Raw genomic sequence first — 115,343 nt, forward strand, 5'->3', positions numbered from 1 at the left:
GCCATCAAGATCCTCGGTGGGGCCGGGGCGTGTACGGCTATCGAGCTGGAGCTCACAGATGCCGCGGAGAAGAACATCGCCGGCCCACGGCAGCCCGTCCCACTCTGCGGATACGAGTTCGACATCCCGCTCTCCAATGGAGACGGCAGGTATGCGCTCGTGGTCAGATCAGGTACGGCGAAGACCGGGGCCTACTCGTTCCAGATCGCGCGGGCGGGCTGAACGCCGGCCGGGCGTCTGGTCGTGGTCACCAGGTAACCGGAGGATGCCCCGGCCTTCAGGACTCCGTCGCCCAATTCGTTTTCGATCTCCGCGACCTGCGTGTCCGGCACCGGATAACGACGCTGGACGTCGACCGGAGATAATCAGGCAACGGAGTCCTCCAGGCCGGGGAGGATGTCACCTGTCTGTGCCGGTCCCACGTCAGGACCGGCTCAGGCTCCCGCGATACTCCAGCCCGCCGGCGCCCTCCTGGCCCACGAAGTCCAGTGTCGCCGGGTCCTTCAGAGTGAGGGTCATGTCTCCCCCCACACACTGATTCCGCTGCATGCGGGTCAGATCGAGCACATTCCCGGCCCTGACCCGGGTCAGCATGACCTGCTGCTCGCACGCATCGGCCCGCCACGTCCCGGCCGGCTGGTCACTCAGCAGGATGAGCGTGACCGCGACGGTCTTCTCCCGGTCGTCCTGCGAGACGACCTGGCCCGTCCATGTCCCGGCGAACGCCTCCGGGACTCCGCCTCCCGGCTGGGCCGAGGGCGACGTCGATGGCGGTGCCGACGGTGGTGGTGTCGACTGCGGCATCGACTGCGGCGGGGAAGCCGGTTGCCCGCCTGCGACCGTGCGTGATCCGGAGTCCCTGCCGCCACTGGTAACGGCCTCCGGCCTCGCCGCGCCGTCGCCAGAGGAGCCACCGAACGTCCCTGTCGCGTACAGCGTCACCGCCGTCGCGAGCGCCGCTGCGACGCCGGTGACCGCGATCAGTACCGCAGGCCTCCGTCCCCGTCGGGGCACCGGCTCACCAGGCCGCGGCTCCGTTTCCTGCACCGCCGTATCGGAACGGCCGAGATGGCGGGTGGGGGCCGGGCCGTACGCGGGTCCGGCCGGACCCTGTGCTCCGGACGAATCGGCTGGAAGCAGTCTGGTCGGCCCGGGACCGGCCGCGACCGGAACCTGATCCGCCCGGCCGCTCCAGTCGACGGGAAGGTAGGCGGTGGGCACCGGGCCGACGTCGGGGACCGTGACGGTGGGGGCTCCGGTGTCGACCAGGCGGATCATGAGCGCCCGGGCGGAGGGGCGTACCCCGGGGTCCTTGGCCAGACAGACGGCCAACGTCTCCCGCAGGGGCGATGAAATGTCCGTGAGGTCGGGCTCGGCGTTGAGTATTCGGCTGAAGACCGCGGCAACGGTGTCGCTGCCGAACGGCGCCCGGCCGGTAGCGGCGTAGACCATGGTCGCGGCCCAGGAGAACACGTCGGCCGCGGGTGATCCGTGCACGCCGCTGAGCTGCTCGGGAGCCATGTACGGCGGGGTGCCGGACATGGCCGAGGGCATCGTGCTCGCGTCGAGCAACTGGGCGATGCCGAAGTCGACCACCCGCGGGCCGTCCGGGCCGAGCAGCACGTTGGCCGGTTTGAAATCCCGATGGATGACTCCCGCACTGTGGATGGCGGCGAGCGCGGTAGCCGTGGCGACCGCCAGGCGATCGAGGTCGCCGCCACGAAGGGGGCCCTCGTCACGTACCCGATCCTGCAGTGCGGGACCCGCGATGAACTCGCTCACGACGTAAGGGTCTGGCCGGTCGGTCTCCGCCTTCAACACCCGGGCCGTGCAGAAGGGGGCCACCCGCAGTGCCGACTGCAACTCCCTGGCCAACCGGCGGCGCGAGGCGGGATCCGCGCCGCTGCGAAGTACTTTGATCGCCACCCGCTCGCCGGACCGGCTCCACCCTTCGTAGACGATCCCCTGCCCGCCCTCGCCCAGCCGCCCGACGATCTCGAACTCCCCCAGCACGCGCGGGTCTCCCGGCTCCAGCGGGCCAGCGGGCATCGGCTCCTCCATGCACGGTCGTCTCCACACACTAGCGATGCGAGACCCGGCCCACCATGGTCCTCCATCAGGGCGATGGCCAGGGAACCGGAACGGCAGGGAGATCAGGCCATGGGAGCCATCGAGTGGCCTGGAGCCGCCTTGGGGAATCGAACCCAAGCCCCCTTCATTACGAGTGAACGACATGTCCCCAGGGTGGGCAGAGCCCTCCGCGAAATGTGTACCGGAACCTGAAAAACGACAGCGGGTGAGCGGTGGCGATCCTTCTTTTCGGGCCAACGCGCTTGGTTAGTCGTAGTGGAGGCTGTCCACGCAGGCTGATCCGCACTCTCGCGCGTGGATGGTCGGCGATAGCTGCCGGGATGCGTCTGCGGACATGCTGGGCGACCGGTGGCCCGTCGCCGGGCGAGCCGAACGAGCCGTGAGCGTGTGCTGAACTGTTCGGTATGGAATATCCCCGACTCCTTGACTGCCTCGCGGCCGACTTCGGCCGCCTGCGGGCCGTCGTGCCGACCGACCCAACCGCGGTGGTGCCGAGCTGTCCCGACTGGACCGTCGCCGACCTGACCCGTCACATCGGCGAGGTGTACCTGCATAAGACTCTGGCCATGCGCGAGGGCGCCGAGCCCGACCCGTGGCCGCCGAAGGAGCTCGCGGACGAGGAGCCGCTCGCGCTGCTCGACCGGGCGTACGCCGGGCTGCTCGACGAGTTCGGCGCCCGCAAGCCGGGGGATCCGGCCGGCTCCTGGTACACCCCGGATCAGACCGTCGGCTTCTGGATCCGGCGGATGGCACAGGAGACGGTCATCCACCGCATCGACGCCGAGCTCGGCACCGGGCAGCCGGTCACGCCGGTCCCGGCAGACCTCGCCGTCGACGGCATCGACGAGCTGCTCAAGGTCTTCGTGGCATACAGCGTCGCCGAGTGGGGCGACTACTTCACCGACATCCTGGCCGGCTCGCCGGGCCGGACGTACACGGTGCGGACCGACGGCGCGGCGTGGCGGGTGCGGACCGGCCCGGGGCTGTTCGCCGTCGAAGACGGCGCTGACGACGACGCGGCCGACGTGACCGTGAGCGGCCCGCCGACGGCCGTGCTGCGCTGGATGTGGAACCGGGAAGGTGCCGGCGAGCCGAGCGGCGTGACGGTCGAGGGCGCCCCTGAGGCGGTCGAGGAGCTGCGGCGCTGCATCGTCATGGCGACGCAGTGAGGCCGGTCGCCTGCACCCTTGCCCAACTCGGCGGTCCGATCCGCACCCGGCTCAGTCGGGTTGTGCATAGCAGCGTTCCTGGATCGTCAGCGGATTCAGGGTGCCGGAGAGAGGTGGAAGCACTCCGGCCTCGTGTTCACCACGAAGAACGGGACCCCGGTCGAGCCGCGCAATTTCTACCGGTCCTTTGAGCGCTACTGCGAGAAGGCCGAAGTTCCCCGTATCCGCGTCCACGACACTCGGCACACCTGCGCCTCGCTCCTGGCCGCACTCGACGTTCACCCCCGGGTCGCGATGCGCATCCTCCGGCACTCGCAAATCTCGGTGACCATGAACGTCTATACGCAGGCCCCCTCACCGGAGACCCGTAAGGCGCTCGACCGACTCGACCAAAGCCTCAACGGCTGATCACCGTCCAAACAGGACAGAAAAGGACTCTTCCGGATGAGCTGAGAGGGACTCTTGATCAGCGGTTAAACCAAGCTCTCGCGGAGGGGAGAAGCAGTAGAACGACCACTATGACCGGCAGAACCACGTTGATATTCAGCAAGCTACGCATGCTGAGATCGGAATCCAGAGCAAGCACGGAGACGAAGCCGAGCGCCATGAGGGTTTCGAGCACGAGCACGGCGATTCGGTCTCGCCTTTCACGATAGATCCACTTATTTGCCAACCAACCGGCCAGGACTGCGATAACGACGCAGAAGCCAACGAACAACAGCACAAGCCCGGAGTTCATGTCGTCAGCTGAGTTCACGAAGACAAAGGCGAGCAGCGCACCACCCGCCAGCGCTTGCACTGCCTGGAGCGACACAATGAACTCGGCGATCTTCATCACGCGCGGCATGTGTTGGGTCTTGCCTGTCTCAACCACGGGAACCTCTTGAGGGGTAGGAGATCACCGGCAATCCCACCTAAGTGTACGGCCTAGGTCACATCCCCTATTTGGGTGTTCCTGTAAGAAACGGGACTTTCTTCGATCAACGCCAGGAAGCCGCACCGGAGTTCCACAGCGCCGACAGCACGTTGCTGCACGGATACGGAAGAGGCCCTCCCGGACGACGGCCACCTTCCAGCCCAATGCGCCGAGGCGGGAGCCTGCCCGATCAAGCTGATCGGGCAGAACCTCTATCGGATCCACCTTTGGGTGGTCGCCGCCCTACGAACGGGGATCGCTCCTCGCGGGATCAGCTTCCTGCGGGGGGCTGGCCGGTGCCGTCAACGTCGTTCCAGGTCGGATTGTCGACGACGACGCACGGCTTGGCCTGGCCATTGACCACATATGCGGAGAACTGCCAAGCCGTCTCCGGCTTCTTCACCCTAGAGGCCTGCTCCTTGCTCTCGCTGAACGCCATCACCAAGGTCTGGCCCTTCCCGACGTACCGGGGGTCGATCTCCAACCCCCCCGTCCTGAGCAGACGCGCGGCCCTGTCGGACACGGAGCCCTTCCACTCCTCCGGGGAGCCGCCCCCGACGATCTCGCCTCTGTCTCCCCCGCACCACTTGCCGGGCTTGAGATAGGTGATGTCCGCAGATACCCCCATCCTCTTTAGATCCTGTTCCAGTTTGTCAGCGTCCCTGAACTCGTTGAGCTTGACGTTGATCGTGCCGTCGCCGTTCCTGGTCACCGCGTACGCGGGCTGCTCCGCTCCGGTCAGCAGCGGCACCGCGATCGCCGCCGCCGCGGCCAGCCCGGCCACCGCCGCCCCCGCGAACAGGCGGCGGCCGGTGCGACGACGTCGTTCGGCGCGTGCGGTGATCTCGGCTTTAAGTTCCATCAGTATCTGCTCCTCGAAACTCATCCCGGTGTTCCTTCCATGACGAAGGGCAGTCCCTGCAGCGTGCGACGAGCGCGATACAGCCGCACCTTGGCGGTCCCCGGCCGGATGCCCAGGGCCGTCGCCGCCTCGGTGACCGTGAGCTGGTCGATGACGACCAGTTCCAGGACGGCGCGTTCCCCTTCGGGCAGGTAGGCCATGGCCTCGAAGATCCGCCTGGCGTGCCGTTCCGCGTCGATGCGCTCTTCGAGCCTGGCGAGGTCGTCGGTGTCCAACGACCGCCGCCCGCTCACCCGGCTGGTCAGCCGCGACTGCTTGAACACCCGGCGCCGCTCGGTCGAGAGTGTGTTACGTGCCACGCCGTACAGCCACGCGATCTCGGTCCCCAACCCGGCCCGGTAGGTGTGGGCGGAGTCAAGCACCGCCATGAACACCTCGGCCACCAGGTCGGCGACCGTGTGCGGATCGTCAACACGCCGAGCGAGAAAGCGGGTGACCGCATCGACGTGCCGCCGGTAGAAGGCTTCGAACGCCACGTGATCTCTAGCGATCTCCGCCTGTTTGCGACGCACCGGCAATGCTCCCTTCGTCGATTGACACCCCTGCTTGGTCAGAACCATCCAAATGGTTACAAGAGGGCGGCTCTCCGCCTCTCCATCCGAACGAAGACGAGAGAACGACACACGTTGTCTCCGGTCGTGGCATGCGGTGACCGAGCTCTGAGAGCGCGTAGGCGTCGACGGCCTCGGCCAGTCCCGTCCGCTGAGTCTTGCCGAGCTGGTTGTCCGCGGTGCCGTTGGTGACGATCGCCGCCTTCCAACCTGACGCACGTAACCGTGACAGCCCGTCCATCACCTCGGGTCGACAGTGGACGAGGTACGGCATGCACTGGCGGTAGCGACTCCACAGCTCGTCGACCGGCTTGGGTAGGGCGAACTGGTCGCGGACCTTGGTGAAGAAGACCTCACGGTGCGGGTAGCCGGCTTGGCCGAGAGAGATCAGCCACCCGATTGCCTCACGCTCAAGCCCATGAGGTGCTCCACCTCTCAGCTCTGTCTCAGACGCGCTTTGCCATACTGGCGCCCGGTTTAGAACACGTTCGGGGGAAACCGTGGCAGTCGTGGAGCAAGATGCGCAGGTCACTGGCCTGCCCGGCGCAGCGGCGAAGAGGGTCCGCATCAGCATCGTGCTAGGTGCCTGGGGCCTGTTCTACACCTGCTATCGGGCCTACTACGCGCTGGGCGGGACCGTCGGCATGTTCGGCACACCCGTGTCGTATCAGCAGTGGCGGATGGTCAACGCGTTGGGGGCGGGCATCCTGCTGGTCGCCACGGTGCTGCCGGTGGCGACGCTGCCGTTATGGCGCCGGTCCCACGGACGACGCGTCCTGCTGGCCATGTGCTGGGCGGTGACGGTGGGGTGCGTCATGCACGCCCTGATCAACAGCATTCAGCGGGCCCTGAGCCTGGCCGGCCTGATGCAGCTGAATCTGCCGTTCTGGACGACGATCGACCATCGCACAGCCGATCTTCAGGATCTCCTGTTCAACGAGCCATGGTTCCTGGTGGAAGGGCTCCTGTGGGCCTGGCTCGCCTTCTCGAGCCTGAACGCCGGCACGGCGAGACGCCGATGGTTGATCAGTGCCGGGGTCGCGATCGCCGTCCTCACCGTGATCGGCATGCTGAGCGTAACCGGGGTGATCGGCACTTTCATCGTGGGGTAGGCCACGTCCGCTCGGCGCCGCCGGCTGCTGCCGGCAGTGGATCAACAGGCCATCGTTCCTACCACGACCGGCCTTGCGTTAAGGTTCCGCGTCCTGGTTGATCACGTTCTGGATGGCGATGCGAGGGTCTACTGGACGGCCCAGGGATGGGTGTTTTACGGAATCGTGGACGGCGACCGGACGTGGGTGTGGAGGTTCTACTGGACGGTCGTGCCGGGATGCCCCTCGCTGATAAGCCGCTCAGGATCCTCAACCGGAGCATCGACCAGCGGCGAGGTGACCGAACTGCTGCAACTGAGGGAGGTTTGGTGCTCACTGTGCGGGCGGCGCACCACCTTGGGCAGACCGTGTTTATGAACGCTGCAGTCTCCAGGTGTTGAAGACTGATCGGTTCCCAAACACTCACCCTGCCGCGGGAGAAACCACCGGGTCCACAGCACTGTTAGCAAGGGTGTTGGCAAAAGGCCCCCACCGGAACCCGGTGGGGGCCTTTCGACCTGGAGCCGCCTTGGGGAATCGAACCCCAGACCCCTTCATTACGAGTGAAGTGCTCTGGCCGACTGAGCTAAGGCGGCGTGCTGTGTTTCACCACGACCTACGGCAGTCTACAGGCTCCCAGGGCCTTCCCGCGCACCGGAATCAGCCGATCTTGGGACACTGGGTTCCATCGGCGGGGACGGTCAGATCGATCAGGTAGTCGTCCACCAGGCGATCCACGCACGCCGAGCCGGTCAGATAAGCGGTGTGGCCGTCTCCGTCGAAACCGACCAGGACGCCGGAGGAGAGCTGGGAGGCGAGGGCCTCTGACCACTGGTAGGGCGTGGCGGGGTCGCGTCTGGTGCCGACGACCATGATGGGCGGGGCTCCGGGGGCGTCGATCTTCTCCCGGGCCCCCGCCTTGACCGGCCAGTACGCGCAGGGCAGTGAGCTCCACATGACGTACGCGCCGAACAGGGGGGCGACCTTGGCCGCCTGTTCGGCCGCCTTGGCGTAGGCGGCGGGGTCGCGGGGGTAGATGCTGTCGACGCAGTTGACCGCCAGGTTGGACTCGGTCTGGTTGGTGTACTCGCCGTCCTCCCCACGGTCGACCAGCAGGTCGGCCATGCGGAGCAGGACGGTGCCGTCCCCCTTCAGCGCTTGGGCCAGCGCCTGGCGGAGGACCGGCCATGCCTGCCGGTCGTAGAGCGGGGTGATCACACCGAGGATGGCCCAGGCCTCGGTCACCGTACGGTCGTCGCCGGTCCTGTTGGCCAGGGAAGCGGTGTCCGCCCTGCGGAGCAGCGCGGTGATCTCCGCACGGGCGGAGGCGACGGAGCCCTGGAAAGGGCAGTCGGTGGCCGCGAGGCAGTTTTCGAGGAACGCGTCGAGGGCGACCTCGAAACCGCGTGCCTGCGCGGTGTTCAGCTCCAGTGGGCCGAGCGAGGGGTCCACGGCGCCGTCCAGAACGAGGGCGCGGACCCGGTCGGGGAAGAGATCGGCGTAGACGGCGCCCAGCTGCGTGCCGTACGACTTGCCGAGGTAGGTGAGGTGGGAGTCACCGACGGCGGCACGCAGCAGGTCCATGTCCCTGGCGGCGTCGGCGGTGCCGACGTACGGCAGGAGCCTGCCCGATCGGGTCTCGCATCCGGCGGCGAACCGTTGCGCCCCCTCCTCAAGCACGGTGACCTCCCCCGGCGAGTCGGGCGAGCTGTCGAGGCCGACGAAGGTGTCCAGCTCGCTCGGCGACAGGCACCGGACGGGCGCGGACTCGCCGACCCCGCGCGGGTCGAAGCCCACGACGTCGAAGCGCTCGCGAACCGCCTCGCTCACCGCGGTGCGGGCACTTCGCGCGTACTGCACTCCGGAGGCACCCGGCCCGCCGGGATTGAGGAGGATCGAACCGATCCGCTCCCCCGAGGCCGGGAGCCGGATCACGCTGAGCTCGATCTTCTCACCGTCCGGCTTGCTGTGATCGAGCGGTACGGCGAGCTTGGCGCACTCGAAACCGTCCTCGCACTCGTGCCAGCCGAGAGCCGCTCCCGCCACACCGCGGCCGGCTCCGGTGCCGCCACTGGCGTCGGCGGGGACGTCGGTGCCGGTGCACGCGCTCGCGAGCAGGGCCACCGCCGCCAGTACGGCGGTCACACGGGATCTCACGCCTTGTCCGCTCCGTAGTCCGTAGGTCGGGGTCACACGCGGATCCGGCAAGGGGGCCGACACGCGGAGAGGCCGAACGGTCGAATCCTATGTGCCCGCGCCGAGCCCCCATGACGGGACATCAACCTCAGCGAGGACAGCCGATCGGTCACTCTTCCGGCCCGCTCTCGGCGACCCGCACCGCGCCACCGTACGCCTCGTCGTGCTGCTTGCGCGGAGAGCAGACCGAGGCCGACGGGCAGGCGCAGCGGCGTCCGCCGTCCTCCAGGCGGACCACGACGGAGTCCGAGGGTACGTTGCGGCCCACGACGGTTCCGGTGCCCTCGGGGGTGTCGACCTTCAGCCCGATCCGGGGCATCCTGCTCTGGGCGTCGAGGTAGAGGGGGTGCTCGTACTTCAGGCAGCACATCAGCCGCCCGCACGCCCCCGCGATGCGCAGCGGGTTGACCGGCAGGTCCTGGTCCTTGGCCATCCGGACGGAGACCGGCTCGAAGTCCTTGAGGAAGGTGGCGCAGCACAGGTCACGGCCGCAGGGGCCGATGCCGCCCTGGAGGCGGGCCTCGTCGCGCGGGCCTATCTGGCGCAGCTCCACCCTGGCGCGCAGGTTGCGGGCCAGGTCACGGACGAGGGCGCGGAAGTCGACCCGGTGCGGGGCGGAGAAGTAGACCGTGTAGACGTTCTCGGCGTCCAGGTAGTCGACGCCGACGACCTTCATCGGCAGCGTGTGCCGCTTGATCAGGCGCTTGGAGACGCTCCGGGCCTCGGCGCGGCGCCGTTTGTTGCCCTCGTCACGGGTGAGGTGCTCCTCGGTCGCGATACCCGCGCACACCGGCAACCCGCCGATCTCCTCGCTCGTCCACTGCGGCGCCCAGACGCACTCGGCGACCTCGGGCCCGGCCTCGGTGGGCACGAGCACCTTGTCGCCGACCTTGGGGCTGTGCTCGCCGGGGTCGAGGTAGTACAGCCTGCCGTAGCGGGTGAAACTCACCGCCATGATCATGCCCATATGGCTCCAAACCTGGGGGTACGGCTCGTGCTCACCCTATGTGTCATGCCCCCGGATGTGCGGTGCCACCCGGGGGCGATCACGGGCAAGCCACCCGGCCGCGCTCGCGAACTGCCCGAGCCACCGTCACCCACTCAGTCCGACCCCGCTCAGGACCCCGGGGGCTTGAATTCCGGGAACGAGCACTGCTCCGGCTCATCCGACCACGGAAGACTTCTCACAATGATCGACCACAACGACGCACGTTCCAGCATGCAGTGCGTACCGAGCGAGTTGGACACCCCCGGTAGCTCGCCCATGGCACGTGCCACGACGCTTGGATCCGTACCAGGCCTGATCCAGGCCCGGAATACCTCCGGCATGTCCGTGACGACTATCGCCTGCAACAATGTGGGATTGTTCGCGTTCTGGCGCCGGAAGTTCTCCCATACCTGCCGGCGGTCCTCAAAGAGCACCCTCTCCACCTCGGGCCGGCCTTCGAGTGCCCGACGGATCCCCGCCTGCTCATCCTCTGTCACCGCATGGGCACAGTTGGGGAGGACATCGTCCTCTTTGCAGAGGAAGACCGACACGTCGGCGTATCCGAACGGCTCGATGCTGCTCATCGCCATGGCGACCATGTTCCCCCGCGAGGGTGGAGGGGGCGTGGCGAGCCGTACGGCTCCGAAGACCACCACGGCGACGGCCAGGGCCGCCGCGGCGATCCGGAAGGGAGCTCTGAGGCGGCGGCGGGCGGGGACGGTGAGCGGGCGGACGTTCTCAGCGGTCGCGGCGGCGGCGGACAAGGCGTCGCGGAGGCGGTTCTCGATGTCGGTCATGACTCCTCCTTGAGCATCCGGGCGAGGGCGGCCAGCCCACGCGCGAGGGTGGAACGGGCGGTGCCGGCGGCGATGCCCATGGTCTCGGCGATCTCCAGGTCGGACAGCTCCAGGTAGTAGCGGAGGGTCAGCGCCTCCCGCTGCCGCCTGGGCAGCGCGCGCAGGGCCATGAGCACCTCGCGGCGCTCCTCACCGAGCAGCGCCGCGTGCTCGGCGGACCAGGACGGCGGCTCGTACGGCGCGGCCCAGCGGAAGGCGACCGCGCGGCGGCGCAGCACCGATCGCGCCCCATTGAGGACCGCCGAGCGGATGTAGGTCAGCGCCCTGCCTGGGTCGCGCAGGCGGCGCCGTCCCGCGTGGGTGCGGGCGAACGCCTCCTGTACGACGTCCTCGGCGGTGGCCTGGTCGCCCACCATGAGCAGCGCCAGCCGTACCAGCCCGAGGTGATGTTCGGCGAACAGCGTCGCGATGTCGACGCGGTCCCTGGCCAAGGGCTCTCCGTGGGAGAGCAGTTCGACTTCCACATCACAGAGACGCCGTGCCGGGCCTTCTGCTGCTTCACCCGGCCCACGAGCTCCACCCCGTCCGTGTTCTCCCTGCCTACGGCCCCCTTCCGGCTCGTAAACCCCGTCCGGCCCACGTGTCCCATCCGGTGAGTTCCACCCGGCGCACCGGCTCGGCTCAACGGCAGCGACCGGTCCGGGTCGGTGTACGACCGCGCCCGCCCCGCTCAGCGGCCGAGTTCGGCGAAGGACTTCTCCCAGCGTTCGGCGATCATCGAGATGTCGTAGCTCTGGGCCGTCTGGATGGCGTTCTTGGCCATCCTGTGGCGGCCCTCCTCGTCGTCGATCATCTGGATCAGCCCGTCGGCCAGGGCGTCCACGTCGTCGGCGGGAACCAGCAGTCCGTCGATCCCGGGTGTGATGATCTCGCGAGGTCCACGGGGGCAGTCGAAGCTGACCACCGGCACCCCGGAGGCGAACGCCTCGATGATGGTCATGCCGAAGCCCTCGAAGCGGGAACTGACCGCGTGGATCGACGCCTTGGCCAGCTCGCCCTCGATGTCACCGGTGGGGCCCATGAAGGTGACGTTGTTGTGCAGCCGCAGCTTGACCGCCTGCCTGACCAGTTTGTCGCCGACCCGGCCCTCGCCGTAGATCCGCAGCTTCCAGTCGGGACGTTCCCTGGCCACCCGGACGAACGCCTTCAGCAGCCGGTCGTACCCCTTGACCGGCACCAGCCTGCCCGCGGCCAGCACGATCCGGTTCTCCTGCCTGGAGCGTGGACGCGGCCCGCCGGGCAGCCCGTTGCCGATGGTGAACACCCGGGTGGGCGACCCGTTGAGCATGTTCCGGTAGTCGTGCTCGTCGGCCTCGGTGAGGGTGACGACCGCGTCCAGTTTCGGGTACCAGGTCCGGATCTCCTCGAAGATCCCGGGCTGGTGCGCCTCGAAGTGCAGGTGCTCCTGGGCGATCGTGACGACCTTCCTGCGGGTGTACCTCGCGGCCATGATGTTGAGACCTGCGCGGGTGGTGATCAGGACGTCGCTGCGGAGCCTGCGCAGCTCGCGGACGAGGACCTCGTCGCTCCAGGCGCTGAAGGACGCGTAGGCGCGCTCCTCGGGGTGGATCAGCGCGCTCTCCCGCGCGCCCAGCCGCTCGGCCCTCTTCGTGTACGGCCAGCGGACCCTGGCCCCCTCCCGCAGGTCCACCAGCGAACGGAGCCTGACCCGGGGGCCCAGCGGCAGGAAGGGGGTGTCGGTGTGCTGGAAGACGCTGACGACCTCGACCTCGTGCCGCTCGGACATGGCGGTGGCGAGGTCGAAGGTGGCGCGGATGGTGCCGCCCATGCCGTAGGCGTTGAGAATGAGAAAGGAGATCTTCATGGTTTCTCCTCTTCGATGCTGAGCGCGACGGCGAGGCTGTCGGTCTCGGTGTAGTACGGGCGGACCCTCACCTGCCCGACACGCTGGGCAGGAAAACGAACTTTGATCTTCTTATCTGTTATGTCGTCAAGACGGGTCGCCAGCGGCAGCCGGACCCCGGAGATCTCCGCGTACAGGTCCCAGAAGACCCGGCGCCGCACCTGCGCCTCGGCCATCGGCGCGATCTCGATCGCTCCCTCGAACCACCGTCCCTGGAAGGTCGCCGGCCCGCTCACCGGCTCCGGCCCCCGGCGGGCCACCGCCACCAGCCTGGCCTCCCCCCGGATCGGGTCGCCGTACGCGACGGCGCCCTCGACGGCGATCACCCCGTCGTCCGCGGTCACACGGATCACCTCGACGTACGGCTCGACCTCGCGGACCCGCAGGCCCAGCGTGCCAAGGGAGGTGCGGAACGCCCTGATCTCCCGGTTGCGGCGGATCTCGGCGTAGGACCAGAGCCCGTCGAGCGAGAACCCCGGGTCGTCGGTGGCGACGGGCTCGCCCCGGCATGAGGCCATCCAGATACCTGGGGCCAGCACCGTCAGGTCCGCCGTCCCGCACTCCTCACCGGTCTCCACATGCCGCAGGACGATCTCCGCGTCCGTCGGTGCCGACCATTCGATCCTCAGCGTGTCGTCATCGCCCACCCGGCTCGTGACGGCCCGCCCGCTCACGGACGGGACCACCCCGTGGCGCGCCTCGGTGCTCACCAAAATTCCCCCGGTCTTCGCTGCTCATCCCCATAGAGCAGGACACTTCCCGTTGTTTTATAACAAAAGCATTGATTTTTGCCCGTGAATCCTAACGACCCACACTCATGCTTTGAGGTGATTTAGCGAGGAATGGTTCCATCTAATCGAAAAAAGACGGGTAGGGGGCGCGCGGTCGCGACAGCCCCCTCCCCTCACCAGCCGATATCCGTCACACCGGGTTACCGGAAACCCTGAGGTGTCCGATGTCGGCCAAAGTTGATCACCTCGAACTCCGGTCCCCGCCGGACCACGATGTGCGCCTCCGAACCATCCGGGCCGGCCGGCCGGAAACCTCCCGGCGCGGTAGCGCATGTCCGCCCGCCTGCCGCCCCCGGCGTAGAGCCTGCTGATCGTCTCAGCGGGCTCCGGTCCGCCCAGTTCCAACATTTCGGTCTGTATGACCAAAAACGTGAAAACCATCTCCCGTCGTGAGGCGGATCAGGCCAGGCCGACGCGGTTCAGAGCCGGGGCTGATGCAACGAGAGGGTCATCGACTCCACGGCCATCTGCGGGCTGACGTTGGCCGCCAGCCGCCTCCGGCAGCGCATGATGGCGTCGATCCTGCGCAGGGTGTCCTCCGGGGTGGAGGCACGGGCCAGGTCTTCCAGATCGGCGCGGCGGTCCTCGCCGGCCAGTTCCAGGTGCGCGCCGAACTGCACGGCCAGCACGTCGCGGTAGAACGCCACCAGGTCGAGCAGCGCCGCATCGATGACGTCGCGCTTGGTGCGGGTCGCCCGGGACTTCTGCCGGTCCTCAAGGTCCTTGAGCGCCCCGGCGCCGCCGCGGATCAGCCCCCTGTTGAGCCCCTTTCCGGTGGAGCCCTCGCCGTAGACCTGGCGCAGTTCGGTGATCTCCGCCTCGTTCAGCACCGCCGTGACCGCGGCGGCCTCGTCCTCGGCGGTCTTCACCAGGCGTTCGGCGGCCATCACGCACTCACCGACGCCGGTGAGCGACCTGGGGATGGACAGCACCGCCTCGCGACGCGAGCGCGCCTCCTCGTCCAGGGCCAGCCTGCGGGCGCGGTCGATGTGCCCATGGGCGGCCCTGGCTGCGAACTCCGCCATCGCCGACGGCACGTTCTCGCGCGTGGCCAGCACGTGGGCGACCGCCGAGGTGGGCGGGGTGACGAGCGTGACGATCCGGCAACGGGACCTGATGGTGATCATCATGTCGTCCGGAGCAGGCGCGCAGAGCAGCCAGACGGTCTTCGGCGGCGGCTCCTCGATGGCCTTGAGCAGCGCGTTGGACGCCCCCTCGGTCGCCCGGTCGGCGTCCTCGAACAGCACGACCCGCCAGCGGCCCAGCGTCGGCGCCCCGGCCGCGCGCAGGATGAGCCTGCGGGTGTCCTTGATGCCGTACGAGAGTCCCTGCGGGCGGACGATCTCCAGGTCCGGGTGGGAGCCGACCGACACCTGATGGCACATGTCGCAGTGGCCGCACCCCTGCTCGTGGCAGAACAGCGCGGCGGCGAACGCCCGCGCGGCCTCCTCACGCCCGGACCCGGGCGGCCCGGTGAACAGCCACGCGTGGGTCATCCCGGCACCGCGCCCCCCGGCCAGCAGGTCGGCCCCGGCCGCCGCGGCCCGGCGGAGCGTTACCGCGGCCCGCTCCTGCCCCACAAGATCATCAAAGACTCCCACGGACCCAACCTACCGCCGGTGCCGGTCGCCGGGTCAGGAGCTCACGGAGAGGACTCCCCCGCGACCTCGGCTCCGCTCACGACTCGCGGAGGCATCGGGTCAGTCACGGATCGCCGGGATGGTCCCGGTGACGTCCTCCGACTCCTGTGGCACCGGGTCGGGCATGATCTCGCGGACCCGGTCGTAGATGAGCGAGGAGATCCGTTCCTGGGTCAGGGTCCCGTCGACGACCAGGTAACGATCCGGCTCCGCGGCGGCCAGTGTCCGGAACTCGCGGCGGACGCGCTCGTGGAACTCCAGCGGCTCCGACTCGATGCGGTCGGCGGCCCCGCCCAGCCGGGCCAGCCCCACCGACGGCGGAGTGTCGATGAGCACGGTGAGATCGGGAACGAGCCCACCGGTGGCCCAGCCGTTGATCCTCTTGACGTCCTCGATGTCCAGCGCCCGGCCCGCGCCCTGGTAGGCCAGCGACGAGTCGACGTACCGGTCGGAGATCACCATGGAACCCCGCTGGAGGGCCGGGTGGATGACCTTCTCCACATGCTCGGCCCGGTCGGCCGCGTACAGCAGGGCCTCCGACCTCGCGGACAGTCCCTGGTGCACCGCGTCGAGCAGGATCGCGCGCAGCCGCATGCCCACCTTGGTCGAGCCCGGCTCACGGGTCTGTACGACGTCGAACCCCTGGTCGCGCAGCCAGATCGCCAGCAGTCTGGACTGGGTGGTCTTGCCCGACCCCTCACCGCCCTCGAAGGCGATGAACATCCCGCGCGCCTGCTCGACACTCTCGGGGGTGAACCGCTCCCCGCGCGCCGCGGCGATCAGGTCGGCGACGATCGAGACGCCCCTGCGGTCGTCCATCTGCCGTAGCGCGACGGCCCCGACGGCCACCGCGAGCAACCCGCCGACCAGCAGCACCAGGTTGGAGCCGTCGAACTGGTAGACCGGCTCCTGCCCGACCCTGATCTCCCGCTCGCCGAACAGGCCCGCCAGGGTCGGCGCGACCGCGACCACCAGCAGCAGGGTCACCCGGGCGAGCGACTGCAGGAAGGAGAACGTGCGGCCCCGCAGGTTGTCGTCCACCTCCAGCCCGATCATCGTGTAGCCGATGATCCAGGCGATTCCCGCGCACGCGCCGAGCAGCACGGTCAGCAGGACGACGATCACCAGGTTGTGGACGAGCGCGATCGCGACGAGGACCACCCCGGCCACCACGATCGACAGGCCGAACAACCGCCGCCGCGACAGCTCCCTCAGCAGCCTCGGCCCGAAGAACATGCCGGACGCCATGCCGACGAAGACCGCCCCGAAGACCACGCCGTACGCCGCGTCACCGCCGCCCAGCGCGTCCACGTAGATCTTGGCCACCCCGATCACCGCGCCGCCGGCGGCGAACGCGCCCAGCATGCCGATGATCAGGCCGCGGATCAGCCGGTTGCCGCCGACGAACCGCCAGCCCTCGAAGATCTGCCGCAGCACCGACGGCGTGGAGGTCGCGGCCCGCGCGCCGGCCTTCGGGATGTCCTTGAGCGAGAGGATGATGAAGGCCGAGACCAGGTAGGCGAGCGCGTTGATGAACAGCGCCAGGTAGGTCTCCCGCTGGGCGAAGAACGGCACCAGGTTGCCCAGGGCGTCGTCGGCGACCGACAGCACCGCGAACAGCAGCGCGGCGATCGGCGCGGTCCCGTAGGTGACCAGGAGGTTGAGCTGGTTGGCCTCCTCCAGTCGCTCCTTGGGCACCAGGTTGGGCACCGTGGCGTCCTTGGCCGGAACCCAGAAGAGGTTGACGCACTCGACCAGGAAGGTAGCGATGATCACCCACTGGTAGTTGCCGATCAGCGGGATCGACAACACCAGTGCGAAGCGCAGGAAGTCGCAGAAGAACATCGTCATCCGCCGGTCGAACCGGTCGGCGAACGCGCCGGCGAGCGGGCCCAGCAGGATGGCGGGGAGCATCTTCGCCACGAAGACGCCTCCGATGGCCAGGCTCTGGACCTTGTAGCCGGACCCCACCGTGAGGTTGCCCGCCAGGGCGGTCAGTGCCAGCAGGTTGAGCCAGTCTCCGAGGCTGCACACCGACATCGCCGTCCACAGCTTGCGGAACGGGGTGTTGGCCAGCACGTGGGGGGGCTTACGTCGCGCGGTGCTCCGGCCAAGGGTGGTCATAGTGTCAGCGTATCCAGGTGCTCGCTGGGCTGGGGAAAACATGAGCCAGGCGGAAATGCCCGGCTGCCCGTCGCATGAGGGTAATGCCTCCACCCTGTGCCCCGCAGGTGCCACACCCGAAAAGAAGCGTCAGATGCTCGTGTTTCCAGTGATGCGTCTCCGCGCCCTGGCCGGCTCTCCCGATCGGTGCCGGGCTACCGGAGCCTCTCGTTGCTGACTTCCAGCAGGGTTATCTCGGGTGGGGCGCCCACCCGGACCGGCGGCCCCCAGAAACCCGCGCCCCGCGTCACGTAGACCTGGGTGCCGTCCACCTCGCCGAGACCGGAGACGACCGGCTGCTGCATCGGGATGATCAGGTTGAAGGGGACCATCTGCCCTCCGTGCGTGTGGCCGGACAGCTGGAGGTCCACCCCGTAGGTGGCCGCCTGGACCGCCTGGACCGGCTGGTGGGCGAGCAGGACCGTGGACCGGGAGCGGTCACGGCCACCCAGCGCCCGCTCGAAGTCCGGGCCGTCACCCGATGCGACACCGCCGACGTCGTTGACCCCGGCGAGATCGAGCACGGCTCCCCCGTGGGCGATCTCCACACGCTCGTTGCCCAGCGGGCGGATGCCGAGCTCGCGGAGCTCCTCGATCCACTCCTGCGGGCCGTTGGCGGTGTAGTACTCGTGGTTACCGGTGACGAAGTAGGCGCCATAGCGGGATTCGAGGTCCTTCAGCGGCCTGGCCAGCGGGCCGAGCTCGGCCACCGTGCCGTCGACCAGGTCGCCGACGACGGCGACCACGTCGGCCTCCAGTGAGTTGATCATGCGGACGATGCGCCGGGTGTGCTCCGTACCGGTGAGCGGGCCCAGGTGGATGTCGCTGACGACCGCGAACCGCAGGCCGTTCAGGCGTGGATCCAGCCTGGGCAGCACCACCCCGGCCGACTCGATGACCGGGTCCCCGAGGGCGGTCCTGATCCCGAACCCGATCGTGCCGAGCGCCCCCGCCCCGGCGGCGACCGCCGCCGTACGGGCGATGAACAGCCTCCTGCTCAGCCCGCCTGCCGTGTCCTTCGCCCCTCCGCCGCGCGGCGTGCCTCCAGGACCCGGTACGACGACCACCCCACCGATCGGGGACTCCCCACGGTCCGTCTGGGCCGTGGAGACGGGCCGGAGGGAGTGCTCGGGGTGAACGGCGGCCACGGACGCCGGTGTGCCGGCGGTTTCGGATCGAACGGCGAGCTCCGGCTGCGCGGCTCGTTTCGCACGGCGGGCGACCACCCCCGGCGGCACCAGGTGCCGCTCGGCCCGATGCTCCATCCCGCGCACCACCAGCAGGGCCACGGCCCTGGGGATCTCCAGGACCACCAGGAACACGACGAGGTAGAACATCGTCGCGATCCAGAAGAATCCCGGCCACGCCAGGAAGTGTCCCCACTCACTGCGGGAGACGATCAGCGTCACGGGGGCGAGCACCGCCAGGCCGACGAGGATCCAGGTCAGCACCCGGCGGGTCCGCCCCGGCCGGGTGGTCGAACGGACCAGGCGACGCCACAGGTAGTAGTGGACCACCGTGATCGCACAGATGACCAGCGACACGAAGCCCACGATCGTCACTTGCCTTCCCTCTCGCGCCCACCGGCCGTCCCGGCGCGTTCCGAAGAACGCCCGAAACGGCGAATGCGTTCCCAGCGGGTGCGGAAACCCCGCGGGCCAGGGCCCCGTACGAGGGGTCCTGGCCCGGCGGCGTCAGGCCTTGGCCTTGGCCCGGGTGGTGCGGGGACGCTTGGGCGCCGGGCCTCGGGCGCGACGGTCGGCGAGAAGCTCGGCGGCGCGTTCGGTGGTGATCTGCTCGACCTCGTCCCCCTTGCGCAGCGAGGCGTTGGTCTCCCCGTCGGTGACGTAGGGCCCGAACCGCCCCTCCTTCACCACGATCGGCTTCTTGGAGACCGAGTCCTCACCCAGCTCGCGCAGCGGCGGCGCGGCCGCGGCCCGCCTGCCCCTGGTCTTGGGCTGGGCGAACAACTCCTTGGCCCGATCGAGGGTGACCGTGAACAGTTCCTCCTCCGACCCCAGGGAGCGAGAGTCGGTGCCCTTCTTGATGTACGGCCCGAACTTGCCGTTCTGCGCCGTGACCTCCTGGTCGTCGATCACCCCGAGCACCCTCGGCAGCGAGAGCAGAAGCAGGGCGTCCTCAAGGGTGACGGTGTCCAGGGACATCGACTTGAGCAGCGACCCGGTGCGCGGCTTGGGGGCGTCGGCCTTCTTGGTCTTCTTCTTGCCCTCGGCCGGAGGCGTCTCCACCGGCAGGATCTCGGTGACGTACGGACCGAAGCGGCCGTCCTTGGCCACGATCACGTGCCCGGTCACCGGGTCCTTGCCCAGTTCCCGGTCACCCGTCGGGCGGGAGAACAGCTCCTCGGCCATCGAAGCGGTGAGCTCGTCGGGGGCCAGGTCCTCCGGCACGTTCACCCGGACACCCTCCCGGTCCAGGTACGGACCGTAGCGGCCCACCCGGATCATGATGTCGGTGCCCCTGATCGAGAACGAGCTGATCTCCTTGGCGTCGATCTCGCCGAGGTCGGTGACCATTTCCTTCAGACCCTCGCCGCCGTCCACACCGAAGTAGAACCGGCGCAGCTCGGGCACCCGCTCCGCCCGGTCGTTGGCGATGTCGTCGAGGACCTTCTCCATGTCGGCGGTGAAGTCGTAGTCGACGAGGTGGCCGAAGTGCTGCTCCAGCAGGTTGACCACCGCGAACGCCAGGAAGGACGGCACCAGGGCGGTGCCCTTCTTGAAGACGTAGCCGCGGTCCAGAATCGTTCCGATGATCGACGCGTACGTCGAGGGACGGCCGATCTCCCGGTCTTCCAGCTCCTTGATCAGCGACGCCTCCGTGTACCGGGCCGGCGGCTTGGTGGCGTGCGACAGCACGTTCAGCGCGGACGCGGTGAGCGGGTCGTTCTCGCTCAGGTTCGGCAGGCGCTTCTCGGAGTCGTCGCGGTCGGTGGACGGGTCGTCCGCGCCCTCGACATAGGCCTTCAGGAAACCGTGGAAGGTGATGGTCCGCCCGGAGGCACTGAACTCGACCTGCTCCCCCGAACTGGACGTGCCGTCCACCTTGACGGTGACCGACTCGCCGACCGCGTCCTTCATCTGGGAGGCCACGGTCCGCTGCCAGATCAGCTCGTACAGGCGGAACATGTCACCGCTCAGCCCGGTCTCGCCCGGCGTGCGGAACTCCTCACCCGAGGGACGGATCGCCTCGTGCGCCTCCTGCGCGTTCTTCACCTTGCTGGCGTAGACGCGCGGCTTGTCGGGCACATAGGCCGAGCCGTAAAGCTTGATGGCCTGGCTGCGGGCGGCGGCGACAGCGGTCTCCGACAGCGTGATGCTGTCGGTCCGCATGTAGGTGATGAAGCCGTTCTCGTAGAGGCGCTGGGCGACCTGCATGGTCGACTTCGCGGAGAAGCCCAGCTTGCGGCTGGCCTCCTGCTGCAGCGTGGTCGTCCTGAACGGCGCGTACGGCTTGCGGGTGTACGGCTTGCGCTCGACCGACCTGACCTTGTACGGCACACCGGCCAGGCGCCCGGCCAGGGCCTGGGCGGCCTGCTCGTCCAGGTGAAGCACATCGGCGCTCTTGAGGGTGCCGTTGCTCGCGAAGTCCCGGCCCTGGGCGACGCGCTTTCCGTCCACGCCGGTCAGCATGGCGGTGAACTCGTGCGGAACCTCGTCACCACCGGTGTCGAGCAGCGCCTGCAGGTCCCAGTAACTCGCGCTGGTGAACGCCAGGCGCTCGCGCTCGCGCTCCACGACCAGCCGGGTCGCCACGGACTGCACGCGCCCGGCCGAAAGCCGGGGCTTGACCTTCTTCCACAGGACCGGGCTGACCTCGTAGCCGTAGAGACGGTCGAGAATGCGCCGAGTCTCCTGGGCGTCGACCAGCCGCAGGTTCAGGGCGCGGGGATTGGCCACCGCCTCCTGGATCGCCCGCGGGGTGATCTCGTGGAACACCATGCGGTGCACCGGGACCTTGGGATTGAGCACCTCGCGGAGGTGCCAGGCGATCGCCTCGCCCTCGCGATCCTCGTCAGTGGCGAGATAGAGCTCATCGGCGTCCTTGAGCAGCTGCTTGAGCTTGCTCACCTGCGCCTTCTTGTCGTGGTTGACGACGTAGAGCGGCTCAAACTCGTGATCCACATTGACGCCGAGGCGTGCCCAGGACTCTCCCTTGTACTTCTCAGGGATGTCGTCGGCCTTCTCAGGGAGATCACGAATATGCCCGATGCTGGACTCCACGACGTAGCCGCGGCCGAGGTACCCGGCGATGGTCTTCGCCTTGGAAGGCGACTCGACGATCACCAGGCGGTTTCCGCCGGCGTTGCCGTTCTTGGCTGGCACGCTGCTTCCTACCTCGCTGTTCGCATTCGTTCCCCGTTTACTTCCCCTCGGGTTACCCGATCTGAGTCGGGAACACTCCCAAGGAAAGCCGCAAGGACGCAGAATAAAGCCCTATGAGTGTCGACGTCCCTCGGCTCACCCTCGGAGACTAATCGCTGTGCTGGACTACTCCTACTTGGTTCTCCACCTCCCGCGTGGCACCTCACGGGACGCAGCCCGCCGGATACTGACCGAACATGCAGAATACGGCGACTGGGAGCTCGACCGCCTGCGACTGTATCCCGATGGCCGCCGAGACGTCCGGCTGCGCCGGAAGATCATACGTGTGACCAGGACGATGTGATTCCAGACATGGCTTTGCCCGCCCCGGGCCGCGCCCCCGGAACGGGCAAAGCTTCCGTGCCTCGCCACGCGAGCGAGCACCGCACCACGCAGGCGCGGTCATCCTGTCTCGCCGCCGTCGAGGCGTCTGCGCGCCTTCCTCAGTGGCTCTGAGGAAGGCATGCCTAATGGGTGACTAATGCCTTACTTTTTACCGAAACGGATGCGGCGGGTGGTGCCGAAGACGGTCGCGGAGGCCGCGGCCAACGCGCCGATCAGCAGGGTGACCAGGGAACCGACGTTCATTCCGGTCACGCCGACGGGCTGAGCGGCACTCATCAGACCCAGGTCACGGATCGGCAGGTCACCGGCCGGGGTGGAGGACGTCAGGCCCGTGACGGGAGCCAGCGGCGAGCTACTGTCGGCCGCCGCGGCCCGCTTGCTCACCGGGGTGGCGGGCATGACGGGGAGCTCGGGCAGACCGGCGGCGGCCGGAAGCCGGGACTGGCCCGCCTCCTGGGCACCGCGGGCGTCGGACAGCGACGCCTGACCGGCCTCGCCGCCGATCCCCGGAACGGCGGGGAGGACGGACAGCAGGCTACTGGTCCTGTGCCTGCTGGGCTTGCCGTCCCAGTCGCCTCGGCCGCCGTTGTGGCCGCCCTTGGCGCCCCGGTGACCACCCTCGTGGCCACCCCAGTGACCGCCGTTGTGGCCGCCCCACTGGCCACCGCCCGGCCCTCCGGCACGGGAGCCGCCGAGGCAGCCCGCGGCGGCGTCGCCCAGGACGGCGACCGCGTTGCCGCAGATGTTGATCGGCGCGGTGATCGGCGCGACCACCTGGTTGCCGCCCAGGACGCTGCCCTGCCCGGAGGTGCGGTTGCCACCGGCCCCCGCACCCGCGCCGCCGGAGACCGAGGCGCCGCCCCTGCACCCGGCCGCGGCCCGGCCGAGCACGCCCACCGCGTTGCCGCAGACGTTGATCGGCACGGTGATCGGCGCCACCACCTGGTTACCGCCGCCGATGCTGTGATCACCGTTCGTACGGTTGCCACCGGCACCGCCGCCACCGGGACCACCGGTCCCGACGGACGCACCACCCTGGCAGCCGGCGAAGGCTCCACCCAGCACGGCCACCGCGTTGCCGCAGACGTTGATCGGCGCGGTGATCGGCGCCACCACCTGGTTGCCGCCCAGGACGCTGCCCCGCCCGGAGGTGCGGTTGCCGCCCGCACCGCCGCCGCCCTGGCCCGTCCCCGCGGACGAACCGCCCGGGCAGCCCGCCTGGCCGCTGCCGACGGCGCTGCCGCAGACGTTGGCGGGCGCGGTGATCGGCGCGACCACCTGATTGCCGCTACCGGCTCCGAAGCGCCCGTCGGTGTCGTTTCCTGGCCGGCCGTAGCCCGAGCCGGGGCCGCCGGGACGCGGGCCGCGCTCCCAGCCGCCGCCGTGGCCGCCGTGGTCTCCATGCCCCTCGTGACCGCCGTAACCCGGCTTACCCGGCCAGTCGGGCTTGCCAGGGCCGCCGTGCTCTCCGGGGCCACCCGGCCGTCCCGGACCACCGGGGTGCCCGGGACCACCAGGCTGTCCGGGCCCGCCAGGCTGTCCGGGACCACCGGGGTGCCCAGGACCACCGGGGTGCCCAGGACCGCCAGGGTGCCCGGGTCCACCGGGCTGCCCCGGCCTGCCGGGCCTGCCGCCGACGACCTCGGCACCGCCCTCGCAGCCGGAGAACGCCTCGCCGACGACGGCGACCGAGTTGCCGCAGATGTTGATCGGCGCGGTGATCGGCGCCACCACCTGGTTGCCACCCAGGACGCTGCCCCGCCCGGAGGTGCGGTTGCCACCGGCACCGCCGCCGCCACCGCCCTGATTGCTCACCGAGGCACCACCCCGGCAACCGGCGGTTGCCCCACCGAAGATCGCGAAAGAGTTGCCGCAGGCGTTGATCGGCGCAGTGATCGGCGCGACCACCTGGTTGCCGCCGCCGATGCTGTGATCACCGTTCGTGCGGTTGCCACCGGCACCGCCGCCGTTCCCGCCCTGGTTCCGCACCGAGGCACCGCCTCGGCAGCCCGCCTCGGAACGGCCGATCACCGACACCGCGTTGCCGCAGGCGTTGACGGGCGCGGTGATCGGCGCCACCACCTGGTTGCCACCCAGGACGCTGCCCCGCCCGGAGGTCTCGTTGCCCCCCGCGCCGCCGCCACCGCCGTTCTCGACGGACGCGCTGCCCTCGGAGGAGGCGGCCGACTGTCCGGCCACAGCGACGGCATTTCCGCTGATGTCGATCGGCAGGGTGATCGGAAGGTTGACCTGGTTGCCTCCGGCGATCGAGTGGTCACCGTCGGTGTCGGCGAAGGCCGTACCGCCGCCCATGGCCATGACACCCAGTGCGAGCAGTGCCGCAGGGGCCGTGCCCCTAACCCACGTACGCATGATTGAAGCTCCTAGCAGTCTCGGGGGGACCTTGAACCCTCGTGAGGGCATGCGAGAGCCATGCGAGGACCGGACAGGTCCGCACAGCGGAGGCCCAGGCGGGCCGTCATGAGGAGTTGGGAACTGGCTGGCTCGTCGGCCTGCTCGTCGCTCACCGGTGGAGCGGCTCTCCTGGGGACGGAGGATCGAGACAGGCTCCGCGACCGGCGGATCACTCGAAAGGAGATCAGGCCGGTCTACAAGACGATGTCAGTCAGGAGAGAAGGAAGGGTCGTCCGCCGCTGTGCGGACGACCGGGGGGAGCACGAACGCCAGCGGAACACGCTGTGTCGCCAGTCGCGGGTCGTAGGCGAACCACGCGACATCCCCCGGACCCGAGCCGAAGAGGCCGGATCCACCACCGCTCTGGGGCACGAATCCATTGCTGCCAGAACCGTGGTCGACGGTGGCGGGTGCCGGGACCCCCGGCTTGGACTGGCTGGTGAGCCCGTCCACACCTCGCCCCGCCATGGCTTCGGCGTTGTCCGTCGCCGACGGTTTGCCGCTGCCCGTGGGGAAGTCATCGACCTTTGAAGCCGATCCGGAAGCGGCAGCGTCAAGGGTCTGGGAACGGGCCACTCCTGTCGCCGCGGTGGCGTCCGCGACCGCGGGAGTGGCACTGAGAAAGCCGAAGACGATCGCGAGCAGCCATGCGGCGGCCAGGAGGCCGCCGATGGCGAGGGCTTGCCTGATGCCCCACCGGGTGCCGGCCGCGAACCGCGCCATCCGGTCAGCCCGGTCGGGGATCGTGTCGTCGACGGAGAAGGCCACGGGCACGCGTCGAGCAGCGGGCGAGGACGCCCTCCACTGCTCGTGCGGCACGTGCACCACATGGCCTCCCAAAGCTCCTGGACAGGCCCGCTTGGACACGAGCCACCCTTCAACGGAGAGTCACGTTAGCACTACATGGAGTCAACGCAACGGATTTCCCGAGAACGGATCAGCAGCCGTCCAGGAATCGGTCAAGAACCCGAACCCCGAACCGCAACGAATCCACCGGCACCCTCTCGTCCACCCCATGGAACATCCCGGAAAAGTCCAGGTCGGCGGGGAGCTTCAGCGGCGCGAACCCGAACCCCCGGATTCCCATCCGGCTGAACGCCTTCAGGTCCGTACCCCCCGACAGCGTGTACGGCACGGCCAGCGCGCCCGGGTCCTCGGCGAGGAGGGCGTCGGCCATCGCGCGCACCAGCGGCCCGTCGAAACCGGTCTCGATGGCGATGTCGTGGTAGATGAACTCCCTGGTCACATTGGGGCCGAGCAGTTCGTCGACGGTCTGGAAGAACTCGTCCTCATATCCCGGCAGGAAGCGGCCGTCCACGTGCGCGGTAGCGGCCTGGGGGATCACATTGGCCTTGTAGCCGGCCTCCAGCATCGTGGGGTTGGTGGTGTTGCGCAGCGTGGCGCCGATCATCCGCGCCAGCGGCCCCAGCTTGGCGACGGTCTTCTCCGCGTCGTCCAGGTCAAGCTCCAGCTCCAGCGCCCTGGAGGTCTCCTCCAGGAACGTCCTCACCGTCTGTGTCATCCGTACCGGCCACTCGTACCGGCCGATGCGGCCCACCGCCTCGGCCAGCTCGGTGACCGCGTTCTCCGCGTTGAGCATCGAGCCGTGCCCGGCCCGGCCGGTGGCGGTCAGGCGCATCCAGGCGATGCCCTTCTCCGCCGCCTCGATCAGATAGAGCCTGCGCGCCTCGTCGATGGAGACGCTGAACCCACCCACCTCACCGATCGCCTCGGAGCACCCGTCGAACAGGTCCTTGTGCTCTGAGACCAGCCACTGCGCGCCGTAGTGGCCCCCGGCCTCCTCGTCGGCGGTGAAGGCCAGCACCACGTCCCTCGGCGGGCGACGCCCCTCGCTGAGCCGCTGTCGTACGACCGCGAGGATCATCGCGTCCATGTCCTTCATGTCGACCGCGCCGCGCCCCCAGACGCAGCCGTCCGCGATCTCACCGCTGAGCGGGTGGTGGGCCCAGTCGGCGGCGTTGAAGGGCACGACGTCCAGATGTCCGTGCAGCAGCAGCGCGTCCCGCGAGGAGTCCTCCCCCGCGATGCGAGCGATCACGTTGGCCCGCCCCCTGTCCGACTCCAGGATCTGCGGCTCCAGCCCGACCTCGGCCAGTTTCTCGGCCACGTACTCGGCGGCGGCCCGCTCCCCGGGCCCCGAATTGTCACCCGCGTTGGTCGAGTCGATCCTGATCAGGTCGCGGCACAGCCCGACGACCTCATCCTCACCGTTGAGCGTGGCCATGTGGACTCCTTGAGTTCGGTACGGCTTCCACCCCCATCCTCCCGCCGTACCCTCCTTCCCGGCACCCCGTCCGCACCCGCCCTCCTACCGATATGACGCAAGCTCAAGAGTTTGCTAACCTAAGTCCGCCGACGCGGGATGACGGTCCCGCGTGCAGGCACCACGTCCGGGTGGCGGAATAGGCAGACGCGCTAGCTTGAGGTGCTAGTGCCCTTTGCGGGGCATGGGGGTTCAAGTCCCCCCTCGGACACCAGATGGGTCCCGAAACTGTGCAGGTCACAGGTTCGGGACTTTGTCATTTCAGTCTCGATTCTGCTTGTGATACCGCCGCTGATACTGATCATGGTTTTAGACCCCTGAAACCAGGGTCGCGAACGTGTCTGCGGCATCCCGCTGATTGCCAGGAAGCACGTGGGCGTAGACCCCGAGGGTCACGACCGCGCCCGTGTGGCCGAGCCGCTCAGACACGACCTTGATCGGTACACCCTTGGCGAGCAGAAGCGTGGCATGAGCAGACTGAAGAGTTCGAGGCGGCTCTCGGCAAGGTCGCGCAGTAGCGGCTTCGGCTGGCGCCCCTGCCCTTTCGTGGTGAGGGGGTGTCGTCGTACCTGGCACACCAACAGAACGACGTTCACTGGCCAACCCGCGGCCCCTTTCAACCGTCCTCACCTACCCGTCCGCCACAGCACAGGAGCGCTCGCATGAGAATCGCCGGCTCGATCGTCGTCGCTGCAGTCGTTGCCGCTCTCGCCGGGTGCGGGGCGGGTGCGGACACTGCGGCACCTGTCGTGACCGTCACCGCGCCAGCACCTGTGGAGAAGAGCCCTAAGCCGATCGAGCAGGACGACAAGGAGCCCGATCCCACTCCGGCCGAGGAGAAGGAAGAGGCGGCGGAGAAGAAGGTCCTGCCGGACGTTGTCGGGATGAACCTGCAGGAGGGGCAGGACACCATGCAGGCTGCGGGGTTCTACATTCTGAACGACAAGGACGCCACCGGGCAGAACCGCTTCCAGGTGTACGACCGCAACTGGGTGGTGACCAAGCAGACGCCGGCCGCCGGACGGAAGGTGACGGTCGACACGCTGATCACCTTGTATGCGAAGAAGATCGGCGAGTAAGACGAGTAGTGCGCGGCGCCCCGCCCTTCGGGGGGCATCATCGTGTCCGGACCCCTCACAGGGGGCGATGAGGACTCGGCAGCAGGGACCCGGACATGACGGAGTACCTGTCGTTATGACCACCCCTCACAGAGGTGACGAGGACTACGGCCCGGGGCTGAGCCCCTACCCGCCTAACAACCGTTGCGACCCCTTGAAGGGGCAATGAGGACCCGTTGTGGCGTGCCCGGCTCGTTCACATGGCGTCGTTGCGACCCCTCTTAGGGGCGATGAGGACCAGCGGCAAGCGGCGGCTTCTGCTACCAGCAGCCGGACACCACCACCGACTACAAGTGCACAGGCCCATTCGACCTCAGCAGCAGCCTGGGACTGTGGGTCCACAGCTTCAACGGCCTGGACCCCAAGGGCACGATCACCGTCAAGCACACCCTGCACGGAGGCACCTATCCCGCGGGCGGCGGAGCTCAAGACCGCGTCACGGTGAATTACCAGTACCAGCCCTGAACCCAACAACGCCCCGCCTGCCCTCCGCGAGGAGGACGAGCGGGGCGCTCACGTGTTCAGGCCAGGCGAAATAACCTCGACAAACGCACCATCCGGCCGAAATATGGAGAACCGGTATCTCCTCAAGCCCGGTAGCCGGTGCTCATCTGAAGGTGTTCTCCTTCCCGAATGTGAGGAGTCACCCACAATGAAGATCCGCCGATTACATTCCGCTGTACTCGCCGTGGCGCTGAGCGCCAGTGTCCTGGCCAGTACCGCGCCCGCCTTCGCCGCCACCCAGACCAGCGCGGCCGTGGCCGCCGGGGGCTGGCCGACACCGGACTGGTACCTGCAGGGCCCCTACCAGACCCTGGCCGCCTGCGACCTCGCCTACGAGGACGCTGCGCAGAACGGTCAATACACCGGGCTCGTCTACTGTCACTGGTTCCGCGGGGGTGGCCCTTATCTGGCGGGCTTCTACTACGAGGTATACATCCCCTGAGCTTCAACAGGTGTGATGGGCGAGCCCCAGCCACCAGTGCGGCGAGGCACGCCGCACACTCAGGCCTTGGCGGCCTTCTGCAGGCGCATCCACGCCGCGTTCCGGTTCAACGTCTCCGGGGCGACCAGGCGTGCTTCTCATACCTCTGCCAACCGCTGCCGTTGTTTGTCCGTGATCTCAGCCTCGCCGGCCACGATCGCCGTTGACGGCGAGAGCGCGTCCGTCATCTCCTGTACTGCGGCGTCCGCCTCCCCGTAGGCGCGCTGCGCTTCGATCGGGTCGTCAGGGATCTCATAGTCAGCCGTCGGCGCTCTCCCCCGGGGTGTTGCGACGACCACTAGAAGGGAAGGGAGACCGGGCAGGGCGCTTCTCGTTCGGTCAGGTGCGGGCCGCTTTCAGCAGGGCCGTCTTGGCGGCGTGCCGGTCACGCACCGTCGCCCACCACGAATGCCGGTTCATCTTCATCGTCTCCAGCGCGGTCAGCCGAGCCTCGCGTACCTCGGCCAACTGGGCGGCCTGCTCCTCCGTCATGGCCCGCTCCAAGACCTCCTGCGAGGACGGCAGTGCGTCCGTCACCTCCTGGACGCGCGCCTCGGCCTCGTCGTATTGGCAGTTGGTACTCTCGGCCGGATTCGAACCGGCGCCCGCCGCCCGCCGAAGCGGGCGTGTGTCCTCGGCCGCTAGACAACGAGAGCACCGCAGCCCCAGGGCCCCGCCGTCCGGCGGGAACTCCCCAGGGCCACTTCCAGACGTCACCGCAGTGCGCCGGCTACGTGCAGGAGGACGGAGTCGAACCGCCACAGCCGAAGCGTCCGGGTTACAACCGAGTGAGCTCACCACGTGCTCAGCCCCTGCATGTTGAGGTGAGACTACCGAGCACCCTCGACAGCTTCACCTCGTTTTCGCCGCCTACCGCTGCGACATCGGCAGATCCGGGCGCGGCTCATGCTCCGCCCGATACCCCGCCACCGCCGCGATCGCCGTCGGGATCAGCGGCGCCACCAACACCTGCACCCAGCCCGGCAGGAAATCGATCAGCGACAGGTCACCCTTGACCAGCTCCAGGATCAGCAGCAGCTCACTGTCCAGCAGCGAGGCGGCGGGGCGGGCGCGCAGGATCGCGTAATGTGCGGCGAGCTGTTCGGCGGCCATGGGCAGCGTCACCGCGGAGCTGAGCGCGTGCGCGCCGGAGTCGCTGAGTTCGGGGCTCGTCCACCAGGATTTCTCGCCGTCGGTGTAGGCCGGCAACCCGCGGAAGACGGAGTGCCGGAGCGGAGTTCGTGCACGTCGGCTGAGATGCCATGCCCAGGCAGGCCTGGGCGGCGATGGCGACCCGGCCGTCGTCCAGCGTGGCCAGGAACCTCGAACGTCCTCGGTAACTCCTCAGGGGGCGGAGGGCTCAGCGGGGGCGCCGGGTCCGGGACAGCAGGGCCTCGGTCGCGCGTCTGGCCTCGGGGGAGGTGAACAGCCGCGCGGACAGGTCGACCATCTCCTGGCCGAACTCGTCCATCCGGGCGCGCATCGGGGCGGTGAGCAGCGCCTTGGCCTCGCGCAGGCCCTGTGGGCTGCCCAGCAGCAGGTCCTCCAGGTACGCGTCGACCGCGACGTCCAGCTCGGCCTCGGGCACGGCGCGGGTCAGCAGCCCGGCCCGCTCGGCCTCGGCTCCGCCGAAGACCCGGCCGGTCAGCAGGTAGTCTGCGGCGGCCCGGTCGCCGAGCCGGGGCAGCACGGTGAGACTGACCGCGGCGGCGGCCAGCCCAAGGCGAACCTCGGTGAGGGCGTAGCTGCTCTCCAGCGACCCGACGGCGACGTCGGCGGCGGCGACCAGGCCCAGGCCGCCGGCCCGGACCGTGCCGTGTACCCGCGCCACCACCGGCTTGGGCATGGTCACGACGAGACGCTGCACCTCGACGACACCCTCGACGATCGGGGTCATCGCGCCGGAGCGCACCGCCGCGAGGTCGGCGCCGGAGCAGAACGAGGGGCCGTTGGCGCGCAGCACGACGACCCGGACGGCGTCGTCGGCCGCGGCCCGCCGCAGCAGTGCGGTCAGCTGGTCCAGCAGCGGGCGGGACAGCGCGTTGCGGTTGGCGACCGAGTCCAGGGTCAGCACCGCGACACCGCGCTCGCGGTCCGCGTCGTACCCGACCAGCGCGGGTCCGGCGCCGGTCCCGCCCGTCCCGGGGGCGCTCATCGGGGCGCCCTGGGCAGGCCCAGGCCCACGGTGGCGATCAGCTCGCGCTGGATCTCGCTGACGCCGCCGCCGACCGGCAGCTTCAGCTCGGTCTTGAACGCGTGGTCGGTGTCGCGCAGCACGGCGGCGGTCAGCTCGTCGGCGGGGTCGCCGTACCGCTGCACCAGCTGTGCGATCCGGGCGCCGGCCTCGACCAGCCGCTCAGAGTTGTACAGCTTGTTCACCGAGGCGTCGGCGGCGCCCAGCGTGCCGGTGCCGGTGTCGGCGACGATCCGCCAGTTGAGCAGCTCGTTCGCGGTGACGATCGCGTCGAGCTCGGCGAGCGCCCGGCGTACCTCGGGCAGGTCGGCCATCCGGCGCCTCCCGCCCGGCCCGCCCAGCGGCGTCTCGGCGGCCCAGTGCCGGAGCCGGTCCAGGTGTGCCTGGATCTTGCCGGCCGGGCCGACGATGAACCGCTCGGAGTTGAGCTGGCTGACCACCACCGACCAGCCCTTGTTCTCCCGGCCGATCAGCCGGTCCGCGGGTACCCGGACGTCGTCGAAGTAGACGGCGTTGACCTGGTGCGAGCGGTTCAGCGTGCGGATGGGCGTCCAGCTGACGCCGGGCAGGGCGGTGTCGAGCAGCAGGATCGAGATGCCCCGGGTGCGCGGCTCCTCGGGGTCGGTGCGGCAGGCCAGCCACAGGTAGTCGGCGGTGTGCGCGCCGGAGATGAACATCTTCTGGCCGTTGACGACGTAGGAGTCGCCGTCACGCCGGGCGGAGGTGGTCAGCGAGGCCAGATCGGTGCCGGAGCCGGGCTCGCTGTAGCCGATGGAGACCTGCAGGTCGCCGGCGAGGATGCGCGGCAGGAACTCCCGCTGCTGCTCCGGAGTGCCGAACTCCTGGAGTGCCGGGCCGACCGAGTAGACGGTGACCAGCGGGTAGGGGACCTCGTACCGGAAGGCGGTGCTGACCACGATCTGGTCGGCCATCGGGCCGAGGCCCCGGCCGCCGTGCTCCTCCGGCCAGCCCAGGCCGAGCCAGCCGTCGCGGCCCAGCCGCCGGGACACCGCCCGGTAGGCGGGGCCGAACTCGTCCTCGTGCAGCTGGGCGCGCTCCTGCTCGGTCACCACGCCGGCGAAGTAGGCGTCCGCCTCCCGCTGGAGCTCGCGCTCCTCGGGGGTCAGGTCGATGTACACGCTGGTGTCCTCTCTCAGCTGACCCGGACGGAGCCGGCCGCCGCGTCCAGGCAGGCCTCGGTGCCGCCCAGGAACTGGCCGAGGGCGAGCCCGCCGGTGACGTACCGGTGCAGCGGGTGGTCGATGTCGAGGCCGGTGCCGCCGTGCAGGTGCTGGCAGGTGAGCAGCGCCGGGACGGCGTCGTGGCAGACCAGGTAGCAGGCGGACGACAGGCTGCGCCGGGCCTCGGCGGTGCGGCCGGCCGCCAGCTGCCAGGCGGCGGCCAGGTAGGTGTTCTCCAGGATGCGCTGCGCCGTGAAGACGTCGCCCATCTGCATGGTGACCGCCTGGAACTGGGCCAGCGCGCGGCCGAACTGCTTCCTGGCCTTCACGTGCTCGGCGGTCAGCTCCATGGCGCGCTCCAGCAGGCCGGAGGCGGTGGCGGCCACACCCAGCAGCGCGGACAGCTCCAGGTGTCCGGCGGCCTCGGCGGCCAGGGCCGGCCCGCCCAGCAGCGCGTGTCCGGGCACCGCCACCGCGTCCAGGGCGATCCGGGCGGTGGGCACGTGGTCGGTGACCGGGTGCGCCGCGACGGCCAGCCCCGGGGCGGCGGCGTCCACCACGAAGACCCCGACGGTGCCGTCCTCCGGTCCGCTGGTGATCCGCGCCGGGACCAGGATCGCCTCGGCCTGCGCGCCGAACGGGACGTAGGTCCGCACCCCGGTCAGCCGGTGGCCGCCGTCGTACGGCTCGGCCGTCACGTCCGTGTCCAGGGCCCGGCCGCCGCCGGGCCCGCGGACCGCGCCGGTCACCAGGGCGCCGCCCTTGGCCACGCTCCCCAGCAGGTCCCGGTGCCCGGTGCCGCCGTACCTGGCCAGGGTGTGCAGGCCGTAGGCCAGCACGGGCAGCGCCGGAACCATGCCGCCGTACCGGGCCGCCTGCCGCAGCACGGCGGCCAGCACCACGGCGTCGGCGTCGGTGCCGCCCAGGTCCTCGGGGAGGAACGCCTCCAGGACGCCGGCCCCGGCCAGGCTGTGCCACGCCTCCTCGGAGTACCCGGCGGCCTCGAACTCGGCCGAGGCGATCCGCTCGTCCGGCAGCCCGCGGGCGAGCAGACCGCCCGTCAGCCCGCTGAGGGTCTCCGCCGTCTCGTCCAGTCGGAAGTCCACGTCGATTCCTCCTAGGCCTCGTCGCCGATCCGCACCGGGAAGCGGACGTAGCCGATGTCGCCGGCGGAGGTGAACAGGCCGCGCTCCCTGGCGTGCGGGGAGTCCGCCAGCTCCAGCGGCGACAGCACCCGCATCACCGGGACGTCGGCGGCCTCCAGCGTCTCGATCAGGGACTTGGCGTCCCGGCCGCGCACCGCCGCGGCGATCCTGGCGTTGATCTCGCGGGTGTCGCCGTGTTGTCGGAGGAGGTCACGCCGGGCTTCTGGCCGGAATCGATCAGGTCCTGCTCACGCCGGTTGCAGATCGTCTGGCCGGCTGATCTGTGGATCGAATGCGACCCCTCGCACGGTACGACCGGCCTTCAACAGGTCCAGGACCTTCCGGCGGAACTCAGCGGGATATCTCCTTGACATGCCGACCTCTGCTGAAAGGGGCAGAGGCGCGGCAGTCAACCAGAGCGACTCCACGGAACCGGGGGCACATCAAAGCCCGGGACGATTCAGCTCTCCGCCAGAACGATCACGCTGTCGTCCTGGGCGAGCGTCAGAGGGTCGGATTTGGGCGGGTTAAGAAGCACCCCATAGGAAGGCGCCTCCTCACCATGACGCTTGAGACGGTAGCCGATTGCGGTTTCGCCGCGACGCCGTGCGGCCTCGACAACCGTAGCGAAGTTCGCCTCTTTCCCCGGAATGAGATAATCAGAGGATGGCTTGAGATAAATCTCAGATCCGTCCGGCTCGAAAAGATGGGTGAACACCGCATTAAGGTGCTTATTCTCCGCCATCTGGGTGAGCAGTAGACTGATGAGCTTGGTGCTGACGATAAAGTCGTCAGCCTTGGTGACCTGGGCGACTTCCCTGTTGCCGTCGTCGTTCATCTCGGTCACGATCGAATAGGGGTCTCCGAGTTGCACCTCGATGTCTCGCAGATGCAGCAAAGTCACCAGGGTGCGGTCATCGGCGTTCCCGGGATCGGTGCTGTCATCTGACAGCACCACGATGTGCTCATAGCTGCCCAGATCAAGCGTTTCCAGCGATCGCCTACTCGTCAGTTCACAGGGTTTGTAGCCGATCACCAGGTTGGTACGGCCCTCCGTGAGGAGTACGGTGGGCCGTGTGGGCGCGGCGATGTCGAGAGTGGACCCGGGCTCGACCAGGCGATCCAATAGATCGATGATTTTCGGGGCACGGGAATTCCAGCCGATGAACAGAGTTCGATCGGGTTCCGGGGTGCGAGCAGGAACCATGGCGATCGCGGACTCCAGGATAGGGACCGGCGTATCGGCCAACTGGATGAGCAGGTCGTCCTCGGCGATCATAATCATCTGGTCTTGATCGCCGATTGGAGTACTCATGGACGGGTTGATCAGCACATCTCCGTCACTGCGCAGAATGCCAACCGGACTGCCGAGTTGGTAGGCATCAAGCGTCTCGCCGTAGGTCTTTCCGATCAACGCGGGCTCGGCGCGTATGTAGAACTCATTGCCGGCGAAGTCGAGCAGATCGGCGCACACGGTGGACAGACCCGCCTGCCGGTGGGACTGCACGACAAGCCGGACGGCGATGTCGTCGGCGTCGATGACCTGGGCCTCGGGACCGGCGGCAAGCTTGGCGGCCGCGAGATTCTCCGAGTCTTGGACGGCGGCGACCATATGCGGCCGTCCGTGAGGCCAGGATCGGTTGCTCAGCAGCAGCAGAGACTTGATCACATTGATGTCGGAATCGTCGCCGGGGGGCGACAAGACCATGATCGCTCGCGCGGTTTCCGGGCTCACCAACTCCAGATCGTTTCGATTGAGGGGATTGCCGGAGCGGCAAATGACCCGCGTGCGCCCTGTGTCGCCGATCTGAGCGCGGATCTGCTCATCCATGTCGACCTTGTCATGGTCGGCGAGGATCACCACACACGAGCGCCGCTGGCTTTGGTTGGCTTTGGCCAGCTCCGCCACGACCGTGAACACCTGGTCCGACCAGCCGAGCAGCACGGTATGGCCACGCTCGATCACGCGGGAGCGCCCCTTGCGCAACTCGGTGATCCGGTTCTCCAGGCCCGTGGTGAGCACACCGATCAATGAGCTGACAATGAAAACCCCGCCGATCGTGACCGTCAGCATGAGCATCAGGAACATCGCGCTGCCGGTGTCTCCGCCCATCGTCCCTGGATCGATCGCGCGCATCAGGGTCATCCAGGTGATGCCGAGCCAACCGCCGTTGGAGATGACGTCATCGCGTGCCAGCAGCAGCACGCCCCCCGTGACTACGATGATCAAGAGCAGTGATGCCAGGGTGAGCCAGCCGATCAGAGCCGGGGTGCCCCGATCCATCGTACTGTCGAACCAATATCGCAGCCGGCCCCGGAATCTCGCCCGCACCCCTGCCCCCTCCAGTGTTGACTTAAGAACGGAAAGGACCGTATCAGCGGCCGTCCCGGCCGGTGAATCTTCACTACAGAAACCCCCTTATGTGAGGGTTTGTCCTCTTTTGCCATCAGCTCTTCACTTGCCTCAGGCCGGGTATCTCCGCAGGCAAGGTGCCCTGTTCCCAACCTGAAATGCACCCTTTGGCAGTGATAAAGCCCCCTCACCTCACCTGCCACTTCACCCCATTTCACGACGAGCGACTACACCGGCTTCGCACCCGACTGCGGGGCGTCCGTCCCCGCCACCCGGACAACATGCCAGGGCCGTGCTCGACGAGTACACGGCGCTTCAGTCGGTTGGGTGGTCAACAACCACAGATTCCACCATCCGGAATGATCTCAGCCCCTCAATGCGGCGTTCCTGCGCATGAGGGCGGCCTGCCCGCCCCATCTGCACCACTGAAATTTTCATACCTCCGCTGAATTCTTCATGCCAAGGAGCAGGTCAGCGGTACGGCCTGGGGAAACGTCCTGTACACGCACGCGAAACAGGCCAAACATGGGAGCGCTCCCATATGAGCGTTTCCTCCATGGAAGGCTTGAAGATGAAGACACTGCGTTTGTGGGCTCTGTCCACAGCGGTCGCGCTCCTGGCGGCGATCGGGGTGGCCGTCACCTCGCCCGCGGCCCAGGCGGCGGTCGCCTGTTCCGTGACCTACACCAAGGCCTGGGACAACGGCAGCGGGTTCGGCGCCAACATCACGATCAACAATCTCGGCGATCCGGTCAGCCCGTGGACGCTGCGCTACACCTGGCCCGGCAACCAGCAGGTCACCCAGGGCTGGGGCGGAACCTGGACTCAGTCGGGCCAGAGCGTGACCGTGACCGCCCCGTCGTACGCCCAGGGCCTGGGCACGGGAGCCGGCGTCACCGTCGGCTTCAACGGCAGCTACAGCGGCACCAACACCAACCCCACCGCTTTCGCCGTCAACGGCGTGGCCTGCGGCGGTACCCCGACGCCGACGCCCACCCTCACCCCGACCCCCACACCCACACCGACACCGACACCGACACCGACGCCCGGCAACGCACAGGCTGTCGTGGCCGCGATGCAGCCCGGCTGGAACCTGGGCAACTCCCTTGATGCCACCGGCGCGGACGAGACCTCATGGGGCAACCCGCGCATCACGGCGGCGCTGCTCGACAACATCAGGGCACAGGGCTTCAACAGCATCCGGATCCCGGTGACCTGGGGTCAGTACCAGGGTGGGGCGCCCAACTACACCATCAACGCGACGCACATGAACCGGGTGAAAGAGGTCGTCGACTGGGCCCTCGCCGACGGTTTCTACGTGATGATCAATATCCATCACGATTCGTGGCAGTGGATCCAGAACATGCCGGGCGACCGCACGAACGTACTCGCTCGGTACAACGCGATCTGGACCCAGATCTCCAGCACGTTCCGGAACTCCTCCGCCAAGCTGGTGTTCGAGAGCGTCAATGAGCCGACCTTCACCGGCAGTTCCGGAGACGCCCAGAACGCGACGCTGCTGAACGAGCTCAACACGTCCTTCCGAAACATCGTGCGCCAGTCGGGCGGCAACAACGCGACTCGGTTGCTCGTCCTGCCGACCCTGCACACCTCGGCCGACCAGGCCAGAGTCGACGAGCTGGTCAGCACGTTCAACGCGATGAACGACCCCAACCTCATCGCGACGGTCCACTTCTACGGGTACTGGCCGTTCAGCGTCAACGTCGCCGGCGGCACGCGCTTCGACGCCACCGTTCAGCAGGACCTGACCGGCGCCTTCGACCGGGTGTACAGCGCCTTCGTGACCCGCGGCATCCCCGTGATCATCGGTGAGTACGGCCTGCTGGGCTTCGACCGGCACACCGGCACGATCCAACAGGGCGAGAAACTGAAGTTCTTCGAGTTCCTCGGCCACTACGCGCGTACCAGGCAGATCACCACCATGCTGTGGGACAACGGCCAGCACTTCAACCGGACCTCGTTCCAGTGGGCCGACCCCGAGCTGTTCGCGCAGATCAAGTCCAGTTGGACGACGCGCTCGGGGACAGCCTCGTCGGATCAGGTGTTCAACGCCAAGGCGTCCGCCATCACGAGCAAGACGCTCACGCTGAACCTGAACGGCACCTCGTTCGTGGGGATCCGCCAGGGCAGCACGGATCTGGTACGCGGCACCGACTACACCGTCTCGGGCGACCAGCTCACGTTCACCGCATCCGCGCTCACCCGGCTGACGGGCTCCCGGGCCTACGGCGTCAACGCGACGCTGTCGGCTCGGTTCTCCCAGGGCGTCCCATGGCGGATCAACATAGTCACCTACGACACGCCGACCGTGCAGAACGCGAGCGGAACAACGAGCTCCTTCGCCATCCCCACCACGTTCAAGGGTGACCAGCTCGCCACCATGGAGGCCAAGTACGCCAACGGCACCAACGCCGGCCCCCACAACTGGACGTCGTTCAAGGAGTTCGACGTCGCCTTCGCGCCCAACTACAGCACCAACACGATCACGCTGAAGCCGGAATTCTTCGCCGAGGTCAACGACGCCTCAAAGGTCACGCTCACCCTCCACTTCTGGAGCGGCACGACCGTGACCTACTTCGTCACCAGGTCGGGAAGCACGGTCACCGGTACCACGACCTGACCGAGCGGGCTCCCCGCCCAGCAGTGTCCCGGCGGGCCACGGTTCAGGAGAACGGATCGTGGTCCGCCGGCATCCCAGGCCATACCGGAACGTACGCCTGCGACCTCATCCGGCCGATGTTCGGCTTGACGTACAGCCGAATGATCATTTGAGGGGCCGTGACCTGACCTGCACGGCGTGCGCCTCGATCCAGTCATCCAGGTACTCCACCATCGTGATCGCGTTCCGATCGACGTGGACGCCTTCTCACACCGGGGCCGGCGATGCGAAGACCGCTCCACACGGAGGGTGATCATCGGAGCACGAACGGCGTTTACGGCAGTTTTAGGCGGCCTGATGCATTGTTCTCCTATTACAGCTAGTGGGAGGAAGAAAGATGACCTCTGGGTCGGACGAATTCAGCACCGCGGAAATGCTGGCGAACGAGCCACCCAGGCGCCGCATCCCCCGCTCCGCACTGCTCATCGCCACCACCGCACTCGTCGTGGTCACGGGTGCCGGCGTCGCCACCGCGGCCGCGTTCTCGCCCTCGCCCTCGCCGTCCTCGACACCCACGGCCGGCGACACCGCGACACCGTCGGCGGCCCCGTCCGAGACATCTTCCGACAAGGCGCCGGGACAGGGCCGGGGCCGGGGCCACAGGATGGGCTTCGGCGGACCTTCCATCCACGGCGAGTTCGTCGTGCCCGACGGCGAGGGCAGGTACGTGACCGTCGCCACCCAGTACGGCGACGTCACGGCCGTCGACCAGGACTCGATCACGGTCAAGAGCGAGGACGGCTACACCAAGGAGTACGCGATCAACGGCGACACCCGGATCAACCGCCGCGGTGAGGACGGCGACGCGGTGAAGACCGGGCAGAAGGTCATGGTCATGGCGAAGGTGGACGGCAGCACGGCCACCGCCGTCGCGATCCACGACGCGACCATGCGCGACGGGCAGGGCCGACACGGCAAGGGAGGCCAGTGGCACGGCAGGGGAGACCGCTCGCACCACGACCACCAGCCCGGCCAGTCACCGACCTCTTCACCCACGCCGACCTCCTGAGCGCTGGGAATCACCCCCGTCCCATGCCCCCCGACGCGGCATGGGACGGGTTACCGCCCCCTGAAGAGAGCCGGCGTTGGCCCTGCGCCGACGCCTCGGCCGCCCACCGACGACAGCCCTCGTCGAGGGTGTGATCCGTGGAGACGCCATCGACGGAGGAGAGGGCGGTCCGAACACGCGGTGATCTCGACGCCACGGTTTCGGCGATGTCAGTCCGGTCGTGGGGCCGGGTTGGCGGTGACCGAGCGGAGCAGGGGCCGTGACAACGCGCCCGCCCCCAGCACCCCGGCGAACCCCACGGCGACAGAGGTCAGCAGCATGACCGCCCCGCTCACGCTCATCGCCGCGTACACGAACGGCAACGCGCAGAACATGCCGATCAGGATGGAACCGCCGCCCATCACCGCGAGGGGAACGAGAGTCTCGGTACGCCGCGCCCGATCCAGCACTTCGAGCGGGGTCCCGGCCAGGCGGAGCAGGGCGTACGCCTGCCGCCGGTCGAGCACCGACGAGGCAGCCGTGATCCCCGCGCTCGCGATCGCCACCAGGAAGGAGACCCCGAGCACGACCAACGTCCCGGTGCGGACATCGTCGAGCAGACGGATGCCCTGCCACTGGTCGTCCACCGGCGAGGTGGCGATGCGCCCCGGCACCAGGCCGGCGAGTGCCGTACGGGCGGTGTCGACCCGCACGGTGTATCCGTCACCCGAGGGCAGGCTGATCGTGAGCGTCCTCTCCTTCGCCCGGCCGGACCCCGACCCGCCGGAGGTCGTGACGTGAGCGTCGACCCCGGCTCCGGAGAGCCGTTCCCTCGCCTGCTCCGCGAGGGCGGCCGCCTGGGCGTCGGGGACCACAAGGCGCAGGCCGGCCGTGGAGGGGGGAGCGCTCAGCAGGTCGGACGACGGGCTCAGCAGCCCGACGAACCCGGCGATGAAGCCGGTCAGTGCCACTCCGCTGACGGTCCGCCAGGCCGACTTCGGGTCGTCGACCAGGCGGCGGCCGGCCAGCAGCCTGGCGGGCCGCCGCGCCGTACGGGTGGTGATTCGGCCGATGACGCCCACCACCCAGGGCCCGACGAGGTTGACGCCGAGGAAGGCCAGCCCGAGCACGCCCGCGACGACCGTTACCGACGTGTTCCGGAACGACAGCGGGACGGCGATCAGGATCACGAACAGCGCGACCACCCGGACGAACCGCATCGCGGGCGGCGTCTCCCGTTTCGCCACCCCGAGCGGGCTGACCACCACCCGCCGCAGCCCGACCACCGCCGACAGGCCGACCAGCAGGGGTACGGCCAGCAGTACGCCGAGCACGGGGAGGATTCCGGGCCACAGGTCGGCGGCGAACCACGACCCGCCGGCCATCTCGATCCGGCTCAGCAGCGGAATGGCCGCGCCGTACAGCACCAGGCCGAGCACGGCCCCGCCGAACGCCGTGATCACCGCCTCGGCGACCGTCATCATGACGACCTGCCACGGCGTCGCCCCCACCAGCCGCAGCGCGGCCAGCCGCTGGTCCCGCCGCGCCACGGTCAGCCGGGCCGCCGCGCCCCCGAACACGAGCAGCGGCACGACCATCAGCACGCTCGCGATGAGCGCCATGATCTGGTAGACGACGGTCTCGTCGCCGGCCCTCCCCGCGAAATCACTGATCTTCGTCGGCGGCGTGGACGTCAGCGGGTGGTCCGTCCGGGAGGCCGCCATCGCGGGGTCGGCGGCCGTGCGTCCCACAACGGCGACGAGCTCGTCCGGGTACAGCAGCCCGTCGTCCCCGATCGTGCCCGCCACCTTGCCGGGAAAGCGCGCGGCGAGCTGCCCGGTCGGCAGTTCCCTCATCAGCTCCGCGAGCCCCGGCGACACCCACACCTCACCCGGCCTGGGCATCCGGCTCATCCCCGGCGGCCTCACCCCGGGAGCGTCCCGCAGCGGCGCGACGTCCACGACCGTGATGCTCAGGTCCCGGACGTAGTCCTTGGCCGTGGCCTCGATCGCGACGGGCGTCCCCTTGGCCTCCACCGGGTTGCGCCACGCCTCCCGGTCGGCGCGCGCCGCGAAGGCGACGTTGGCGGCCAGCGCGAACATCAGCAGCGCCGACGAGATCGCCACGGCCGTGGCCGTCAGCCCCGTCCCCAGCATCGACTGGCGTCCGCCGCCGCGGAGCAGCCGCCAGCTCAGCTCCAGCAGGTTCCTCACGCGTTCCCCCCGGACAGCGCCTGGGGGTGGTCCTGCCTCTGGCCAGGAGCGAGGATCATGCCGTCGCGGACCTCGACGACCCGGTCGCACCACCGGGCCACCTCCGGGTCGTGGGTGACGACGACCAGGGACGCGCCGTTGTGCTTGGTGGCCTCGACCAGGATGCGCATGATCTCATGGCCGGTGGCCTGGTCGAGGGCGCCGGTGGGCTCGTCCGCGAAGATCACGGCGGGGCGGGTGACGAGCGCGCGGGCGATCGCGACCCGCTGCGCCTGCCCTCCGGACAGCTCGCCCGGCCGCCGCCCCTCCATCCCGCCCAGTCCGAGCGGTCCGAACCACGCCCGCGCCTCCGGTACGGCTCGCCCTCGCGCCGTCCCGCCGAGCATCAGCGGCAGCGCGACGTTCTCGTCCGCCGGCAGTTCGGGCAGGAGCTGCCCGAACTGGAACACGAATCCGAACCGGGTACGGCGCAGCGTGCTGCGAGCACGCTCCCCTATCGTGTCGATCCGTTCTCCCAGCAGACGCACCTCTCCGGAATCCGGCTTCATGATGCCCGCGAGGCAATGCAGCAGGGTTGATTTCCCCGACCCGCTCGGCCCCATGATCGCCAAAGCCTCCGCGCGGCCGATCCCGACATCCACCCCCGCCAGGGCGACGGCCGGTCCGAACCGTTTGACCAGGCGGTGGCCGGAAAGCACGAATTCACTCATGCCTCCGACCCTGGCCTGCCCGCCCTCTCTCCCGGATCGGCCGACCGGCTGATCGTCCATGTCCCGCATCGGCCGAAAGTCCACCCTGGTAAAGACGCCACCCGGGTGCGGTGGCGGCCGGAAACATCACCGGCTGAAAGGCCACGCCGCCGGTTGGGACCGGGAGCAGCGGAACGTCACTTCGCCCGCGGCGGTGGCGACGCCTATCCGGTTCCAGGCGTTGATCGCGGCGATCGTCCACAGCAGATGGACCAGTTCGGTGTCGTCGAAGTGCTCGGCGGCCGCGTCGAGGACCTCGTCGGGAACGCCCTTCTCCGCGATCAGGGTCACGGACTCGGTCAGTGCCAGGGCCGCGCTTTCGGCTTCGGTGAACAGTGGGCTCTCACGCCAGGCCGACAGGGCGTCCAGACGGCGCGGGTCCTCTCCCGCGTCCAGGGCGGCCCGGGTGTGCAGGCCACGGCAGAACGCGCAGCCGTTGAGCTGTGATGCGCGCACCCGCACGAGCTCGACGAGGGCCGGCTCCAGTCCCTCGCACGCGGCCGCGTCGAAGACCGTCATGACGGAGTGGACATACGGTGCCGTGGCGTGCACGTTGACGCGCGGCTTCATCGGGCCTCCATCGGGCGGCGGCCCTGCACCGAGTAGATCACGCACGAGCCGGCCCGGAAGCCGGGGTCGGCCAGCAGGACGCGCACGTCGGCGAGTTGCCGGTCGGTCATCCCCTCCTGGACGAACTGATCACGCAGGTGCCGGGTGTGGTGGGCGACAAGGTGCACCCCCGGGGAATCCGAGTGCCACAGCTCCAGCCTGGGCAGCGGATCGATGTCGACCAGGCCGGCACGGCACATCGCGGCGGCTGCGTGGCGCCCCCACGCCACATCGGCGCCCGCGCGGGTCATCAGGCGGATCTTGGCCTCCATGAACGTCTCGTAGAGCCGCCGCGCGGCGGGGTCGGGCATCAGCAGCGCGGGACCGTAGGTGATGTCGAACTCGTCGAGTTGGAGCACGCCGCCGGGTTTGAGCGCGCGTACCAGGCGGTCCAGCACGGCGAGGCGTTCGGGCAGGTGCAGCAGGACCAGCCTGGCGTGTACGAGGTCGAACTCGGCTTCGGGCAGCGGGTCGCGCACGATGTCGTGGCGCAGGATCTCAAGGCCGGGGACGGCGGGAATGCGCTCGGGCTTGATGTCGGTGGCCACCACGCTCCCGGTGGGACTCACCCGCCGAGCCAGCCACACCGCCACACTGCCGCCGCCCGCCCCCACCTCCAGACACCGCCACCCCGGAGCGACCCCGGCCTGGGCGAGGCGGTCCGTGGTCATCGGGTCGTAGGCGCGGGCCAGGCAGCGGTGCTGGTCGAGGGCGTGCTCACCGTGATTGTCGAAGACGTAGCGCGACGCGCTCGTCCCGGCGGCGGTGACGGTTGGGTGCATGGGTCACTCCTCGGTCGGTATGAGAGAGCCGGGGACGGCGGACTCGGCCGCGATGCGGGCGAGGGTGGCGGCGCAGACCTTGCCGGTCGGGCCGAGCGGCAGTTCGGGCAGCACCACGAACCGTTCGGGCAGTTTGCGCGGCTCCAGGCCACGCTCGTCGCGCAGGTAGGCGGTCAGTACGGCCGGGGACGGCGACGGGACGCCGTTCTTCGGGGCCACACACGCGCACAGGCGCTCACCCAGGTCCGGGTCGGGGACCGGCACACAGCACACGTCCGCGACATCGGGGTGGGTGCCGAGCTCGCGCTCCACTTCGAGCGGAGAGATGTTGAGCCCGCCCCTGACCACCACACGCCGGATCCGGCCGACGACCCACAGCGTGCCGTCGGCTTCCAACCGGCCCAGGTCGCCGGTGCGTACCCACCCGCCCGCGGCCCGGTAGCGGTCGTCCAGTTCGGGTGCCGCCACGTGGCACAGCGGGCTCATCGGTCCCAGCGCCCAGATCTCCCCGATCTCCCCGGCGGGCACCGGTCGCCCTTCGCGGTCCCGGACGGTCACCTCGGTCACGTCGAGGTCGGGGCGACCGGCCAGCCCGGGACGCCACCGGCCGGGGTCGCCTCCGGTATGGCAGTTGACACCGTCGGTGGACCCGTAGACGTTGACGACGGGCCGGTCGAACCGCCGTACGCAGGCGTCCCACGCCTCCTGATGCAGCGGCGCCCCGCTGGCGATCACGGCCCGCAGGGACGACAGGTCCGCGTCGGCGTGACCGTCGAGATCGGCCATGCGGCGCAGCATCGTGGGTACGCCGAGCAGGTGGCTGGGGCGGTGCCGCTCGATCGCACGCAGCGCGGCGGCGGGGTCGTAGCGGGACAGCAGCACGAGGGTGCCGCCGTGCCTGGCCAGGGTCACCGAGGTCCCGCAGGACCCGAACGAGGACGCCAGGGAGACCAGCAGCAGATTGCGCATCGGCTCCGGGCCGAACCGCAGCGCCGCCAGGTAGTTGCCCCGCCCGCCCGCCATCGCGTTGTGCGAGTAGGCGACCATCTTGGGCTCGGCCTCCGAGCCCGAGGAGACCAGGATGCGTGCGGGCGCCTCCGGGTCGGGGCGGGTGGGACGCCAGCGCCGGACCTCGTTCGCTGCGGGACGGTCCAGGCCGCGCGCCCCTGTCACGGGCCGGCCGAACGTCCACAGTTCGCGAAGGTGCGGCATCTCGCACCGCCGGTCGCGGGTCGCCTCGACCGTGGCCGGGACGGTGATGAGGGCTCCGGCCCGGGACCTGGCGAGCAGGGCGACGACGTCGCGAAGCCCCCGGGCGTCGGGAATGGGCAATGCCACGGCGCCGATCGCCGCGACCGCGAGCTCGGCCACCACCGCGTCGCGTCCGTTGGGCAGCAGGACGCCGATGATGTCAGCCGAGCCCCAGCCCGCCCCGGACAGGGCGGCGGCGGCGCGGCGGACCCGGATATCCAGCGCGGCGTAATCGAGGGTGCCCGCCTCGTCGATGACCGCGGGGCGGCCGGGCGCCGTCCGGACATGCTCACCGAACAGGGTGTACAGATCCCGGCCGGGGCACAGTCCACGCGCGGTCCACTCCGCGCGCAGCCGTCCGGGAACACGATCGGTCAGGACGATGCCGTTGGCGGAGGTCCAGGGCGGCGCATTGACGGGTCTCATCGGGCGTTCTCCAACTAAAGGGGCGCGGTTGCCGGGACGAACGTCCACGGCGCGCGGCTGTAGACGGCCTCGCCGCCGATGTCGAGCGCGGCCGAGAACGCGGGGTCGGCGGCCATCTCGGCCAGCTCGGTCACCACGGTGACGGCGCCGGTCCTGCCCGGCCACCGGGCGGGTGAGCAGGCGGGCGCGGCGCCGATCTCGGTGCCGGTGCGCGTGGCATCCCCCCTACCGTGCGGGACGGTGGTGTCGCGGATGAGGCGGGCCGCGTCGACCAGGGCCGTCTCGGCGCGCACCCCCGCGCCGGTGCGGGCGCGGGCCAGCAGCGCGGCGACGATCCCCTCCGTGCTGATGAGCCCGCCCAGCACATCGGTGAGGGTCAGCAGGGACGGCGCGGGCGGCTCGCCGGGGCCACCGACCAGGGCCGCCACTCCGCAGTACGCCTGCACCAGGTAGTCGGTGCCCAACGGCTGGGGGTCGGGCAGGAGGTCCGCCCACCCCCCCGCGTGCGCGTGAACCAGGCAGGGCCGCACGACGGCGAGGGCCTCATGGTCCAGGCCGAGCCGGGCCGCACGGCCCGGCGGCCAGTTGTGCAGGAACACGTCCGCGGTGGCGACGAGCCGCAGGGCGGCACGACGGCCAGGCGCGGACTTCAGATCGGCCTCGACCACCCGCTTTCCCCGGTTCAGCGCCTGGAACCTGGCCGAGCACTCTCCCGCCATGGGCGGAACTCCCCGCATGGGGTCACCTCCTGGCGGTTCGAGCCGGACGACCTCGGCGCCGAGCAGGCCGAGCAGGTGTCCCGCGAGCGGGCCCTGCACCCTGCTGGTGGCCTCCACGACCCGCAGCCCGGCCAGCGGGGCGTGGTCATGCGGACCGAGTGGTGGAAGGGCGGACGCCGGGGGGGTGACGGCCCGCCCGCGCAGCCGCCACGGCGACGCCGGGGCGGGGGGAAGAAGACCGGGGGCGTCGGCGGCCCGCACCGGCAGTACGCTGACGCCGCTGCGCTCGGCCACGGCTCGCACGGCCCGGTAGTCCAACGCGGCCGCCGCTGTCCCGAGCGCGGCGGGCAGTGGGCACGTCGCGGTGGCGAAGCGCTGCTGGAACGGTGGCCAGCCCGCCGCGACCGCGGCGGGGCCGGCACCCAGTTCCGTCCAGAAGCGCCTCCAGTCCTCGGCGTCGAGCGTCTCGATCTCGAAACGCACGCCGTCCGCCGAGCGGAAGGGCGGGGCACCGTACCCCGTCGGCCCGGCCGGGCCGGGTGAGCCGGGTGAGCCGGGTGAGCCGAGACCGGGCTCGGCGGTGGCCGCCGCGACGTACTGGGTGAGGGCCAGCAGCGCCGCCTGGGCGGCCGAGGTGGCCGCCGCCAGGGCCGGCCCACCGCGCAGCAGGGCCAGCACACCCGCGCTGACCGCCTGGACCGCGAGCACCCCGGCGCACACGGAGACGTAGTCCACGCGCAGCGGTCGTGGCCCGCCGGCGGCCCGCCCGTGGACCTGCATGATCCCGCAGGCGGCCTGCACGTCGCGTTCGCCGGCCATGGGCACGGCCACGGGCCCTGACCAGCCGATCCGGCACTCGGGCAGCGCACCGCCCATCGCCGCGAACGGAAGGCGGGTGACGCCCAGCCACCCCGCGGGTGCCTCGTCCGGCGGCGACTCGTTCCCCGTCTCGACGGCGCAGCCCAGCGCGCGCAGCCGCCATACGGCGACCCGCAGCGCGGGTGAGTCGCCGAGCGCGCGCACGGCCGTCCCGGCCAGCGGCCGGCCCGCCGCCACCCCGGACCGGATTACGTCCACCGGCCCGTCCCGTGGGTCTCCCGCATCTCGCCGAGCCGGTCGCGCAGAGCCATCCGGCGGACCTTGCCGGTGCCGGTGCGCGGTATCTCATCCCAGGTCAGCACCACGGGATCGGCCAGCCGCGGCAGATCGGCGGTGGCGCGCCGCCACGATCCGAGATCGAGTGCGCCGTTCTCGGTGACCACGACGGGCAGGGAGGGGCGCTCGGGAACGCTCAGGATGACGCACTCCAGCACCTCGGGGATACGGTCGTCGATGACGTCCTCCAACTCGACGCAGCTTCCCTCGGGGATGGCGTCCACCTCCCGATCCACGAAACGCATGCCGCCGCTGCGGGTGAGGGCGCCGACGTCGCCGGTGTTCCACCACTCGCCCACCCGCTTGTCCTGCCAGCGGCTCTGCTCGCCGACGTATCCGAGGCACAGTGCCTTGGTCCGGCAGTACACCAGGCCGGTGGTGCCTCGCGGCACCGGTCGCAGCGTCTCGGGATCCACGACGCGCAGCCGGGTGCGGGTGGGGATCGGATGACCGAGGTCGCGGGTGGTGGGGTGCCGGTCGTGCGCGGTGGCCATGGCGCGCCGGGTGAGGAACCGGAAGGTCAGCGGACCGGTCTCGCTCTGCCCCCAGCCCTGCAACCACACCGGGCGACGGTGCCGCGTGGTGTGCAGGAAGGCGCGCACGGTGGGCGGGTGCATGGCGTCGAAGGTGCTGATGTAGAGGCGGACGCGCTCGAACGGACCGCCCTGCTCCTCGGCGTGGCGCTGCCAGCGCACATAGGTCGCGGGCAGTGCTTCGAGGGTGGTGGGCCGATGCCGGTGCAGGAACGGGCCGGCCTCGGCCCAGTCGGGGGCGCAGACCGCCAGGAGTTTGGCGGGGGCCAGCCACAGCACGCTCGCGGCCTGGGCCAGCGCGCGGCCGTGCGCGAAGGAGATCGCACTGGCCACGGTGTCGCCGGGACGGCTGCCGAGCACCGGCCAGCGGTGCGCCTCGAACCCGGCCAGGCGACGCATGATCGTACGGGTGGAGTGGACGACGAGTTTGGGCACGCCGGTGGTGCCGGAGGTGTGCATGATGGCCAGCGGGTCGTCGGCGGGCGGGCGGTACGCGGGCGGTGCGGCATGGCCGCGTACATCGTCGATGGACAGGGTGCCCTCGGCCGCGCCGTCGACGAGCAGGGTCCTGGTGGCGAAACAGGTCAGGTCGGTGCCGACCTCGCGGCTCGACGCCAGCAGCGCGGAATCGGTGACCAGGAGGGCCGGCTCCAGTCGCTTCAGCAGCGTCTCCAGCACGTCGGGGGCCAGGTTCGCGGAGAGCGACGCGGGCACCGCGCCGATGCGCGCCGCCGCGCAGTTCAGCAGCACGTAGTCCCAGTGGTTGCGCTTGGCGATGGCGACCCGGTCTCCGCGCCGCACCCCGGCGGCTGCGAGCCACCCGGCGACATCGCGGACGAGCCCGGCCAGGCCGGGAATGTTCAGCGCGGAACCCAGCGCGGGCGCGATGTCCAGCGGCCGGCTCAGGTGCACGGCCGTGGCGTGGCCTCGGTCGGCCAGATCGTCGAACAGGGTGCCCAACTCGATGGGCTTGGTGAGGAGTGCCATCTGCTCGCCTTCCGGTTCGGGGATGGGGGCGGGAAGCCGCGGCGCGGCCACGGCGGACGACCCCGGTCAGCCGGCGGGCGACAGGTGGGCGAGCACCCGCGCGGCGGCCCGCGCGGCGGAGGCGACCGCACCCTCGCTGCACGGGCGCAGCGCCGTCCAGTCGCCCGCGTACTCCACCGCCGAGGCCGGACGGGCCTCGAACGCGGCGCGCAGTTCGAGGGCACGCGGTGTCGCCTCGGGCAGGCCGTACCGGAACCGGTGCACGTGGGCGGAGGTGACGCACGCGGCCATCCCGGGCACGAAGTGTTCGGCACGGGCGGTGAGGCGGTCCTTCACCTCCTCGTCGGGGGCGTCGATCAGTTCGGCGGTACCCCGGGGTGAGGCGACGAGCGACACCAGGCCACGCCCCGCGGGCACCCGCCCGGGATGCTTGTGATGATCCACGGTGATCACGTTGACCAGGGGGTCCTCGGCGGCGGGGACGAGGGTGGCGAAGCCGCGCCGTACGCCCGTGGGGGCCATCGGCCGGTCCAGGACCAGGGTGAGACGGAGCATGGGCGCGTAGCCGCACGCATCCCGGTAGGCGCGTTCGAGCGGCGGGGCGTCCGTGTGCAGGCGTGCCGCGACGGGGGCGGGCACGGCCAGTACCGCCGAGCGCGCGGTGACGGTGCCGCCGGGCGACTCCAGCCGGACCTCGCCGGAGTCCGCGACCACCCGGGTCACGGTGTGCCCGGTGACCACGTCGAGCCGCGCGGCCAGCGCGCGAGCGAGGGTGTCCATGCCGTCGCGGTAGGTGTGCCAGCCGTTCGTGCTGCCCGAAGCCACCAGATGCGCGGCGAACGGGGCCGCCGCGGCGCGCTCGGGATCCCACCCGAAGAATCCGGCGACCAGCGGTTGGATGAGGTAGTCGCGAAGGTCGGGGTGATAGCGCCTGACGAGGTCGGCGACGGTGGCGGAGCCCAGTGGGCCGCGCTCCGGGCGGTCAGGGTCGAGGTCGCCGAGCCGGGCCAGGCGCGTCTGGAGGCGGAGCAGGTCCACCCGCGCGCGTGGCGGCAGCCCCGCCCCGGTGAGCAGTCCCAGCGGGCGGCCGGCGTGTGGCCTGGATCGGCCGCCACGCCACACGGCGAGCGCGTCGCGCACCCGGGGCACGGCCTCGGGGTCGGCGTCGAGACCGAGGGCGGCGATGAGCCTCCAGGTGGCCGGGTAGCCCGCGGCCGAGGGGAGCATCTCGGCCCCGGTGTCGATCAGACAGCCGTGGGCGCGCAGGGTGCGCATCCGCCCGCCGACCGCGTCGGCGGCCTCGAAGACCCTTACCGAGCACCCCGCCTCGGCGAGCGCGTAGGCGGCGGCCAGCCCGGCGGGACCCGCGCCGACCACCGCGACGTCCAGTGCGGAGGTCATGTGGCGGTGCCGGCGAGCAGGGGGGCGGCCAGGTTCGCGATGACCAGCAGGATCACCGTGACCCGGTGGGCGCGAATGGCGATCCGCCGGGCGCGCAGGATGTCACCTCGCACGGAGCCGATTACCAGGTGGGTCGCGCGCATGGCGAGAACCGGCACCAAGACGATCGGTAACCACCAGGGTGCGGCGCCGAGGAGGGGGCCGACGACGATGAGCAGGCCCGCGGCGGCGGTCATCACGGTGATGAACGCCGTGTTGACCCCGGCGGGCACCAGGGCCGCGACGGTGACGCGCCCGGCGCGACGGTCGCCGTCGATGTCGTGGGTGTTGGAGTAGAGCCCGAACAGCATCGGCCCGAATCCGAACAGCAGGGCCTGCACGAGAACCAGCTCGGTCACCTCGCCGGTGAGCAGGCCGTACGGCACCAGCACCCAGCCGACGCCCAGACCGATCAGGAAGATCTCCTGAAATCCTCGATAGCTGATCTTCAGTCCCCAGGAGTACTGCACCGACGCCACGACGCACACCGCCGCCAGCACGACCGCCCACGGCGGGCGGTGTGGCGCGGCGGCCACCGCCAGCGCCCACAGCAGCACGCCGAGCGCGGTCGCCGCCCAGGCGAAACGGAGCGCCTGCGCCTCGGTGAGGGTGCCGGCGACCAGCGGTTTCCTGGCCAGGCGTCGCTTGGCGGCATCGGCGCCGTAGTTGGCCGCGTCGCTGCCGTCGCGGTAGCCGGTGATGTCGTCGAAGCCGACCATGGCGGCCACCACGGTGACCTCGGCGAGGCAGATCAGCACCAGCAGGCCGATGACGCCCGGCTCCCACCGGCCGGCGGGGGCGAGCAGCGTCCACACCAGTGGCAGGCCGATGTAGTAGTCGTAGACGTCGAGCTTGGCCAGGCGCGCGTAGGCCCCGAGGGTGCCGCGTGCGGTCGCGGCCGGAGCGGACTCCGCTTCCCTGCCGGTGAACTGATCGGTCATCGTGCTCCCCGGGTTTCGTGGGCGAAGGCGCAGACGGTGTCGGCGATGTGTTCCAGCTGGATGTCACTGAGGTGCGGATACAACGGCAGGGCGAGGTTGCGCCGGGCGGCCGAGGCCGCGTTGGGCCAATGTGTGTCGCGGGGCGCGTGCGGCGCGAACGCGGGCTGGGCGGGAAGGGTCCGCGGGTAGTAGACGTGCGAGTCGACGCCATGTGCGGCCAGGTGGGTTCTGAGCGCTTCGCGGTGGGTGGCCAGCACCGCGTAGACGTAGTGGCAGCGGCCGTCACCGCCGACGGGAGGTGCCGACACCCCGAGGGCGGCCAGGGAGGCGAACCGGGTGGAGTAGTAGTCGGCGATATCCGCCCGGCGTGCCAGCCGTCGGCCCAGACCGGGCAGCCGATGCGTCTGGAAGGCGGCCATCACCTCGTCGAAACGGCTGTTGTGCCCGATGCGGTGGTGGACGAATCGGCGCGTGCCGTCCTGGCCGTGATTGCGCAGCATCCGCACGCGCGTGGCCAGGTCGGCGTCGTCGGTGACCACCACACCGCCCTCACCCGGCATCCCGAACGTCTTGACCTGTACGAACGAGTAAACGCCCGCGTCACCCCAGCGACCCGCGGGACGTCCCAGCAGCGTGCCGCCCTGCGCGACCGCCGAGTCCTCCAGCAGGCGTAGGCCGTACCGGTCGGCCAGCTCACGGAAGCGGGGCATGTCCGCCATCGTCGAGAACATGTGCGCCGGCATCAGCGCCTTGGTACGCGGGGTGATGAGTGCCTCGGCGGCGGCGGGGTCCATGGTCAGCCGCACCGGGTCGACGTCGGCGAAGACCGGCCGGGCACCGATGTTGACGACGGTCGCGGCCAGTGGCGCGCAGCCGAAGGCGGGCACCACCACCTCGTCGCCGGGGCCGACCCCCATGGCGTTCAGCACCAGGGTGAGGGCGGCCGTGCCGCTGGAGCAGGCGACGACGTCGCCGGCACCCAGCCGATCGCGCAGTTCCCGCTCGAACCGGGCCGTGTGCTCACCCAGGATGAATCTTTGGGGGGCGGCGGTGCCGATGGTGCGCACCGTCTCCAGCAGTGCGTCGCGGTCCTCCTCGAACAGGTCGGGTGGGAAGAAGGGGATGGCCGTGGTGGTCGGGGCGGTCACCGTCGTCCTCCCGCGTAGAAGTTCTCGATCTCGTCGCACACCCGGTCCACCTGCCACTCGGCCAGGTCTGGATAGAGCGGTAGCGCGAGGGCTCTCGCGCAGGCCGCCTCGGCGCGTGGGAAGTCGCCGGGGGCGTGTCCCAGATGCGCGAAGCACGGCTGGAGATGCATCGGAACCGGGTAGTAGGTTTCGGACTCGATCCCCTTGGCGGCCAGATGCGCGACGAGGGCGTCGCGATCCCCGGCCTCGATGAGATGGACGTAACAGACCCGGTTGCCGCCGGGGTGCGGCGGGACGGCGCCGGGAACCGCGTACACCCCCGGGACACCGCGCAGCCGGTCGTCGTAGCGCGCCGAGAGCTCGTCTCGGCGGACGATGTCGGCGTCGAGGCGAGCGAGTTTGGCGAGCAGGACGGCGGCCTGGATATCGTCCATCTTGCTGTTGAGGCCGGAGAGCACCGTGGGGTTGGCGATACCGGGAAAGTGGTCCAGGGTGTGTCCGCCGCGACCGTGGTGGCGTAGCGCCCGCGCGGTCTCGGCGACGGCGTCGTCGTCGGTGAGCAGCGCCCCGGCGTCGCCGATGGCGCCGAGGGTCTTGGTCGGGAAGAACGACAGCACCCCGCCGACGCCGAGCAGCCCGGCGTGCGTGCCGTCCAGACGCATGCCGATGGCTTCGGCGCTGTCCTCCAGGACGGTCAGCCCGTGTCTTCGCGCCACCTCGTGCACGCCCCGCATGTCCGCGAGGCGGTCGAACAGGTGTACCGGCATCACCATCCGGCTGCGGGGGGTCACCACGGCGTCCACGGACCGCGGATCGATCCCGTACCCGTGCTCCTCGATGTCCGCGAAGACGGGCACGCCTCCGGCGAGCACCACCGAGCCGGCCGTGGCGATGAAGGTGTAGGCGGGGACGATGACCTCGTCTCCGGGGCGCAGCCCGGCCGCGCGCAGCAGCAACACCAGTGCGTCGGTGCCGGAGTTGACACCGACGACGTGTCTCGCGCCGGTCCACCGGGCGAGCGCCCCCTCGAACTCCGCGACCTTGGCACCGTGCGAGAACTTGCCCCGGTCCAGGATGTCGACGCAGTGAGCGCGGATCTCGGGCCACAGCTCATCGAACGATGCGGCCTGGGTGAAGAAGGGGATGGGCGCGGACTCGGTTCGCGCCGGGGATGTCGCGGGAGGAGGGAGGGGTCTCTCCATGGCTCTCTTCCTGTGCGGCATGGTCGGGGAGATCAGGTCCAGAGAGCACGGCGGCATGGCTCGGGAGGCCATGTGTCGGTTTCGCGCGTCCGGTCGCACCAGCCGTGGGCTGTCCGGGGCGCCTCCGGGCAGCCGCACGGCGGGCGCGCGGCGGACGCGTCTGGGTCAGCGGCCCAGCAGGGGGATGTCGTTCTTGCCGAGGTGGTAGTCGCGAACCGCGTCGATCAGCTCCGTCACGGAGAGCCGGCCGGTGCCGTCGGTGTCCAGCTCCCGGAACGCCTGGTCGGCCACGTCCGGCTCAAGGCCGATGGCCTCGAACCACTTGGTCATCTCCGTCTGGCTGACCTCGCCGTCGCCGTCGCTGTCCAGGACGTTGACGATGGCCTGGATGGTGGGGCCCACCACGCTGGCGAATCCGGCGTCGCCCTTGCTGATGATCTCCTGGTTGGCGGCCTGGATGAACTGGCCCTTGTCCATCTGGGGGGTGCCCGCGGCCCTGGACAGGCGGTCGAACATGGCCAGGTAGACCTGCCTGAGCTCGGCGCCCTTCGGGGTGCCCTGAGCGCCCAGGCCGGTGACGATGTCGTCGGCCTCGGTTTCGAAGTCCGAGCGCTCGATCACACCGTCGCCGTCCGAATCCCAGAGACGGAAGCGCTCTTCCAGACGGCTGCTCTGCTTGGTGCCTGCGGCCATTCCAGTCCTTTCCCGAGAATTTTGGGCAGCCCAATGAATGAGCGCCCGGGATGAGCAGAGTCGGCAGCAGAATTCCAACCCTTGGAATTCACCACTCTCCGCAACGGAGATATAGCCATGCGTGACGACTCGTAAACACGGGATCAAGAAAGTCCCACGGCTTTACAATGGCGAGGGAACAAAAAAGGGGATAGCTGGACATAAATCTGTTGTCCGCTGATATCTAAATATCGAGGATCGGCCAATTCTCATAGCCCGATCACCGTGAAATCACGCACGCCGGCACCGGACTCATCCATGCCCCCGGGCTCGCCCTGCCGGAACACCAACGACATCTCAGGTGCCAGGTTCAGATCCCGGCCGGTGACCATCGGATCGGCATGGATGAGCACGTTGTAGTGATTGGGGAAGTGGCAGCCGTCGAACCCGAGCAGCACGCCGATCCGGCGCCGGCCGATCCAGACCTCGTCACCACGGTCGAGCACACCCGCCGTGGCGATCTCGACGAAGCCGAGAAAACCGACACGGTCGATCCTGGCTCCGGCTGCGGTCTCGGTGTGGTCGGTGACGACCAACTCGTGTACCTCCCCGGCTCGCACGCACCGGCTTGCGTACGGTTCGAGTCGCATGCCCCGGTCCGTCCGACGGTGGACCAGCAGCTTCACCAGGGTCGCGGTGACCTCGCGCTTGGGACCGTCCTCGTCCGGGTTCACACCGTCTCCTTTCCGGTGGCCGCCAGCCGATAGACGTCCTCGACGAGACGTAGGGCGGGCAGCCCGCCGTCACCGTCCCCCGCACCGTTCCGGATCCGCCCTTCGAACGCGCGCAGCACCCCCACGTACTCGTGCCACAGGGAGTTCTTGAACCCCGGATGGCCCGTCAGCATGTCGGCGTAGAGCGTTCGGCCGTCGGCCAGCAGGACCTCGATGTCCTTGCGCTCGCCCGGATAGGACCAGTCGAGCAGCACCCGCACCGACGCCGCCCCGGCGCGCAGCCCGATGTCGGCCCGCCGATCGGTGTCCGCCGCGTCACGGGTGATCCGCGCGGACACCACCTCGGCCGGCCCCAGCAGCGACTCGACCAGATCGAACGCGTTGGGGCCGTTGTCGGCGACACATCCGCCGCCGCACCGCCGCGCGTCCAGGTACCAGGTGTCCGCACCCGCGTGCTCCTCGATGCGTTCCAGGTAGCGCACCGTCAGCTTCTCGACCCGTGCCCCGGCGAGCCCGGCTCGCAACCGCCCGACCGCGTGGTTGTACCTGCGGTGGAAGGCGGTGAACAACGGGGCGTCCCCGCGCGCGGCCAGCCGCGTCAGCGAGACGCCCTGCTCCGTGTCCAACGCGAGCGGCTTCTCCACGCACACGGCCACTCCGCGCTCCAGCGCGTCCGCGCACACCCGCGCGTGCGCGTCGTTCGGCACGGTGACCACCACCGCGTCCGGACGTGCCTCGTCCAGCAGCCGCAGATGGTCGGTGTAGACGGGCACCGAGCCGGTCCGCGCGGCCAGCACCGCCGGATCGCGGTCGCACACCGCGCTCAGCCGCAGCGTCGCCGAGCCGCGCAGCGCCGCGAGGTAGAAGCGGGAGATCACACCGAGACCGACGACCCCGATCCGTAGCGGGACCGTCATCGCTCCGCCAGGACGTCCGGTACGGCAAGACCGGCATGTGCCGCGACCTCCGCCAGCTCGGCGTATACCGTCGCGTCCAGCGGGACTCCCGTACTCAGGTGCTCCTCGGCACACCGGTGTTCGTGCCATCCGGGGTAGCGCACCGGCTTCGCCCGGTCGACGGGCGGGCAGGCCAGCAACGCGCCGAACAGGGCGTTCGCGTCGGCCTCGGCCCCCTCGCGCAACGCACCCGGTGCGACGGCCGCCACGAAGAAGCCGATGTCGTCGTCGCGCCCGCCCGGTCCGCCGTCGCCCGCGAGCGCGTCGGGATGCGCGCCCAGCCCCGCGCCGGGCACCAGCGCGGCCAGCACCTCCACCGCGATGCCCAGCCCGAACCCCTTGTACTGCCCGGCCTCGCCCCCCAGCCACATCAGGTGTGCCCGCCCGGCGTCGAAGGCGGCTGGGTCGGTGACGGAGCCGCCCCCGTCGTCGCGGAGCAATCCTTCGGGGACGGGTCGCCCGGCGCGGGCGGCCTGGCGGATGCGGCCGGTGGGGGCCGCGGTGGTGCTCATGTCGAGTACGAACGGGGGATGGTCGCCCGCCGGGGCGGCCACGCTGAGCGGGTTGGTACCCAGCATCGTCACCGCACCGCCGGGTGGCCTGGCGATGCGCTGGCCGCCACAGTTGCTGGCGACCAGTCCGATCATGCCGCGGCTGACCGCGCGCAGCGCGTGGTGCCCGGCGCAGCCCAGATGGGTGGCCCCACGCACGGCCGCCACACCGATCCCGTACTCGGCGGCGCGTTCGGCCGCCACGTCCATCGCGACCCCGGCGACCCACAGGCCAAGCGCCCGGTCGGCGTCGATGAGCACGGCCGCGCCGCGGTCGGCGACCGTACGGGGCTCGGCGTGGGGGTTGACCCGCCCCTCGTCGAACAACGGCAGATAGAGCCGGGTCAGGTTGACCAGGCCGTGCGAGTTCAGGCCGGTGAGGTCGCCGTAGCAGAGCGCCCGCGCGGCCTCGTGCGCCCGCTCGGATGCCAGGCCCCGGGCGGCGAACACCGCCGAGGTGAAACCGAGCAGGTCGGCGTGGCGCACCCGTACGGTCCCCGGCACCGACGACGCGGGCTCGGGGTGCGGTCGCGCGGCTGACAGGGTTTGGTTCACGGTCGTCCGTTCGTGTCGTCGGTGAAGGCCAGCAGCAGTCGGGCCACCGCGGCGGCGAACTCCGCGAGCTCGTCGACTCGCGCGAACTCGCCGTCGGCGTGGGCGTTGTTGGCGGCGAGGTCACCGGGTCCCAGCACCACGGTGCAGGCCCCGGCGACCTCCGACATCCAGATGGCGTCGCAGGTGAAGGCGGGCTCGTCGGACGGCCATGGCACGATCCCGGCCGCGTCACGCAGGAGCGCGTGCATCCGGAGGTCACGATCGTCCAGGACGGGCAGGCCGCGCTTGAGCCACTCCAGCCGGGTGATGACGTGCGCCTCGGCGGCGGTTCTGGCGAACAGCGTCGTGCCGGCGAAGGCCGTGACGAACGCGTCGAGACCGTCGTCCAGGGCGGTTCGCAGGTCCCGCTCCAGCCGCCGCCCGGCGGCGGCCGAGGCGTAGGCGAGGTTGAGCAGTAGCGACCCGCCGCCATAGACCTTGTTGTGCAGGGTGCCCGTGTGCAGGCCCGCCACGCACACCGCGCCCTCGGCGGTGTGCCGATCGAGCGCCCGGCCCAGGTGCTGGGCGAGAAAGCCCAGCAGGACGCTGGCGTTGTGCCCGTGGGCGGGGTGGTCGTCGATGGCGTCCATCCCGTCGACGACCACCCGTGCGGTCATCGCCGCCGTGCCGCGCGGCAGGAACCGCAGTCGGGTGGGCTCGCAGAAGACGTTCAGTCGCCCGGTGTAGCCGCGCTCCACCAACGGCCTGGTGCCGAAGACGCCCATGGCACCGCCCTCCTCCCCCGCCACGGCCTGGATCAGAATCCCGATGTCACGGCCGATGGCAGGGCGCAGCGCCCGCGCGGCGCGCACCCCGGCGAGCAGTGCCACCGCGGGCCCCTTGGCATCGATCGCGCCGCGACCGTAGAAGCACTCGCCGTCGAAACGGACGGGTTGCCATCCGGCGACGGTGTCCAGGTGCACGTTGAACATCACGGTGCGGGCGACCGGCAGGGCGGGACCCAGCAGCAGCACCAGGCTGGGCTGGTGTTCGAGGAAACCGGGGATGTCCAGCGCCGCGCGCACGGGTGCCGGGACATCGGGACGGTCAAGCTCGGCCCTCTCGGCGGGCGCATGGTGTACGCCGCGAAAGCCGATCGCGGCGGCGGCGCGGAGGTAGTCGGCCTGCGCCTCGCGCAGCCTGGGCACGGGCGCCTCCGGGCCGGTCTCCAGCGGACCGGTGGTGGGCAGCCGCAGCAGTCGCAGCAGCAGGTCGCGGTCGGCCGGGGTGAGCGGGATCGAGGACACGGCGCGGGCGGGCGGAGCGGTCATCGGAGCTCTCCGGCCGGTGCGGCGACCTGGGCCACAAGCCGTTCCAACGCACGCCCGTACGCCACGAATGCGGCGTGGTCGCCACGACCGGGGTCACCGGGCGCCGCGTCGGTGCTCGCCGCGGCGAGGTGCGGGCGCAGGTGCAGGTGCGGTTCGATGGAGAGCGCCCCGGTGTAGCCATGGGCGAACAGCAGGCGAAGGCATTTCGCGACCTGGGCCTCACCGGTGCCCGGCGGGACGAAGCCGACTCTGCCCTCCGGGCCGGTCACCGCGTCCTTGACGTGCACGTGCACCACGTGCTGGACGACGGCGGCCAGCATCGGCGCCGACGGGTATCCATACGCGACGCCGTTGCCGACGTCGAACAGCAGCCGCAGCGCCGGACTGCCGATGCCGGTCACCAGGTCCAGCATTCGTTCGGCGCGATCGCCCGCCCAGCCCGTGCAGTTCTCGTGTGCCAGCAGCAGCCCGGCGTCCTCGGCGCGCCGCGCCAGCTCACGCAGCCGCCGATGGGCGCGACGGCCCCATTCGGCCTCGGGCAGACCGCCCGAGGGGTAGGACATGACGCGCACCAGGCGGGTTCCCAGAACGGTGCAGCGTCGGGCAAGGACGTCCAGTTCGGCCAGGTCGAGGGCGAAGTCGCCGGTCACGGGTCGGGACCAGTCACCGATCTTGGAGGCGACACAGACCACGGTGACGCCGGCCGCCCGGATGCGCTCCGCCGAGTGGGCGAAGGTGGCCTCGTCCAGCCTCGCGATGGGAAGGCCGCCGATCGTGCGCAACTCCAGGTGCTTCCAGCCCAACTCGTCCAGAGCGGCGAGTTGGCCGGGCAGATCGGGGGCCGCCTCGTCTCCGATCCCGGCCGGCACGACTCCGCCCGGCGGGGCGGGCGTGTGTTCAGCGGACGCCGTGGACACGCCGGACCTCCTTGTGCTGGGCGGTGTCCGGCTCGTGCGCGGTGCACAGATCCTTGGCCTCGTTGAGTAGCCGGACGGCGTCGATCTGCACCGGCAGCGCCCCCGGCGCGGAGGGAAACCGGGCGTAGCGCGTGTAGGCGCTGCGGACGAAGGCGGACAGGGCGTCGTCGGCGAACGCCGAGCAGGTCTGATCTCGGCCCTCGATCACCACCCGGAGCTGGGCGGTGTGGTCCGCGTCGCTGCACGGATAGTGACCGATGAGCGTCGCCCCCTCGAAGTCCAGGGTGATACGGCGCTCGCGCACGGGCGAGGTCAGGTCCGAGTCGATCTCGGTGCGCACGCCGGAATGGTGGTCCAACCGGAGCCTGGCGCGGCCCAGGCGTGGCAACCGAAGCTGGTCGGTCACCATGTCCGTCCAGGAGGCATCGGCGATCCGGGCACCACCGGCCAGGGTGAGCACCACGGCGAGCGCGTGCGGCATCTCGACGTCGAAGGCGGTGGGGTGGCCGGGGACCGTCGCGCTGCGGGTGAACCGGGGCTTGTTCTGCACCACACGGATGCCGCGCAGCCTGCCGAACTCCTCCGAGTCCACCGCCGCACGCAGGCGGTGGGTCAGGGAGCTGTGCAGCCAGTGGGTGGCGACGGTGATGTCCAGGCCCCAGCGTCGCCTCGTGCGTGCGATGGCCGCCAGGCCCATCAGGTCCAGGGCCAGGGGCTTCTCGATGATGATCTTTCGGTAGCCGAGCTCGGCCAGCCGCTCCAGCATGCCCGAACGAATATGCGGCGGGGTGCACAGGTGGACCACGGTGCGGTGGGGTGGAGTGCGCCCGGCGGCCTCCTCCAGGGTGCCGACCGTGACCACGCCGGCGACATCGGGGGGAGGCCGGAACGGGTCGTGGACGATGACCCGCCCAGGGGCGAGCAGGCCCGGGATCGCGGCGCGCACCCTGGACAGTGCCGGCAGATGCAGTCCTTCTCCGGCCCTGCCCATTCCAAGGATGAAGGTATGCAACATGATGCATCAGCGCCTTTCCGAGTTGCCTGTCACATAACTCCGAAACATGTTTTCCCGGGTACATGTCAGGCGTTCGGCGGAATCTTCATTCGCATGGTTCGACGCCACCGCGAGCACCCCGCAAACCGTGCTGCTCCACTCACCGCGTCAGGCTGGATGCCATCGAGCGTCAGATATCGAATATCGGGTGTCGGGTGTCGGGTGCCAGGTGAAGAAACGTGTACGTGGGACCGGGCCGCCGTGATGGGGACATGAATAAAGAGCCGACCGGCACCCCTGAACCCGAAAACCTGGAATTTCGCGCGATCGGGCCGCCGGCCTGTGCGGGTGGGAATTTTCCGGGTGACCTCCGCCCTCGATCACCGGTGGTCATGATTTTGACGGTCGGGTCGGCAGCGAGCCGGACGTGCCTACCGGGCGAACCCGGACCACGTCACGCCGTTCACCTGTCGCGATCAGGCTGTGGAGAAGCTGGACTGTCCGCCGGGCGGGGCGTGCCAGCCATGATTCGGCTCGACCGGAACACCGGGGCCAAGGCAGAGCGGACCCGCGTGGATGAAGACCTTGGAATCGGTCAGGTTGATCAGCAGATGCGCGGTCGGCGGGAGCCGTCTGCATCCACCGGCGGGCAGGTCCCGGTACCTGCCGAGCTCCTCCAACTCGGTGGTGAAGACGATGACCTCGCCCTCGGCGGCCGCACCCGGCCCCGCCCAGGCAAGAACGGCCGTGGCCGACACCACGATCACCCCCAGAACAGCACCGAACAGCTTCATTCGCCCCTCCTGGATGGTCTTGAAGCATGCCACGAAAGATCTCGGTGCCCCGGCGTCGTCCATACGGAACCACCGACATCGGCCATCATCAGGTAATGGAAAGTAATGTGTCAATCACTCTGGGTAATGAAAATCCGAAGCCGGTCACCCCGGCGAACGTGCCGGCTCCGCGCGCCGGTCGAGCCGTACGGTGACCGTCTGCGAGCCGCCGCCCCGGCCTGCCAGTCGTCCGAGGGCGAGGGTGAGGCTCGCGCCGGTCGTGGCACTCGTCAGGAGCGGGTGTTCGCCGAGCACCTCGGCCACCGGCCGGTCCCAGGTCACGATCAGCTCGTCCAGGTCGCGCCGGGGATCCGACACGGTCAACGTGGCCGTACCGTCGCCGCGCTCCCTGACCAGGACCGCGCACGGGGCGGAGGCGGCCAGGCCGCCGACGGCTCCGTCGTTCCAGAAGTTGACCGCGGTGATTCCGAGAGACGGGACCCGGACGCCCTGCTGCCGGGCGGTGTTGGCGAGCACCCGCGCCCAGCCGGGGTCGGCGGCACGGGCCCGGGTCTCCGCCCGGCTCGCCCCCGGCAGGAGAAGGTAGACGTAACCGGCCGAGTCCGGGTCGACGCCGTGGTCCAGCCAGAGCGTCACGTAGCTCCGGGTCACCTGGCCTGCCGTACGTTCCTCGCGCAGCGTGCGCAGCCGGGTGGGACAGGGCAGGACGTAGCCGCCGTGCCCGGCCAGATGTGCCCAGCCCTCCCGGTCGTCCACGGTGAGGGGCGCGCCGGTCCTGCGGTTGTCCACGACGGTCTCGACCACCGCGCCGTCCTCGCTCGTGATCCCGGCCCCCAGGCAGAGCACCGCGTCGTCGAGGAAGAACCACGACTTGAAAGCCTCCATCGTGCTCTCGAAGCCGTTCAGGTGCTGGCCGACCGTCGCGTAGGTGCCGTCGGTGGCGCCGCCCACCCAGCGGGCGGGCGGGCAGGTGTCGCCCCAGGCGTTACCGGCGCCGTCGGCCAGCCGCCGGGTGGAGACGGTCGTGCCCGGCAGGCGGTAGGGGTCGACGGTGGGCCAGAAGGAGTCCGAGTACTGGTCGCCGTGCCCCTCGCCCCACCAGTAGAGCATCCCCGAGCCGGTGTGCCAGCCGCGCCGGTTCTCGCCGTTGCCGTGCTCGTAGTGGCCGATCCGGTACGAGGCCATGCTGAGTCCCGCGCACCAGGCCGGCCTGCGGTGAACGGCGCGGGCGCTCATCGCCGTCAGCCGGTGCCCGAGCGGTTCCTCGGCCGCCGGGATCGCGTCGTCGTCCAGGGCCGCGGCGAGGCGGGCGTGAAACCCCAGGTCGCTCCTCTCTGCCGCGTCGAGCATGGGTCTGGAGGTGTCGCGCAGCGCCCACCCCTTGACCATGCCCTGCCAGCGGACCCGCTCGGCGGCGGAGGCCGCCTCCCCCAGCAGCAGGACCGCCGCGGCGATGTCGCGTCCCCTGCGGTGGTCGCCGTACGGTTCCCTGCCGATCCCCCGGCCGCTGACCAGGTCCATGCAGAAGCCGTCGTGGACGAACGGCGCGAACGACTTCTCGACGCCGTCGAAGACGACCTGCCTGTTCGGATCGGTGATCTCCCATGGCGAGCCGCGCAGCACCGCGAACAGTGTGGCGAGCCCGGACAGCAGCACCACCCCGTACCCGCCCTGGTAGGGGACGGAGGTGTGCTGGATGAACGAGCCGTCCCGATAGAACCCGTCGCCCTCGAAGACGTGGCGGAAGACCGGGGAGAGCGCGGAGGCGGCCGACGCGGCCTTCCCGGAGTCGGAGCCGAGGGTGGCGCGGAGCAGCATCACCGTGCACAGGTCCACCCGGTTGGCCCCGGTGCTGGTGCCCTCGTAGTCGTTCAGGCGGCACTCGGGGAGAAAGTGGTCCACCGCCTCCTGGAGCGCCCCGCTTCGTGGGTCTGTCAGGTGCGGACCGATCAGCACGGCCGCGTCGAGGAGCTTTCTGGGAACGCCGATCTGCCAGTTCCACCAGTTGCCCGCCGGGTCGGCGCCCGCGGCGTACACTCACCGCCGGTAGTGGTCGATGCCTTCCGCGACGGCGGCGGCCAGGTTCGCGTCGCCGGTCAGCCCGGTGCCCGGCAGCGCGTACACGCGGGCCATGGTCCGCAACCGCGCCGGAGTGTCGGTGAAGGAGGGGAACGCCAGCCCTGGCCAGAGCCAGGTGTCGGCCGGTGCCATGGTGTCCCGGTACAGGGCGGCAGTCGTCCCCAGCCTCGCCAGCCGGATGCGGTACGGCTCGGCGGTCGGGTCGAATCCCGACCCCGTCGTCACCTCACGCCAGCGGCGGCGCAGCAGGGCGAAGGAGTCGCCCTCCGCGGGCGCGGTACGCGCCGGAACCAGCGCTCCAGCCGCGGCGGCACCGCCGAGCTGGAGAAATAATCGCCTGGAATATCCGCTCACATATAGATTGTGAGGCGACGGTCACCGCCGCCCCGGATGCTAAGCCGTACCGCCTCACGCGCTCGGGCACTCCGGACTTCCGCCGGAGGCCGCCCCACCCGGGCATGAGGGCGCCTCGCTCGCGGCCTGTCCCGAGCGAGGCGCCCAGCCCTGGCCGACGGGCTGTCAGCAGCCCTTGGTGATCTTCTTCAGGTGGTGGCGGGTGACCCAGAACTTCTTCTTGCCGCTCGTCTTACCGTTGGTGATCAGACACTTCGTGGTGGTCTGGCCGCCACCGGCCCTGAAGTGGAGCTTCGCCTTCGCCTTGTGCGAGCAGTGGTTGTTGAAGTAGACAGTCGTGGAGTCGTTACTACCCGTGCCCCAGGAATAGCTGGCCTTCTTTCCCGCGGGCTTGGAGCAGGCGATACTCGCCCTCTTGACGTCCAGGGTTCCGGCCGTGTCCGCGGACTTCGCCGCCACCTTGGCGGCGGGCGCCGCGGCCTGAGCCGTGGCGGGAGACCGGTGCCGCCCGGTGAAGCGCCGCCTGCCGCGCGGCGCCCGGTTCCGCCGGGCCGCCCAACCATGATCGGGTACGCCACCCGGTGGCGCCAGGGAATCGGATACGGCGCCCGGGGAGCCGTGATCCGACGGGAGTCAGAGGTCCACGTCGTGGGAGGCGATCACGTGGACCCCCTCGGGATGCCGGCCCGCGGGAGTGACCAGGACCCGCCTGCCCTGCTCCCGGTAACCGTGTTCGGTCAGCCACATCAGGGCATACGGGCCGAGGTCGCTGAAATCGATCGGGGAGTCGGGCGAAAAGAGGTCCTTGCCCGACGAAGTACCGCCGGTGTCGCCTTCGACGATCGACAGGGTGTAGGTGGTCATGGCAGCCCCCGAGCCGTAGTTGTCCTCGGGGTGCTCCATACCCGGTCACCCGGGTTCTGCTCTCGGCTCCCGGTTTCCCCGTCCCGGACGCCGACCCCGGATGCCGGACATCAGGCGGCGCCCACGGCCCGGCTGCCACACATCACCCGAAGCACCACTAAAGGCAATATAAAGGATATATAGGTATATAGTGGACGGAAATTTCCCTCCAGGAGGAGTCCCTCCCCGCAGCACATGTGGTTGATCGCGAAGAGCGGCCCGGCCCAGGCCGAACCGGGTCATATCTCCGGCGCCGCCGCCCTCCCCGATCGCTCCTCCGACACGCTCACCAGCAGACCCGGAAGCCATGTCATGAGTCAGGACAGCGCCAGCCCGTATGTCGACTTCGAGATCGACCTCACCCTTGAGGAGACTCGCCGCCGCGCCGCCGTCATGGCGGCGCTGGAGCCGGACTGGGATCCGCCGGGGGTGCTGCGGGCCGAGGAGGAGGCGTACGACCTCCTCTACTCCGGCCTCGACAGCCGGCAGCAGGAGATCTACGACATGCTCGTGGCCGCCGGCGTGCTTCCCCCCAGGGAGTCCGGCCGTGCCGCTTGACCCACACGCCGACTTCGGACGCAGGGCGTGGGTGCCCTGCCCCGGCTGCCAGGACCACCGCGACTGCGACGACTGCCTCGGCGGCCGCAACTGCGGGGAGCACTGGCGCTACCTCATCGGCAACACCGGAAGCCTGCTGCACCTGCAGTGCCCGGGATGCACCCACCTGTGGAACCACGAGACGGGCTTCGGCGCGGGCGGCCGGACCACCTCCGGCTGACCTGGCCAAAGGTGTCAACGTCGCCCACGTGCGCGACGAATGCGAGCGGGTCAACGGCATCCTGCGACAGCTCCCCGACCGGGACCATCACTCGCCGACCGAGGCCGGCAAGGCGTTCGGCGAGGTCGCCCGGCGTTATCTGGAGGGGGTCTCCTACCCGGCCCAGCGCGAGCACCTGGTCGCGGAGGCCAGGACCCGGGGAGCTCACCAGGTGGTGGTCGACTCGCTGCTGATGATCCCGGAACGGGAGGACGCGGTTCTGGTGGAGCTCATCGAGTTGGAGTAGACGGCTCCCCTGCCCGGGTGGGACGTTTCGCGTCGGCACCGGGCCTCCCCACCCGCGTTCGTCGCGGGCCGATCGCATGCCCGACGGGCCGTTCGGGGCACCCCTCCTGAGGCGGGAGACCGTCGTCCCCCGGCGGGCACGGAAAAGACGGAGCTCCAATTCCCGGAACGGGGTCCGAGGCCGAACAGCCGAACCCGGGAAACGCATTCATATCAAGTTGTTATGGAGCTTGTACCAATCCGGAGTGTGAAAGGTTTTCGCGATCACTTGCCCCCTGCGGGACGCCCGGCCGGAGACCGGAAAGCCCAACGGAAGGTGAACAACGGGCTTGCTCTGGAAAAAGGGCAGTTCACCAAGGGGCACGGAAGGTCACCCGAAACCCAGAGATGACGGCACATCTCTAGAGAACTACTGGTACGGTCCATCGACAGGATGCCAGCAGGTGGGGGCAGTCCGTGTTTCGGACAGCCCATATATCGACTTAGGTGTTATTTATAATCAAATAGCCATAAGTACCAATTACTAAGCCCTTTACCTTCCCAATAGATCACGGTCAGTCTAATATTTGGACCTATGTCATGGCGTGCATCAGATTTCCCAGATGGACAGGCTGGGTCCTATGGCCGTGGCAGTGCTTCCTCCAGGCATGATTCCGAACAGGGATCCGACTGGCATCCCGAACGCCTCCTGTCATTCGATTGGCGGAAGGTCATTCTGTTCACGGCGGTTTTAGCGATCATCGCCGCCTCCGCGATCTGGCTCGCGACCAGAGAGCCCTCCGGTCCGTCCCTCGCGGCGAACCCCACCCCCGACTCCTCGGACGCCGGCTGGGAGAAGGCCGTTTCCTCGCCCTCACCGACGCCGTCCTCCTCACCCCCCACCCCCGGACCAACCCCGAAACCCGCAAAGAGCGGTAGGTCCTCTCCTCGCCCCGAGGCGACCGGTACGGAGAAACCCCCCACGGAGAAGCCCCGTACGGAGAAACCCCGGAGCGAGACGGAAACCCCCCCGCCCGACACCGACTCGCCGGCCGCGTCCCGCCCGCCTCAGCTCACCGTCAAGGAGGCGTACGGCATCCACGGCCGCTACCAGCGAGGGCTGTCGGCCGCCCAGAGCAGGAAGGACCAGGCCGCCATGGCGAAGCTGGAGCACGGGCTCGCGCTGGAGATGACGCGGGCCGGCTTCAAGACCGCCGAGATGGAGAAGAAGTCGCTGGCCTCGGGGATATGGCCCAACCCGCAGATGTGGATCCCGCGCCACGTGAACGGCACCGCCGACTGGTTCGTGGCGGTCTCGTACGAACCCGGTGTCGCCCGGATCGTCGACGTGATGAGCTCGGCCCCCGGTGGCTGGCGGCTCGTCGCCTCGGCCGCCGACACGCGTGCCACCCCGGCGCGGTTCCCCAAGATAGCGACCGACGCCGAAGGCTACGCGACGAGCCTGCCGGAGAACGCCACCGGGCTGAGCGCGACCCCTCGCCAGATCGCCCGCGCACACCTGGCGAGTCTGGAGAACGCCGAGGTCGACGCACGGTTCGACGAGGGGCCGTGGACCAGCGAGGCCGCACTGTTCTGGCAGCAGGAGCGGGCGCAGCTGGGACAGGCCGACTGGAAGCTCACGCTGTCGTACCGGCTTGAGGGACCGGTACGCACGCTCAGGACCAGTGACGGGGGCGCCCTGGTCTGGTATGGAGCCCGATCCACCGAGGTCCGCGAAGCGGAGCGGGAGGGCGCGACGGTCAAGCTGAAGGGCTCGGCCGCCGTCCGCACCCGCGGTAAGGCCTTCGCCCACTCGGTGAGCGCCACATACGGACGCATGTATGTGACATATGTCCCCCCTGCCGGCTCGAACGAGCCCGCTCGCGTGCTGGGCGAGTGGAGCGACGTCCTGGAGAGCCACGGCGACTGACGTTTCACCGGAAGAAAAGGAACATTCATAATGACACCCTCACGTAAGCCATCACGCGCGACGGTGCTCACTGCGAGTGTCGCGATCGGCGTCTTCAGCGCCGGCGCCGGGCTGGGAACCGTCATCGCCGTCCGCTCCGACCCCGGCGGGGGGCAGGTGATGCGGCTGGCCGCGGGCACGTATCTCCTCGACGACCAGGCCAAGGCCTGGTCATCGAGCGCGTCTTCCGGCAGTGATCAACCGGTCCCGCTCTCCGGCGCCGACGCGGGCAGCACCATCGCGGGCGGTGCACGCAGGGGTGACTCCACGGACCCGCGGGTCTGTCTGACCACCACCACCGACGGGCACGCGGTCGAGGCATCGGGGGAAGGCTGTGTCGCCCTCCCGGTCCTGGCCCTGGCCGCCGCCGCAGCCCCTCTCGCACAGCGGCCCGGAAACCCCAAGAGCACGCCGACCCCGCCACCGCCCAAGACGACCACGGCGGCGAAACCCTCGACCCCCACGACGAATGCCCCGGCCCCCAAGGCCACCTCGGCGCCGGTGCAGCCCGCCCCCAACCCGGGGCCGGTGCAACCCCCGGCTGCACCACCGGTGGGGAATCCTCAGCCCGTCAAGCCCCCGGCCCCTCCGGCGCCGACGCCGACGGAGAAGGTCAGCGGAAACATCTCGCAGAGCGAGAGCGAGAGCGGCAGCGTCATCGAACACCCCGCGGAGAAGAAGATCGAGGTGGTCTCGCCGCCCAAGCCTGCTCCTGAGGCCGGCAGGACGAAGTCCTCGGGCCCCTCACTGTCATCACAGCCCCAGCCCCCCGGCGGGAACCGAACCTCGCAACCGCAACCCCCCGGCGGGAACAAGCCCTCCCAGCCTCCCGGCGGGAACCGAACCTCCCAGCCACAGCCCACCGGCGACAACAAGTCACAATCCCAGCCTCCCGGTGGCAACCGAACCTCCCAGCCAGGGGAGACGGCACCGCACACCCGGCCGACGGGCACCCTGCGGCCGGCGATCCGGTCGGGTACGGGCCAGCCGATCGTGCCCTCCGGCGATGTCAGGCCCCCCACGGCGCCCGTCGTCGTGCCCCCCGCGACCAGGCCGACGGACGACGCGGGCGCGCCTTCGCCGAGGAAACAACCGTCGGCCCCGCCGAGAACGGTGACGCCGACAGCGCCCGGTGGCAGCCTGAAGCCTGTCCAGCCGCAGCCGCAGCCGTCCGCCGGTCCCGACGGAACCGTGCTCATGCCGGCCACGCCGCAACTCCCCGGCGGCCAGAACGGCGTCTCGCTGCCGGTCTTCGAGGACCCTGAGCTCCTGCGGCGAGCCTACGAGGCCCTCGGGCTGGACAGGGGCATGCGCTACACGGACGAGAACGGCGTGTGGGATCTCAACATCGCCCCGCCGGGCACGCCACCATGCCGCAACTACACCGCCGAGGAGCTCCAGGCGCTGAGCACGTCCCAGGGGCCGAGCCCGGCTCAGAGCGGCCAGACGATCCCCCGCGACTCGTGCCTGTGGCCCGCGTTCATCCGCTGGCTCTACGCGGAGCCCGCATCCGGCGAGGTCAGCAACTGGACCAAGTTCACCGGCCTGCCCCAGCGGAACCTGGAACTCGTGGTGACCGACCCCGCTCCCGCGCCGCTTCCCCAGCCGGTGCCCGACCAGGTCCAGCCCGACCAGGTCCAGCCCGACCAGGTCCAGCCCGATCCCGGCCAGTCCCTTCCCGGCCAGAACCTTCCCGATCAGCCCGACCAGGGCCGGCAGGTTCCCGCACAGCCCGATCCCGGCCGGTTGAGCCCGGCTCAGCCGGGCACCGGAGACGGTGCCCCCTCACAGTGGGGGCGCGGCGAGAACGATCGAAACCGGACCTCCCCCTTCCAGCCTGACCAAGGCCAGGTCGAGCCGGACCCGGTCGGATACGACGGCCAATGAGCACACCCACCGGAACCGGGCGTTTCGCGCCCGGCCCCGGCCAGGGGGCGGCCTGGGTGCGCGAGCACGGCGCGCACCTGATGGACTACGCCGCCTCCCGCCTCGAATCCGGCCGGGCACGCGCGGCGGTCGTCGCCGCGCTGGCGGCCGGCCGGACCGAGGCCGCCCCCGAGGGCGTCACGGTCCGGGGACGGTTGCTGGCCGCGCTGCGACGTGACTGCCGCACCTCCACCAGCCACCGGGAGCGGTACGTGCCGGGTTCGGGGCCCGGCATGCCCGATGCCCTGCTGATCGAACGGGTGTGGACGATCGTCGACCCCCTGGGCACGGAGACGCTCAGGCTGATGTACCGCCACGCGCTCGGCATGGAGGATCTCCCCTACGTGCTGGGAATGCCCGCCGACGAGATCGGCAGGCTCGCCACCCGTACCCAGGATCTGATCGAGACCCTGGTGAGCGGGCTGGACGCGCTCGCCAACGGGCGGCGTACCTGTCCGGAGCTCGCCCCGCTGGTGGAGGCGGTCTTTCCCGGCGTCTTCCCCACCGGTAGGCCCGGTGGGCAGGCACCCTCCGCCATCGATCCCGACGACGCCCGGACGACCCTGCTCTCCCACATGATCAGGTGTTCCGTGTGCACGCGGCCGATCAACATCCGCTACACGGTCCCACAGATGATCTCCCACCCGCCGGTCGCGCCGCTCTCCGCCGAGGAGCGGCAGCGGCTCACGGACTCGCTGCCCCCGGAGGCGGTCCCGCCCGCACACCCGGCCGCGCTGCTGCCCGCACCTCCCGCCGAGGGCCGGTCCTCCGTCCTCCCCGCTCCTCCGGCCGGGAGCGGTGTCCCCGCCGCTCCGGTACCGCCGGCCGTGGCACTGCCCGCGCCCAGGGTCGGCACACCTCCCTATCCGCCGGTGGCCTCGAAACCGCCGGCGAAACCATCGGCGAAACCACCGGCCACGACGTCAACGGGCACGGGGTCGGCGAGTACGGTCACGCCACCGGCCGGCGGGCCGGCGGCGGGCGCCTCCGATCCCTCCGGCCTGCCCCCGCTGCCCGCCCTGCCACCCCGCAGGACCCGGCCGGTCCGCCCACCGTCCGCACCCCCCGTACCCGGGCACGACACCCCGCTGTACGACGCCCTGCTCACCCAGGCATGGGCGCGCGAGGTCCTCGCCCAGAGCGAGGAGATCACCGGCACCATCCCCAGGCAGGCGCCACCCGCCTCTCAACCTGTCGCCAGGGCCGAGCCCGTCGTCATCGCGGGGCAGGCGTCCGTCGAGATGCGCGACGACACCCAGGTTCCCGCGCTGCGCTTCCACACCGAACCCGACGACCGCCCCGACGAGGAGCGGATCGAGATGGGGATCCGCGTGCTGGAGGCGCTCAGCTGGGCCGGTACCCGGATCAGGAACATGACGATCAAGATCGTCATCATCGTCGTGGCAGGCGCGGCCGGCACCCTGACCGGAATGAACCTTCTCGGCCCCGCGATCGAGTCAAAGGAGCCGGCCAGGTCGCTGCAGGCGTCCACCAGCCAGACCACCCAGGCTCCCCCCACCGCGGGCGCGCCGGCGCGACGAGACGGACTCGCCTCTCGCCTGCGGGTCCCGCCCGTGGTGACGCTGGACGAGTTCGGCCAGGGAAGCATGGTCCTCACCGTCTCGGGAGAGCCGTTGAAGTGGCGGATATCGGCTCCCGGCCTGGCCGTGAGCCCTTCCGACGGCACGTTGCGGGAAGGGGTCACGCAGGTGATCAACCTGCGGGCCCACCGGATCCGCAACTGGTGTGGTGCCCCCGCCTCCGTCACCGCTCCGCTGACCGTTCACGGCCTCGACGACTCGATCAGTACGACGGTGCGCTGGCGGACCTGCTGACAGCCCCGTACCCCTCCCTGCGAAAGGAACTTGGCAATGACAGATACCTCCCCCCATATCCAGACATCACCGCCCGCTCCGGCCGAGCAGTTCCATGAAACGGTCCCGCTCACCGCGGAACACCTGCTCACCAACCGCCGTCCTGAGCCCGCCGGAGGATGGCGCCGCCTCGTCTGGCAACTCTCCGGCAGGCGCATCATCCCCGCGGAGTCGGCGGCGGAGCTGGAACGGCGCACGCTGATGGCGCAGGCACAGACCCCCGTCGCGAGCGGGCACCACCGGATCGCGGTCATGAGCCTCAAGGGCGGGGTGGGCAAGACCACGACGACCGTCGCCCTCGGCAACACCCTGGCCTCCCTGCGCGGCGACCGGGTGATCGCGATCGACGCCAACCCCGACCGCGGGACCCTGGGCCTCAAGGTCAAGTCCGAGACGGCCGCGACCATCCGCACCATGCTGGCCGAGGCCCCCCACATCCTGCGCTACGCCGACGCTCGTGCCTTCACCTCGCAGTCCCCCGCCCGGCTTGAGGTCCTCGCCTCCGACACCGATCCGGCCGTGAGCGAGGCCTTCAACGCCGAGGACTACCGCACCGTCGCCGGTCTCATCGAGCGCTACTACTCCATCTGCATCACCGACTGCGGTACCGGCCTGCTCCACGGGGCCATGGGCGCGACGCTGGAGCTGGCCGACCAGATCGTGCTGGTCAGCCTGGTCGCGGTGGACGGGGCGAGCTCTGCCGCCGCGACGCTGGACTGGCTGACCGCCCACGGCCACGCCGACCTGGTCAGGAACGCCATCGTCGTGCTGAACGCCGTGGAGGCCAAGTCCGACGTGGACCTGGACCTGCTGGAGCGCCACTTCACCTCCCGCTGCCGCGCGGTGATCCGTATCCCCTACGACCCGCACCTCAAGGAGGGTGCCGAGGTTGACCTGGTCCGCCTGCGGCCCACGACCCGGGGCGCGTACCTCCGCCTGGCAGCGGCGGCCGGGCAGACGTTCAACCAGCGCACCGATCGGAGCCACTAGTGCGCCATGTCGCCGACGATCCCGGGCTGAACTGGGATCTGGGCCCGCCGCCGAACGCTCGGCGCCGGATGATCATCGTGGTCGTCTCGATCGTGGGGGCGATCCTGCTGGCGGCCGCGGCATGGCAGCTCCTGCGATCCGAACCCGAAACCGTGAGCGCCTCCGTACCCGTCGGGAACGCCGGGGACACCGTCATGCTCGCCCCGCCCTCCGGTTACGAGGGCGCGGCCGGCTACCCCGTCGGATTCCCCCGCAGCGAGGTGGGCGCGATCTCGGCCGCCGCCGCCGCGCTGGAGGCGGCGTGGACCCTGGACTCCGCACAGGCCGAGCAGGCGGCGCTGCTGTACGCGGCACCCGAGCAGCACGACGCGGCACGGGCCGGCGCCCGCGAGGCCGTCGCCGGATGGCGCGAAATCCTCGGCCTTCCCAAGGACGGGGCGCTACCCGACGGCGCCGCCATGCGGACACGGACGGTCGGCGTCCAGTGGAAACCCCGCGGCCAGGATCAGACGCAGGTCTCGGTCCTGGTCCAGGTGACCGCCACCCGGGGCGTCGGGGACACCGAACCGACCTTCTCCAACTCGTACGCCATCAGCCTGCTCATGCGCTGGCAGCCCGGCATGCGCGGCGCGAACCAGGGGGACTGGGTCAACATCCGCGACCCCCTGGCAACCTCCGTGCCGCCGGTCGCCCTGCCGGGCACCCCCGAATTCACCACCGCCGGCTGGAGACCCATCTCCGGCCCAAAGCCCACCCCATAGATCCAGGAAGAGCCATCAATGCCCCCACGTAGCTCGTCCCGGCGAGTCAGCTTACTCTCCGGCCTACTGCTGGCCGCGGTATCCGCGACGACAAGCGCGATCATCGCCCAGCCGTGGGCCGCCGTGGCGGATCCCGCCGTGAGCACCACCTCAGGCCCGATCCAGGAGGCGCCCCCCCAGCAGGAGGCCGTCTCCGAGATCGTGATCCCCTCCGTCCAGAGGGAGAGCTCCCCGCCCACCCAGACGAGACAGTCCCGCCCCACCGAGGCCCCCGTGGCCCAGAGGGAGAGCCCTCCCCCCACCCAGACGAGACAATCCCGCCCCACCGAGGAGAAGCCGGCGGAGGAGCCCAGGAGTTCCACCGGCGAGACCGAGGAGACCGCGCCGGTCTCCCGTAACAGCCCCGGTACGAGGAACGCCGCGCCCGCCCCACAGGAGGAGGTCCCCGCCGAGGAGACCACGGCGGCTCGGCAACCCGCACGGACCAGGACCACCGCATCGGCGGACCCGGTGCTCTCCAGGACGCGTCCGACCGGGGAACCACCCGCGAACACCACCACCAAGCGCACCACCGAGCCGACGACGCCCCCGAAGCCCACCCAGACGCCACCAAAGAGCACGCAGCCCACCAAGCCTCCTGGGGGCACCGAACCGTCGGCCACCACGTCGAACCCGCCGTCCGCGACGCCGGCCCCCTCCGACACCCCCGCGCCGAAGCCGAGTGAGACGGCCACCAGCCCGGCCGCGACCCCGCCGGCCACCACGGCACCGGCCAGCACCCCCAGTCCCACGAGGCCGACACTCCCGAAGCCGACACTCCCGACGCTCCCGAAGCCGACGCTCCCGACACTCCCGAAGCCGACGTCGGTCCCGCCGAAGGCGACGCCGAAGGCGACGCCGAAGCCCTCGGCGAGTCAGCCCACCATCCCCACCACGCCACCGCACACGCCACAGCCCGCCCCCGCGCAGACCGGCGTCTACGAACCCACCCTGCTGAGCGAGTGGGTCCGTGACAACCAGCCCCAGGCGGTGAACTCCTCCCCACGGACCGTCGTGCCGCCGCCCTCGTTCAAGCGCTCCTCCGCGGAGGTGTGCGACCCCGCCGACATCGCCTCGTGCTGGAGCCTCGCGCCCTGGCGGAGCCGTACCGCGGAGTCTCCTGACGCCCTGCCGGTCTCGAACCAGGGATCGTCGCCGTCGAACGCGCCCCGCTGGGCGTTCGCACCGCCGCCCCAGTCCGCCCAGCCGCTGTTAAGCCCGATGAGGACGGCGGCCCCCAGCCCGACGACCGTCGGCTGCTGGAGCTTCAGCCCCTCCAAACTCTGCGCCAGGTCCTGGGAGGAGTGATCATGATCACCAGATCCCACGTGCGGGTGGCCGTACTCAGCATGGTGGCCGCGCTGGCGGTGAGCACTCTCAGCGCGGCCCAGGGAGAGGTGGTCACGGCGGCGCCCTGCGCCCCCGCCACGACCGGCGAGGCCAGCGCCGCGCAAGCCCTCAACTGGGGCACACCGTCCTGGTGCGCGGAGTTCGACGACTACCTCAACGAGTCCGACTGGGTGTTCTACGACTCGGCCGGGCACGCGGGTAACGGCCGCCGCTCTCCGCAGCAGCTCTACCTCGGCAACGGGGCGCTCTACCTGTACGGCCGTGAGGACGGGACCACGGCCGGGCTGGCCGCCCGTCACGACCAGGCCTACGGGCGCTGGGAGACTCGCATCCGCCTGTACCCGGGCGCCGGGTCGTACCATCCCGTCGCCCTGCTGTGGCCGAAGGACGGCGGCGGCAACGTGCAGAGCTCCACCGGCGAGGAGGTGGACTTCCTGGAGGTCATCGACGACCCGAACAGGCAGCGGCCGAACTTCTTCCTGCACACCCCGCAGGGACAGGAGCAGGCCCACGCCAACATCGACATGACCACCTGGCACACCTACGCGGTGGAGATCACCCCCAACAGCGTCGTCGGCTACATCGACGGGCAGGAGTGGTTCCGCTCCGGCAACGCCACCCGCAGTTCGATGTCGGTCTGCCTGCAGCTGGACTGGTTCCCGGGCCAGGGCAGCTCGGGAGAGGCGTGGATGGAGGTGGACTGGCTCCGCATCTACCCGTCCGGGACGGGCGTCGCGGGCTGACCCCATCTCGGTAGGGCGGGAGGGCGCGGGACATGGGTCCCGCGCCCTCCTCACGTTCCCGGGCAGGCTGGTCCACGGGGAAACGGGCGGCTGGAAGGTGCTCAGGCGAGCTGGGCGCCCTGCAGCCCGGCGTAGGCGCCGCGCAACCGCATCAGCTCGTCGTGAGTGCCCATCTCCTGGATCCCGCCTTCGCGCATGACCACGATGCGGTCGGCGCCGCGGATGGTCGACAGCCGGTGAGCGACGACAAGGACCGTGCGCCCGGCGACCAGTCGGGTCAACGCCTCCTGGATGAGCGCCTCCGAGCGGGTGTCCAGGGCGGAGGTGGCCTCGTCCAGGATCAGCACACGCGGGTCGCGGATCAGGGCGCGGGCGATGGCCAGACGCTGGCGCTGGCCGCCCGACAGACGGGCGCCCCGCTCTCCGACGACCGTGTCGAGGCCGGCGGGGAGCCGGTCGATGAACTCCAGCGCGTTGGCGTCCTGGAGCGCCTGCCGCACCCTGTCGGAGGGGACGTCGGCCATGCCGTAGGTGACGTTCTCCCTGATGCTGCCCTCGAACAGGATCGACTCCTGCGGTACGACGGACAGGAACCTGCGGTAGGTCCGCAGGTCCAGCGTCTCCATGTCACGCCCGTCCAGCAGGATCCGGCCGGAGTTGGGACGCACGAAGCCGACGATGAGGTTGAGCACCGTCGACTTGCCCGCTCCCGAGGGGCCGACCAGCGCGATCGTCTCTCCGGGGGCCACCGTGAGGTTGAACCCGGTGACCGCGGTGCCCTCTCCGTAGGAGAACTCGACGTCGCGGAACTCGATCTCGCCGCCGACGGAGACGACCTGCTCCTTGCCCGCGTTGTGCTCCAGGTCGGGCGCCTGGAGCACCTCGCCGATGGATCGTACGGAGGCCAGCCCCTTGCTGATCACCGGGGTGAGGCTGAGCAGGGAGGTGACGGCGGAGGTGAGGGTGGCGAAGAAGGTGGTGAGCATGACCACGTCGCCCGCGGTGATGGGGATGACCTGGTAGTAGGCGACGAGCGCGGAGCCGGCGAGGAAGGCGACACCGAGCGTGTTGAGCAGGATCCAGGCCAGCGCGCCGAAACTGCCGTTGAGCAGGTCCAGCCGGAGCCCCTTGCGCAGCACCTTGGTCAGCGTGCCGTCGACGCGGTGCAGGGCGTCCTGTTCCAGGCCGTGCGCGCGGGTGATCGGGATGAGCGTGGTCATCTCGCTGACCCGGGTGGACAGCTGCTCGACCTCGCGGCGGAAGCTCTCGTTGTCGTCGCGCAGCCGGGTGCGCATCCGCATCACGAGCAGCGCGGCGGCGGGTACCACCACCAGGAAGACCGGCATCGCGGCGGGCACCCGCACGGCGATCACCACCAGGCCCCCGGCCAGCATGGTGAGCGCGGACAGGCCCATGTCCGCCGCCTGCTGGCTGGTCTGCTCCACGCTCTCGACGTCCCGGATGACCTTGGTCTGGAGTACGGCGGCGCTGACCCGCGAGTGGTAGCCGATGGAGAGCTGCTGCATGCGGCGGCAGAGCGCGGAGCGCAGGTCCGTCCCCATCCGGCGGATGGCTCCGTGCAGGCAGCGGACGTAGAGCAGGTGGAGGGGATAGTTGAGGAGCAGCAGGACGAGCAGCACGCCCGCGTTGACCCACAGGTGCGCGATCGGGCCGTGACCGACCACGATGTCGACGACATTGGCCGTGATCAGCGGCAGCAGCCAGGTGGGGCTGTGCTTGAAGAGGAAGGCGAAGACCGCCACGAGCAGCCTGAGGCGGTCCTCCCGGAAGAGATAGGCGAGCGTACGCATTGGATGCTCACCGCGGTAGCGATGATCGAGAGCGCCAACCACAAATCCCCCAAATAATGGTAGATCTCCGGTCAATCCTCTCGTATCGAAATTTCGCCCGCGTGACAAGCCCGCGCGTGCCGCCGCCGGACCACCCCGCCCGTCGCGAGCCGTTCAGTCCCTCGCTGAGGGAAGCCTCATCTCCAGGAGCTGGCCGGGCCAGTCGCCGACCTTGAAACTCTCGGTCCTGGTGAAGCCCTGGCTCTCGTAGTACGCCACCAGGCGGCCGTCGTCGCCGCCGTAGCAGTCGACCCGCAGCAGCGCGACCTCCCGCTCGACGGCCTCGGCCCTGGCGCGCTCCAGCAGGGCCGAGCCGACCCCACGACCGTGGAACCGCTGGTCGATGACCAGCCCCTGGACGTACAGCTCGGGCTCGGAGGCGGGGGTGACGTAGGGCATCGCGGACCCCACGACCAGACATCCCGCGGGCCGGCCGTCGAGTTCGGCGACGCGCATCCCGCCGGACGTCGCCCATGAGGTGACACTCTCCGCACGGGCCGCGTCAGTCGAGAACGGTTCGCTGCCCCACTGGCCGGTGCGCCCCTGGGAGGTCAGCCACGCCACCGCGCTGTCGAACATCGCCAGGACAGCCGGTACGTCGCCGAGGTGCCCGTCACGGATAATCACCGGCGGATCGTAACAGGACATGAACCCCTATACGGGATATGCCGCGTAAAGGATCTCACCGCGCCGGAAGATCAGTACACTCGGCGACGGCCGGAGTACGGCTCCTTGGTCACGGGCGCATGCCGTGGCCCCTTCCCCCCCGGGAGTCACGTGAGCAGCGGAGTGATCGGCGCGTTCCCCGAGCCGCCCCCGGTTCCACCCGGCCGGCGCTCGTTCCGCCCTGGTCGCAGGTGGCTGTGGTGGCTGGTGGCCGCCGTCACCGCCGTGCTGCTCGTGGCGGGCGGGACCGTGGCCGGCGCGTACGTCAAGCTGACCGGCAACGTCAAGCACGTCGAGGTCACCGCGGAGGACCTCGGACGCCGGCCGGCCAAGGTCGCGACCAGTGCGATGAACGTCCTGATCGTCGGCTCGGACCAGCGAAACGGCAAGAACGCGAGGTACGGCCGGGTGGCGGGCGAGCGGACCGACACGATCATGCTCGCGCACATCTCGCCGAAGCGGGACAACGCGATGGTCATCAGTTTCCCACGCGACTCGATGGTCCAGCTCCCCGCCTGCCGGGCCAGGCAGGGGCTGCCAGGGCAGCGGCCGCACCTGGGCATGATCAACGAGTCGTTCAACTCCGGCGGCATCACCTGCACCTGGAAGACCGTCGAATCGCTCACCGGCATCCACATCGACCACTTCGTGAAGGTCGACTTCACCGGTTTCAAGGACATGGTCGACGCGGTCGGTGGCGTGGAGATCTGCGTGCCCGAGGCGATCGACGACAAGAAGGCCCTGCTCCACCTGTCCGCCGGACGTCAGAACCTCGGGGGTGAGCAGGCCCTGGGCTACGTACGGGCCCGCTACAGCCTGGGCGACGGATCGGACATCGGGCGCATCCAGCGCCAGCAGATGTTCATCGCCTCCATGGTCAAGAAGGTCATGAGCGGTGAGACGCTCACCGGCCCGGCCCGGCTCTTCGGCTTCCTGGACGCGGCGACGAAATCGGTCACCACCGATCCCGGCCTCACCCCGGGCGTCATGAAGGACCTGGCCACCAGCGCCGAGGGGCTCGCCGCCGGGCAGATCCACTTCATCACCACCCCGTGGCGCTACTCGCTGGTCCACCCGGGCCGGGTGGAGTGGGTCGAGCCGCAGAGCGGCAGGCTGTTCCGTATCGTCGCGACGGACCGGGCGATCGCCGGCTCCGGGGTCAGGGGCGGCCAGTCCAGGGTGCCCCGATCGAAGATCCAGATAGAGGTGCGCAACGGAACCATGCGGTCCGGTCTGGCCACCCTGGTAGCGGTCCAGTTGGAGGAGCGGGGCTATCACGTCGCCAGGATCGGCGACGCCCTGCGCAAGCCGTACCCGGCGACCACGATCGCCTACTCGCCGAACGGCACCGCCAAGGCACCCACCCTCAGCCGGGACCTGATCGCCTCCACCCCCAAGCCCGTCTCCTGGGCGACCACGGGAAGGCTCATCCTGACGATCGGTGACGACTGGAAAGGCCTGAAGTCGCTTCCCCACAACGACAACGAGAGCCTGAAGGGTTTCGACGCGACCCACGACTCGTGCACCGGCGCCTGACCGTTCCCGTCAGATGGACTTCGAGACGAGCCGTACGGGAGGGACGCCGAGCAGGCCATGGTCGACCGGCTGCCATCGGAACGCCGCGAAGGCCCCGGCGGCTTCCTCCCGATCCCGTCTGAGCTGGAAGCCATTTCCCTTCACCATCAAATGAGTATAAAAACTTGACCTGGCTTTGCTGTCCGATTAATACCAATAACCTATAAATAGTCCCAAGTATGCATTTATAGGAGTAAAGACCCTTTCGAGGGGGAACGTCAGCATTGCGATATCCACGTTCGATCCAGGGCCGTATGACCCTCACCGCGCTCGTCCTGTTCATGCTGGTGCTGGGGATCGGCATGTTCGCCATACAGGATGTCGTGCTGGACAAAGTGTTGACCGACGCCACCGACGCGGTGGCCGAGGCCGCCGGGAAGGCGGTCCAGAGCGTCGAGAACGGGCCCGCGAACGCCGTCGTCCTTCCCACCAGCCACATCTCCCTCATCCAGGTCGTCGCGGCCGACGGCCGGGTGGTCGCCGCCAGCCCCGCTATGAAGGGGAAGCCCAGGATCAGCGAAACACTCCCTACCGACGGCGACCTCCGGGTGAACGGGACGTCCTGCATAACCTTCCCCACGGGGCGACAGACGTGCTACATCATCGTGGGCTTCCGGATCGATCACTCCCCCTACGGCAAGGTGATGGTCTACGCGGCGGCACCGGAACCCCAACTGCTCCGTACCAACGTCCTGGAGATCTCACTGGCGCTTTTCGGCTCCGTGCTCCTCGCGCTGCTCGGCTGGGGCACCTGGCAGCTCGCCGGTCGCACCCTGAAACCGGTGGCGCGGATCCGCGCCAAGATGGCCGAGATCACCGCCACCGACCTCAGCCGCCGGATGCCCGTCCCCGATTCCGAGGACGAGGTGGCGCAGCTCACCAAGACCGTCAACGCGACCCTCGAAAGACTGGAGCGGGCTGTGGAGAACCAGCGCCGCTTCGCCTCCGACGCCTCCCACGAGCTGCGCACCCCGCTGACCGGGCTGCGCACCAAACTCGAACTGGCGATCTCCGATCCCGACGCGGAGGATTCGCGCACGACCATGTGCTCCGTGCTGGCGGACGCAGAACGGCTCCAGGCCATCATCGACGACCTTCTGCTGCTCACCCGCCTCGACGCCGGCGTGCAGAGTACATCGGAGCAGATCAACCTCTCCGAGCTGGTCATCGCCGAGGTGGAGCGGTGGCCCCACCGGCACGAGGTGCTGTTGAAGCTCGCTCCCGACGTCGTGGTGCGAGGCAACCGGCTCCAGCTGACCCGGCTGCTGACCAATCTGCTCACCAACGCCGACCGGCACGCGACGAAGGAGATACAGGTCCGGGTCGGAAACGAACGGGGCGAGGCCGTGATGGAGGTCATCGACGACGGGCTCGGCATCCCGGTCGGGGAGCATGAGCGGATCTTCCAGCGGTTCACCCGCCTGGATTCGGCGCGCAGCCGCGACGCCGGGGGAACCGGCCTGGGCCTGCCCATAGCCAGGGACATCGCCCTGGCGCACCAGGGCAGGCTCTATGCCACCGACCGTGCCACCGGCAACGGCGCCCGAATCGTCCTCTGCCTCCCGCTGTCGACCGCCACACGCCGCTGAGGGATCCTTCCGACGGGTTGGCGGAGAGACCACCCTGGTGATCACGAGGTGCGGTCCCTGCGGAGATGGCCCGCATCCGCCATATGTGAGAATCAGGCCATGCACAGGGTCGTCATATTCGCCATGGACGGTGTGATCCCCTTCGAGCTGGGCATCCCGCCGCGCATCTTCGGTATCGCCAGGAGCCCCGAGGGCGAGCGGCTCTACGAGGTGCTCACCTGCACCGTCGACGGCGCCCCGGTACGCACCGACGCCGACTTCTCGATCGCGGTGGACCACGGAGCCGAGGCCCTGGCCGGCGCGGACACCGTGGTGATCCCCGCCACCCACGCGCTCGGCCCCGTCTCCACCGAGGGACGGCTCACCAGGCCCATGGCCGACGCGATCGCGCTCATCCGGCCGGGCACCCGCCTGGTCTCGATCTGCACCGCCGCCTACGTGCTCGCGGCGGCCGGACTGCTCGACGGCCGCCCCGCGACCACCCACTGGAGCCACACCGAGCACTTCCAGAAGCTGTTTCCCCAGGTCAGGGTCAACCCGGACGTACTGTTCGTGGACGACGGGGATGTGCTCACCTCCGCCGGAGTGGCCGCGGGGATCGACCTCTGCCTGCACATCGTCCGGCGCGACCACGGCACCGAGGTGGCCAACCGGGTGGCCAGGCGATGCGTCGTGCCGCCGTGGCGCGACGGCGGCCAGGCCCAGTTCATCGAGCGCCCGCTTCCCGCGCCGACCGCCACGACCACCGCGGCGACCAGGGCCTGGGCGCTGGAACGGCTGCACAAGCCGCTCCCCCTCAGCGAGCTGGCCGCCCACGCCCGGATGAGCCGCCGTACCTTCACCCGGCGCTTCCGCGACGAGGTGGGCCTCAGCCCCGGACAGTGGCTCATCCTGCAGCGGGTGGAGCTGGCCCGGCAGCTCCTGGAGAGCAGCGACCTGCCGGTGGACGGCATCGCCCTGCGGGCCGGGTTCGGCACCGCGGCCTCGCTCCGCCAGCACCTGCAGGTGGCCGTCGGCGTCTCGCCGTTGGCCTACCGCCGCACGTTCCGGCCCGTGGAGGCCGCACCGGGTTCGGAGCCGTCACCGGCTGCGTGACCACTCCTCCTGCAGGCGGGCCGCCGCCTTCTCCGGGGTGATCCTGCCGTGGGCGACATCGAGGATCACATCGCCCTCCGCGCGCTCCAGGAACACCTCGTCGGGGACGTTCAGCGAGCCGCCGCCCCGGATGAGTTCCTGGAGCGCGGCGTAGCCGTCCTTACCCTCCGGGGTGGCGAAGACCGACGATTCCACCTTGAAGTCCGCAGCCGCGGGGGCCATCGTCAGGTCTCCGGCCCAGCTGGAGACGCCGTCGCCCACGGTCAGGAATTCGATCAGCGTGGCCGCCTCGGCCACGTGCCCGGACTTCCTGGGGACGGCCAGGCCCACCTCGGCCGTGCTACGGACGGCCGGCCTGGCGCCCGGCAGGAGGGGGGGAAAGGGGCCGGCGCCGATCTTCTTGACGGAGAACTTGCCGGTCCTGCGGTAGGACGTGGACAGCATCGAGCTCTGGCCTGAGCCGTCCACCAGGAACAGCGCCTTGCCGGAGCGGAAGAGCTCGGCCGGGCCGTCGCCCCTGAGGGCCAGCGTGGACCTCGCCAGTATGCCCCTGTCGAACATCGCCCCATAGGCGGTCAGGGCCGAGACCATCTCGGCGCTCTTCCACGACTTTCCGCCGGCCAGCAGGTCGTCGGAGAGGGTCGGGTGGGTCTGGCCGGCGATGGTGAACAGCAGTTCCTCCTGCCGGCGCGGCTCGCCGGAGAAGACGATCGGCTGGAGGTCGGGGATCTCCTTCCTGACCCGCATGACGATGGACTCGAGATCGGCGACCGTCTTGGGGAAGGACTCCCCGAGCTCGGACAGGAGAGCCGCGTCGTAGTACATGACCGCGCCGGCGGTGGATCCCATCGGGACCGAGTAGAGCGTGCCGTCCTTGGCGACCTGCTCCGTCTGCTTGACCGCGACCGGGTCGAGTTCCCCGAGCAGGTCGCCGGAGATCTCGTCCTTCCAGTCGGCGACCGGACGGAGCCGGTTCTTGACCGCGCCGGTCATGGTCGGGATGTGGATGCCGACGACGTCGAGCGCCTCGCCGCCGTCGAGTGCCTTGGGCAGCCGCTTGCGGTAGTCGGCCTCACCGAAGGTGCGCAGGTCGACCTTGATACCGGGATTCGCCTCCTCGAAGGCGGCGAGCGCCGCCTTCAGCCCGGCCTCGGGCGGGGAGAAGGTCCAGTACTTCAGGGTGACGGGCCCCGCGGGCTTCTCGGTCGGCTTCTCCGTGGGCTTGGAAACGGACTGCTCGGCCGGTTTCCCGCCCTCGGCCGCCCCGCCGGCACCGCAGGCGGTCAGCCCCAGGGCGAGGGCTGCGGTCATGGCGAACACGCGAGCTGTACCACGCATGCATACCTCCAAAAGGATCACGGTGCGGGTGACGGTGTTCAGCCCGGCGAGTCCAATCATGGTGTAGATCGTGAAAAAAGATCTTATGTGCTCATCTGCCGCGACGACGGCCGCTAAAACCCCGCTGCGCCCCTCAACCGTGCCGTGTAACCGCGCGGCGAATCCCGGCGACAACCGGACGGGCGGCTCTCAGCCCTCGACGATCTCGTGACGGAGGTGCTCGCGACTGAGGTCGAGGAGCATCCTGACGTGGGCGTCGGCGAGACGGTAGTAGATCATCCGGCCGGACCGGCGATTGGCCACGATGCCCGCCGTCCGCAGCAGCCTCAGGGCGTGCGACACGGCGGTGTCGCTGACCTCGACGGTCTCGGCGAGATCGCAGACGCACAGCTCACCGGCCTCGAGCAGCGCGTACAGCAGCTGCGCGCGGGTCTGGTCGCCCAGCAGCCTGAACAGGTCGGCGAGCCGGGCCGCCTCGCTCGGGGTGACAAGGCGATCCCGTGTCGCCGCCACCCTGGCCTCGTCGGGCTCCACGGTCACGCACGCGTCCAGACCGGCGACGACTTCCATGGGCGAACTCCTGAACAGATACTCAAATGATAACGACTATCGTACCAAGTCGCCCGGACGGCGGCGGGTCCCGCGAGCCCGGCGGGACGGTCAGTCCTGCTTGGCGCTCAGTGGCTGGGCGATGTCCTCCAGGCTCCTGCCCTCGGCCTTGACCCCGAGGAAGAGCTCCACCAGCCCTGCGATGATCATGAGGGTCGCGCCGATACAGAAGGCCAGCGCCGTGTCACCGGGTCTGCCGCTCTTGACCAGGTTGGCGAAGACCAGCGGTCCGGACACGCCACCGGCGAAGGTGCCGATCGCGTAGAAGAACGCGATCGCCATGGCCCGGGTCTCCATCGGGAAGATCTCGCTGACCGTCAGGTAGGCCGCGCTCGCCCCGGCGGAGGCGAAGAAGAGCACGACGCACCAGCAGGCGGTGAGCGTGACCGCGGTCAGCACCCCCTGGTCGAACAGCCAGGCCGTGCCGAGAAGGAGCACCCCGGACCCGATATAGGTGCCGGAGATCATGGGGATGCGGCCGACCGTGTCGAACAACCGCCCGAGCAGGAGCGGGCCGAGGAAGTTGCCGACCGCGATGACCGCGAAGTAGTAGCCGGTGTGGGTGACGATGCCGAAGAAGGTCGACAGGATCTGTGCGTACCCGAAGGTGATGGCGTTGTAGAGGAACGCCTGACCGATGAAGAGCGCCAGGCCGAGGACCGTGCGCTTGGGGTAGCGGGCGACCATGGTGTGCGCGATCCGCCCGAAGCCGATCGACGTGCGCTGGTGGATGGTCATCGACCGCGAGGGCTCGTCGAGCGGGATGCCCTCCTCGCGCTCGATCCGCTTCTCCACCTCGTCGACCAGCCTCTCGGCCTCCCGGTCGCGGCCGTGGATGAACAGCCAGCGAGGGCTCTCCGGCACGTGTCTGCGGACCAGCAGGATGGCCAGGCCGAGCACCACCCCCATCCCGAAGGCGACACGCCAGCCGATGTTCAGCGGGAGGTTGTCGAGCAGCGGCACGGTCAGCAGCGCGCCTCCGGCGGCGCCGAGCCAGTAGCTGCCGTTGATGATGATGTCGATCCTGCCGCGATGGCGGCTCGGGATGAGCTCGTCGATGGCCGAGTTGACGGCCGCGTACTCGCCGCCGATGCCGAAACCGGTCAGGAACCGGAACAGGAAGAACCACCAGACGGAGAAGGAGAACGCCGTCGCGGCGGTGGCGACCAGGTAGACGGCCATCGTGATGATGAACATCTTCTTCCGGCCGAACCTGTCGGTGAGCCAGCCGAAGAACAGCGCCCCGAGACACGCCCCCGCCACGTAGAGGGCCGCGGCCTGCCCTGCGACCTGGGCCTGGGTGATCGCCAGGCCGCTACCCTCCTTGGCCAGCTGGGCGGAGAGGTTTCCGATGATCGTCACTTCGAGGCCGTCGAGGATCCAGACGGTGCCGAGGCCGACGACGATCATCCAGTGCCATCGTGACCACGGCAGCCGGTCCAACCTCGCGGGAACCTTCGTGGTCACGGTCCCCGTCTGAACGTCGCTCACGACAGGAGCGGTTACCCCCGCATAACCGGCTTATGCCGGTGTGAGACGCGCCGTTTCATTGGTCCTCAGCTGCACGATCAGGACAAATCCCCACCTTTTCGATACATTGCGCGAGCATGGGGAGACTTAATCCTGTTTAGGGAGATCAATGAAAGCCCGGATCACGGGCGTCGCGACGTATCTGCCGGAACGGACCATGTCCAGCGCGGACGTGGAGCGGCGGATCGAGGGCTACGTGCCCTACGGAGGCGTCGTCGAGAGGCTGACGGGAGTCCGACGGCGCCATGTGGCCCGCGATGACCAGCAGGCCTCGGACCTGGCCGCCGAGGCGGCCCGCGGCCTCGACCACTCAGGCGTCGACCTGCTCGTCTTCGCGTCGGCCTCGCAGGACATGGTCGAGCCCGCCACCGCGCACATCGTGGCGGCCAAGCTGGGACTCTCCTGCCCGGTGTTCGACATCAAGAACGCCTGCAACAGTATGCTCAACGGGATCCAGATCGCCGAGGCGCTGATCCTGTCCGGGGCGCACCGCAAGGTGCTGGTCTGCTCGGGCGAGATCCCTTCACGGGCGATCCGCTGGCGGGTCAGGGATCGCGCGCAGTTCGTCGACTCCTTCGCGGGCTACACGATGTCGGACACCGGAGCCGCGGTCATGGTCGCCGCCGATATGGAACGCGGCATTTTCTACCGCGACTTCGCGGCCGACTCCACGGCGTGGGCGATCGGCACCCTGCCGGGAGGCGGTTCGGCGCATCCTCGCGACCCCGAATACTCCTACTTCCGCGGCGACGGGCGCAGGTTGAAGGAGGCGTTCGAGATGATCGGCCCGGACATCTTCCTCAACGCGCTCAAGCGCACCGGCCTGACCTGGGACGACTTCGCCATCGTGGCGGTACACCAGGTGGCGCTGCCCTACCTGCGCTTCCTGGCCCAGGTGCTCGGCATCCCCGCCGACCGGCTCGTGGTCAGTCTGCCCGAGCACGGCAACTGCGCCTCGACCACGCTGCCGCTCCAGCTCGCGCTGGGCGGCTGGCGGCCTGGCGACCGGGTGGCGCTGCTCGGGCTGGGCGGCGGGATCAGTACCGGCGTGATCCTGGCGGAGATGTGATGGACCTCTGGGTGATCATCCCTGCCTACAACGAGGCCCACGGCATCGAGGCGACGCTGAGGGCGCTGGCCGAGCAGGACGACCGGGACTTCACACTGCTCGTGGTGGACAACGCGAGCACCGACGGCACCGCCGAGATCGTCCGGCGGCACGGTGTCCAGGTGATCGTCGAGACCCGGAAGGGCACGGGCGCCGCCTCCGACACCGGCATGCGCCACGCCATCGCGCACGGGGCGACCCATCTGGCCAGGACCGACGCCGACTGCCTGCCCCGCCCCGACTGGGTGCGCAACATCCGGCGGGCCTTCGGCGACGGGCTGGAGATGGTCGGCGGCCAGTTGCGCCCCCGGACCGACGAGTTCCGGCTGAAGTTCTGGGAGCGGCACCTCATCCCGTTCGTGGTGGAGGTGGCGGCCACCTTCGGGCGCTTTCGGCCCGGCAACAGGGACCCGCGCTACCTGGGGCCGTACGTGATGATGCCCGGCGCCACCCTGGCCATCACCGCGGAGCTCTACGACCGCGCGGGCGGTTTCCCCAGGACCGCGATCGAGGAGGTCCACGAGGACCGCGCCCTGGTCAACCGGGTGCGCATGCTCACCGCCGCGTACGGCTCGCGCCGCGACGTGGTGGTCTTCGGCTCCGTGCGCAGGCTCAGGGCGTACGGCCTCGCGGGCACCCTCGCCTGGTATGCCGACCACCACTACCGCCCAGAAGTGATCGACGTCCGGTGAACCACGAGACGCGGCTCTACCTGGCCGCGCATCCCTTCGCCTACCCGCTCCTGCGACTGCTGGCCAGACTCGGGCCGGTGGTGCGGGTTCCCGGGCTGGGCGTCGTGGTCAACGACGCCACCGTCGCGCGGGCCGTGCTGATGGACGAGCGGTTCCGCAAGGACGGTCCCGGATCGCCCGGCGACCTGTGGACGCCCGTGCTCGGCCCCTCCGTGCTGCTCAACATGGAGGGAGCGGGCCACCTCGCGCTGCGCAGGAAGCTGATGCCGCTGTTCACCCCCGGGTACGTCTCGGCGCTGGTGGACGACGTGCTCCGCGGGCCGCTCGACGACCTCTCGGCGCGGCTGGGACGCGGCGAGGCGGTCGACCTGGTGGACGCCATGCGGCTGATGGCCGGAGCGGTGATCTGCCGGGTGATCGGGCTGGGCGAGGTCTCCGAGGCTCGGGCCAGGGAGCTGTTCGCGGACGGGGAGCGGGTCGTCTCGATGGTCTCGCTCCGCTCGCGGCGGCTGTCGGATCGGCAGGTGGCGGCCGCCCGGCAGGTGCTGGACCGGATCGGGGACATCGCGCAGGCCGCCTATGAGGCCGCCGACGAGTCCACGGTGATGGGCCGGATGCGGGCACAGGGGCTCTCGCCCGCCGAGGCCAGGGGAGCGGCCGGGGCGTTCTTCCTGACCGGTACCGAGACGGTCGCCACGTTCGTCCCCCGGCTCTTCGCCCTCCTGCACGACCACCGGACCCCGGTGGACGACCTGGACCGGATCATCGAGGAGGCCATGCGGGTCACCACGCCGACCCCGCTGATGCTCCGCTCGGTGTCCACCGCCGCGCGCGTCGGCAAGGCCGCGGTGCGCCCCGGTGACCGGGTGCTGATCGTCACCCACAACTGCGCCAGGGCGTACGGCCCGTTCGATCCCTCCCGCCCCCACCCGCCCGAGCTGCGCAGGCTCTGGTTCGGCGCGGGCCCGCACTTCTGCATCGGCTACCCGCTGGCCCTGGCGGAGATCCGGGCGGTGGCCTCCGTCCTGCTCTCCCACCGGGTACGCGTCCTGCGACGGCGCGCGGCCAGAGGGGTCCTCATTCCCACCTACGAGCACCTGTGGGTCAGTGCCACATGAACGACATCATCAACGGGATCATGGCCATCGCCGGGCGGGAGCCGGGACGGACCGCCATCGTCGACGGCCGAGGCCGCGAGATCACCTACGGTGAGCTCGCCCGCCGGGTGTCGGCGGTCCGCGACGCGATGGGCGGACCGTCACCTGAGGACGGGATGCGGCCCGGGGACGGGGTGCTGTTCGCGGTGCGGCCCGGGGTGGACGCGGTGACGCTGGCGCTGGGGGCGGTCGCGGCGGGCGGGACGCTCGTCCTCGCGGACCCCGGGCTGGCGCCCGACGTGCTCGCGGCCCGCATGGCCGCGACCCGGCCCGCGTGGGTGATCAGCGAGTCCCTGCTCTACACGCTGAGCGGCCCGCTCAGGAGCCTGGCCCGCCGCCGCGGCCTGCTCCTGCCGAACCTCGCCGATCCGCTTCCCGGCCGGCCCGTCCGCCACCTGTACACCGGCCCGTGGCTGCCGGGGGTTCCCCGAGGGGCGCTGCGGCTGCCTGGGATCCTCCGATCGCCGTCCGGCCCGTCCGGGCCGCGGGCGTACCGATCCGACCCGGACCAGCCGGCGGCGGTGATCTTCACCTCCGGGACCACGGCGCGCCCGCGAGGGGTGGTGCACACCCGAAGATCGCTCGCGACCGGGCTGGAGATGTTCAGAAGCGTGTTCCCGCTCGGCCCCGGCGACATCGTGCACACCGACCAGCTGATGCTCGGCCTCCCCGCCCTGCTGGCCGGGGCGACCTGGTCACTGCCCGGAGGCGGGGACCTCGCCGCCGAGCTGGCCGCGAGGCGGGCCACCCACACCTTCGCCGTGCCGGTGCACCTGGACAGGCTGCTGCGCCAGACCCCCAGACTTCCCGGAACCCTCCGCTACCTCCTGCTCGGCGCCGCCCCCGCCCCGCCGGGCGTGCTCCGGCGCGCGATCGAGGCCGGCCCCGAGGTGCTGTCCGTCTACGCGATGACCGAGGCGCTCCCCATCGCCATCGCGTCGGCGCGGGAGAAGCTGGCCCAGGCCGAGGGGGACCTGCTCGGGGCACCGCTGCCCGGTGTCGGCGTCCGGATCGCCGAGGACGGTGAGCTGTTCGTCTCGGGGCCCCACCTCGCGCGGTGCTACCTCGGTGAGGAGCCGTTGCGCGAGATCGCCACCGGCGACCTGGTCCGGCTCGACGCCGGTCGGCTGGTACTGCTCGGCCGGAAGAAGGACATGATCCTCCGCGACGGCGTCAACATCTATCCGGGCCTGTACGAGTCCGGCATCGCGGCGCTGCCCGGGGTGGCCGAGGCCGCGATCGTCGGACTCGCCGACCCCGACACCGGGGACGAGGAGGTCGTGCTGGCCGTCGTGCCCACCGGCGGCTACGACGAGGGCCTGCTGCGCGGGGCACTCCCCGAAATCGTGGACTCGGCGGCCCTGCCCGACCGGATCGAGCCACTCGACGCCTTTCCCCGCTCGGGGCGGGCCGACAAGCTCGACCGGGCCGCCCTGCGGGACCTGGTCGCCCGCCGTGACTGAGCATCGGGACCGCCCGCATCGGGCCGGCACCGATCCCGGGCCGGGCGGCAGGGCGTTGCGGGTCGCGGTGACGGGGGCCTCGGGGTTCGTGGGAGGCGCGGTCTGCCGGGCGGCCGTGGCGGAGGGCTGGACGGTGTTCGCCTTCGGCAGGCGGTCCGGAGTGGACGGCGGGCACGTCGGCCACGCGCCGTACACACCGTGGGATCTCCTCGGCGGGCGACCGGAACCGCGGGAGGTGGACGCGGTGATCCACTGTGCCGGGAGCGTCACGGACTGGGGGCCGGCGCGCGACATCTGGGCGGCCAATGTCGACGGCACCCGCAACGCGGCCGCGGCCTTCCCCGGCGCCAGGTTCGTGCACGTCAGCACGGCGAGCGTCTACGACCCGTTCCTGCCGACCGTGATGGCCACCGAGGAGGCCGCCCCGGTCGGGCGGTACGCGAGCGCCTACGGCGCCTCGAAGGCCGCCGCGGAGAGGTGTCTGGAGCGGGCGGTCATCCTGCGACCGCACGCGGTCTACGGCAGGGGGGACACCACGCTGCTTCCCCGAGTCCTCGGCGCGATCAGGGGTGGCAGGCTTCTCGCGGTGGGCGACGGGCGCCAGCGGATCAGCCTGACCTCGGTGGACAACCTGGTCCTGGCCTGTCTGCTCGCCGCCGCGGGCCCCGTCGACCACGGTGTCTTCAACGTGACCGACGCCGAACCCGTCATACTCGACGACGCCCTGCGCTCGATCCTCGCGGAACGCGGCGTCGACGCCGAACCGTACTATCTGCCCCTGAAGCTGGTCGACCCCGTCGCGGCCGTCGCCGAGGCCGCCTTCCGGCTGCTCCGACGCCCGCACCCGCCCCGGCTGACGCGCTACGCCGCGGGCCACCTGGCCGTCGAGCGGACCCTCGACATCACCGCGGCGCGCGCCCGCCTCGGCTACCGGCCGTCGGCGACGTCGTTCGTCGGCTCCTCCGACTGGTGAGCGCGGGATTCGAACATGGCGGCGGCGGCCTGGTAACGGATGAGCCCGTTCCTGGCGACGAAGACCACCCCCGCCATGAGCAGGCCGAGCGTGAAGAGCACGCGCAGACCGTTTCTCAGGAAGGCGGTCAGCGCGTCGAATATCACGAGCACGGCGGCGACCGGCAGGCCGCCGGGGCTGGTGGAGTCCGGCAGGTAGATGTTACGTAGCGCGGACATGGCGATCGCCAGCGTGAACATGCTCCCGGCCATGCCGATACCGGCACCGATCAGTGCGGTGCACCGGTCGCGGGCCAGGAAGACCCCGGCGGCGATCAGAGCCGGTGACGTACCCGCCAGGACCCACCTCAGTGAGATCAGCCTGTCATGGATGTGGTCGATTTTGGCCACGGCGGAGGCGGGGAGCACCTCGGCGACGGGATGTGTCCTGGGCAGGCGGGAGGCGGCTTCCAGACCGCCGCTCCGCAGCCGGTGTTTGACCAGTTCGTACATCGGGGCGAGGTCGTAGCCGATGCTGCTTGGTATGCCGGAATCCGCGCTCAGGACCGCGACGAACCGGCGGTGCGCCAGCCTGTTGGTCTCCACCCAGGCGGTGACGAAGTCATCGTCGACCTGATCCCCCACCGCGTTGTGGACAAGCCCCTCCTCGGCCGCGACACCCAGCTCGCGCAACCTCAGGGTGATCTCGTCGGCGACGCGACCGGTGACCGCGTCCCTTACGTCCGGGTGGCGGGCCAGCGGCGCCATGTTCCTGAGGTAGCCGCCGGGGTCCGCCACCTCGTTCGCCGTCCAGAACGCCACGAGGGTAAGGGGCGCGAGAAGGCAGCCGAGCGCGATCAAAATCGAGCTGATCATTTTACGCACGGGACCTCCTAACCGCTTTACCTGGAAATCCCCTCGTTTGCCAGTCAAAATCGATTACGTGTCCTTTTTGACCATAACTTGGAGGTCAGCGTCATCCCGACGGCGCGATCTGGTTTACAAACCTTGACCGACCACCCTCAGCGCGTCGAACAACCACATAGCCCATTCAACTGGAAACCGTTACTAACCTGCGACGTATTGGGGTGACGGACAGGAGATGTAGGGCTATGGCCGATAACACGGGGCGGACAGGCGTCGGATCGAGTCTGGCACTGACACTGGGCTCGGCCGTTCTGTGGGGCCTGGCCCATGTCTGGGCGGGCCGCCGCCTGACGGGCGCCTTTCTGATGGGCATCGAGCTGACCCTCGCCGGAGCCGCCGCGATCGCCGTGCTGACCGCGGGGCCCGCCCTGCTCGCCCTCGCCGTACAGCCCGCCTGGCTCTGGGCCTTCGCGCTCGCCGCGATGTTGCTGGCCGCCGTGGCGGTGGCCGTGGTCATACACTCCTACCTGCTGGTGCGGCCGGAGTCGTCATCGCCCGGGGCCCAGTACCTCTCAACCGCCGCCGTCGGCCTGCTGTGCGTGCTGGTGACCGCTCCGATGATCTATGTGGCTCGGCTGGCCTACGTCTCCCAGAGCGTGGTGACCTCGGTGTTCGCGGAGAGCATCACGCCGATGCCGACGGACCCGTGGAAGGGTATGGAGCGGATCAACATCCTGCTCATCGGCGCGGACGCGGCGGCCAACCGGGTCGGCGTGCGCACCGACAGCATGACCGTGGCCAGCGTCGACACCCGGACCGGCGAAACCGTGCTTTTCGGCCTGCCGAGGAATCTGGAGAAAGTCCCGATGCCGCCGGGCCCGGCCCGCGAGCGATTCCCCTTCGGCTTCGAAGGCGAGCCGCCCTACACACCGGGCATGCTCAACGAGGTCTACCAGTACGCCGAGGACTACCCGGAAATGGCCCCGAAGCTGGGCAAGAGACACCGCGGCCCCTCGCTGCTGAAAAGGACGATCAGCGGCATCCTCGGACTCGACATCTCCTATTACGCGATGGTTGACATGAGGGGTTTCGTGGAAATCGTCGATGCAATGGGCGGCGTGCGGATCCGCATCAAGGACCCCATCGTGTACGGCAGGCAGAACGAGGGCCGGATCGAGGCGGGCCGGCGGAAACTCTCGGGCGAGGAGGCGCTCTGGTACGGCAGGTCCCGCACCTTCAGCGACGACTACGTACGGATGAGCCGCCAGAAATGCCTGCTGAACGCCGTCGCCAAGCAGGCCGACCCGGTGACGGTGTTCAAGAGCTTCGAGAGGCTGGCCACCGCCACCGTCGAGGCGATCTCCACCGACATACCGCGGCAGCTACTGCCCGACCTGGTCGAGCTTTCGGAGAAGGTGAAGAACTCCAGGATCAGGAGCCTCCAGTTCGTGCCCCCGCTGATCTATACGGGTGCGCCCGACTACCACCTGATCAGGCGTGAGGTCACCGCCACCCTGGCGGCCCCGCCCGCCGGGGCCGACGCCGCCGTGCCCGCCGTGCCGACGGGGAACCGCGGCAGGAACGCCGGGGAGCGCGCGGGGGCGAGCGCCGTCGTCCTCGACTCCGCCTGCGACTGACGGACGGCAGACCAGCGGGTAACGGCTGATGAGCGACACACCCGGCGCGTTGAGAGCGCCCACGAGTGCCGGAATGCTGTTATGGAGTGATTACTTAGAGTCACCATGGAGGTAAGAGGATGAAACGCCGCCTGGCCAGCCTGAGCCTGCTCACCGCGGTCGCCGTACCCGCTGCTGGATGGCAGCCGGCCTGGGATGATCCGGTCCCCTCGCTCTCCATCTCCCTCGACGACGGGACGAGGGACACCACTCCCGGCGCGGAGAACACGTACACGCTCCGTATCAACAACCAGGGAACCACCCGGTTGAGGCACATCCTCCTGGTGCAGTCCCTGCCGCCGTCGATGACCTTCGTGAAGGCCGACGCCGGAGGCCGCGCGGAGCAGGGCAAGGTGGCGTGGACCGTGAACGTCCTGCCCAGGAAGGAGACCGTCGTCCACCTGAGCGCCCGGGTCGGCGCGGTCGCGGGGGCGCAGGTGCGGGACCTGGCGACGACCGCCTGCGCCCGCAGGAGCGCGGCCGGCCCCGTGCTGGTCTGCGCCACGGACGTCAACACCGTGGCTTCGCCGGAGACGACCGACTGGGTCCTGCCGATCTCACTGGCCTCCGCCGCCGCGGCCGGGCTGGCCACCGCCGGGTTCCTGCTCCGTCGCCGTCGCCGCCGGGCCCAGCCGGCCTGACCCGCGCGAGAGTCCTGGTCCGGCGTTCCTCATCGGAGACCGTCCTGACGGCCTCAGCCTCCCGGTCGCGCGTTCGCGACCTCCGTTGAGGAACGGAGCATCAGGGCGTCCCGCGCCGGCGACACAGCCGCGGGGCCAGGCCGAGGCCGAGGAGCAGGAACCCCGCCAGGACCGGTCCGAGCGGCAGGCCCGTGAACGGCAGCGCGGGACGGCCCGGTCCCGCGCAGGGCCCGCCGACGGGACAGGGGATCGGCAGGGGCCGTTCCCAGGCCGACCCGTACGACGGCGCGGAAGACGGCTCAGGCACCCGCGCGGGCGAAGGGATCCGGGCGGGCGACGAGGTCCGGACGGGCGAGGGGATCGGCACCAGATCGGAAGCGGGCGGCGACACCGGTTCCCGGCCGGGGACCGGCGCCGACTCCGGTACATGATCGGTGACGGCCCCCGGTTCCGGGCCGGGGCCGGCCTCCGACGCCGGCGCCGGTGCCGGGGCCGGGGCCGGGGCCGGGGCCGGGGCCATCCTCACCGGCTCCGTCCCGCAGTCAGGATCGGTCGACCCCGCGGAGCAGTTGGACTCGGGCTTCACTCCCACCACCTCGTCGCGCAGCATGGAGTCGCCCGGGGGAGGGTCGCCCACCGTGACGCGGTAGGTGATCGTCACCGCGGACTCCGCCGGAATGTCACCCCGCCAGTCGAGCACCGGCTCGGCGTAGCTGACGGTGCCCGAGGAGGCCTCCACATCGCCGAACACCGCGTCGTCGAGCACCCCCGACAGATCGTCCGTGAGGCGGGCTCCGGGGTACGCGATCCGCCCCGGGTTGGTGACCGTGATCGTGTAGGTCACGGTGTCACCCGCCCCGGGCTCCTCCGGCGTGAGCGTCCTGCCGATCGTCACACCCTCCACCGCGACCCGCTGCGCACAGCCGAGGCTCGCCCCGGGAACGGGCTCACCAAGCTTGGCCGGTCCCGGCGCCGGGCCGGGGCAGTTCGTCCCGCCCCCACGAGCCTGGACGGCGCTGTCCAGCACCCGGTCCCCGGTGTCGGGGGTGTTCACGGTCACGCTGTAGGTGATCGTGACCGTCTCGCCCGCCGGGATGTCGCCGGTCCAGGCCAGCTTCGACGCGCCGTACGAGACGGTTCCATCCGTGGCCCGCGCGTCGCCGTTGTAGATCGCGTCGTCGAGCACCCGGGAGAGTTCCCCGGTGAGCGCGGCCCCCTGATAGGCGGCGGTGCCGACATTGCCGACGGTGACCGTGTACGCGACCACCTCGCCGGGATCGACCGTCTCCCGGTCCGCGGTCATGAGGACGTACAGCAGCGGCAGGCCGGGCGCGTCGAGGTTGCCGCAGGCGGGATCGGTGGAACCGGCCTCGCAGTTGGAGCCCTCGCCACCGACCAGTTCGCCGGAGAGCCGCAGGTCCCCCGCCGGAGGGTCGTTCACCGTGACTCCGTAGCTGACCGTCACCGTCTGACCGGCGGCCACATCCCCCGACCAGGTCACCCTGGACTCGGCGAAGGAGACCGTCCCCGAGGTGGCCGACTCGTCGTGGTCGAAGTCCGCGTCGTCGAGCACGCCCGACAGGTCGTCGGTGAAGGTGAAGTCCGGCCGGTCGTCGTCACCGGTGTTGCGCAGTTCGACGGTGTAGGTGATCTTCTGCCCGGGCCTGGCGAGGACGGGCGAGGCCGTCTTGGTGATCTCGACCCCCGCCTCCTCCACCTCCGCCGGAGCGGGCAAGGACCTCCCGCCGGACTTGGCGGGAACAGACGAGACCGTCCTGGTGGCCCCGGCCCCCGCCCCCGCCGCCTCCACCTGAGCGGACAGGGCTCTCTCGCCGGCCTCCGATCGATGCGGAGACGTCACGGTGGCCGGGTGGGACGGCGGCGTCTCCGTCCCGTTCCGGGGCGGGGCGGACACGACCAGCGGCGTCGCGAGCATCGCGAGCGCGACCCCCCACGCGGCGAATCCGTCGGCTCGCCGCTCGGAAACGCGACGTGACCGGGTATCGGTACCTATCACCAAAGCCCCTTGCTGACCCCTTGTCCACGATCCCGCCGGGGGGCTCAAGATCAACCGACTCGGGGTGGGATACCCGGGCGGCCGGGGTCTCACCGGAGTCGACGGCAAACATCTGCCCTACCCGTACCCAAGGCCGTCGCCGAGTCCGTACAGGAGGGAGCGAAGCGGTAACGGCGGATCTTCAGCACCGGTCATGACATGGCAGGTGTTTTCCCTCAGACCCCACATCCGTACTTGTCATGAGAGACCACTTTCATCCGTGTTCGCAGCGCGGACACCCTCCCAGCCCGCTCGGTGATACACGTCACGCGCCCTCGCCCGCCGTGGCATGATGGTCCCCCGCAGTAGTTGCAATGATTTTCATAATCAGATTGGATCGTCGTCGTGAGGGTGGCATTCGTCGGCAAGGGCGGCAGCGGCAAGACGACTCTGTCGGCGCTGTTCTCGAGATACACAGCGAGCCGGGGCGGTCCCGTCGTGGCCGTCGACGCCGACATCAACCAGCACCTGGGCATGGCACTGGGAGTGGCCGATGGCGCGCTGCCAAGACCGATGGGCTCGCACCTGACCGAGATCAAGGAGTACCTGCGAGGTGACAACCCCCGCATCTCCTCGGCCTCGGCGATGGTCAAGACCACCCCGCCGGGGCGCGGCTCGCGACTGCTCCGCCTCGACGAGCGGAACGACCCGATCCACCGCGGATTCGCCGCCGCCGCACCCGAGGGGCCCCTGCTGATGGTCACCGGGCCGTTCAGCGAGGATGACCTGGGAGTGGCGTGCTACCACTCCAAGGTCGGCGCCGTGGAGCTGTATCTCAACCATCTGCTCGACGGCGCGGGTGAGTACGTCGTGGTCGACATGACGGCCGGGGCCGACTCATTCGCCTCGGGGCTGTTCACCCGCTTCGACATGACCTTCCTGGTGGCCGAGCCGACCCGCCAGGGGGTGAGCGTCTACCGGCAGTACCGTGACTACGCCGCCGACTACGGCGTGCCGATCGCGGTGGTGGGCAACAAGATCCACGGTCCCGGGGACGTGTCGTTCCTGCGCGAGCAGGTCGGCGACGACCTGCTCGTCTGCCTGGAGCACTCCGCGGCGATCCGCGCGATGGAGCAGGGCCGCCCCTTCACCCTCTCCGACCTTGAGGTGGCCAACTCCCGGGCTCTGGGCACGCTCCTCGACCATCTCGACGCCCAGGAGAAGGACTGGGACCGCTTCGGCCGCCAGGCCGTGCGGTTCCACCTCCGCAATGCCGAGGCCTGGGCCAACAGGGCCACGGGCGAGGATCTGGCGGCTCAGATCGACCCCGACTTCGTCTTCGGGCCCACGCGAGTGTCGCTCTCCCGCTAGATGGAGCGATCACCACGCCCGACCTAGTGTCTGATTGATCCCCTTCCGAGAGGAGAACGCAGTATGTCGCTGACCGTTTCGAACGATCTTCTCGACCAGGCCAGGACCGGTGAGGTGGACGACGCGGCTTTTGTCACCTGCGTCAGAGACTCACTGCCCTACGCCTGGTCGCTGATCAGCGACCTGGTCAAACAGCGTGAACATACCGGTGCCGAATTCGCCGACAACACCGTGCCGCCGCCGGACGAGGCCGCCCGCGGCCAGCTCCTGCGCGCGCTCGCCAGCGACGCCATGCGTGGTGCCCTGGAGCGGCACTTCGGGGTGCGGCTGGCCTTCCAGAACTGCCACCGGGTCGCGGTCTTCGACCCGGCCGCCACCGGGGCCCACGCGGAGTTCATCACCGCCAGGTCTCAGATCCTCAACCAGACGCCCGAGCTCGTCGACTGCTGACGGCGGCCTCACTCCGAGGCCTTCCTTCCCCGTGCCCGCCGCACCCGGCGGGCACGGCCGGAAAGCCTGGGCAGCACCTCGGCTCCCAGCCGCCTGATGTTCTCAAGGGTGCGGGCGCCCTCGCCCGCGCCCTCCACCATGAGGATCAGGTGCCGCAGGCCGGTGACCTCGGCGGTCCGCTCGATCCTCGCCACGCAGAGATCGGGCGAGCCGACCGGATGCGTCCCGCAGAGGAAGTCCACGTACTCCCCGACGTCGCGCGCCGGCCGCGCCCGCCCGTCCACCGGTACGTATCCCGCGAGACCCGGCTCCAGCCAGCGCGGCATGGCCTTCCGCATCTCCCGCACGGCCTGATCCGTCGTGTCGGCCACATAGCCCACGGCCGCCGCGACATGACCGGGCGGTGACAGCGGGCCCGCCGCCAGCGCACCGTAGTCGCGGATCATGGCAGCCTTCTCCTGATCCCCGACATGCATGCCGAGCAGCATCGGCAGCCCGCGCTCGGCTGCGATCAGCACGGTCGCGGGAGAGGTACACGCGACGATCGGCCTGATCCGGGCCGCCGGCACCATCGGCACCTGCCTGAAGTTGAAGAACTCCCCGCTCGCGGAGAGCGTGTCACGCGAGAGCGCCTCGCACAGCAGGTCGAGCGACTCGCGGAAGCCGCGCTCGAACCTCGCCAGGCCCGTGCCGAACACCTCCAGGTCCACCCACGGCCCGCCCCTGCCCACCCCCAGGGCGAACCGGCCCCCGGAGACCTGGTCGAGGATCGCCGCCTGCTCGGCCAGATCCACCGGATGCCGGGTGGACAGGACGCTCACCGCCGTCCCGACCCTGATCCTGGCGGTGCGCCCCAGCGCCACACCGGCCAGCGTCGCCGCCGACGGGCAGACACCGTACGACATGAAGTGGTGCTCGGCGATCCACGCGTCATCGAATCCCGCCTCCTCCGCGGCCACGACCGCGTCCACAGTGTCGCGCAGCACCTCTCCCGGTTGCCGGCCGGGAAATCCCGCCGCGACCAGGAAGACTCCGATTCGCACTCTTCGATGATGTCCGATGTCCGCCGCTAGCCGAAGAGGTCGAGCTGGCCCTCACCGGCCAGTGGGTTGCGGTGCCTCTTGAGGTGGCGCCAGCGGGGCAGATCGTCCAGGTACGACCAGGACAGGCGGTGGTGCTCCGTCGGGCCGAGCTCGGCCAGGGCCGCCTGGTGGACCGGGGAGGGGTAACCCGCGTTCTCGGCGAACCCGTACTCGGAGAAGCCCAGCGAGGCCATGTAGGTGTCCCTGCGGACCTTTGCGATCACGGAGGCCGCGGCCACGGAGACACAGGACAGGTCGCCCTTGACCTCGCACCGGACCGGCCAGGGTGCGCCCAGATAGTCGTGCTTGCCGTCCAGCACGACCACGTCGGGCCGGACGGGAAGCCCGGCCAGCGCCCTCCTGGCCGCCCTGCGCAGGGCCTCGGTCATCCCGAGCGCGTCGATCTCCTCGTGGGACGCCTCGCCGTACCCGATACCGGCCGCCCAGGCGGTGATCTCGGAGACCATGGCGGCGCGGCGGGCGGGGGTGAGCAGTTTGGAATCGGTGAGACCGGCGGGCGGTTCCGACAGGTCGGTGACCACGGCGCAGACCGCCACCGGGCCCGCCCAGGCTCCGCGCCCGACCTCGTCCACCCCGGCGACCAGCTTGGCACCGCCGTCGTTCAGCAATCGCTCGAGCGCGTAGGAGGGAGGCATGCGCCGACGTTACCGGCAGGGGAGCGCGACCGCCTCCCGGTGTGCCCGAGGGCGTCATCTGGGCACGGGCTCGACCGCCTCCAGGTCGGCGGCGAGGAGCCTGGCGGCGACGTGGACGGCCCTGAGGGTGACGGAGACGGCAGGGCGGTGAACGCTGGAGGATCGGGCGACGGCGTGGACGGTCCGGCCGACCTGCGGGCCGGGCAGCCGGCGGACGACGATGCCCCGGACCCCCGCGGCCAGCGCCAGGGCGGGAACGGCAGCGATGCCGATGCCCTTGGCGACCAGGCCGATGATCGTGCTCAGTCCCTCGAACTCCCAGGGCACCGGCCGGTGGCCACCGACGTCGGCCATCAGCCGGTCCACCGCCAGCCGGGAGGGCTCGCCGTCCGGGGTGGCCATCCAGGGCTCCTCCCTCAACTCGCGCAGGTCGACGGGAATGTCGGGGGAGGCGAGCCGGTGCGTGCGCGGCACCACGAGCACCAGCGGATCGCGCAGCAGCGGGAAGACCCGCATGGTGTCCGGTTCGCGTATGCCGCCGTACCAGTCGTCGATCAGGGCGATGTCCACCTCGCCCGACTGCACCTCGCGCATCCCGCGCCCCGAGCGCCCCTGCCCCATCCGCAGGGTGATCTCGCCGTGTCGGCGGAGCGTCCTGGTCAGCGCGGGCGCGAAGGCCACCGCGGCGGTGGGGAAGGCGGTCACGGTGACCCGTCCCGCCGGGGTGACGGCCTGGGCCGACAGGTCGGACTCGGCGCTCTCCACCATGGCCAGGATGCGCTCGGCGTGCTCGACCAGGCGGCGCCCCGCGTCGGTCAGCTCCGCGCTCCTGGCGGTTCTGTCGATCAGCGCGGTCCCGGCCTGGCGCTCCAGCGCGGCCAGCTGCTGGGAGACCGCCGAGGGGCTGTAACCCAGGGATGCCGCGGTGGCGGCGATGCTGCCCCGGCGGGCGAATTCGCAGATCAGCGCGAGTCTCCGCAAATCAAGCATCAGCTTTCCTTATGCCCACCCGCGAGAACCGAAGCTTGTCCTTACGCCCCTACCTCATCAGGGTTGGGAACGTTCCGCAACGAGGGAGGGAACCTCACGATGAACGTCACCCTTTCCGCCACCCTGGCGGCCAACGAGGACATCGAACGAAGACGGCTCGCCGGGGAGCGCGTGCTGCACCTGGCCTTCGGAGAGGCGGGGCTGCCCGTTCATCCGGCTCTGCGCGAGCGGCTGGCCGCGGCGTCCGGGCACAACGGGTACGGACCTGTCGCCGGCGCGCCGGTGCTGCGCGAGGCGGCCTCCGGCTACTGGTCGCGGCGGGGTCTGCCCACCGACCCGGAACTGGTGGTCTGCGGCCCCGGGAGCAAACCCCTGCTGTACGGCCTGCTGCTGGCGATCGGCGGCGACATCGTGCTGCCGATGCCGAGCTGGGTCAGCTACGCCGCCCAGGCCGACCTGGTCGGGGCGCGGTCCCTGCTCGTTCCCGCGCCCGATGGCGAGGGTGGGGTGCCCGACCCCGAGCGCGTGGCGGCGGCGGTCACGCACGCCCGCGCCCAGGGACGCGAGGTGCGTTCGCTGCTGGTCACACTGCCCGACAACCCCAGCGGCACGCTGGCCGGGGCGCCCACGATCCGGCGGATCGCCGAGGTCGCCCGCGAGCTCGACCTCACGATCATTTCCGACGAGATCTACCGCGACCTGGTCCACTCCCCGGCCACCGGCTTTCTCAGCCCCGCCGACGTGGCCCCCGAGCGGACCGTGATCACCAGCGGGCTCAGCAAGAGCCTGGCCCTGGGCGGCTGGCGGATCGGGATGGCCCGGCTCCCGTCCGCGGGACTGCGTGACCGGCTGCTGGCGGTCGCGAGCGAGATCTGGTCCAGCCCGGCCGCACCCGTCCAGCAGGCGGCGGCGTACGCGTACACCGAACCGCCGGAGCTCGTCGAGCGGATCGGCGAGAGCCGCAGGTTGCACGGCACGGTGGTGCGGGCGGTGCACGAGCGCCTCGTCCGCGCGGGCGTAAGGGTGGACGCGCCGCAGGGCGGCTTCTACCTCTATCCCGACTTCACCGGGCTGGACTTCGCGTCCTCCGCCGACCTGTCGGCGTATCTGCTCGACCGGCACGGCGTCGGGGTGCTCCCCGGCCACGTCTTCGGCGACGACCCGGCGGCCCTGCGGGCGCGGGTGGCGACCAGCCTCCTGTACGGCGAGACGACGCGGCGTCGGCTGGCCGCGCTCGGTGCTCCCGACCCCCTGGGGCTGCCCTGGATCTCGGCCTCGCTGGACCAGTTGAGCGAGGCATTGGCCGGCCTGCGCGCCGCTCGGCGGCCACCCCGCCCGCAGGTACGCGCCCCGCTCGCCACGGCCCCCGCGACGGGGTGAGATCGCATCGCGACCCCCGCGTCGGCGACGCGCGTTCCAAGGGTGGATTTAGCACCTCTGGCCTGGTCTTTCTTACCGCGGAGAGCCCTGGGGGCGGTGCTTCTCATGATGCTCGCCAAGATGTCTCGTGTCGTTTGGCACCAGGAAGGGGAAAGAGCCCTCATTATGTGCTCATGCCCGCTTCTGTCACCCTGTCCGGGCGCCTCTTGCGCCTGGAACCGCTCAGCCTCGCGGTCGTCGACGACCTCGTCGCCGCGGCGAGTGAAGACCGTTCTACCTACGGCTTCACCCGCGTCCCCAATGGCCGGGACGAGATGGTCTCCTACGTGGAGGCCGCTCTGGCTGAGCAGGCGGAGGGCCGCACGATGCCCTTCGCCATCCGGTGGCTTCACACCGACCGCGTGGTCGGTGCCACCCGTCTCATGAACCTGGAGTACTGGCAGGGTCCCATGCCCTGGCCTCCGGGCACTCGTGGGGCGGTGGGCGATGTCCCGTCCGTGGCGGACATCGGTTACACCTGGCTCTCCGCCTCCGCGCAGGGGACCGGTGCCAACCGCGAGAGCAAGTACCTGATGCTCTCCCTCGCCTTCGAGACCTGGCAGGTCCACCGCATAACCCTCAAGGCCGACATACGGAACGTACGATCCCGGGCCGCCATCGAAGCCCTCGGCGCGCACCTCGACGGTGTGCGGCGGGCGGAGAGCCGAGGCGCCGACGACACGGTCCGAGATACCGCGTACTACTCGATCCTGAGCGACGAATGGCCGATCGTCCGAGAACGGCTGCGCGCGCGGATGGGCCTGTTCGAGGCCGCGTGAGACGCCCCTGGACAAGGGGTAACGCAAGGAGAACCAAATAAACCGACAAAAGCCATATAACGGTCAAAGCTCACTTTAACTACTTAATGGAACAAAAGGCCCGCCCGGGGCTCCGGGCGGGCCAGGTACTCGTCTGATGTCGTACGCGGGTCATGGGAGGCGTTCGTACGCCGCGCCACCGAGCGGGTCACGAGGTGGGATTACTCCTCGCCGTCGACCTCGTAGATGTAGCGCCACTTGCCGCACAGTGTCCGCTTGGCGTCGTGCTTGTCCCAGTAGCAGACCCTGACCTGCAGGTTTTCGACCTCTTCCCGAACGAAGTGGAAGGGGGTGTAACCCTGGGAGCCGCACTTGCGCGCCCAGTAGTAGCTCTCCTCGCCCTCGTGGTCCTCGATCTTGAACTGGACGTAGCCGCAGAGCCAGCCCGGCGAGTACTTGTCGTAGACCCTGCCCTGGACGTGGACGCTGTCGTCGTCCTCGGTCCAGACGCGACCCTTGGCGCTGGCGCGGGAGTCGTCGTAGTACTTGGAGTAGTAGGAGCCCCAGAACTCGTCGTAGTCGCTGGAGGCGGCCGGGCCGGCGGTGGAGGTGGCGGCCGAGGCCGGAGAGGCGAGGGCCGGAACACCGATCGCGATGACGGCGGTGGCGGCGGCGAGACCGAGGAGTTTGCTGATCGAGCGGCGCATGATGGTTCTCTCCTTGAGGGGGCGGCTCCCGACTTCCTCTAGGAGCCATGGCTCATTGATAGGCTCGCCCGCCTTCATCACGCTTACAGCGCCTTTATCCATACCTGCAATCCGCCGACATGTCGGGCATGGCCGCCCCCGTATGGGGCCATGCCCGACAGCCACAGCATTGTGGACATGACTCAACAGCCGATTAACGTGCGATCAACGGCTCGGCGAACGGACAACCCTCTACTTACTGAGTCAGCAGGGGAGGATCTATCATTTGGCCATAAAACTTCCCATCGGGCGGAGATTCAAGAAATGGCTGTTCAGGGCAGCGGAGACGGATTACGGTTCGCCGTACTCGGTCCTGTCCAGGCCTGGCGTGACGGATCCGAACTCGACCTGGGCACCCCACTGCAACGTTCCATCCTGGCGATGCTCCTGCTGAGGGAGAACCGGGCGGTGACGCCGGCCGAGATGATCGACGCGATCTGGGGGGACGACGCCCCGCCCCGCGCGCTCGGCGCCCTGCGCACCTACGTCTCCCGGCTGCGCGCGGTGCTGGAGCCGGACAGGTCCCCGCGCACCCGCCCCGAGCTGCTCACCTCCGTCGGCAGGGGGTACGCGCTGCGGCTGAACGGGATCGTCCTTGACCTGGTCCTCTTCGAGCGCGGCATCGCCGAGGCCGAGGTCGCGCGCCGCGCGGGCGACCTGGCGAAAGCCGCGGAGAGCCTGCGTGCGAGCCTGGCGCTGTGCACCGGCGAGCCACTGGCCGGAGCCGTCGGCCCCTATGCCGAACACCAGCGCGACCGGCTCACCGAGCGCCGGATGAGCGTGCTGGAAGTCCTGATGGACCTGGACCTGGAGCTGGGCAGGCACGCCGACGTGCTGTCCGAGCTGATCGCGCTGACCGCCGACCATCCGCTGCGCGAGCGACTCCGCGCCCAGCTGATGCTGGCCTACTACCGCTGCGGGCGCAGGGCGGAGGCACTGGCCGCCTTCGCCGAGACCCGCGCCACGCTGATCGAGGAACTGGGCATCGAGCCCGGCCCCGACCTGACGAGCATGCACCAGCGCATTCTCACCGACGCCCCGGCCCTCGCGCTCGTCCCTGCCGACCGACCCGCACGGCTCGCGCCCGCCGAGGCCGCACCGGCCGCCCCGGATCGGAGCCCGAAGCCGGAGCCGGAGCCGACGAGAACGTCGGGAACGCGGGGAACGCCGGTGGTCCCGGAACTGCCGCGCCCCGCGCAGCTTCCCGCCGCCGTGAACGACTTCACCGGGCGCCGTCAGATCATCGCGCGGCTGCGCACGCTGCTGTCGGCCCAGGAGGGCTCCGAGGGCGTACCCGTGGCGGCCATCTCCGGCATCGGCGGCGTGGGCAAGACGGCGCTGGCGGTGCATGTCGCCCATGCCATGCACGACCTGTTCCCCGATGGCCAGCTCTACGCCGACCTGCGCGGGTACGGCGTGGAGCCGACCGCGCCCGAGTCCGTGCTGGCCGCGTTCCTGCGTGGGCTCGGCCTGCCCGCCGACGCCATCCCCGACGGCCTGGCCGAGCGTTCCGCGCTGTTCCGCTCGCTCCTGGCCGACCGGCGGATGCTCGTGCTGCTGGACAACGCCCGCGACGCCGCGCAGGTGGGCCAGCTGCTCCCCGGTTCGGCCGGGTGCGCGGCGATCGTGACCAGTCGCGGCAAACTCGCCGACCTGGCCTCGGCCCGGCTGATCGACCTGGACGTCATGGAGCCGGAGGAGGCCCTCGCGCTGTTCGGCACCGTCGCCGGCACCGAGAGGGTGGAGGCGGAACGCGCCGCCGCCATGGACGTGGTCGCCGCCTGCGGTTTCCTGCCGCTCGCGGTGCGAATCGTGGCGGCGCGCCTGGCCGCCCGGCCGTCCTGGACCGTCGCCTCCCTGGTTCCCCGGCTGGCCGACGAGCGCCGCCGCCTGGACGAGATGCGCGTGGGAGACCTCGCGGTGGAGGCGACCTTCGCCCTCGGGTACGGCCAGCTCAGTCCGGCTCAGGCCCGCGCGTTCCGGCTGCTCTCCCTGCCCGGGGGCCCGGACATCTCGATCGGGGCCGCCTCCGGGCTGCTCGCGCTGGAGGCGATGGACACCGAGGACGTCCTGGAGTCCCTGGTGGACGCCAGCCTGCTTGAGGCTCCGGCCCCTGGCCGTTACCGCTTCCACGACCTGCTCAAGCTCTTCGCCCGCCGGGTCGCGGAACGGGCCGAGAGCACGGCGGAGGGGGACGGCGGTCAGGACGGCGGGGAGCGACGCGGGTCCGGGGTGAGCGTGGCCATCGGCGGGGAGGGCGCGGCGGCGCTGGCCCGGCTGCTCGACTTCTACCTGGCGTCCGCGCGCTCGGCGCACCGCCTCGCCTACGAGGGCAGCACGATCGCCGACCAGCTGGGGGTCACCGGTACCGGCCACGCCTTCGCCTCCGCCGACGAGGCTGTGGCCTGGCTGTCGGTGGAGGCGGAGTCGCTGTTCGCGTCGATCGCCCAGGTGACCCGCGCGAACCAGGCCGAGGCACTGCTGCCGGGGGCCGACCTGCTGCTCGCCATGGAGCCGCTGCTGGAGTCGGGGAGCCACGGCCGCGAATTCGAGAGCCGGACGCGGGAGATGCTGGCCGCGGCGCGACGGCTCGGTGCCGTCTCCAGCGAGCTGCGCTGCCGCTACGTGCTGGGCCGGGTGCTGTTCGGCACCAACCGGCTGGCCGAGGCCGAGGAGGAGTTCCGTGCCTCCCTGGAGCTGTCGGCCGGGGGCGATCGCATCGTTGTCGGCGAGGTACTGAACGCGCTGGCCGTCGTGGCCGGGCGCCGACGCCGCCACGTGGAGGCCCTGGCCTGGTTCAGCTCGGCGCGCGAGGCGTTCAGGGAGGTCGGAGCACGGGGCGGGGAGGCGCTGACACTCAGCTACTCCGCCCGCGACCACCTGTTCCTGGAGCAGCCGCAGGAGGCGATCGCCGCCGCCGAGCAGGGGCTGGCCCTGTTCATCGAGATGGGCTCCAGCGCCGGCACCGCCAGGGCCCGCTACCACCTGGGGATGATCCTGTCGCGGGTCGGCCGGTTGAACGAGGCGGTCCACCACCATGCCGAGTGCCTCGCCTTCTTCCGGGCCAGCAGGCAGCGGGTCTGGGAGCAGCGGGTCTGTTCCCGGCTGGCCGAGACCTTCATCCACGCGGGCCGCTTCACGGACGCGACCCGTCACGCGGAGCAGGCGCTTACCGTGAGCCGGGAGATCAGCCACCCGTACGGTGAGGCGCAGGCTCTGTGGGTGCTAGGCAAGGCGCTCAACGGCCTCGGCAGCACCGGCCGCGGGCGCGACTGCCTCGAACGCGCCCACGACCTGTTCAGCAGGCTCGGCGCGCCCGAGGCCGAGGATCTGCGCCTTCTGCTGGAGCGCGACCAGGTCGACAGCTGATCCAAGATCATCGTAAAGATCATCGTCAAGTCGCGTCATCCAAACGTGGTTGATCACTGGCATACCCCTCGTAGTCGGTCCGCGGTCCGGAATGAGCGTGGAAGCCCGGCCGGCCGCCTGGCCCCGGGCGACGTGTAGGGGGCCCGGTCATCCGGTACGTCGCCCGCGGGCCGGCCGCCTCACTGTGGCAGCCGGCCGGACTTGGCACGGACTCTTCACCCCCCGAGTCCGTGCCCCACGCCCAGAGCTTCCCTCACCGGGTTTGACATCCGATTGACAGGCAATAGCGGCGATATCCACAGCCTGTGGAGAATCACCCTGTGGATATGTGGAAAAACCCCTCGGCAATCAGCGGACGGAGCACGGCAGGGGCCTTGGCCCGCAGGTCATCGGGGTCCTCGCCGGTGAGTTCCGCGATCGCGTCGAGCAGCGGGGCCAGTGGATAGTCACCGTCGCAGACCCCCGCGAGGGCGGCTTCCACGGTCTCGACCCGCGTGCTGCGGCGCAGCCTCCCGGTCTGCCTCAGCACGATCCGCGCCGGGTCCTCGGCGCCGGGCGGTCCGCTCCGCTCCTCCAGCACTCCCTCGGCGACCGCCAGTCTGGCGCCCAGCAACTGGGCGTCGGTCAGCCGGTGCGCCGTGGTGATCGCGCCGAGCACCTCGTCCACGTATCCGCCGACCGGCAACTCCACCGGCAGGCCGTACTCCTCCACCCGCACGACCGGGTCAAGGCTCCCGGAGTCGTGCAGCGTGATCCAGCCGAAGCCGATCCCGGTGACGTTCTCGGAATCGAACCAGCCGAGCCAGTCGTCGTAGAGCTCGCGGTAGCGCGGGGTGCCCTGCTCGGCGGCGTCCCTCAGCCACAGCTCGACGTACTCGGCGGGATCCTGCACGTCACGCTGGACCGCCCAGCCGTCGCAGCCGGTCCCGGCGAGCCAGCCGCCCACCCGGTCACGCCAGTCCTCGCCGTCGACGTGCAGCCAGTTGGCCAGCAGGTGGCAGGTGCCGCCGGGTGCGAGGTGGCCCGGCGCCCGCCGTACGAGGTCGCGGCAGAAGTCGTCGGCGGGCAAGCCCGACTCCCGGTAGGTGAACCGGCCGGCCGGGGAGATCACGAACGGCGGGTTGGAGACGACCAGGTCGAAGCGTTCGCCCTCGACGGGATCGAACATGGAACCCTGCCGCGCCTCGACCCCGGTGATCCCGGACAGCGCCCAGCTCAACCGGGCCAGCTCCAGCGCGCGCGGGTTGACGTCGGTGGCCGTTATCTCCTCGGCGCGGCCGTTCAGATGGAGCACCTGAACCCCACATCCGGTACCGAGATCCAGCGCACGCCCGACCGGGCGATGTGAGGCCAGCTGGGCGAGGTTCGCCGAGGCTCCCCCCGCGCCGACGACGTGGTCCGGGCGCAGGGCGGGGTCGCCCGGCCTGACCTTGCGGTCGGAGACCAGGTAACCACCGGTCTCCCAGGGCTGCAGGTGAACCGTGGAGGTGACCCGCCCGCCCTCGACGGTCACCAGTCCCGCGGCGGCCAGTTCCTCCAGTGGGAGGCCCGCCGGTGCCCCTCGCGCCTCCACGGGGGCGCCGAGCCACCACAGCCGGATCAGGGTGCCGAGCGGGTCACCCTGGCCGGTGACGCGCAGGGCGGGCACCGTCTCCTCGCGGGAGAGCGCGGTGGCGGCGACGTCACCGAGTCGCTCGCGGACGCCGTCGATGGTGTAGCCGGTGTCGAGCAGGAGCTCTCTGAGCCGGTCCAGCAGATCGTTCACCGGGCAATCCTCGCACCGGGCACGTCCGGTTGCCCCGAGTGATGCGACTGTTACACACCGGGGTAAGCATTCTGCAAGCGGACTTCAACCGGGAGGCGGTACTTCTTGGTAACTGCACCATCCGTTCCAAAGGATCCGTGATGCTGATCCCCTGCTTCGCCTGTGAGTCCCGTTTTCGCCCTGATGAGTATTTTCGTGCCTGCCACGACTACTGCCGAGGCAAGGATCTGGTCGCCTGGACCTGTCCGCGATGTGGCAATCAGGATGAGTTACGAGTCTTCCCCGGAGAGCTGGGGTTCGGCTACGCCAGGCGCGGCAGGTTCGACGTCTCCGACCGGGTACGCGTGCCCGGCCTGCGGCGCCGGCGTCAGGACCTGCGACTGGACATCTCGCTCGACGAGGACGTCTGGCGGGTGTCGACGCGGATGCGCCAGTTGGCGGGCACGCGCTGAGCCCGCTCCGGCCGGGCAAGAACCGGTGACGGCGGTCAGGAGCCCTGCTGCCGCAGGCTCTGCCAGGCCGCCTCACAGAGGCCGCCGATCTCCTCGGAGGTGGGCTGGTGCGCCCCGGCGAACCACAGGCGGCACATCTCGGTGGCCGGTCCAAGCCAGAGCACGTAGCACATCGTCGGATGGACGGGCTGGAGCAGGCCCTCCCTCATGTGCGGGCGCCACCAGTCGGAGACCGTTCTGAAGAACGCCCTGCGCGACTCCGACACCTCGGTGCCGCCCGGCTCCTCACGCCTGGGCGGCCGCTCACTGATCAGCAGGTGGGCGCGCTCGCGATGCTCGCCACACCAGGACATGTGCAGCGCGACGATGGCCTCGATGCCCTCCCTCGCCCCCTCGTGGCGATGGAGCTCGGCGAGGAACGCGTCCTGGTACATGCGCAGGGTCTCGGCGTACAGGACGCCGAAGACATGTTCCTTGCTGGCGAAGTGGTGATAGAAGCTGCCGACGCTGACGCCGCTCTCCTCACGGAGGCTGGCCAGCGTGGTGGCCGAGACACCATCTTGGCTGAATCGTCGTAGGGCGCCCTCGACGATCCTGGTGCGGCCGTCGCGTCCGTTCTTGGCAGTCTTCACGACTCCAATGGTGAGGCACCAGAACCTTATTCCGCAAACTGTGCGGGAAACAGCTTGGACCACGCCGATCATACCGCCTTGATCGCGACACCGCGCCACCGCCCCGGAAGCCCCGCCCACATGCCCGCGTCCCGGCGCGGGGCCCCTCAGCGCAGGATTCTCGCGGTCACCTCCACCGTGCCGCAGGAGGCGCGCATGGTCGCCTCAGGCCACATCTTGCGGATCATCGCCAGCACCGTGCGGTTGTCTCCGAGCACGTCCATCCCCACCGTCCCGGCCCCCCGGGCCGCCGCGCGGCGCATCAGCGCACGGACGAGCCGGGAGCCGAGCCCCACTCCCTGCCACTCGTCGCCCACCACCACGGCGATCTCGACGTCGGTCACCTCTCCCTCTCTCCGGTAGCTCATAGCGTGCCCGACGACGAGGTCCCCGTGTACCGCGAGCAGCGCGTCGCACCGTTCGTCCACCGCCAGGAGCGCCCTGACGAAGCCCGCGCCGGGACGGCTCACCCCGGTGAAGAACCGCCGTGCCTGCGTCCGGGGCGACAGCCCCCCGAGGAAGCGACGGACCCGTTCCTCGTCATCCGGCCGCGCGGGCCGGATCTCGACGGCCTCCGGCATGGCGTCCACGGGCACGGGCGGCGCCGAGGCCTGGCACGGCGACGCCAGCTGAGTTCGCATCATGGACTCAGATTCTCGCGAGAGAGCTGAGTATGTCAAGTAGACTTAGATGAGCGTTGGAGGTGGCGCCATGGCGACTTACGATTCGCACATGAGTGAGGCGGCTCCCGGCAACCTGCCCCTGCGGCCGGAGAACTGTTCCATCGAGCGTGCCCTCGGCATCGTCGGCGAGAAGTGGACGTTCCTGGTGCTGCGCGAGGCGTTCAGCGGGGTACGGCGCTTCGCCGACATGCAGGCCGCCACGGGAGCACCCAGGCAGGTGCTCAGCGCCAGGCTGGCCCGTCTCGTGGAGGAGGGGCTGCTGCGCAAGGTGCCCTACCGCGAACCCGGGCAACGGCAGCGCGACGAATACCGGCTGACCCAGATGGGTCTCGACCTCTACCCGACCCTGGTGGCCCTGATGCGGTGGGGCGACAGGTATCTCAGTGACCACGAGGGGCCGCCGACACTCCTCACCCACCGTGGCTGCGGCGCTCCGATCGAGCAGCACTTCCGCTGCGCAGAGGGGCACGAGGTGTCCGGCCCGAGAGAGGTCACCCCGCTTCCCGGCCCCGGCATGCGCCTCAGCCCTCCAGCCCCCGCGTCTCCAGCCCCCGCAGGCAGTGCCGGAGGCTGAGCACCGAGATCAGTGCCGCACCGCCGAGCAGCACCGCGACCGCCGAGGTGCGCACCAGAAGGTAGGTCTCCAGAGTCTGGCTGAGCAGCAGCCACAGGCTCAGCGCCGCGTTCAGCAGTTGCGCGCAACCCCACAGCACCGACTGCGACACGAAGAAACGGCGCATTCGCGGGTGCTCCGTCACCTGGTCGGGCAGCGGCACGAGATCGGCCACCACCCGCCGGATCAGCGGCCGCCGCAACGGCGCGGTGAGCAGGAAACCCATGCTCACGCAGAACACCCCGAGGCAGGGCTGGAGGAAGAACACGATGGGGTTGCCCGTCGCCACGGTCAGCACCACCCTGACGGTGATCGTGCCCGCCGCCAGCATGAGCGTGCCGGGCGCCTCACTCCGCCTGACCAGTCGCCAGGCGACCCCGCCGTAGACCCAGAGCGCCGCCACCGCGAGCGCGACGTGCGAGTTGGTGAAGATCAGTGCGACGTAGAAGACGAGAACGGGAAGCATCATGCTCTCGAACACCCTGGGGGCGGCATGCCGCAGCAGAGCGCCGAGACGGGGGAGTGCGATCGGAGCCGTGGGAGCGGGCATGAGCACAGTCATCAGGAGCAGGCTCCGAGGGTGGTGGAACGTCCCGGGGGATATTTCAGCCGACCATATGCGATGTCCGAAGTGTCCATGAATTTTTCCATGACATCCGGCGATCGCGCGGTTCCGGGCACCTTACTACGCCCGCAGGCACCCCCCGCCACTCCCAAACGCGCACTCGGAGGACGGGGCGGCACTCCCGGTGCCTACTCTTGAGAGCGTGTACCGGTTTCTGCTGACTCCCCGATGGCTGGCTCTGCACGTGGTGGTGTTGCTGGTCATCCCCGCTTTCGTACTGCTGGGCCAGTGGCAGTTCGGGCGTTTCACGGAAAGATCCACCAGCAGCGACCAGATCACCCGCAACCTCGCCACCGCCCCCGTCTCCGCGGAAGAGCTGACCTCGCCCGGCGGCACCGTCTCCGTGCAGGACAAATACCGCCCCGTCACGGTCAGCGGCAGGTACGACGCGGACGCCCAGCTCCTGGTCAGGCGCCGCACCCAGAACAAGGTGGTCGGCTTCTACGTGCTGACCCCGCTGATCTCCCCGAACGGCACCGGTGTGCTGGTGAACCGGGGCTGGGTCAAGGCGGGTGCCACGGCCGACGCCCTCCCCGAGGTCCCCGCCCCGTCCTCGGGTGAGGTAACTGTCACCGGCAGGCTACGGCCCACCGAGACCGAGGAGACCTCGGGCATCCGGGACCGAGCGGGCCTGCCCACGGGCCAGGTCCTGCTGATCAACACCGAGGCGATCGGCAGCCGCCTGCCGTACCGGCTTCTCGGCGGGTACGTCGAGTTGACCGGGCAGTCGCCCGCGGCCACCACCGCGCCGGAACCCGTCCCGGCGCCGGACGTCGGCGGGGGAGGCGGGCTCAACCTGGCGTACGGCGTGCAGTGGTGGCTGTTCATCGGGATCGCGATCGGCGGCTGGGCACTGCTGATCCGCAGGGAGGCCGCCGACCTCAGGGCCGTGGCCACCGCCGCGCCGGCCACGACCGGCGGTCCAGAACCCGGCGACCCCGCCGAACTCCCGGACGCCCCCGAGCGGACCGCACCGGCTGAGCGGGCCGGCACCTGACGAAGAACCCGCCTGAACACCGGCACCCGGCTGCGGACCCGGCGGAAAGCCGCTGAGCCTAGCCGCCGACGAGGTTCAGCAGAGTGCCGGCGCCCAACGCCAGACCCGTGGAGAGCAGGCCCACCCCGAGCGCCAGCAGGAACCCCCGTACCCCGCCGAGCCGCTCGCGCGGCACGGGGCGCCGCCCGGCCTCGAACCAGAGCGGGCGGGGTTCGAACAGCAGGAACAGCATCGCGCCGGCCTGCCCGACGGTGAAGAGCCAGAGCCAGGCCCACCGGTTGCCCAGCCTGGGCGTCGAACCGAGCATGATCAGGGCGGCGAGCACCCAGGCTCCGAGCACCCACACGCCACCGACGGACGCAGGCACCTTTCTGACCCAGAAGGGCACGAGCTCCCATCTGCCGGAGTCGTCCGGCTCGGTCGCCCTGATCCGGCTCCGGCCCAGGTCGCCCCCGAGATCCGCCCTCGTGTAGGCGGGCCGTTCCGCCAGGAGCGCCTCCGGGCCGATCTCGCGCCAGATCAGCGGGCCCTGGGCCCAGCGGACCCGGTGGATCGCGCCGGACTGCTCGTCGTACTCGAGGAAGGAGACGCGGTCGGCCGCCGCCGCGGCGCGGAGCTCGGCCCGCGTCCCCGGCCGGGGAGTGAGGCTCAGCACGGTGACCAGGACGCCGAAGAGCAGGACGAGCAGAAGCACCGTCCGGATGGTCAGCCCGAGGATCCGCCAGCCGCGCCGGACTTCGACCACTTCGGGAGCCATACCTTATTTACTACCTCATGGTCATGCGTTGACCATCGCCATACCGAAAAGGAGTGCCACCGCGATCGCGAACCCTCGCGTGCCGTCGATTCTGGCCGGTGCGGGCAGCACCTCGTACGGTCCGCGCCACAGGGGATGGGGCTCCAGCAGGACGTAGAGCAGCGAACCGCCGGTGAGGAACATCCAGAACCATGCCCAGCGGCTGGCGTAGCGGGGGTTCGGCCGGGTCAGCATGAGCAGCCAGGCCAGCACCTCCGCCGCCACCGCCACCGGGCCGAAGGGTTCCCACCAGCGCCCGTAAGCGGGCGAGCCCATCAGACCGCCGAAGCCCTCGGTGCGCACGATCTCCACGCCGGGGTCGGCTACGGCGCGTACCTGGGCCAGGAAGGCCCCCTGGCGGCGCTCAAGGGCCTCGGGGACCAGCCGGGTGGTCTCGGGGTCCCAGACGTCGTCGGGCTGGTCGAAGCGGGCCTGGCTCCAGGAGAGCGGCCCGTGCGACCACGTCAGCGTGCCGTAGGCGGGCCAGTTGCGGTCGTAGACGACCTTGGTCACCCCGCCGTCCCGCAGGTCCGAGATGAGCTCCGAGGCGGGCCGCAGGGGTGGCGCCTGGTTGAGGTGGACGACCACCGTGGAGATCGCGAGCACGAACAGCAGTGCCAGGCGCACGACGTACGGTATGTCGCCCCGTGCCGGAACCACCACTCGCATCTCTGCCCCCGTCACGCGAGATCCACCGCCAGACAGGCTAGCCGGTGGCCCTGTAGGACGCCGGTAAGAGACGTCTTGGGAGACAGAGATACCAACCGGAGACCTTGCGGCTTGAACAGTGTTATTCCAGCGTCATACGGTTGACCGTGTGACTACGCCGCTGCTCCCCGACCCCGAGCCCAGGCGGCGGGACTATGTGATCATTTCGGCCGATGACCACCTGATCGAGCCGCCCGACATGTTCGACGACCGGCTGCCGGAGAAGTACGCCGAGCTGGCTCCCAAGGTGGTCGAGACCGACTCGGGTCACCAGGTCTGGCGCTACGGCGGTGCCACCTACCCCTGCGCCGGGCTCGACGTGGGCGCCGGTCTGCCCCGCGAGCAGTGGACGCTCGACCCGGTGCGGTTCGAGCACATGCGTCCCGGCTGCCACGACATCGAGGCCCGGATCGAGGACATGGACCGCGCCGGCGTCTGGGCCGCGCTCTGCTTCCCCGGCATGCTGGCCGGGCAGTCGGGCATGGTCTTCGCCAAGACCCGCGACCAGGAACTCGGCCTGGCGATCCTGCGCGCGTGGAACGACTGGCACGTGGACGTCTGGGCGGGCACCTATCCGGAGCGGATCATCGCCTTGCAGCTGCCCTGGCTGACCGACCCCGAGATCGCCGCCAAGGAGATCCGCGACAACGCGGCGCGCGGTTTCAAGGCGGTGCTCTTTCCCGAGTTCCCCACCCGGCTACGTCTGCCGTCCATCCACAGCGACCACTGGGACCCGTTCTTCCAAGCCTGCGAGGAGACGGGCACGGTCGTCTGCCTGAACGCCGGCGCCGGCTCCTGGGCACCCGTCCCCTCGCCGGACACCCCGATCGAGGCGATCACCACACTGATGCCGACGAGCGCCATGTTCGCCTGTGCCGACTGGCTCTGGTCGGGCATCCCGCTGCGCTTCCCCGCGCTGCGGATCCTCATCGTGGAGGGGGGAGTGGGCTGGCTGCCGATGCTCGCCGAGCGGGCCGACTACGCGCTCGACCACCCGGTGGCCGGCGAGGCCTCCTGGGAGGGTGGCCTGAAGCCCAGCGAGGTCCTGCGCAGAAACTTCTTCTTCGGCACGCTCAACGACCACGCCCTGTCCGGGGTGCGGCTCGCCGTCGGGCTGGAGCACGTTCTGCTGGAGAGCGGCTACCCCCACTCCGACTCCACCTGGCCCGACACCCAGCAGGCCATCGCGACGAACCTGGGCAGCCTGCCGCCCGCCGACATCGCCCGGGTGGCCTACGGCAACGCCGCCCGCCTGTTCGGCCACCCGCTGCCCTCTCGCGCCTGGCTCAGGATGGAACAGCTCTGACCCGGTCACGCTCCCAGTCGACGTAGCGTCCGCCCTCGCCGAGCAGGGAACTCATCAGCCACAGGAAGACGCCGAAGTCGTCGGCCACTCCGATGAGAACCAG

General features: G+C 70.1%; 102 protein-coding genes, 4 tRNA genes and 3 pseudogenes (2 of these 109 cut by a window edge). 39 read left to right on the top strand and 70 right to left on the bottom strand.

The window, feature by feature from the left end; translation table 11 throughout:
- A protein-coding gene (locus tag ABZU75_RS00260; RefSeq protein WP_355547346.1) for a hypothetical protein crosses the window boundary here: on the top strand, positions 1-222 show its final stretch. 567 nt of this gene lie to the left of the window's left edge; only the last 222 of its 789 coding nucleotides appear in the window; the start codon falls outside the window, past its left edge; it ends in the stop codon at positions 220-222.
- 201 nt (positions 223-423) lie between these two features.
- On the opposite strand, the gene ABZU75_RS00265 is transcribed toward ABZU75_RS00260, so the two are convergent.
- Positions 424-2,049 (bottom strand): serine/threonine-protein kinase, encoded by a 1,626-nt coding sequence (locus tag ABZU75_RS00265; RefSeq protein ID WP_355547349.1) that lies wholly within the window; start codon positions 2,047-2,049, stop codon positions 424-426.
- Between the two features lie 446 nt (positions 2,050-2,495).
- Between ABZU75_RS00265 and ABZU75_RS00270 the strand changes: the two genes are divergently transcribed.
- Both ABZU75_RS00270 and ABZU75_RS00275 read left to right on the top strand, forming a co-directional pair.
- Complete coding sequence (locus tag ABZU75_RS00270; RefSeq protein WP_355547352.1) at positions 2,496-3,260, top strand: maleylpyruvate isomerase family mycothiol-dependent enzyme; 765 nt, start codon at positions 2,496-2,498, stop codon at positions 3,258-3,260.
- Positions 3,261-3,320: 60 nt separating this feature from the next.
- On the top strand, positions 3,321-3,668 hold the full coding sequence (locus tag ABZU75_RS00275) for a tyrosine-type recombinase/integrase (RefSeq protein ID WP_355547763.1): 348 nt from the start codon (positions 3,321-3,323) through the stop codon (positions 3,666-3,668).
- A gap of 58 nt (positions 3,669-3,726) precedes the next feature.
- Here the strand turns inward: ABZU75_RS00275 and ABZU75_RS00280 are convergent, their stop codons facing one another.
- The 3 genes from ABZU75_RS00280 to ABZU75_RS00290 form a co-directional block, all read right to left on the bottom strand.
- Positions 3,727-4,134, bottom strand: a complete 408-nt coding sequence (locus ABZU75_RS00280) for a hypothetical protein (RefSeq protein WP_355547355.1) — start codon at positions 4,132-4,134, stop codon at positions 3,727-3,729.
- A gap of 313 nt (positions 4,135-4,447) precedes the next feature.
- Positions 4,448-5,062 carry a hypothetical protein gene (locus ABZU75_RS00285; protein WP_355547358.1) on the bottom strand — a complete coding sequence of 205 codons (615 nt, stop codon included), beginning with the start codon at positions 5,060-5,062 and terminating at the stop codon, positions 4,448-4,450.
- Positions 5,059-5,610, bottom strand: a complete 552-nt coding sequence (locus ABZU75_RS00290; RefSeq protein WP_350925451.1) for an RNA polymerase sigma factor — start codon at positions 5,608-5,610, stop codon at positions 5,059-5,061. Before ABZU75_RS00290 ends, ABZU75_RS00285 begins: the two co-directional genes overlap by 4 nt.
- A 548-nt stretch (positions 5,611-6,158) precedes the next feature.
- Here ABZU75_RS00290 and ABZU75_RS00295 point away from each other — a divergent pair.
- Positions 6,159-6,761: a hypothetical protein gene (locus ABZU75_RS00295; protein WP_355547362.1), complete on the top strand. Its 603-nt coding sequence runs from the start codon at positions 6,159-6,161 to the stop codon at positions 6,759-6,761.
- Between the two features lie 498 nt (positions 6,762-7,259).
- Here the strand turns inward: ABZU75_RS00295 and ABZU75_RS00300 are convergent.
- The 11 genes from ABZU75_RS00300 to topA all read right to left on the bottom strand — a co-directional run bounded on the left by ABZU75_RS00300 (position 7,260) and on the right by topA (position 21,585).
- Positions 7,260-7,336, bottom strand: a tRNA-Thr gene (locus ABZU75_RS00300).
- 64 nt (positions 7,337-7,400) lie between these two features.
- Positions 7,401-8,897, bottom strand: a complete 1,497-nt coding sequence (locus ABZU75_RS00305; RefSeq protein ID WP_355547365.1) for an alpha/beta hydrolase — start codon at positions 8,895-8,897, stop codon at positions 7,401-7,403.
- 148 nt (positions 8,898-9,045) lie between these two features.
- A complete protein-coding gene (gene ricT / locus ABZU75_RS00310) occupies positions 9,046-9,897 on the bottom strand; it encodes a regulatory iron-sulfur-containing complex subunit RicT (RefSeq protein WP_355547766.1) in 852 nt (283 codons plus the stop codon).
- Between the two features lie 155 nt (positions 9,898-10,052).
- A complete protein-coding gene (locus ABZU75_RS00315) occupies positions 10,053-10,721 on the bottom strand; it encodes a permease-like cell division protein FtsX (RefSeq protein WP_355547368.1) in 669 nt (222 codons plus the stop codon).
- Complete coding sequence (locus ABZU75_RS00320; protein ID WP_355547371.1) at positions 10,718-11,245, bottom strand: SigE family RNA polymerase sigma factor; 528 nt, start codon at positions 11,243-11,245, stop codon at positions 10,718-10,720. Before ABZU75_RS00320 ends, ABZU75_RS00315 begins: the two co-directional genes overlap by 4 nt.
- Positions 11,246-11,451: 206 nt before the next feature.
- Entirely contained in the window at positions 11,452-12,606 is a 1,155-nt protein-coding gene (locus ABZU75_RS00325) for a glycosyltransferase family 4 protein (RefSeq protein ID WP_350930220.1), read from the bottom strand.
- Positions 12,603-13,355: a hypothetical protein gene (locus tag ABZU75_RS00330; protein WP_355547375.1), complete on the bottom strand. Its 753-nt coding sequence runs from the start codon at positions 13,353-13,355 to the stop codon at positions 12,603-12,605. The genes ABZU75_RS00325 and ABZU75_RS00330 overlap by 4 nt, the downstream gene beginning before the upstream one ends.
- Positions 13,356-13,855: 500 nt before the next feature.
- Positions 13,856-15,037, bottom strand: coding sequence for a DNA polymerase III subunit delta' (locus ABZU75_RS00335; RefSeq protein ID WP_355547378.1), 1,182 nt, complete (start codon positions 15,035-15,037; stop codon positions 13,856-13,858).
- 99 nt (positions 15,038-15,136) lie between these two features.
- On the bottom strand, positions 15,137-17,200 hold the full coding sequence (tmk, locus tag ABZU75_RS00340) for a dTMP kinase (RefSeq protein WP_355547381.1): 2,064 nt from the start codon (positions 17,198-17,200) through the stop codon (positions 15,137-15,139).
- A 194-nt stretch (positions 17,201-17,394) separates the two neighbouring features.
- Positions 17,395-18,801: a metallophosphoesterase gene (locus ABZU75_RS00345; RefSeq protein ID WP_355547384.1), complete on the bottom strand. Its 1,407-nt coding sequence runs from the start codon at positions 18,799-18,801 to the stop codon at positions 17,395-17,397.
- Between the two features lie 132 nt (positions 18,802-18,933).
- Positions 18,934-21,585 carry a type I DNA topoisomerase gene (gene topA / locus ABZU75_RS00350; RefSeq protein WP_355547387.1) on the bottom strand — a complete coding sequence of 884 codons (2,652 nt, stop codon included), beginning with the start codon at positions 21,583-21,585 and terminating at the stop codon, positions 18,934-18,936.
- 157 nt (positions 21,586-21,742) lie between these two features.
- Here topA and ABZU75_RS00355 point away from each other — a divergent pair, with 157 nt between their 5' ends.
- Positions 21,743-21,928: a DUF5703 family protein gene (locus ABZU75_RS00355; RefSeq protein ID WP_084195129.1), complete on the top strand. Its 186-nt coding sequence runs from the start codon at positions 21,743-21,745 to the stop codon at positions 21,926-21,928.
- A 182-nt stretch (positions 21,929-22,110) separates the two neighbouring features.
- Here the strand turns inward: ABZU75_RS00355 and ABZU75_RS00360 are convergent, their stop codons facing one another.
- From ABZU75_RS00360 to ABZU75_RS00370, 3 genes are all read right to left on the bottom strand, one after another.
- On the bottom strand, positions 22,111-24,342 hold the full coding sequence (locus ABZU75_RS00360) for a chaplin family protein (protein WP_355547391.1): 2,232 nt from the start codon (positions 24,340-24,342) through the stop codon (positions 22,111-22,113).
- Positions 24,343-24,591: 249 nt separating this feature from the next.
- Positions 24,592-25,212, bottom strand: coding sequence for a hypothetical protein (locus tag ABZU75_RS00365; RefSeq protein ID WP_355547394.1), 621 nt, complete (start codon positions 25,210-25,212; stop codon positions 24,592-24,594).
- 109 nt (positions 25,213-25,321) lie between these two features.
- Complete coding sequence (locus ABZU75_RS00370; protein ID WP_350952876.1) at positions 25,322-26,629, bottom strand: M20/M25/M40 family metallo-hydrolase; 1,308 nt, start codon at positions 26,627-26,629, stop codon at positions 25,322-25,324.
- A 164-nt stretch (positions 26,630-26,793) separates the two neighbouring features.
- Here ABZU75_RS00370 and ABZU75_RS00375 point away from each other — a divergent pair.
- The 3 genes from ABZU75_RS00375 (at position 26,794) to ABZU75_RS00385 (ending at position 28,732) form a co-directional block, all read left to right on the top strand.
- Positions 26,794-26,882 (top strand) — tRNA-Leu (locus tag ABZU75_RS00375).
- 448 nt (positions 26,883-27,330) lie between these two features.
- Positions 27,331-27,747, top strand: a complete 417-nt coding sequence (locus tag ABZU75_RS00380; RefSeq protein WP_355547398.1) for a PASTA domain-containing protein — start codon at positions 27,331-27,333, stop codon at positions 27,745-27,747.
- Between the two features lie 727 nt (positions 27,748-28,474).
- Entirely contained in the window at positions 28,475-28,732 is a 258-nt protein-coding gene (locus ABZU75_RS00385) for a hypothetical protein (protein ID WP_355547401.1), read from the top strand.
- Between the two features lie 137 nt (positions 28,733-28,869).
- Here ABZU75_RS00385 and ABZU75_RS00390 read toward each other — a convergent pair whose 3' ends face one another.
- From ABZU75_RS00390 to ABZU75_RS00435, 10 genes and pseudogenes are all read right to left on the bottom strand, one after another.
- The gene (locus ABZU75_RS00390; protein ID WP_355547404.1) at positions 28,870-29,070 is read right to left on the bottom strand and encodes a hypothetical protein; all 201 of its coding nucleotides are present in this window, start codon (positions 29,068-29,070) and stop codon (positions 28,870-28,872) included.
- 40 nt (positions 29,071-29,110) lie between these two features.
- A complete protein-coding gene (locus ABZU75_RS00395) occupies positions 29,111-29,308 on the bottom strand; it encodes a hypothetical protein (RefSeq protein ID WP_355547407.1) in 198 nt (65 codons plus the stop codon).
- 38 nt (positions 29,309-29,346) lie between these two features.
- A tRNA-OTHER gene (locus ABZU75_RS00400) sits at positions 29,347-29,427 on the bottom strand.
- Between the two features lie 79 nt (positions 29,428-29,506).
- Positions 29,507-29,587: transfer RNA gene (locus tag ABZU75_RS00405), tRNA-Tyr, on the bottom strand.
- A 54-nt stretch (positions 29,588-29,641) separates the two neighbouring features.
- The gene (locus ABZU75_RS00410; RefSeq protein ID WP_355547410.1) at positions 29,642-29,980 is read right to left on the bottom strand and encodes a hypothetical protein; all 339 of its coding nucleotides are present in this window, start codon (positions 29,978-29,980) and stop codon (positions 29,642-29,644) included.
- Positions 29,981-30,131: 151 nt separating this feature from the next.
- Entirely contained in the window at positions 30,132-30,926 is a 795-nt protein-coding gene (locus tag ABZU75_RS00415; protein ID WP_355547413.1) for an enoyl-CoA hydratase-related protein, read from the bottom strand.
- The gene (locus ABZU75_RS00420) at positions 30,923-32,104 is read right to left on the bottom strand and encodes an acyl-CoA dehydrogenase family protein (RefSeq protein ID WP_355547416.1); all 1,182 of its coding nucleotides are present in this window, start codon (positions 32,102-32,104) and stop codon (positions 30,923-30,925) included. Before ABZU75_RS00420 ends, ABZU75_RS00415 begins: the two co-directional genes overlap by 4 nt.
- Before the next feature lie 14 nt (positions 32,105-32,118).
- Positions 32,119-33,252, bottom strand: a complete 1,134-nt coding sequence (locus ABZU75_RS00425; RefSeq protein ID WP_355547419.1) for an acyl-CoA dehydrogenase family protein — start codon at positions 33,250-33,252, stop codon at positions 32,119-32,121.
- A gap of 11 nt (positions 33,253-33,263) precedes the next feature.
- Positions 33,264-33,476, bottom strand: a pseudogene (locus tag ABZU75_RS00430) (CoA transferase); the annotation flags it as partial.
- A 275-nt stretch (positions 33,477-33,751) separates the two neighbouring features.
- Positions 33,752-35,575, bottom strand: a complete 1,824-nt coding sequence (locus tag ABZU75_RS00435) for a potassium transporter TrkA (protein WP_355547422.1) — start codon at positions 35,573-35,575, stop codon at positions 33,752-33,754.
- A gap of 640 nt (positions 35,576-36,215) precedes the next feature.
- On the opposite strand from ABZU75_RS00435, the gene ABZU75_RS00440 reads away from it, so the two are divergent.
- Both ABZU75_RS00440 and ABZU75_RS00445 read left to right on the top strand, forming a co-directional pair.
- Positions 36,216-38,285 (top strand): cellulase family glycosylhydrolase, encoded by a 2,070-nt coding sequence (locus ABZU75_RS00440; protein WP_355547425.1) that lies wholly within the window; start codon positions 36,216-36,218, stop codon positions 38,283-38,285.
- 376 nt (positions 38,286-38,661) lie between these two features.
- Positions 38,662-39,333 carry a hypothetical protein gene (locus tag ABZU75_RS00445; protein WP_355547428.1) on the top strand — a complete coding sequence of 224 codons (672 nt, stop codon included), beginning with the start codon at positions 38,662-38,664 and terminating at the stop codon, positions 39,331-39,333.
- A gap of 209 nt (positions 39,334-39,542) precedes the next feature.
- Here the strand turns inward: ABZU75_RS00445 and ABZU75_RS00450 are convergent, their stop codons facing one another.
- From ABZU75_RS00450 to ABZU75_RS00560, 23 genes and pseudogenes are all read right to left on the bottom strand, one after another.
- Complete coding sequence (locus ABZU75_RS00450; protein WP_355547431.1) at positions 39,543-41,525, bottom strand: ABC transporter permease; 1,983 nt, start codon at positions 41,523-41,525, stop codon at positions 39,543-39,545.
- Positions 41,522-42,235, bottom strand: coding sequence for an ABC transporter ATP-binding protein (locus ABZU75_RS00455; protein WP_355547434.1), 714 nt, complete (start codon positions 42,233-42,235; stop codon positions 41,522-41,524). Before ABZU75_RS00455 ends, ABZU75_RS00450 begins: the two co-directional genes overlap by 4 nt.
- Positions 42,236-42,361: 126 nt before the next feature.
- Complete coding sequence (locus ABZU75_RS00460; RefSeq protein ID WP_355547437.1) at positions 42,362-42,844, bottom strand: carboxymuconolactone decarboxylase family protein; 483 nt, start codon at positions 42,842-42,844, stop codon at positions 42,362-42,364.
- Positions 42,841-43,665, bottom strand: coding sequence for a methyltransferase domain-containing protein (locus ABZU75_RS00465; RefSeq protein ID WP_355547440.1), 825 nt, complete (start codon positions 43,663-43,665; stop codon positions 42,841-42,843). The genes ABZU75_RS00460 and ABZU75_RS00465 overlap by 4 nt, the downstream gene beginning before the upstream one ends.
- Before the next feature lie 3 nt (positions 43,666-43,668).
- Positions 43,669-45,342 carry a class I adenylate-forming enzyme family protein gene (locus tag ABZU75_RS00470; RefSeq protein ID WP_355547443.1) on the bottom strand — a complete coding sequence of 558 codons (1,674 nt, stop codon included), beginning with the start codon at positions 45,340-45,342 and terminating at the stop codon, positions 43,669-43,671.
- Positions 45,343-45,356: 14 nt separating this feature from the next.
- Positions 45,357-47,138 (bottom strand): CoA transferase, encoded by a 1,782-nt coding sequence (locus ABZU75_RS00475; protein ID WP_355547446.1) that lies wholly within the window; start codon positions 47,136-47,138, stop codon positions 45,357-45,359.
- On the bottom strand, positions 47,129-48,736 hold the full coding sequence (locus ABZU75_RS00480) for a class I adenylate-forming enzyme family protein (protein ID WP_355547449.1): 1,608 nt from the start codon (positions 48,734-48,736) through the stop codon (positions 47,129-47,131). The genes ABZU75_RS00475 and ABZU75_RS00480 overlap by 10 nt, the downstream gene beginning before the upstream one ends.
- Before the next feature lie 66 nt (positions 48,737-48,802).
- The gene (locus ABZU75_RS00485) at positions 48,803-50,137 is read right to left on the bottom strand and encodes an FAD-dependent oxidoreductase (RefSeq protein ID WP_355547452.1); all 1,335 of its coding nucleotides are present in this window, start codon (positions 50,135-50,137) and stop codon (positions 48,803-48,805) included.
- A complete protein-coding gene (locus ABZU75_RS00490; protein WP_355547455.1) occupies positions 50,134-51,117 on the bottom strand; it encodes a UbiA family prenyltransferase in 984 nt (327 codons plus the stop codon). Before ABZU75_RS00490 ends, ABZU75_RS00485 begins: the two co-directional genes overlap by 4 nt.
- Positions 51,114-52,265 carry a DegT/DnrJ/EryC1/StrS family aminotransferase gene (locus ABZU75_RS00495; RefSeq protein WP_355547458.1) on the bottom strand — a complete coding sequence of 384 codons (1,152 nt, stop codon included), beginning with the start codon at positions 52,263-52,265 and terminating at the stop codon, positions 51,114-51,116. The genes ABZU75_RS00490 and ABZU75_RS00495 overlap by 4 nt, the downstream gene beginning before the upstream one ends.
- Positions 52,262-53,467: a DegT/DnrJ/EryC1/StrS family aminotransferase gene (locus ABZU75_RS00500; protein WP_355547461.1), complete on the bottom strand. Its 1,206-nt coding sequence runs from the start codon at positions 53,465-53,467 to the stop codon at positions 52,262-52,264. The genes ABZU75_RS00495 and ABZU75_RS00500 overlap by 4 nt, the downstream gene beginning before the upstream one ends.
- Positions 53,468-53,632: 165 nt before the next feature.
- On the bottom strand, positions 53,633-54,160 hold the full coding sequence (locus tag ABZU75_RS00505) for an EF-hand domain-containing protein (protein WP_350913471.1): 528 nt from the start codon (positions 54,158-54,160) through the stop codon (positions 53,633-53,635).
- 248 nt (positions 54,161-54,408) lie between these two features.
- Complete coding sequence (locus ABZU75_RS00510) at positions 54,409-54,873, bottom strand: hypothetical protein (protein WP_350913474.1); 465 nt, start codon at positions 54,871-54,873, stop codon at positions 54,409-54,411.
- A complete protein-coding gene (locus ABZU75_RS00515; protein ID WP_355547466.1) occupies positions 54,870-55,790 on the bottom strand; it encodes a Gfo/Idh/MocA family oxidoreductase in 921 nt (306 codons plus the stop codon). Before ABZU75_RS00515 ends, ABZU75_RS00510 begins: the two co-directional genes overlap by 4 nt.
- Positions 55,787-56,935, bottom strand: a complete 1,149-nt coding sequence (locus tag ABZU75_RS00520; protein ID WP_355547470.1) for an Ldh family oxidoreductase — start codon at positions 56,933-56,935, stop codon at positions 55,787-55,789. Before ABZU75_RS00520 ends, ABZU75_RS00515 begins: the two co-directional genes overlap by 4 nt.
- Positions 56,932-58,245: a M20/M25/M40 family metallo-hydrolase gene (locus ABZU75_RS00525; protein WP_355547473.1), complete on the bottom strand. Its 1,314-nt coding sequence runs from the start codon at positions 58,243-58,245 to the stop codon at positions 56,932-56,934. The genes ABZU75_RS00520 and ABZU75_RS00525 overlap by 4 nt, the downstream gene beginning before the upstream one ends.
- Positions 58,242-59,162 carry a TIM barrel protein gene (locus ABZU75_RS00530; RefSeq protein ID WP_355547476.1) on the bottom strand — a complete coding sequence of 307 codons (921 nt, stop codon included), beginning with the start codon at positions 59,160-59,162 and terminating at the stop codon, positions 58,242-58,244. Before ABZU75_RS00530 ends, ABZU75_RS00525 begins: the two co-directional genes overlap by 4 nt.
- A complete protein-coding gene (locus ABZU75_RS00535) occupies positions 59,143-60,177 on the bottom strand; it encodes an oxidoreductase (protein WP_355547479.1) in 1,035 nt (344 codons plus the stop codon). Before ABZU75_RS00535 ends, ABZU75_RS00530 begins: the two co-directional genes overlap by 20 nt.
- Before the next feature lie 455 nt (positions 60,178-60,632).
- Positions 60,633-60,950 (bottom strand): hypothetical protein, encoded by a 318-nt coding sequence (locus tag ABZU75_RS00540; protein WP_355547482.1) that lies wholly within the window; start codon positions 60,948-60,950, stop codon positions 60,633-60,635.
- A 144-nt stretch (positions 60,951-61,094) separates the two neighbouring features.
- Positions 61,095-62,339 carry a polysaccharide lyase family 8 super-sandwich domain-containing protein gene (locus ABZU75_RS00545; protein ID WP_355547769.1) on the bottom strand — a complete coding sequence of 415 codons (1,245 nt, stop codon included), beginning with the start codon at positions 62,337-62,339 and terminating at the stop codon, positions 61,095-61,097.
- Positions 62,340-62,342: 3 nt separating this feature from the next.
- Positions 62,343-63,383: pseudogene (locus ABZU75_RS00550) on the bottom strand (lyase); the annotation flags it as partial.
- A 165-nt stretch (positions 63,384-63,548) separates the two neighbouring features.
- Positions 63,549-63,842 carry a hypothetical protein gene (locus tag ABZU75_RS00555; protein WP_355547485.1) on the bottom strand — a complete coding sequence of 98 codons (294 nt, stop codon included), beginning with the start codon at positions 63,840-63,842 and terminating at the stop codon, positions 63,549-63,551.
- A 174-nt stretch (positions 63,843-64,016) separates the two neighbouring features.
- Positions 64,017-64,286, bottom strand: a complete 270-nt coding sequence (locus ABZU75_RS00560) for a hypothetical protein (RefSeq protein WP_355547488.1) — start codon at positions 64,284-64,286, stop codon at positions 64,017-64,019.
- 312 nt (positions 64,287-64,598) lie between these two features.
- On the opposite strand from ABZU75_RS00560, the gene ABZU75_RS00565 reads away from it, so the two are divergent.
- The 10 genes and pseudogenes from ABZU75_RS00565 (at position 64,599) to ABZU75_RS00610 (ending at position 74,980) form a co-directional block, all read left to right on the top strand.
- Entirely contained in the window at positions 64,599-64,844 is a 246-nt protein-coding gene (locus ABZU75_RS00565; RefSeq protein WP_355547491.1) for a DUF6400 family protein, read from the top strand.
- Positions 64,834-65,064, top strand: a complete 231-nt coding sequence (locus tag ABZU75_RS00570) for a hypothetical protein (protein WP_350913499.1) — start codon at positions 64,834-64,836, stop codon at positions 65,062-65,064. The genes ABZU75_RS00565 and ABZU75_RS00570 overlap by 11 nt, the downstream gene beginning before the upstream one ends.
- Before the next feature lie 28 nt (positions 65,065-65,092).
- A complete protein-coding gene (locus ABZU75_RS00575) occupies positions 65,093-65,350 on the top strand; it encodes a DUF2795 domain-containing protein (RefSeq protein ID WP_355547495.1) in 258 nt (85 codons plus the stop codon).
- Between the two features lie 1,134 nt (positions 65,351-66,484).
- On the top strand, positions 66,485-67,258 hold the full coding sequence (locus ABZU75_RS00580; protein ID WP_355547498.1) for a hypothetical protein: 774 nt from the start codon (positions 66,485-66,487) through the stop codon (positions 67,256-67,258).
- A 63-nt stretch (positions 67,259-67,321) separates the two neighbouring features.
- The gene (locus tag ABZU75_RS00585; RefSeq protein ID WP_355547501.1) at positions 67,322-69,184 is read left to right on the top strand and encodes a hypothetical protein; all 1,863 of its coding nucleotides are present in this window, start codon (positions 67,322-67,324) and stop codon (positions 69,182-69,184) included.
- On the top strand, positions 69,181-71,058 hold the full coding sequence (locus tag ABZU75_RS00590; protein WP_355547504.1) for a hypothetical protein: 1,878 nt from the start codon (positions 69,181-69,183) through the stop codon (positions 71,056-71,058). Before ABZU75_RS00585 ends, ABZU75_RS00590 begins: the two co-directional genes overlap by 4 nt.
- Before the next feature lie 123 nt (positions 71,059-71,181).
- Positions 71,182-72,087 (top strand): annotated as a pseudogene (locus ABZU75_RS00595) (MinD/ParA family protein); the annotation flags it as partial.
- Entirely contained in the window at positions 72,087-72,848 is a 762-nt protein-coding gene (locus tag ABZU75_RS00600) for a hypothetical protein (RefSeq protein WP_355547507.1), read from the top strand. The pseudogene ABZU75_RS00595 and the gene ABZU75_RS00600, both read left to right, overlap by 1 nt.
- A gap of 138 nt (positions 72,849-72,986) precedes the next feature.
- Positions 72,987-74,195: a hypothetical protein gene (locus ABZU75_RS00605; RefSeq protein ID WP_355547510.1), complete on the top strand. Its 1,209-nt coding sequence runs from the start codon at positions 72,987-72,989 to the stop codon at positions 74,193-74,195.
- Positions 74,196-74,197: 2 nt separating this feature from the next.
- Positions 74,198-74,980, top strand: a complete 783-nt coding sequence (locus ABZU75_RS00610; RefSeq protein WP_355547513.1) for a glycoside hydrolase family 16 protein — start codon at positions 74,198-74,200, stop codon at positions 74,978-74,980.
- A 101-nt stretch (positions 74,981-75,081) separates the two neighbouring features.
- Here ABZU75_RS00610 and ABZU75_RS00615 read toward each other — a convergent pair whose 3' ends face one another.
- Positions 75,082-76,791, bottom strand: a complete 1,710-nt coding sequence (locus tag ABZU75_RS00615) for an ABC transporter ATP-binding protein (protein ID WP_355547516.1) — start codon at positions 76,789-76,791, stop codon at positions 75,082-75,084.
- Between the two features lie 153 nt (positions 76,792-76,944).
- Positions 76,945-77,457 (bottom strand): GNAT family N-acetyltransferase, encoded by a 513-nt coding sequence (locus ABZU75_RS00620; RefSeq protein ID WP_355547519.1) that lies wholly within the window; start codon positions 77,455-77,457, stop codon positions 76,945-76,947.
- A gap of 150 nt (positions 77,458-77,607) precedes the next feature.
- On the opposite strand from ABZU75_RS00620, the gene ABZU75_RS00625 reads away from it, so the two are divergent.
- Positions 77,608-79,032: an LCP family protein gene (locus tag ABZU75_RS00625; RefSeq protein ID WP_355547522.1), complete on the top strand. Its 1,425-nt coding sequence runs from the start codon at positions 77,608-77,610 to the stop codon at positions 79,030-79,032.
- 9 nt (positions 79,033-79,041) lie between these two features.
- Here ABZU75_RS00625 and ABZU75_RS00630 read toward each other — a convergent pair whose 3' ends face one another.
- Positions 79,042-79,179 carry a hypothetical protein gene (locus ABZU75_RS00630; RefSeq protein WP_355547525.1) on the bottom strand — a complete coding sequence of 46 codons (138 nt, stop codon included), beginning with the start codon at positions 79,177-79,179 and terminating at the stop codon, positions 79,042-79,044.
- 146 nt (positions 79,180-79,325) lie between these two features.
- Between ABZU75_RS00630 and ABZU75_RS00635 the strand changes: the two genes are divergently transcribed.
- A complete protein-coding gene (locus ABZU75_RS00635) occupies positions 79,326-80,660 on the top strand; it encodes an ATP-binding protein (protein ID WP_355547528.1) in 1,335 nt (444 codons plus the stop codon).
- Positions 80,661-80,759: 99 nt separating this feature from the next.
- Positions 80,760-81,755 (top strand): helix-turn-helix domain-containing protein, encoded by a 996-nt coding sequence (locus ABZU75_RS00640; protein WP_355547531.1) that lies wholly within the window; start codon positions 80,760-80,762, stop codon positions 81,753-81,755.
- Here the strand turns inward: ABZU75_RS00640 and ABZU75_RS00645 are convergent.
- From ABZU75_RS00645 to ABZU75_RS00655, 3 genes are all read right to left on the bottom strand, one after another.
- Positions 81,741-83,093 (bottom strand): extracellular solute-binding protein, encoded by a 1,353-nt coding sequence (locus ABZU75_RS00645; RefSeq protein ID WP_355547534.1) that lies wholly within the window; start codon positions 83,091-83,093, stop codon positions 81,741-81,743. The genes ABZU75_RS00640 and ABZU75_RS00645 overlap by 15 nt on opposite strands.
- Positions 83,094-83,282: 189 nt before the next feature.
- Positions 83,283-83,663 carry a metalloregulator ArsR/SmtB family transcription factor gene (locus ABZU75_RS00650; RefSeq protein ID WP_350913531.1) on the bottom strand — a complete coding sequence of 127 codons (381 nt, stop codon included), beginning with the start codon at positions 83,661-83,663 and terminating at the stop codon, positions 83,283-83,285.
- 90 nt (positions 83,664-83,753) lie between these two features.
- Complete coding sequence (locus ABZU75_RS00655) at positions 83,754-85,193, bottom strand: MFS transporter (RefSeq protein ID WP_355547538.1); 1,440 nt, start codon at positions 85,191-85,193, stop codon at positions 83,754-83,756.
- Positions 85,194-85,341: 148 nt separating this feature from the next.
- On the opposite strand from ABZU75_RS00655, the gene ABZU75_RS00660 reads away from it, so the two are divergent.
- Genes ABZU75_RS00660 through ABZU75_RS00680 form a run of 5 tightly spaced genes read left to right on the top strand, consistent with a single transcriptional unit; the run spans position 85,342 to position 90,625 of the window.
- Positions 85,342-86,301 (top strand): ketoacyl-ACP synthase III, encoded by a 960-nt coding sequence (locus ABZU75_RS00660; protein ID WP_355547541.1) that lies wholly within the window; start codon positions 85,342-85,344, stop codon positions 86,299-86,301.
- Positions 86,301-87,032: a glycosyltransferase gene (locus tag ABZU75_RS00665; RefSeq protein WP_350952970.1), complete on the top strand. Its 732-nt coding sequence runs from the start codon at positions 86,301-86,303 to the stop codon at positions 87,030-87,032. The genes ABZU75_RS00660 and ABZU75_RS00665 overlap by 1 nt, the downstream gene beginning before the upstream one ends.
- Positions 87,029-88,150, top strand: a complete 1,122-nt coding sequence (locus tag ABZU75_RS00670; RefSeq protein ID WP_350952972.1) for a cytochrome P450 — start codon at positions 87,029-87,031, stop codon at positions 88,148-88,150. Before ABZU75_RS00665 ends, ABZU75_RS00670 begins: the two co-directional genes overlap by 4 nt.
- The gene (locus ABZU75_RS00675) at positions 88,147-89,652 is read left to right on the top strand and encodes a class I adenylate-forming enzyme family protein (protein ID WP_355547546.1); all 1,506 of its coding nucleotides are present in this window, start codon (positions 88,147-88,149) and stop codon (positions 89,650-89,652) included. The genes ABZU75_RS00670 and ABZU75_RS00675 overlap by 4 nt, the downstream gene beginning before the upstream one ends.
- Entirely contained in the window at positions 89,645-90,625 is a 981-nt protein-coding gene (locus ABZU75_RS00680; protein ID WP_355547549.1) for an NAD(P)-dependent oxidoreductase, read from the top strand. The genes ABZU75_RS00675 and ABZU75_RS00680 overlap by 8 nt, the downstream gene beginning before the upstream one ends.
- On the opposite strand, the gene ABZU75_RS00685 is transcribed toward ABZU75_RS00680, so the two are convergent.
- The gene (locus ABZU75_RS00685) at positions 90,580-91,488 is read right to left on the bottom strand and encodes a hypothetical protein (RefSeq protein WP_355547552.1); all 909 of its coding nucleotides are present in this window, start codon (positions 91,486-91,488) and stop codon (positions 90,580-90,582) included. The genes ABZU75_RS00680 and ABZU75_RS00685 overlap by 46 nt on opposite strands.
- 227 nt (positions 91,489-91,715) lie before the next feature.
- On the opposite strand from ABZU75_RS00685, the gene ABZU75_RS00690 reads away from it, so the two are divergent.
- Positions 91,716-93,107 (top strand): LCP family protein, encoded by a 1,392-nt coding sequence (locus ABZU75_RS00690; RefSeq protein WP_355547555.1) that lies wholly within the window; start codon positions 91,716-91,718, stop codon positions 93,105-93,107.
- Positions 93,108-93,226: 119 nt separating this feature from the next.
- Positions 93,227-93,787 carry a hypothetical protein gene (locus tag ABZU75_RS00695; protein WP_355547558.1) on the top strand — a complete coding sequence of 187 codons (561 nt, stop codon included), beginning with the start codon at positions 93,227-93,229 and terminating at the stop codon, positions 93,785-93,787.
- A gap of 100 nt (positions 93,788-93,887) precedes the next feature.
- On the opposite strand, the gene ABZU75_RS00700 is transcribed toward ABZU75_RS00695, so the two are convergent.
- Positions 93,888-95,804 (bottom strand): hypothetical protein, encoded by a 1,917-nt coding sequence (locus ABZU75_RS00700; protein WP_355547561.1) that lies wholly within the window; start codon positions 95,802-95,804, stop codon positions 93,888-93,890.
- A 384-nt stretch (positions 95,805-96,188) separates the two neighbouring features.
- On the opposite strand from ABZU75_RS00700, the gene ABZU75_RS00705 reads away from it, so the two are divergent.
- Complete coding sequence (locus ABZU75_RS00705; protein WP_355547564.1) at positions 96,189-97,154, top strand: ATP-binding protein; 966 nt, start codon at positions 96,189-96,191, stop codon at positions 97,152-97,154.
- 63 nt (positions 97,155-97,217) lie between these two features.
- Positions 97,218-97,604: an SCO5389 family protein gene (locus ABZU75_RS00710; RefSeq protein ID WP_343971632.1), complete on the top strand. Its 387-nt coding sequence runs from the start codon at positions 97,218-97,220 to the stop codon at positions 97,602-97,604.
- A gap of 8 nt (positions 97,605-97,612) precedes the next feature.
- Here the strand turns inward: ABZU75_RS00710 and ABZU75_RS00715 are convergent, their stop codons facing one another.
- Genes ABZU75_RS00715 through ABZU75_RS00725 form a run of 3 tightly spaced genes read right to left on the bottom strand, consistent with a single transcriptional unit; the run spans position 97,613 to position 100,332 of the window.
- Complete coding sequence (locus ABZU75_RS00715) at positions 97,613-98,647, bottom strand: LLM class flavin-dependent oxidoreductase (RefSeq protein WP_355547569.1); 1,035 nt, start codon at positions 98,645-98,647, stop codon at positions 97,613-97,615.
- 26 nt (positions 98,648-98,673) lie between these two features.
- A complete protein-coding gene (locus ABZU75_RS00720) occupies positions 98,674-99,342 on the bottom strand; it encodes a ribonuclease HII (RefSeq protein WP_350913557.1) in 669 nt (222 codons plus the stop codon).
- A 54-nt stretch (positions 99,343-99,396) separates the two neighbouring features.
- The gene (locus ABZU75_RS00725) at positions 99,397-100,332 is read right to left on the bottom strand and encodes a LysR family transcriptional regulator (protein WP_355547572.1); all 936 of its coding nucleotides are present in this window, start codon (positions 100,330-100,332) and stop codon (positions 99,397-99,399) included.
- A 99-nt stretch (positions 100,333-100,431) separates the two neighbouring features.
- Here ABZU75_RS00725 and ABZU75_RS00730 point away from each other — a divergent pair, with 99 nt between their 5' ends.
- Together ABZU75_RS00730 and ABZU75_RS00735 are read left to right on the top strand one after the other, a co-directional pair.
- Entirely contained in the window at positions 100,432-101,712 is a 1,281-nt protein-coding gene (locus ABZU75_RS00730; RefSeq protein ID WP_355547575.1) for a pyridoxal phosphate-dependent aminotransferase, read from the top strand.
- 173 nt (positions 101,713-101,885) lie between these two features.
- Positions 101,886-102,530: a GNAT family protein gene (locus ABZU75_RS00735; protein ID WP_350952992.1), complete on the top strand. Its 645-nt coding sequence runs from the start codon at positions 101,886-101,888 to the stop codon at positions 102,528-102,530.
- Between the two features lie 200 nt (positions 102,531-102,730).
- Here ABZU75_RS00735 and ABZU75_RS00740 read toward each other — a convergent pair whose 3' ends face one another.
- Complete coding sequence (locus ABZU75_RS00740) at positions 102,731-103,216, bottom strand: hypothetical protein (protein WP_355547580.1); 486 nt, start codon at positions 103,214-103,216, stop codon at positions 102,731-102,733.
- 303 nt (positions 103,217-103,519) lie between these two features.
- Between ABZU75_RS00740 and ABZU75_RS00745 the strand changes: the two genes are divergently transcribed.
- Positions 103,520-106,624, top strand: a complete 3,105-nt coding sequence (locus ABZU75_RS00745; RefSeq protein ID WP_355547583.1) for a BTAD domain-containing putative transcriptional regulator — start codon at positions 103,520-103,522, stop codon at positions 106,622-106,624.
- A 313-nt stretch (positions 106,625-106,937) separates the two neighbouring features.
- Here ABZU75_RS00745 and ABZU75_RS00750 read toward each other — a convergent pair whose 3' ends face one another.
- On the bottom strand, positions 106,938-108,389 hold the full coding sequence (locus ABZU75_RS00750; RefSeq protein WP_355547586.1) for a methyltransferase: 1,452 nt from the start codon (positions 108,387-108,389) through the stop codon (positions 106,938-106,940).
- 140 nt (positions 108,390-108,529) lie between these two features.
- Between ABZU75_RS00750 and ABZU75_RS00755 the strand changes: the two genes are divergently transcribed.
- Positions 108,530-108,841 (top strand): hypothetical protein, encoded by a 312-nt coding sequence (locus ABZU75_RS00755; protein WP_350913574.1) that lies wholly within the window; start codon positions 108,530-108,532, stop codon positions 108,839-108,841.
- 35 nt (positions 108,842-108,876) lie between these two features.
- Here the strand turns inward: ABZU75_RS00755 and ABZU75_RS00760 are convergent, their stop codons facing one another.
- Positions 108,877-109,473: a TetR/AcrR family transcriptional regulator gene (locus tag ABZU75_RS00760; protein WP_355547589.1), complete on the bottom strand. Its 597-nt coding sequence runs from the start codon at positions 109,471-109,473 to the stop codon at positions 108,877-108,879.
- Between the two features lie 146 nt (positions 109,474-109,619).
- Complete coding sequence (locus tag ABZU75_RS00765) at positions 109,620-110,156, bottom strand: GNAT family N-acetyltransferase (RefSeq protein WP_355547592.1); 537 nt, start codon at positions 110,154-110,156, stop codon at positions 109,620-109,622.
- A gap of 88 nt (positions 110,157-110,244) precedes the next feature.
- Here ABZU75_RS00765 and ABZU75_RS00770 point away from each other — a divergent pair, with 88 nt between their 5' ends.
- Positions 110,245-110,769: a helix-turn-helix domain-containing protein gene (locus ABZU75_RS00770; RefSeq protein ID WP_355547595.1), complete on the top strand. Its 525-nt coding sequence runs from the start codon at positions 110,245-110,247 to the stop codon at positions 110,767-110,769.
- Here the strand turns inward: ABZU75_RS00770 and ABZU75_RS00775 are convergent.
- A complete protein-coding gene (locus tag ABZU75_RS00775) occupies positions 110,717-111,370 on the bottom strand; it encodes a VC0807 family protein (RefSeq protein ID WP_355547598.1) in 654 nt (217 codons plus the stop codon). The genes ABZU75_RS00770 and ABZU75_RS00775 overlap by 53 nt on opposite strands.
- Before the next feature lie 205 nt (positions 111,371-111,575).
- On the opposite strand from ABZU75_RS00775, the gene ABZU75_RS00780 reads away from it, so the two are divergent.
- Positions 111,576-112,430, top strand: coding sequence for an SURF1 family protein (locus ABZU75_RS00780; protein WP_355547601.1), 855 nt, complete (start codon positions 111,576-111,578; stop codon positions 112,428-112,430).
- Between the two features lie 58 nt (positions 112,431-112,488).
- On the opposite strand, the gene ABZU75_RS00785 is transcribed toward ABZU75_RS00780, so the two are convergent.
- Positions 112,489-113,187 carry a hypothetical protein gene (locus ABZU75_RS00785; protein ID WP_355547604.1) on the bottom strand — a complete coding sequence of 233 codons (699 nt, stop codon included), beginning with the start codon at positions 113,185-113,187 and terminating at the stop codon, positions 112,489-112,491.
- A 21-nt stretch (positions 113,188-113,208) separates the two neighbouring features.
- Positions 113,209-113,910 (bottom strand): hypothetical protein, encoded by a 702-nt coding sequence (locus tag ABZU75_RS00790; protein WP_355547607.1) that lies wholly within the window; start codon positions 113,908-113,910, stop codon positions 113,209-113,211.
- A gap of 133 nt (positions 113,911-114,043) precedes the next feature.
- Here ABZU75_RS00790 and ABZU75_RS00795 point away from each other — a divergent pair, with 133 nt between their 5' ends.
- Positions 114,044-115,240: an amidohydrolase family protein gene (locus ABZU75_RS00795; protein WP_343971677.1), complete on the top strand. Its 1,197-nt coding sequence runs from the start codon at positions 114,044-114,046 to the stop codon at positions 115,238-115,240.
- Here ABZU75_RS00795 and ABZU75_RS00800 read toward each other — a convergent pair.
- Positions 115,221-115,343, bottom strand: the end of a protein-coding gene (locus ABZU75_RS00800) for a YkvA family protein (RefSeq protein WP_355547611.1). It continues 216 nt past the right edge of the window; 123 of the gene's 339 nt are visible here — the last part of the coding sequence; its start codon lies beyond the right edge, outside the window; it ends in the stop codon at positions 115,221-115,223. The genes ABZU75_RS00795 and ABZU75_RS00800 overlap by 20 nt on opposite strands.

Source organism: Streptosporangium sp. NPDC005286 (assembly GCF_040607515.1).
In the GTDB taxonomy this organism is placed as follows: domain Bacteria; phylum Actinomycetota; class Actinomycetes; order Streptosporangiales; family Streptosporangiaceae; genus Streptosporangium.

Excerpts from the sequence above, each read along its gene's own strand:
- ABZU75_RS00265 (WP_355547349.1), bottom strand. The coding sequence starts at position 2,049 with ATGCCCGCTGGCCCGCTGGAGCCGGGAGACCCGCGCGTGCTGGGGGAG.
- ABZU75_RS00270 (WP_355547352.1), top strand. The coding sequence starts at position 2,496 with ATGGAATATCCCCGACTCCTTGACTGCCTCGCGGCCGACTTCGGCCGC.
- ABZU75_RS00285 (WP_355547358.1), bottom strand. The coding sequence starts at position 5,062 with ATGAGTTTCGAGGAGCAGATACTGATGGAACTTAAAGCCGAGATCACC.
- ricT (WP_355547766.1), bottom strand. The coding sequence starts at position 9,897 with ATGATCATGGCGGTGAGTTTCACCCGCTACGGCAGGCTGTACTACCTC.
- ABZU75_RS00315 (WP_355547368.1), bottom strand. The coding sequence starts at position 10,721 with ATGACCGACATCGAGAACCGCCTCCGCGACGCCTTGTCCGCCGCCGCC.
- ABZU75_RS00325 (WP_350930220.1), bottom strand. The coding sequence starts at position 12,606 with ATGAAGATCTCCTTTCTCATTCTCAACGCCTACGGCATGGGCGGCACC.
- tmk (WP_355547381.1), bottom strand. The coding sequence starts at position 17,200 with ATGACCACCCTTGGCCGGAGCACCGCGCGACGTAAGCCCCCCCACGTG.
- ABZU75_RS00360 (WP_355547391.1), bottom strand. The coding sequence starts at position 24,342 with ATGCGTACGTGGGTTAGGGGCACGGCCCCTGCGGCACTGCTCGCACTG.
- ABZU75_RS00370 (WP_350952876.1), bottom strand. The coding sequence starts at position 26,629 with ATGGCCACGCTCAACGGTGAGGATGAGGTCGTCGGGCTGTGCCGCGAC.
- ABZU75_RS00380 (WP_355547398.1), top strand. The coding sequence starts at position 27,331 with ATGAGAATCGCCGGCTCGATCGTCGTCGCTGCAGTCGTTGCCGCTCTC.
- ABZU75_RS00415 (WP_355547413.1), bottom strand. The coding sequence starts at position 30,926 with ATGAGCGCCCCCGGGACGGGCGGGACCGGCGCCGGACCCGCGCTGGTC.
- ABZU75_RS00435 (WP_355547422.1), bottom strand. The coding sequence starts at position 35,575 with ATGGATCGGGGCACCCCGGCTCTGATCGGCTGGCTCACCCTGGCATCA.
- ABZU75_RS00440 (WP_355547425.1), top strand. The coding sequence starts at position 36,216 with ATGAAGACACTGCGTTTGTGGGCTCTGTCCACAGCGGTCGCGCTCCTG.
- ABZU75_RS00445 (WP_355547428.1), top strand. The coding sequence starts at position 38,662 with ATGACCTCTGGGTCGGACGAATTCAGCACCGCGGAAATGCTGGCGAAC.
- ABZU75_RS00455 (WP_355547434.1), bottom strand. The coding sequence starts at position 42,235 with ATGAGTGAATTCGTGCTTTCCGGCCACCGCCTGGTCAAACGGTTCGGA.
- ABZU75_RS00460 (WP_355547437.1), bottom strand. The coding sequence starts at position 42,844 with ATGAAGCCGCGCGTCAACGTGCACGCCACGGCACCGTATGTCCACTCC.
- ABZU75_RS00465 (WP_355547440.1), bottom strand. The coding sequence starts at position 43,665 with ATGCACCCAACCGTCACCGCCGCCGGGACGAGCGCGTCGCGCTACGTC.
- ABZU75_RS00470 (WP_355547443.1), bottom strand. The coding sequence starts at position 45,342 with ATGAGACCCGTCAATGCGCCGCCCTGGACCTCCGCCAACGGCATCGTC.
- ABZU75_RS00480 (WP_355547449.1), bottom strand. The coding sequence starts at position 48,736 with ATGGCACTCCTCACCAAGCCCATCGAGTTGGGCACCCTGTTCGACGAT.
- ABZU75_RS00485 (WP_355547452.1), bottom strand. The coding sequence starts at position 50,137 with ATGACCTCCGCACTGGACGTCGCGGTGGTCGGCGCGGGTCCCGCCGGG.
- ABZU75_RS00490 (WP_355547455.1), bottom strand. The coding sequence starts at position 51,117 with ATGACCGATCAGTTCACCGGCAGGGAAGCGGAGTCCGCTCCGGCCGCG.
- ABZU75_RS00500 (WP_355547461.1), bottom strand. The coding sequence starts at position 53,467 with ATGGAGAGACCCCTCCCTCCTCCCGCGACATCCCCGGCGCGAACCGAG.
- ABZU75_RS00505 (WP_350913471.1), bottom strand. The coding sequence starts at position 54,160 with ATGGCCGCAGGCACCAAGCAGAGCAGCCGTCTGGAAGAGCGCTTCCGT.
- ABZU75_RS00515 (WP_355547466.1), bottom strand. The coding sequence starts at position 55,790 with ATGACGGTCCCGCTACGGATCGGGGTCGTCGGTCTCGGTGTGATCTCC.
- ABZU75_RS00525 (WP_355547473.1), bottom strand. The coding sequence starts at position 58,245 with ATGACCGCTCCGCCCGCCCGCGCCGTGTCCTCGATCCCGCTCACCCCG.
- ABZU75_RS00535 (WP_355547479.1), bottom strand. The coding sequence starts at position 60,177 with ATGTTGCATACCTTCATCCTTGGAATGGGCAGGGCCGGAGAAGGACTG.
- ABZU75_RS00540 (WP_355547482.1), bottom strand. The coding sequence starts at position 60,950 with ATGAAGCTGTTCGGTGCTGTTCTGGGGGTGATCGTGGTGTCGGCCACG.
- ABZU75_RS00545 (WP_355547769.1), bottom strand. The coding sequence starts at position 62,339 with ATGGTCAAGGGGTGGGCGCTGCGCGACACCTCCAGACCCATGCTCGAC.
- ABZU75_RS00560 (WP_355547488.1), bottom strand. The coding sequence starts at position 64,286 with ATGGAGCACCCCGAGGACAACTACGGCTCGGGGGCTGCCATGACCACC.
- ABZU75_RS00565 (WP_355547491.1), top strand. The coding sequence starts at position 64,599 with ATGAGTCAGGACAGCGCCAGCCCGTATGTCGACTTCGAGATCGACCTC.
- ABZU75_RS00580 (WP_355547498.1), top strand. The coding sequence starts at position 66,485 with ATGGCGAAGCTGGAGCACGGGCTCGCGCTGGAGATGACGCGGGCCGGC.
- ABZU75_RS00590 (WP_355547504.1), top strand. The coding sequence starts at position 69,181 with ATGAGCACACCCACCGGAACCGGGCGTTTCGCGCCCGGCCCCGGCCAG.
- ABZU75_RS00610 (WP_355547513.1), top strand. The coding sequence starts at position 74,198 with ATGATCACCAGATCCCACGTGCGGGTGGCCGTACTCAGCATGGTGGCC.
- ABZU75_RS00615 (WP_355547516.1), bottom strand. The coding sequence starts at position 76,791 with ATGCGTACGCTCGCCTATCTCTTCCGGGAGGACCGCCTCAGGCTGCTC.
- ABZU75_RS00630 (WP_355547525.1), bottom strand. The coding sequence starts at position 79,179 with ATGGTGAAGGGAAATGGCTTCCAGCTCAGACGGGATCGGGAGGAAGCC.
- ABZU75_RS00635 (WP_355547528.1), top strand. The coding sequence starts at position 79,326 with ATGACCCTCACCGCGCTCGTCCTGTTCATGCTGGTGCTGGGGATCGGC.
- ABZU75_RS00640 (WP_355547531.1), top strand. The coding sequence starts at position 80,760 with ATGCACAGGGTCGTCATATTCGCCATGGACGGTGTGATCCCCTTCGAG.
- ABZU75_RS00645 (WP_355547534.1), bottom strand. The coding sequence starts at position 83,093 with ATGCGTGGTACAGCTCGCGTGTTCGCCATGACCGCAGCCCTCGCCCTG.
- ABZU75_RS00650 (WP_350913531.1), bottom strand. The coding sequence starts at position 83,663 with ATGGAAGTCGTCGCCGGTCTGGACGCGTGCGTGACCGTGGAGCCCGAC.
- ABZU75_RS00660 (WP_355547541.1), top strand. The coding sequence starts at position 85,342 with ATGAAAGCCCGGATCACGGGCGTCGCGACGTATCTGCCGGAACGGACC.
- ABZU75_RS00665 (WP_350952970.1), top strand. The coding sequence starts at position 86,301 with ATGGACCTCTGGGTGATCATCCCTGCCTACAACGAGGCCCACGGCATC.
- ABZU75_RS00675 (WP_355547546.1), top strand. The coding sequence starts at position 88,147 with ATGAACGACATCATCAACGGGATCATGGCCATCGCCGGGCGGGAGCCG.
- ABZU75_RS00690 (WP_355547555.1), top strand. The coding sequence starts at position 91,716 with ATGGCCGATAACACGGGGCGGACAGGCGTCGGATCGAGTCTGGCACTG.
- ABZU75_RS00695 (WP_355547558.1), top strand. The coding sequence starts at position 93,227 with ATGAAACGCCGCCTGGCCAGCCTGAGCCTGCTCACCGCGGTCGCCGTA.
- ABZU75_RS00710 (WP_343971632.1), top strand. The coding sequence starts at position 97,218 with ATGTCGCTGACCGTTTCGAACGATCTTCTCGACCAGGCCAGGACCGGT.
- ABZU75_RS00720 (WP_350913557.1), bottom strand. The coding sequence starts at position 99,342 with ATGCCTCCCTCCTACGCGCTCGAGCGATTGCTGAACGACGGCGGTGCC.
- ABZU75_RS00725 (WP_355547572.1), bottom strand. The coding sequence starts at position 100,332 with ATGCTTGATTTGCGGAGACTCGCGCTGATCTGCGAATTCGCCCGCCGG.
- ABZU75_RS00730 (WP_355547575.1), top strand. The coding sequence starts at position 100,432 with ATGAACGTCACCCTTTCCGCCACCCTGGCGGCCAACGAGGACATCGAA.
- ABZU75_RS00735 (WP_350952992.1), top strand. The coding sequence starts at position 101,886 with ATGCCCGCTTCTGTCACCCTGTCCGGGCGCCTCTTGCGCCTGGAACCG.
- ABZU75_RS00740 (WP_355547580.1), bottom strand. The coding sequence starts at position 103,216 with ATGCGCCGCTCGATCAGCAAACTCCTCGGTCTCGCCGCCGCCACCGCC.
- ABZU75_RS00745 (WP_355547583.1), top strand. The coding sequence starts at position 103,520 with ATGGCTGTTCAGGGCAGCGGAGACGGATTACGGTTCGCCGTACTCGGT.
- ABZU75_RS00755 (WP_350913574.1), top strand. The coding sequence starts at position 108,530 with ATGCTGATCCCCTGCTTCGCCTGTGAGTCCCGTTTTCGCCCTGATGAG.
- ABZU75_RS00765 (WP_355547592.1), bottom strand. The coding sequence starts at position 110,156 with ATGATGCGAACTCAGCTGGCGTCGCCGTGCCAGGCCTCGGCGCCGCCC.
- ABZU75_RS00770 (WP_355547595.1), top strand. The coding sequence starts at position 110,245 with ATGAGTGAGGCGGCTCCCGGCAACCTGCCCCTGCGGCCGGAGAACTGT.
- ABZU75_RS00775 (WP_355547598.1), bottom strand. The coding sequence starts at position 111,370 with ATGACTGTGCTCATGCCCGCTCCCACGGCTCCGATCGCACTCCCCCGT.
- ABZU75_RS00785 (WP_355547604.1), bottom strand. The coding sequence starts at position 113,187 with ATGGCTCCCGAAGTGGTCGAAGTCCGGCGCGGCTGGCGGATCCTCGGG.